Below are 82,203 nucleotides of genomic sequence, written 5' to 3' on the forward strand. Positions count from 1 at the left end.
GCTGGGCCGAGGTCGCCGCCGAGGTGCGAGCGCGGTGGCAGGCCGGTGACCGGGACGGTGCCGCCGGCCTGGTGACCGACGAGATGGTCTTGGGGACGACGCTGATCGGCACCGAATCCATGGTGCGGCAACGGCTCAGGGTGTGGCGCGACGCCGGCGTGGACACCGTCCGTCTCTAGCCGGCAGGACAGACGCTCCAGGCCCGGCTCGACATCTTGGCCAGGGCGATCGAACTGTTACGGGAGACGGACGGCGCGCCGGCCGAGGAGCTCGCGCACGTGCAAGGCTTCAGAGATTGATCATGTGGCCCGCGAGGCCGTGCAGAGCATCCTGGACGGCCTCACTCAGCGTCGGATGCGCATGGACGTTCCTGGCAAGCTCATTCACCGTCAGATCCCACTTCTGCGCCAACGTCAACTCCGGAAGCAGTTCTGTCACATCAGGACCGATCAGGTGGGCGCCTAGCAGTTCACCGTAGCGGGCGTCACCGACCAGCTTCACGAATCCGGCCGTGTCGCCGAATCCGTGCGCCTTCGCATTGGCCGTGAACGGGAACTTCGCCACCCGGACGTCGAAACCCGCGCCACGCGCCTCGCTCTCGGTCCACCCGAAGCTGGCGATCTGGGGCTGGCAGAAGGTGGCGCGCGGAATCATGCGATAGTCCAGCTCCATGGTCTCCACGCCCGCGATGCTCTCGGCGGCCACGATGCCCATCGCCTCGGCTGCGTGGGCCAGCATGAGCTTGGCCGTGACGTCGCCGATCGCAAAGATGTGCGACTGGCTCGTGCGGCAGTGCCCGTCGACATCGATGGCTCCTCGCTCAGTGAGACGGACGCCGGCGGCGCCCAGGCCGTAACCGGCCGTTCGCGGCTGGAAGCCCGTGGCCTGCAGAACCTTCTCGGCCTCGAGGAACCGTTGCTCACCGCCCTGCTGGACCACCACGCGGACACCGTCCGCGGATTCCTCGATGGACTGCACACGGGCCGAGGTCAGCACGTGAATTCCCTGCCGTTTGAAGCGTTTGGTGAGCTCGGCGGAGACCTCTTCGTCCTCCAACGGCGTGATCCGGTCGAGGAATTCGACCAAGGTAACCTCGACACCGTAGGCCCGGAGCAGATAGGCGAACTCAACCCCGATGGCCCCGGCACCGGCGATGACCAGGCTCGCTGGGAGGGTGTCGGCGAGAATCTGCTCCTCGAAGGTGACGACGCGCTTGCCCAGCGTCGTCCCAGGAAGCAGCTTCACGGTCGCTCCCGTCGCGATGATGCAGAAGCGGAAGGACAGCATCACCTCGTCGTCACGCATCCGCACCTGCATGGTGTGGGGGTCGAGGAAGATCCCCTGGCCTTCGAACTGAGTGATCTTGTTCTTGCGCATGAGATAGGTGACGCCCTTGGCGCGTCCCTCGGCCACCACACGGCTACGTGCGTATGCGCTCCGGTAGTCCAGACTCACATCGCCGCTGATCTTGACACCGAACCTGTCGGCGTCTTGCAGGATCAACTGCGCTACCTCTGCATTGCGCAGAAGCGCCTTGGCCGGGATGCACCCGATGTTCAGGCAGACACCGCCCCAGAACCGGGCCTCAACGATGGCTGTGCGAAGTCCCGACTGGGCGGCGCGGATGGCCGCCACGTACCCGCCCGGACCGGCTCCGAGGACGACGACATCGAAGTCTGTGTTCATCACGCCACCTCACCGTTGCTGAGACGGACATCGATCTCCACTGGAGCGGGAGGGGAGTTCACGAATGCACAGGCCGGCCGGTCCGGCCAGGAAAGTCGGGGAGAGCCGTCCTGGCCGGACCGCCGGTGTGTCCTTTCTGCCGCGGCCCGGTCGGGCGAGCCTGTGGCCCGTATGCGCGGATCACTCGGCGATCCGCCACTTGCCGCCATGGAGAGACGTCCGGTGTCGTCTCCATGTTTTCCTGTGCTCGACGACACCGCATCACGTGGGGTTCGTGGTACCGGCGAGCGGGCGACTACGCGACCGCGTGGCGATGAGACGGTCGACCGTCAGCGGTTCGTCCGTGACGCGCCGGTGCAGCCTCCCTTCGACAGCCCGGCGACGAGGGCGTCATACGGCCGTACGACCCCCGTCCACGGGCACCACCGCTCCCTGCACGAAGCTCGCCGCATCGCTGGCCAGATAGGCGATCACATCCGCGATTTCCTCAGGGGCGGCCGGTCGGCCGGCCGGAGCCTCCGCGGCCAAGGCGTCCAGGCTCTCGCCCATGCCGACGGTGCCCTCCGTACGGGTCGGGCCGGGCTCCACGGCGTTGATCCGCACCCCACGCGGGCCGAACTCGGCGGCCCACGCCTTGGTGAGCAGGTTCAGTGCCGCCTTGCTCGATCCGTACAGTGACATTCCCGCGACGCCGTACTCGGCGACCATGGTGCTGACGTTCACGACCGCCCCTCGCCCACGTTCGGCCATCGCCGGGGCCAGGGCCGCCACCAGGTGGAACGGGGCCTTCACGTTCACGTCGTAGACGGCGTCCACGTCGCTCTCCGCTGTCTGGTCCGTCGGGCCGAACGGGAAGATGCCCGCGTTGTTGACCAGAACGTCGACACGGCCGCCGCCCAGTGTGACGGCCTCCCGTGCCAGCTGCCGCACCGACTCCGCGGTGCGCAGTTCCGCGGCGACGAAGTCGGCCTTGCCGCCTCGGCCACGGATGGTGTCGACCACGGACTCACCGCGGGAGCGGTCCCGGCCCGCGACCAGGACATGCGCACCCCGCTCGGCGAGCAGCGCGGCGGTGGCGGCGCCGATGCCGCTGGTCGCTCCGGTGACCAGCGCTACACGTCCGGCCAGATCAAGAGAACCCATGAGGTCGGTTCCTTCGCATTCGGAATGGGAGAGCAACGGGGTACGGCCGTGCCGCGTCCGCTGTCCCGTCATCTCGTTCGTGAGCTGACATGCGTCGAAAGCACCGCGCTGTCGTGGCGGATTCCGTCTCGGCCATAGGCGATTCCTGTGGCCGCCATAAGCGCAAAGGGGATTTGCGCGATCGAGGCCGCGGCAGTGCGCGCCATCCCGGCGAAGGCCTGCTCACGGCGTGCGTGCCGCCAAAAGTCACACCTATAGCCGCCCTTCGTCAGGACTGTGGCGCGTCCTGCCGTTGCCGCGCATAGCCGGAATTCCGAGTGCGGCTCAGGGCCCTGCCACGGGTGCGCGAACTCACGCAGCCGCCTGGAACAGCTCGGGGTTGTTCTCGACGAACTCCCGTACACCCCACGGGGGTCGTCCGGTGACCTTCTCGACGTCATGGGAGACGCGGTCGTAGCGGTTCTGCGCGTGCAGGCGCGCCATGGTGGCGAGATGATCGACGACGTGCTCCGGAAGGTCCTGTCGTCGTAGTTCGCTGAGGAACTGTTCGTAGGGCGTGTCGACGTAGGTGACGGGGCGCCCGAGAGCGGATGCGAACTCCTCTGCCATGGCTGACATGTCCTGCGAGACGGGCCCACTCAGCCCGTACACATGACCGATATGCGGCGACGGGTCGACGAGGATGGAGGTGACGACTGCGGCGACATCCCGGGCCGCCACAGGCGAAGTGCGTCCTGTCCCGAAGGGAAGCCGGATGGTGCAGTCCCGCATGATCGAAGCGAAGCAGAAGATGCGGAACAACGGGTTCTCCATGAACACCGTCGGCCGAACGTGGGTGACAGGGAGCCCGGACCAGTTGAGGACCTGCTCGGTGAGCCAGTGCTGATGCTGCTGCATCGACTCGGCTGTGCTGGTGAGGTTCATCTGGGAGACGGTCATCTGCGACATGTTGACGAATGCCTGCAGACGTCCGGATTCGCGTGCCGCAGCAGCGGTGACCAGCGCCGCCTCCAAGTACTGGGACGACACGCTCATGCCGAAATACATGGGGTGACAGCCGTCCAGCGCCCGGACGACGTCCGCGGCGCGCATCAGGTCTCCCACCACCACCTCCGCGCCCATGGAGCGGAGAGCCTCGGAGCGCTCGTCCTCACGGTGGACGAGGGCACGCACGGTCTGGCCCCGTTGCCGGAGCCCTTCGACCACCAGCCGTCCCACCGAGCCCACGCTTCCAGCCGCTCCGGTCACGAGGATCAGTGGATTGTCGACCATGAAGGCTCCGGGAGGTGTCGTATCGGCCGAGTGACCGACTCGCCGGCCGAGGGGTTGACCGGCGGCTTGTTCGGCCAGCCTAGGCATCGGCCGGCGGTCCAGCACGTCGTCTTCGGCCAGGGGAGCGAAGGTGAGCAGAGCGCGCCACCGCGCATCGGTCGCCCAGCACCGCGGTCCTGGCGCAGCGGCGGTCAGCGACTGAGGTAGAAACGGATGGTGGTGCCCGAGTCGCCGGTGTGGACACGGACCAGGTCGGCGAGGTGGTTGACGAGCAGCAACCCTCGACCGCCGGGCTCGCTGGGCTCCTGGGGACGTCGTCCGGCCAGTGGGTCGATCAGTCGTCCGGCGTCGTGTACCTCGCAGACGATCTGCTGGCTCTCCGCCCAGATCCGCAGCGTTCCGCCACCGGCTCCGTGGATGACACTGTTGGTGGTCAACTCCGCCACCGCCAGGGCCAGATCGTTCAGCCGCCAGTCGGCGAGGCCCATCTGCCTGCCGTATCGCACGGCGAACTCACGCACATGGGACAGCTGACCGCTGCCGTCGAAGACGAACAGGCCGGCGCCGGGCGGCACGGGCAGGGCCCGGTTGTAGCGAGCGACAACCGTCTCGGGGCTGAAAGCGGCCGACGCCGTCTCGCACTTCTCGTCGATCACCACCGGGTGGGTGGCCCACGCGTCCTCGAGCACGCGCTGGTCGAGTCCGTCGGCGTCGTACGGGCACAGAATTGTCACCGCTCGCCCGTTGAACGCCGCGTTGATCAGAGCCTCGTGCTGCACGCACGCCGGATACTCCAGGCTGCTGCGTCCGGGCCAGAGCGGCTCACCGATGATGCGCACCCGACCGTCGCCGTGCGCATCGGCGAACCTGCGCAGCACTCCCGGAATGATCCAGCCCGGGTTGCGGCCCGCCTGGGTCATGTCCACGAACTGCACCTTGTCGGCCCGCTCGCCCAAGCGGCCTTCGATCAGCTGCAGGCGGTCCGGCGGGGCGGCAACAGCCACCGGCTCGCCTGCCTCCAGCCCCGCCAGGACGAAGGGAACGGTGCCGGCCAGGTACTGCTGCTCGCCGCGATAGAGCAGTGCCGGATGCGCGAACGCTTCACCCGGGGTGACCGGGTTGGTCACGGTGCCACCTCGATCCCGCCCGGTCCGGGCCAGAAGACTGCGAGTACGCGCGCAACCTGGGGCGGCGGTCGGTGAACCACGATCCGCTGCCCCCCGGACAGGGACTGTGCGACCATGGCCAGATCCGTGACCCCCGCCACGTCGATGAACGTCACTTCGGACAGCTCCACATGAAGGACGGCCTCACCCCGCGGCACCAACTGAGCGAGCGCCTCCCGCCAGGCGGATCGGGTGTTGAGGCCGACTTCGCCGACCACCCGCACGCCGGGACGCTCCAGCAGCGGATGTACCTTCAGCCGGAACTCGTCGTCCGACGGCGCGGCGGAGTGCTCCTTTGTCTCGAGTGAGACGTCCACGCTGTACCCCTCAGCCTTCCTGTCCTCGTGGCCCGACGTCCTCGTTCACGTCGCGTATCAGCACCTTAACCTCGTGGAACCGCTGCCTGTGCTCATAGTCGGCCGAGTTGGGGAAGGACCTCGGAATGAAGCCGCCCGTCCTGGGTAGACGCCCCGCCGCGAGAGCAGGTGCGGGGCGGCGTGGTCCTGGGGAGGTCGCACACCGCCCCCACCCCTCGACTTCGGGGCTGATGTGGGAGCTCGCCGAACCGATGAACGACCTCGTGTACTTCACTCCGTAGGCGCGGCAAGCGGTCGACGAGATTGTGACCAGCAGCTTCCATGCGTTCTGTCCCGAACGGTGTCGCGGGCACCGACGGACGTATGGCGCTACGCGCGTCCACCCGTTCGTACGGCTCTGGCGGGCGGCAACCACCTACGCGAATTCCGTGGTGACGGGCATGGTGGCCGTACGGGTGAGCCACCGCATCGGCCCGGTCGAGGCGTTGGTGCTCAAGGCCGCCGCGGGAGAGTCGGACGGCGCGATGTTGCACAGTGATGCCCCGTACGACTCGCCGAGCTGCTCGCCCCGTTGGCCCGGATGGTGGTGGAGACCGGGGGTGATGCTTTCCGGCAACCGGGTGGGGCTCACCGTCGCGCTGCTGCCTCATTCCGGTGGCACAGAACCTCGGCGTCGGCGGTGAAGACGCCCCCGTTGTCGTCGCCGGACGCCACCCCGCCGGCTCTGTCGGGCCGCTTCACCGGATCAGGCGGCTGCCGGGGCCGAATTCCCTTTGGCACGCAGCACGGGGTCGTTGCGCAGCCGTGCGAAGGTGACGACCAGGGCCAGGGCCTGCAAGAGGGCGCACCCGCCGATGGCGTCGGTCAGGTACGAGGGCGGAGTGAGCGCGATCACGACGCCTGCCACGGGGAAGGGCAGCAGCAGGAGCAGGATGGTCAGGGAGAGGGTGGTCCCGAAGGTTGTGGGTGGAATGGTCAAGGAGCGGAGTGTGCGCAGGACGACGGTAAGCCCTCCGTCACCGGCCATGAAGAGTGCGACGAGGACCGTGTAACTGCTGTAGGAGGGGGACTGGGGGAGGACGAGGCAGGCGGCTGCGGCGATGGTCGCGCTGATGACGCCGACTCCCCACAGGCCCAGCCGGTTGAGGGCGAATCGGCAACAGGCGACCGCGAGAAGCGTGGAGGCGGCGGCAGCCGACCAGAGGGTGCCGACGGCGGCCGGGGACCGGCCGAAACCGTCCACCACGATGATGGGGCTGGCCGATTGGAGCAGCCCGAGGGCGAGGTTGGAGCAGGCCAGCCCGGCCACAAGCCATCTCAGGGCCGGCAGCGAGCGCAGTGTCTCCCATCCTTCCCTCATGCCTCCGCCCGACCGCTGCTCGCCCTGTCGCCCGGCACGCAGGGGGGTGGGCGGGGTCTGCAGGGCAAGTCCGGCCGACAGGAAGGAGAGCACGCTCAGGCATGCGAGCATACGGGTCGGTCCGGTCAGGAGGAGGACGCCGCCGAGGGCCGGGCCGACCAGGGTGGCCGTCTGGTCGATGCCGATGAGCACCGACTGCACCTTGTGGGACTGCCCCACCGTACGGCGGCTGACAATGGCGCCGACGGCTTCGTTGGCGACGAAGCTGAACTGCGTGAGAGTTCCGGTCACGGCCGCCAGCGTCATGACGGTGACCGTCTCGGCCGTTCCCCGTGGCAGTACGACCAGGACGACACCCGCGGCGGCCACCAGTACGGCCCGCGCCAGAGAGGCGATGAAGCACACGATCGCTGCACCGCTGCGGTCCACGAGGGCTCCGGCCAGGCTGAACGCGGCCACGCGGGGTATCCACTCCAGCGCGAAGGCCAAGCCCGTCAGGGACGATGAGCCCGTGGTCGCCAGCACCAGGAGGGGCATGGCGTATGTCGCCATGGAGAAGGCGAGCGCGTCACAGGTGCGCGGAAGGTAGACACGCCGGAACAGACTGCCGACGGGCACGGCTGCATGCCGACCGGCCGGTTTGCCCTCGTGCAGGGAGATGGTCACGGAGTGGGGGGCTTTCGTGAGCGGTGTCGCGGACGGGCGAAAGGTCGGAGAGCTCCTCACCGCTCACGCTGAAGCGCTTCTCGAGAGGAGGCGAAGAGAGGGTGCAGAGGGAAGCTGCCGTTGAGGCTCAGTGTGTGGTCGCACTGATTCCGCGCGTCGCATCAGCGACGAGCACATGACGGGTGTGACGGCCGCACGAGCTGGAATGAGCCGTGATCATGACACGGGGTGCGGCCACGTGAACTCCACTCAGTCTTGGGAGCCGAAGACGGGAAACAGGCGTGCCGACGCGCCTTGTTGAGGCGTGAACTACGGCGCGGTAACAAGATAGCGGAAAGGTTTCCCGCTGCAGACCCCGAAGAGTGAGTCAGAGTCAGTGCGGGAAGGCAGCCCTCGGCGCGACGCTTCCCGGCCGGGGCTGCCGGCGCCGCCGGGACCGGATCTCCGCCACGGCTACGGCGCCCTCCGTTCCGGGCATCTGCTCGAACTACGCCTGGGGGGCCGCCCCGAAGTGGGCCGTCGCGAGCACAGTGCCGTCGGACGCCATCAGCCGGGCACCGGAGAGCTCGGTGGGGTCGACGGGGGCCGGGTTGCCCCAGTAGCCGTAGCCGTCGGTGAGGGTGAAGGTGCCGACGCGGATCGTGCTTCCGTCGCTGCGCACCAGCAGGCACGAGACCTTGCCGCTGTAGGGTGTGCCGGCGTCGGCGAGGTCGACGGACATGTACACCCAGCCCGGAGACCCAGGGTGAGCGTAGATCTCACCGGTCGGCTTCCCCAGGGCCTGAGCGGAGGTCAGCCCGCCCCACAACATGCCCGTCCCGACCTGGGTGGACTGGGACGGTCCGGCCGCGACCTCCTCGATCGCCGTGCCGATGGCCCAGCCGCCGAACCCGATGGCGAGCGTGAGCGCGGCCACGGAGGAGGCCAGCCGCAGCCGTAGACCCCGCCGTCCGTGGTGGACGCCGGACCTGCGGGCACGGGGGCGCCCTTCGGACGGCGAGGCCCCCTGCGTCAGTGCCCGCGCCACCCGGGTCTCGAATCCGACCGGCGGCTCGCTGCCCGGCAGCAACCCGAGCAACCGGTCGCCCACGAGTGTCAGCTGCTCGATGTACTCCCGGCACTCCGCGCACCGGTCCAGGTGGGCGACGGCCCCGGCCCGTTCACGGCCGGGCAGCACGCCGAGAGCCAGCTCGGCGCCGATCTCCTGCAGGTTCTTGCAGGTCAGGTCACTGGACATGGTCGCCTCGGTTCGGAGACGCGAGCGTGGTCCGCAGTTTTCCCATCGCCGTCCGGATACGTGTCTTGGCGGTGCCCAGCGGGATCTTCTCCCAGTCGGCGATCTGCTGGGCCGTCATTCCGTAGATGCCCGCCATCACCAGGGCACGGCCCTGTTCGCGTGGCAGCTCCGCCACGGCGGCCCGCAGCCGGGACGACGCCTCGTCAGCCAGCGCGTGCTGCTCGGGGGTCTCGCTGACGACGCCCAGGATCGCGTCGAGTTCTTCGGGAGCCACCGGCTCCGGCCGCCGCGAACGGACGGCGTCGATGGCGAGGTTGTGGGCGATGGTCGTCAGCCAGGTCGTCACCGAACCACGGCGAGAGTCGTAGATCTGCGCATGACGCCACGCACGTTCGAACGTCTGCTGGGCGATGTCCTCGGCGAGCTGCGGATCGCCGGTGACGGCGATGGCGACACCGAAGACCGTGTGCTGGAACCTGCGTACGAAGCTGACGGCGAGTTCCGGGTCACCGGTGGCCAGCCCGGACAGCAGAGCCTCGTCCGGGAGGCGGCCCACGGGGAACCGGAACCTCTGCATACCCATATATACGGTCCGCCCTCGCCGTGAGATTGCCCGGCCGTAGCGGAAGATCATGTATTCATTTTCCGCCTCTTTGATGGCTTTGTCGGATTTTCGGCGAATGCGCGGGTCGTACAGCTGCTGTGCCTGGGGATGGACGTCGGCGGCGCCCCCCGTTACTCTCCACTGCACCTATTCAACAAGATGACTATGGAAGGTTCCTGATGAGCGAGTTCCGCAAGGCCGTCGAGGCCGGTGACCACGACGCGATCGAGGCGATGCTGTCCGAGGACGTCGTGTTCACGAGCCCGGTGGCGTTCAGGCCGTACCCAGGCAGGCCGATGACCGCGGCGATCCTCCGGGGTGTCGCGCGGGTCTTCGAGGACTTCCACTACGTGCGCGAGATCACGAGCGCGGACGGACGGGACCAGGCGCTGGTGTTCCGGGCGAAGGTGGGCGGCCTGGAGCTGAACGGCTGCGACTTCCTGCATCTGGACGAGGACGGAAAGATCGACGACTTCCAGGTCATGGTCCGTCCGCTCTCCGCCGCCAAGGCGCTCGCCGAGGCCATGGGCGCGCAGTTCGAGCAGATCTCGCGGGAGGTGGCGGCAGCCTGATTCATTCGGAACGTACGGCCAAAGGTGGCACTTATGGCCGCTCTTGATGAAGCGTATGGCTCAGGTGTGGCTGCCGGGGGACACCACGCGATTACATGATCCGGGATGTGCACGGAGCCGTCTCCCGCTCCCGCGGAGACCGCGACCGTCGTCCCGCACCCCGACGTGGAGCTGATGATCGGTCCGAATCATGATGCGAGGAGATATGAGCGAACCACGTGGAACCTCGGAAGGCACCACCTACGACGTGGTCGTCCTGGGCGCCGGTCCGGTCGGCCAGAACGTGGCCGACCGCGCCCGCGCCGCCGGTCTCACCGTAGCCGTCGTGGAGCGTGAACTCGTCGGGGGCGAGTGTTCGTACTGGGCCTGCGTCCCCAGCAAAGCACTGCTGCGGCCGGTCATCGCGGTGGCCGACGCCCGCCGCGTGGACGGGGCCCGGCAGGCCGTCACCGGCCGGATCGACACGGACCGGGTCTTCGCCCGTCGCAATCACTACGTCACCGACTGGGACGACTCCGGACAGGCCAAGGGGGTCAAGTCCATGGGCGCCGACCTCTTCCGCGGCCACGGCCGGATCGACGGGCCCCGCCGCGTCACGGTCACCAGGGACGACGGCGCGCGCCACACCCTCACCGCCCGGCACGCGGTCGCCGTCGCCACCGGCAGTCGACCGGTCCTGCCGGACATCCCGGGTATCGAGGAGGCCCGGCCCTGGACGAACCGGCACGGTACCGACTCCAGCACCGTGCCTGGCCGGCTCGCCATCGTCGGCGGCGGAGGCGTCGGCGTGGAGATGGCCACCCTCTGGCAGGGCCTCGGTTCCCAAGTGACCCTGCTCGCCCGCCGCCGTCTCCTGCCCCGCATGGAACCCTTCGCGGGGGAACTGCTGGCCCGGGGTTTCGGTGAGGCGGGCGTGGATGTGCGCACCGGCGTGCAGGTGACCGCCCTGCGCCGCCCTGATCCGACCGCACCCGTCACCCTCACCCTCGACGACGGCAACGAGGTGGAGGCCGACGAGGTCATGTTCGCCACCGGGCGTACTCCCGCCACCGACGACATCGGCCTGGAAACGGTCGGCCTCACCCCCGGGTCCTGGCTGGACGTGGACACCACCTGCCTGGTCCGCGGCGTGGAAGACGCATGGCTGTACGCCCTCGGCGACGTCAACCACCGCGCCCTCCTCACCCACCAGGGCAAGTACCAGGCCCGCACCGCCGGCGACGCCATCGGCGCCCGCGCCGCCGGGCGCCCGTTGGACGACGCGCCCTGGGGCGACCACGCCACCACCGCCGACCAGCATGCCGTCCCTCAGGTCTTCTTCACCGACCCCGAGGCCGCCGCTGTGGGCCTGAGCGCCCAGCAGGCCACCGACGCCGGTCACCGCATCAAGACCATCGACCTCGACTTCAACGCAGCCCAGGGCGCCAACCTCTACGCCGACAACTACCAGGGCCACGCCCGGATGGTGGTCGACCTCGACCGGGAGGTCCTGCTCGGGGTGACCTTCGTCGGCCCGGGAGTCAGCGAACTCCTGCACTCGGCGACCGTCGCTGTCGCCGGTGAGGTCCCGCTCAAGCGCCTGAGGCATGCGGTCGCCTGTTTCCCGACCGTCAGCGAGATCTGGCTCTTCCTCCTCGCCGCCTACCAGCGCGAACGCGGTTGAGCCGCAGCCCACACCACAGTCCCGGGCCCCTTGCCGCGCTGAGCCACGAACACACCGAGCACCCTGGGGCGCGCCCCGAGCGGGGGCCGGTCCGCTTCCCTCACGTAAGCCGCGGGTTCTCCAGGATCCGCGGCCGGACGGGCGACTCCTCGCGTTGCAGAACGATGAGGGCCAAGTCGTCGACGAAGAACCCGTCGGCATACGCTCGCAGGTCCTCGCAGATCCTCTGCACGAGCGCATCCGGACGGTGATCGGCCCAGGCGGCGGCCCGCTCCAGCAGGGGGTAGAAGACGCCGTGCCGGTCCCGGGTCTCGGTGACCCCGTCGGTGTACAGCATCAGCCGGTCGCCCGCGGCGAACCGGAAGGTCATGGGGGCATAGGTGGTCTCGGCCAGGGCGCCCAGACCCAGCGGTGGCGCGGGGTCACAGACCTCGACGGGCACGGCGGTGCCGCCACGCAGCAGGAGTGGGGGCGGGTGGCCGAAACTGACCAGGTGGGCGTACGGCTCGTCGTCGGGGATCTCGAGGACGGCCGCCGTCACGAATCGTTCACCGGGCCAGTCGGCCATGTCCGTGTGGGGGGTCTGCGCCAGGTTGCCACGGACACCCCGCTCCATGGCGGCGGCCAACTCGGACAGCGTGTGGTAGTGGCGTGCGCCGAAGCGGAAGGCCCCGAGGACGGTCTCGATGTCGCCGATGGCCCCGAGTCCCTTGCCGCGCGCGTCCCCGATGATCAATCGGGTGGCGTGGGCCGTACGAACCAGTGCGTACAGGTCCCCTCCGATGCGTGCCTCGGCCTCGGCGGACACGTACGTCGAGGCCACGGACACCGGTCCGGCGCGCCGCGGCAGTGGGCGCAGCAGGACGGCCTGTGCGGCTTCCGACACCCGTCGCACTCCGGCCAGCTGGCGCTGGCTCTGCTCGCGCAGGCGGGTGACCAGCAGGAGCAACAGCGAGAACAGCATCAGGGACAGCAGCTGGACGAGCACGTTCTCGGTGGTCAGTGTGTTCCGTTCGACTGCCGCGGCGACCAGGGCCGACACCGCGAGCACGGCGACGAATGCGGTGCGGCGGGTATCGGAGAAGACGGCGGAGAGAGCGAGCGGGATCACCAGCAGGTGGGCGAGATGGATCTCCGGCGGCAGGAACCGGTCGGCCACCGGAATCGCCGCGATCGGAACGGCCCACAGGGCGACCCACCCGTACCCCCGCGACCCGTTCGCTACCTTGGTTGCCCGCAAGGGCGGCCAGCTCCGCATCGTTCTCCTTGCCTCGGCGCGCCCACCGTCTGCAACAGACCGCAGGCGACCGCCCAAGGGCAGGTGGACATCCCCTACGGTTCCCGTTATAACCTCCCGGATCGGCTGCCCGATGGCGTACCGGCCATTCGCTCTGCTGATAGGGGCCATAAGCGGCACCTCTGACCGTTGTGGCTCGGGCGTCCGGCGCGTGGTGCGATGGGTGCATGGAGTTGCGGGAGCTACATGCTTTTGTGGCGGTGGTCGAGGAGGGCGGCTTCTCGGCCGCGGCCCGGCGGTTGCACCTCAGCCAGCCGGCGCTCTCCCAGACGGTCAGTGGTCTGGAGCGGCAGTTCAGGGTGAAGCTGCTGGTGCGCAGCAGCACCGGGGTGCGTGTCACCGATGCGGGCGCCGCCTTGCTGGGGGAGGCGCGTGCGGTGCTTGCCCGGCGTGATCAGGTGCTGCGCACGATGGCCCGGTACGGCGACGCGGGCGGCGGGGTGCTGCGGATCGGAATCCCGTTGGAGTTCCCGTCGCGCCTGCTGAGCACGGCGCTCAAGGAGCTGGCCGAGACCTGCCCCGACACCCGGGTACAGGCCCGGCATCTGTCCACCGCCGAGCAGTTGGCCGCGCTGCACGCCGGTGAGCTCGATGTGGGACTGCTGCGCGAGCGTCCGAACGGGAAGGAGTTCGACGCCATGCTGGTCCACACGGAGCGGCTGGGAGTGCTGCTGGCCGCGCAGCAGGCGGCGGAGCTGGCCGGGCCGGAGGGAATCGCGCTGGAGGCGTTGGCCGGCCTGGAATGGGTGGCCTTTCCCCGTTCGGGCAGCCCCGCGTGGTACGACGAGCTGACCGCGATCCTCCGCAGCCACGGCCTTGACCCGGGAGCGCAGGCACCGGAAGGACAGCGGCTGATTCCGGAGGTGAAACTGGCGGCGGTCAGTGCCGGGCGGGCCTTCGCCCTGGCTCCGCCCGACTGGTCGCAGCCCATCCCTGACGACGTGGCGTGGTCACCGCTGGTCGGCCACCCCCTCGTCCGCCGGACGTGGGCGGTGTGGCCGGCCGAATCGCGGCGGCAGGACCTGGGGCGCCTGATCGCCGCGTTCGAGCGGCCGTCGGGCGACTGACCGAGCGGGAGCAGCGCTTCAGTCTGTCGTAGGCCTCCAAGAGCGGCCGGCCGTACACCTTGCCGATGACGTCCCACAGAACCGCCTGCAGTGGCCAGAAGTGGGTGCCGTGGAAGTCGGCGGTCTCGATCGCCTTCACGTGCCGGGTGATCTCGAGCGGATGCTCGCCGACGAACAGGTCTTGTAGGTGTCGAAGCCGTCCATGAGGTCGCCGGAGCCGATGCCGGTGATCCTCCCGTCGGTGTGCCTCCGGACGATCGTGGCGTCGAAGCGGCGGCGCGGCTCGGGGTACCAGGCGGCGCGGAACGGCGGATCCAGCTCAGGCCGCAGCCGGTCCAGGGTGACGTCGGGGATCTTCATCGGGCGACCGCCTCGGGCGCGGACGCGGCGAGCACCTCAGGGGTGGGCGTGTAGAACGGGTTCGCCGGACCGTCCTTCGCCGCCGCCAAGGCGTCGGAGACCGAGGGCGCACCCGTCACGGCCGCGCGGATCGCGCCGTACGCTGCGGCACGCTGGTTGCGGAAGCAGGCGTCGAGGTCGTGGACCGCCGGGTCGACCCACACAGCGGCGATGATCAGCAGGTCGTCGGCCGCCCCGGCCGGGATCAGCCCCTCTGCCACGACGTCGAGAACGCCCTGCGCCAAACCTGCCTGTGCGCTCCCCCAGGTGGCGCGTTCGTGCAGATCGCTGCCGGCGGAGGCCTTGTTCACGAACAGCGTCAGCGGCCTGACCGGTACCGACGGGCGGATCACCGTCATGAAGGGCACGTGTCCGGCGCTCGGCGTGGCCAGCGCCGTGGCCCAGGCCGTCTCGACCGGGCCGCCCTTGCGGCCGATCACAACGTTCGTGTGCGCGGCGTTGGCGCCGTCACCGACGAAGGACTCGCCGATCAGCGCGGACGCGGCAAAGGGGGAGGACATCGGAACTCCTGGACCGTTGGTAGCAGGGCTCGACGAGAGAACCCGGAGGTAACCGGGCAACGGGATGACCCTCGCATACCGTGCATTTCATCCGGCCCGATGCGGCGAATCTAGGTCCGGCGTCACCCCCTCGCAAGGCGATCGCGGGGATCGAAATGCCGGTTGCTCTCCTGACAACTCGGGGGCTGGCCCGGGGGTTCCTGGTCCTAGCTGTTCTGTCCCGGGAGGTTGTGGACGGGTGAGGCAGGTCTCGGCTGAGGGATCTTGAACAGGTGAGGGCCTTTCGAGTTCGGTGTGGATCGCGACGTCAACACCGACCGAAAGGCCCTCGTGCCCCACCGTGATGCACCCCTGACCGAGACCGGACGACTGCGCCTGAGCAGGGTCACGTCGGTCGTCACACGCCGGTCAGGGCCACTGGCATACACGGCGCCCGCGACGCCAGCACGTTCCTGATGATGACGCTTCGCTTGTTGTGCCGAACCGTCCCGGGAGGGAGTCACGGCGCCGAGCCGTTGACACGGGCGAAGCTGTGGGGGTCGTTCCAGCGGCCCACGGTCGCGGCCGACCAGTCGGGCTCCCAGCCGGGCCGCACACCACGCGCTGCCCACCCGCCGGGCCGTGTGGGCGGCATCTCGAGTCCGGCCTGCTGGGCGGCGACAGCGGCGTCGTAGACCTCGTGCGCGATGCGTACGGCCGCCGTGGGACTGTCGGCTTCGCCGGTGAAGACGTGCAGTCCGTGCATGCCGTCGCTGTTTGTTGTCGGGACGTCGACCTCATAGACCGGCACGTCCATCTCCCTTCGTCAATCTCCTCAGCCGCCTAGCCGGTGTCCAGGGCCGGGCGACTCGGCACCACACCTGTGAAAGGACGGCATCGGCCGGCGACGGCGGTGAGCAGGAGGAAACACGACGACGTGAACCACGTCGTCGCGGAGGTCGCGTTCATCGAGCGGGCCGCGACGCCCGGGCGGCGGTGGTGGCCATGTGTACGAGGGCCGACTTGAACAGCACCCCCGGGCCGAGGCCGAGAGTGATCCCGGCGACAAGGAAGACAGGCAGGGTGGCCGTGCGCACGCCGATCGCGTCCCTGGCCGTCTTCGGACTGTTCACCTCTGTGGATCCCGGGTTAGTCGGCGAAACCCTGCACCACCCGTCCCGCGCGTCGGCCGGGCTGATCGTGTTCGCCGTGTTCGGGGTCGCCGGGAGGCGACGGTACGCCGGCCTGACCGCCGGCTTCCGGACGGTCTGCGGAGTCGGAGCCACGGCGGCGACGCCGGTCAGCAGCAGCACACCGAAGACGGCGCCATATGGGCGGGCGGAGTGCATGATCTCCAGTGCCGGGGCGTCGTGTGCGGCTGCGCCGTGCGTACGCGGACGCATGGTCGACATCATCGACATGAGAGCACTCCGATCCATGAGAGTGGATCCGGTGGCTTTGCGGTCACCGGCTACGGTTGCCAACGTGCAGCTGGTGCCGTTATCTCCCATTTGGGATAGACAGCTAAAGATGACGGTTATTTCCGAAAGAGGTAGCCGGGGAGGCGGCCATGGATCTTCGGCAGATGGAGGCCGTCGTGGCGGTGGCCGAAGAGGGCGGGTTCAGCGCGGCGGCCCAGCGGCTCCACGTGGTGCAGTCCGCGGTCTCCAGCACCGTGCGCGCTCTGGAGCGCGAGTTGGGCGCGCCGCTGTTCCACCGCACCACTCACCGGGTGTCGCTCACACCCGCTGGAGAGGCCTTCCTGTCGGCCGCCCGCGTCACCCTGCAGGCCGCCGATCAGGCCCGTGCAGCCGTCGACCTCGTCGGCGACGAGTTGCGCGGTGAGATCACGGTCGGTGTGATGCAGGGCCTTTACGCCGGTCTTGGCCAGGCACTGGCCGACTTCCATCACGAACACCCCAAGGTGACGGTCCGGCTGCGCCAGGCGCCGGTCGACGAGATCCCGCGGACCCTGCGCGGTGGCATCGTGGACCTGGCCGTCGTCGCAATCGACACCCCGCAGCTGAGGGGGCTCACAACCCGCCTGCTGGCACAGGAGGCCATGGTCCTGGTGACCGCGGCGGACAGCCCCCTGCCGCCCCAGCGGCCGGTGACCCTGGCCGAGGCGGCCGACCTGCCGTTGGTTGACTTTCCTCTGGGCTGGGCGATCCGGCACGAGGTCGACAAGGCCTTCCGTTCGGCCTCCGTCGAGCGCACCACCACGTTCGAGGTGAACGACGTGCTGGCGGCCACCGACCTGATCCGGCACGGTCTGGGCGTGTGCATCATGCCCCCGTCGGTCGCGGCACGGTTCCCTGAGCTGCCGGTTCGTCCGTTCGCCGCGCACGCACCGGCGTGGAAGGTGAGAGTGGTTCATCCGCGTGGAGAACTGCCCCGGGCGGTCGCGGCGCTGCTGCGGCACATCAGATGACCGGGAAGCTCCTCGACTGCGGCACATCGGATGACTGGGAAGCTCCTCGACTGCGGCACACCAGAAGGCGGGGAAACTCTGCGACAGCGGCACGCCTCCTGCATATCCGCTGCCTCCGGCGGTTCGGCGTCGGAGCCAGGGCCGTCGGCGGTCGCGGCCCCGGGCGTCGGCGGCCGCGTGTACGTCACCGACCAGCTCGACAACACGCTGCCGGTGATCGACGCCCGCAGCAGCAAGGTCGTCGCCACCGTGCAGGCCGGGCGGCGCCCGAAGGCGTCGCGGTCAGCACCGACGGCAAGCACGTGTACATCGCCAACAACGCCTCGGCGCGGGTCTCGGTGCCGGACTCCCAGACCAGCAAGATCGTCGCTACCGTGGTCGCACGCCGGCAGGCGTCGCCCTCACCCCTGACGGAAAGTCGGCCTACGTCGCCGACGAGGCAGCCGCCAGGGTCCTGGCCGTCAACACCGGCACCGGGCAGGCGAATACGGTGCCGGTGGGCGATGGTCACTTCGACGTGGCGGTCGTCCCCGACGGGCGCTCCGCTCATGTGTCGGAGCCCGGCCCCGCAACGTATCCGTGATCGACACCGGCAGCCACAAAGCCTCGTCGACGGTTCCCTTGGGCACCTTTGGCACCGACCCGTTCGACGTCGAGGACACCACCCAAGCTGTCTACGTCACGCGGCAGGGAGCGGACATCGTGACGGTCATCGGCCCGAAAACCCTGAAGGTCGTTGCCACCGTCCTTGTGGGCAACAGCCCATACGGTGTGGCGGTGAGCCCCTGACGACGGCGTGCGGTTCAGGCGGCGCGTGCGGTGAGGACGGGCTGGAAGAAGCCGCTGCTCTCGGGAGTCCTCCACGTCGGCTCGGTGAACCCCGCCTCGGTGGTGTAGCCGGTCAACTGCTGCCGGGGGAGGGCCCAATACGTGGTTCTCCGCACGCGGACGCGCCAGTCCCCTCCGTCGGAGACGAGCTGGAAGTGCTCCAGGTCGTAGTGCTCGCCGTCCGCATGCCAGTCCCACAGCTGGAAGGTGATGCTCCTGCCGTGGGGCGACGAGGCGAGTTGCGGCGGGGCCGAGGTGGGCCGCGACCGCAGGATCTCGTCGTAGGGGCGGGTGCTGACCAGCAGCAGCCCCCCGCTGCGCAGAACGCGCCGCATCTCCGACAGGGCTGCGCGCACGTCGTGCGCACCGAGCAGGTGCGGAAGGGAGTTGTCCGCACTCACGACGACGTCGAACAGGCCGTCGGAGAAGGGAAGACGCCGCATGTCCGCTGCCGCGGCGGGCAGGGAGACCCCCGAAGAGCCGCTTCGCGGACGGCACGGGTGATCGCAGATGTGCTGATGTCCGTGCCCGTGACGCGGTGTCCGTGTAGAGCGAGCCCGATGGCCTGCGTACCGATACCGCACGAGCAGTCCAGCACCGAGGCACTGTCCATACCGAGCTCCGCCTGGATCACCGCGTCCAGAGCCTGTCCCTGCCGGGACATGCCGGCGTCCCAGTCGGCATAGATGAGGTGGTAATCGGCCGCGAGCTCATCGTAGAAGTGAGCCACCGCTGAAGCCTCAGGCATGGCGCCAGGCTAGCGCCTCTCCTACTCGTGGTTGCTGTGCCGTGCGGCACCCGAGCGCGGACCCTTGCCTTGCTCCTGTCGTGCCTGGTTGGGTATCGCGCTACGTGCGCGACGGGCGCAGCCAGGCATGATGAGGGGAGCGGAGCGCGTGGAAGCGGAAGCGCGGCAGGACATCGGGGGCGCCCTGCCCGAAGGGCTCGGGCAGGCGATACGTGAGACCGCCGGTGACATCGCCGCGCTGCTCGGCACGGTGGCCGACACGAGCGTTCCCGTGCCCGGGTCGCAGTGGACCGTCGGTGAGGCCGCGGCCCATCTGGCGCAGGCCAACGAGTTGATGGCCGACCTCGCGGCAGGCCGCGAACGCCCGTACGGCGACGGCACGCCTCAGAGCCTGGCCGCGGCCAACGCACGTGCCCTTGCCGAGTTCGGGGAACGCGGCGCGAAGCCGCTGGCCGCGATGATCGTGGAGCAGGCGGACCTCTTTCTCGACGCGGTGGCCCGGCCCGCGGTGGACGGTTCATCGGACCGGAGGCTCGTCACGCCACTGGGCCCCATGGACCGGACCGTTCTCGCCTCATACCTGCTGACGCACATGCTGGGGCACGGCTACGACCTCGCCCGCGCGCTGGGCAGGCCGCACATGATCGACCGCGTTCGGGTCCGGCTGTGCCTGCCGTTCATGCTGGCGGCGATGCCACGAGTCACCGACGCCGCCGCCACCGCCGGGCTGACGGCCCGCTACACGCTCCGTCTGCGAGGCGGCTCGGCGTTCGGCGTCACCTTCACCGACGGCTCGGTCGACGTGACACCGGAGCCGCCTCACCGCCCTGACTGCACCATCCTGACCGAGCCCGTCACGTTCCTCCTCATGGCGCTGGGTCGGTGCGACCCATGGCGGGCCATGGCCCGGGGCCGGGTGCTCGCCTGGGGGCGTAAACCGTGGCTAGCGCCCCGCTTCCCGACTCTGTTCACCGCGCCCTGACCGCGTCACCGGCCATACGCCGGTTACCCGTGGACTGCAAGGGGGCCGCGCTGCGTGGTGCCGGATGAGGGAACCAACCGCTCACGGAGAACCTGTCTGCGATTCCGCTTCTCACCAGGCATAACGACCACACCCTGGCGGGGACACGTCACCGGCTCGACGCATGCCGATCAGCGACGGCCACCTGCTGCTTTCGCGTGACGTTGTGCGGCCGAACAGGTCTGCCGGAACGGGGCGGCACACTTGCGCCGTCATGCCGGGGCAAGGCTGAGATCCGCAGCCGACATGCCCTTTTCCCGAAGCGGAGTCGCCATGAGTCTCCTTTGTCCCACCTTCGGCCGTGTCACGGCCGTCGCAGCCGCAGCGCTGTCACTGGCCTGCGCGCCGGCACCCCCCGCAGACGCGGTCGGCAGCGCCAAGACCATGTGTCTGGACGTCGGCGACAACCGCGACAACGGCGAGCTCGTCGGCATGTGGCAGTGCAGCGCCGGCAATGCCAACCAGACCTTTGTCGTCAAGGACGGCCAGATCAAGGTCGAAGACACGATCGGCACCGGCAAAGAGATGTGTCTTGCCGTCGGTGACGCCCGCAACAACAGCGATGCCACCTACATCTGGCAGTGCATCGCGGGTCTTTCCAACCAGGCCTTCGTCGTCCAGGGAGGCCAGATCAAGCTCGCGGACACGATCGGCACCGGAAAGGAGATGTGTCTGGACGTCGGAGGCACCCGCAACAGCGGCGATCGCGCCCACATCTGGCAGTGTTTCACGGGCCTTTCCAACCAGATCTTCGTCATCCAGCGAGGCCAGATCCAGGTCGCGGACACAATCTGACGCTTCGGCCCTGAGCACCCGCCAAGATCGGCGCCGAGTGGTCCCGGCCGGCGTCAGCTACGGTGCCTCGCTCATCACTCCCCCTCGCGCTGCGCGGTTCTGTCCGGCCGGGGGAGTACCGGCCGGCACGAGTCATGCCGGTGGAACTGCTCACCGACCGCGCCGACATCAGCGCTGCGGCACGGTGGCTGACCGCCGAGGCGCCCCGGGAAGTGCGGGCCTTCGACAGGCCACTGGACCTGGACCGGCCGGGCAGCAACCTCGAGGACCGGATCCGGCGACAGCGCGAGGGCGTGGCGCACCGAGCGGTGCACCAGGTAGGCGGCGGACTGGCCGCCCGCGCGAGGCTGAAGGGGATGATGGCGCCCCGGCTGTCGCAGATGACAAGTCTGAGCGGCAACTGGCTTCGGACCCCGGCCTGTTCGCCCGCCCGGGCACTCGGCAGGATGTCCTCCCGCAGACGCCCGGCCAGTCCACCGCCGCACGGTCGTAGACCACCCGAGTGGGAGCGCGCCGTGCCGCTGCCGTCGACGGGCCGAACACCGTCTACACGGCCCGGGACGCCTCGGCCGACGGCCCCGACCGGGAGACCCGCCACCTGCTCAAACAGCTCGCCGCCGGGCTCACCGACGCCGCCATCGCACGCGCGCTGAGCCGGAGCGGGCGCACCACGCAGAGGCGTATCCGACACCTGATGACCCGGTTGGGAGCAGCCACTCGCTTGGTACGGAGCAGCGACCTTGGGCTGTGGGTCCCAGCCCTGTTCGGGAACGGGCCGGGTTCTGGCCTTGCGGCCAACCGGGACGGACGATCCGTAGGGAGGTGCGTCCCCGCCGCCGGGGCTCAGCAGGCAGCCGACGCCGTGCTGAGCCCCGGTGGCGAACCGGACCATTGGTGTATTAACTGGCCTATGCCGTGAGAGGTGAGGTGGGAGTTCATGCCTCGTGGACAACGAAAAGGGCGATTCGGCCCGTGAGTGGCATCGGTGCGCCGGACGCAACGGGCGGCTTCGAGAAAGCACTGTTCGAGCAGACGAAGGCCGGCCTCGAGGTGTATGACACGGAGCTGCGTGTTCTCAGGGCCAATTCCGCAACGCTGGCCATGCGTGGTCTGCCCGAGAGCCAGGTGATCGGAGCCGACCTCGCGGACCTGGACTCCGGAATCCCCATTTCGCCCATCATGCGTGAGGTGCTGGAGACCGGGGCCACGGTGTTCGACCGCTCGGTATCGGCGTATCCGGCGGCCGATCCGAGACACCGGCACGAGTACGCGGTCACCGGCTACCCCCTGCAGGACGGCAGTCGCTCCATGGGGGCTGCCGCGGTGATCCGCGACGTCACCGAGCAGGTTCGCAAGCAGAAGGATCAGGACCTTCTCCACGTTGCGCGCGCCAGGATCGGCAGTTCCCTGGACTCGCTCCGCACGGCGCAGGAGCTGGCAGACATGTCGGTCCCCGGCTTCGCCGACGGCGTCGCCGTCGACCTCATGGAGTCCGTCCTCACCGGGGACGCCCCGGTGGGCCCGGTCACGGTTCCACTGCCGATGCGCCGTGCCGCGTACAAAGGCCGTGAAGGGCAGTTCGGCGCCTACCCCGTGGGCGGCGCCAGCTACTACGCGTCTCCCACTCCGTACACCCAGGCCTTGGCCGATCTGCGCCCGCGGCTGGTCGACTCGGTGCCCTCGGCCGGTGGGTGGCCGGTTCACGACCAGGTGCGGGCGGAGTACATCGCCAGATTCGGCGTGCACTCACTGATCGTGGTCCCGCTGACGGTGCACGGGATCGTACTGGGGCTGGCCAACTTCTATCGGGCGGCCGGCCACCCCGAGCCCTTCGACGAGCAGGACCTGTCACTGGCGACGCAGCTCGCCTGTTGCGCCGCGGTGTGCATCGACAACGCGCGCCGCTTCACCCGGGAGCACAATGTCGCGGCCGCGCTGCAGCGCAGTCTGCTGCCGCGCGTGCCGCCCGACGTGGCAGCGGTCCGGTCCGCCCACTGTTATGTGCCGGGGCGTTACGGCGCCCATTGGTTCGACGTCCTGCCCCTGTCCAGCTGCCGGGTGGGCCTGGTGATCGGGTACGTTCCGGGGGAGGGACTGCAGGCCTCCGCCGCGATGGGGCGGCTGCGAACCGCCGCGTCCACCCTGGCCTCGATGGACCTGCCGCCCGACGAGCTGCTGGCCCACCTCGACGACGCGGCACGGAAGCTCGCGAGCGAGCAGGACGCGGACTCGGCAAGCCTCCATCAGGGACGGCCGCCGTTCACCGCGACATGCCTGTACCTGACCTACGACCCCATCACCTTCCGTTGTGCGGCAGCTTCCGCGGGGCATGCGAGTCCCCTGCTCACGAGCCCCGAGGGCATCGTCGGCAGTCTCGAGGTGCCCCGCGGGGCATCCCTCGGGCAGGGGGTGCCGCACGAACTTTCCGTCACCGAACTGCGGCCCGGTAGCGTGCTGTGCTTGTATTCGGACAGTAGCCTGGACCGCTGTTCGGCCGAGGCCGACGCCCGCGTCAGCCGTCTGCGTGAGGCGGTGAACGACCCTTCGGCGCCTCCGGAGGAGATCTGCGACGGGGTGGCGTACAGGGTCCTGCACGAGACACCGCCGGACGGGGTGGCGTTGCTCGTGGCCAGAATCCTGGCCGTCGATCCGGACCGCGTTTCCAGCTGGGCCTTCCCGCCCGAGGCGGTCTCCGTGCGTGAGGCCCGGCGTGCGGCGAGGGAGCAGCTGGCTCACTGGGGTCTGGAGGGGGTCGCCGGCGTGACCGACCTGGTGGTCAGCGAACTGGCCACCAATGTGATCCGCCACGCGGAGGGGCCCATTCGGCTGCGTCTGATCCTCGACCGCACGCTGACCGTCGAGGTGTCCGACGACGCCGACACCGCCCCGCACCTGCGCCACGCTCGACTCCAGGACGAAGGGGGCCGTGGTCTGTTCCTCGTCGCCTCCCTCACCCGGCACTGGGGCACGCGCTACGAGGAGACGGGCAAGACCATCTGGGCCGAGCAGGAGCTGACGTGACGGACACCTGTCGGCCCTGGAGCCAGTCGACCCGAGCGCCGAGCGAGCAGCGAACGTCCGCAGGCGTACACGGTGTCCTCGCCCGGCGGTGGACGGCAACAGAAACAGCAACAGCCTGCTGCGGTGAGGTCACTGTTCGCGCATGCCCCAGGGCGAGCCGTATGCCGTCAGCAGGTCCAGGAAGGGACCGGCCGGGAAGGCCTCCGGGCCCAGGACGCCCGAGCCGGACCACGTGCCCGCGGCGAGGAGTTCGAGGGCGACGACAGGATTGACGGCCGTCTGCCACACCACAGCCTGGCAGCCGTACTCCGCCATGGACCACTGGTTGTCCACCACGTGGTACAGGTACACCTCGCGTGGCTCTCCGCCCCTGCTGCCGCGCACCCATGTGCCCGCACAGGTCTTGCCGCGCATGCGCTCGCCCAGCGTGGCGGGGTCCGGCAGACAAGCCGCGACGACGTCGCGGGGCGAGACGACGACCGGACCCCCGGCGCCGTGCACGGTGACCGGGTCGGTGCGGTCCAGGCCCAGCAGGTGGAGCGTCTTCAGCGTCTCGATGAACTCCCGCCCCAACCCGTACTTGAACGTGACGCGCCGGGCGTCGATCCAGCGCGGGACCAGCAGCACTTCCTCGTGTTCCACGTTCACGCACTCGACCTCGCCTATGCCTTCGGGGAAGTCGAACACCTCGGGTTCGCTGAACGGGGCCGTGGTGAACCAGCCGCGCCCTGCCTCGTAGACGACGGGCGGGTTCAGGCACTCCTCGATGGTGGTCCAGATGCTGAAGGACGGCGCGAAGCCGTAGCCGTCCACGGTGAGGTTCGCGCCGTCGCGGATACCGATCTCCTCGATGTCGTCGAAGAGTTCGTCGGCCGCGTACCGGGCGAACACGTCGGACAGGCCCGGCTCCACGCCCATCCCGACGAGCGCCAGCGTGCCCGACTTCGCCCAGTCGGTTGCCTGCGCGAACTGCGCGTCGCCGAGCTTGACCCCGCACTCCTGGTGCGGCCGCTCGGGGTGTGGCCGGGACAGCGACATCGCCATGTCCAAGTAGGCGGCGCCGGCCTGGCGCGCCGCCTGGAACAGGGGCATGACGAACCGCGGGTCGGTGGCGTTGAGCAGCACGTCGCAGCTGTGCTGTGTCAGCAGGGCGGCCACCGCGGCCTCGTCGCCCGCGTCCACGGACTCGGCGACGAACCGGCCGTCGTCGCCGAGGGCCGCGACCGCCCCTTCGGACCGGGCCGGATCGTAGTCGGCCACCACCATCGCCTCGAAGAATGCACGCCGGGCCGCGATCCGGGTGATGGCGGTGCCCACTCCGCCGGCTCCCACGAGCAGTACACGCATGGCAAGAACTCCCTGTCGGTCTCTCGGTCTGTCGAAAAGACGAGGCGCGCCGTGGCGCCGATACAACGCCCGGCGTTCCCGTAAGGTCAATGGTGTTGGCATAAGGGTCGGCGAGGAGGTCGTGGTGCCGAAGCAGGTGGTGTCCGAGGAGAGGCGGCGAAGGCGCCGTCCCACCAGGAGCGGCACCGTGCTGTCCGAGAGCCTGATCGTCCACACCGCGCTGCGGATGCTGCGCGAGCACGGCAGCGCCGGACTCACCGCGCGGCGCCTCGGTATGGCGCTCGACTGCGACCCGAGCACCCTCTACCGCTACTTCCGCGGCATGGACGATCTGACCCTCGCCATCGGTGACGCCCTGATCGGACAGGCTCTGCGTGGTTGGGAGCCGACGGGGCAGTGGCGGGCCGACCTGGGTGCCGTCGGGCTGCGCATCCATGCCGCCTATCTCGCCCATCCACAGGCGGCCCAACTGACGGCCAGCCGCGTCACCGGCCGGGCGAACGAGCTGGCGGCGGACGAGGCGGTCCTTGAGGTGTTGCGCACGGCCGGGTTCCCGCTGCCCGACGCGGTGCGGATCTACCACGCGTTCATCGACCAGACGCTCGCCTTCGCCGCGCTGGACGCCGCCTCCCTGGCCCTGCCCAGCGCCGCGCTGCGCGCCGACGACGACATGTGGCGCTCGACGTACGCCCGACTGCCCGCTGCTACCCACCCGCGTATCGCCGAGGCCGCACCGCTCCTGGCCACCCGCATGGTCACCAGCGCTTATCCGACGGCACTGGAGATGCTGCTGGACAGCGCGGCGGCCCGACTTGCGGCGCTGCCGCGCCGCCGGGGACGGATCTGAAGAGGAGCGCCGGGGAGGGCTACTGGTGGATGGGGCCGAACCGGCCCGGTCGTGCCGCTGCCGTGTCACGGGCGATCAACAGGGGAACCCGGCATCCGGCAGTTCTGTCTGCATCGGCGAGTACCGGCGAACGGCCGGGCGCCCGTGCGATCCGATTTCGGGAGGCGTCATGCAGTACGGGAACGGCATCCGCAAAGTCGCGATTGCGTTGGCCGCGGTTTCGGCCATACTGTCGATGGCCGGATGGCAGCCTGGTGGTCATGCGCCAGGGATGAGCGGGACGGCTTCGGGGGCGACCAATATGGCGGCGTCCTCCGCCGGAGCGTCGGGCTCCGCCGCCTCGACAGCCTCGGCCGGCGGCGTATCGGCGGCTCCGGGAGCGAGTGATTCGCCCGTGTCCGGATCGCCGGACGGTGCGGTGAAGGCCTGTACGGTGAGCAACCTGAGAGCGGCCGCGTACCAGGCCGCTGCCCGTCCGGCCGGCACGGGGACCGGAGCGGCCGTCATCGAGTTCACCAACGTCTCCGGACAGCCCTGTGTCCTGCAGGGCCACCCGTCCGTGGCGGGGGCGGGGAACGGCTCCCCCCAGCTCAACGCACCCCTGTCGGTGACGCGCACGGGCTCCGCAGCACCCGTGCAGGTGGCGCCGAGGGGCAAGGCATGGGTGAAGCTCACCTTCGTCCAGGTCCAAGGCGAGGCCGGCGGCTACTGCACCTCCGGCTCGGAGCCCGTGGTGTACCCCACGCTGGTGATCGGCCTGCCGAAGGCCGGGGCCCACCAAGTGGCCCTGCAGGACGGCGAGTTCGCGGAGTGCGACAACAAGGTGACCGTCACCGCGGTGTCGGCGGCGAAGCCTTCCTGACACCTCAGGTCCCAGCCTCACACCCGGCCGGGTGCCGGCCTGCCGCAGGAATAGCCTCCGCGCCCGGCTGGTACCCGGGACGGCGCGGCCCTCGCCCGCCGATGCCCCCACCGGCCTCGGCCGGGTGTGGTCGGCCGGTCACGTCGCCCCAAAGAGGAGTCCCCATGTCCATGCCCCTGACGGTCGACGCCCGTGAGCACGGCCTGGTCGGTGACGGGACGACCAACGACCAGCCGGCGTTCGAGAAGCTGGTGGACGCGCTCGGTGACGCCTGCGCCGCCGACGGCCGTCCGCGTGTCCTGCGTGTCCCCGCGGGGCGCTACGTCATGCGGGACCGGCCCACGGTATGGCGCACCGGGGTGTCGCTGGTCGGGGCCGGGCGGGGCGCGACCTGCTTCGTCCTGTGCAATCCCGGGAGTCCGACGACACCCGTGCCGCTGACCTGGTTCACCTCACAACAGCACGGTGCGAGCCGGGACAACCATCTGGCGGACGTCACCTTCGCGCACTTCGAGATCGACGGCTCAGGTGTGCGGACGGAGCGGTACGACCCGCTGGCCAAGGGGCTCGGACTCCAGTACGTGTTGCGGGGCCGGTTCAGCGACCTGTACGTGCACGACACTGCGGCCACCGGCTTCGGCTGTGACTTCCTGCAGGACACGTTTGTCGAGGGAGTCCTGGCCGAGAGGTGCGGGCGGCAGGACTCCGGCACGGAGATGGGGGGCGCCGGCATCGGCATCGGCATCGGCGGCTGGGGGGTGGTCGAACGGCTCACGGTGACGGCGTGCACCGCGACCGGCAACGGCACCAACGGCATCTTCGTGGAGTTGCAACGGGAGAACTGGCCGCCGCCCCGCGGCATCCGCATCACCGCCTGCCACGTCGAGGACAACCGGTTCGGGATCTCCGACTGGGGCGCCGACGGGCTGCTGGTCACCTCCTCGACGATGATCGCGAACCACGAGGCCGGGTTCGACGTCTCCTCGCAGGGCACGTCGGGTGTCGGCGGGCGAGGCGGCATCGTCACGGGCTGTGTCATCGACGGCAACGTGCGCGACGGCGTCGGGCTCGGCAACACCCCCGGGCCGTACGCCCTCCGCGGCAACCGCATCAGCGACAACGGACGGTACGGCTACTGGCAGCACAACCTCGCCGGCGGCGACCAGGAAACGGCCACGGACATCGTGCTGGAGGCCAACGACATCCGGGACAACGCGCTCGACGGCGTCCGCGTCGACGCCCCTCTGAGGGATCCGTCCCTCGTGGCCAACCGCGTCCGCAGCAACGGCCGCCGGGCCGCTCCGGCCACCACCCGGAGCGGTCAAGGAGTGCACTTCACCGGCTTGTCGATGAGCGACGAGAACGCCGACTGGCCCGCGGACGGACATCGCGGCAAGCGGCTGACGGTGGGCGAGCAGAGCGCGGTGGTCACCTTCAACACCGGCACCGAACTCTCACTTGCCCCGGTGCGTCCCGGCGCGGACACGGCCTGGCGCGACGGTACGCCCGCACCGGGCTCCGCCTACCGGCTGCCCGGTGCCCCCGACCCCCGCTCAGGGCTGACCGTGGCGGCAACGGTGACCGGGGCGCAGATGCACGGCAACCGGATCTGGGACCCCGTGCGGCCCCCGACCCAGACGCACGCCATGTGGATCACGGCCGACGGCCGCTGGACGGGCGGCCGGGTCTCCGACAACGACCTCGGCGGCAATGCCTCCCAGGCGACCCGCTTCGACACCCCGCCCAGCGGAGGCCGCTGGCGCGACAACGACACGTGACGGCGGCCGACAGACGCCGACCCGGTCGCCTGGGGCCGTCAGCAGGACACACGTGCCCCGTCGGCGGCCGCGCAGCGCAGCCGCGCCCCCTGACGCAGCAGCTCCTGCTGCACAAGGCGGTAGGGCACCTCCCGGGGACGTCGGCCGAGGCGCGCGGCGAGCGCCGCGCACACACCTGCGGCCTGACCCGTCGCCATGGCGATCGGCATGACACGGTAGGAGGAGAGCGCGACGTGCGAGCCGGAGATGCACCGGCCGGCCACCAGCAGCCGCTCGGTGTCCTGCGGCAGCAGACAGCGCAGCGGAATGTCGTAGAAGCGGCCCTGTGGTACCCGCTTGAGGACGGTGCCCGTGCCCGCGGGATTGTGGATGTCGACAGGATAGGCGCCGTGCGCGACGACATCCGGGAACGTACGGGCGTCCAGGATGTCGTACCCGGTCAGCTTGTAGTCGCCCAGGACGCGCCTGGTCTCCCTCACCCCTATCTGGATGCCGCTCTGCACGACGTACGACTCCTCGAAACCCGGTACCCGCTTGCGCAGGAAGCGGTCGATCTGGGCCATCTGGCGGCGGGCGGCGCACTCGGCGCGGGTGAGGTCCCACACGTCCGTGCCCAGCGCGCCGGTGACACGAGTGCTGTTCACGCTCACCTCCCGCGGGTGCGGGGTGGCGAAGAACAGCATGTCCTCGCGCGACAGATGCAGCTCGTCGGCGGCCGTGGCCTGCTCCACGAGGTCCCACAGTCCGTGCACGCCGCGCCACTGGTCGGGATGCGTGCGCACGTAGTGTGCGAACTCCGGGTGCAGGAAGTCGGCGACCCGGAACATCAGTGTCATCGGCTGCACGAGCCCGTCCTCGGGACGGCCGATCTCGAAGGGAGCTCCGCAGGACGCGGCCACATCGCCGTCGCCGGTGCCGTCCACCACGATGCCCGCGTCGATCACCACCGGCCCGGACTTGGACTCGAAGATCACCCGCCAGCCGTCGTCCAGCGGGAGCGCGCCGGAGGCGAAGGCGTGGAACAGCAGGTGTACGCCCACCTCGTCGAGCATGTCGAGCAGAACCAGCTTGAAGAGCTCCGGGTCGAACGGGACGGTGTACCCGGTCTCCAACGACGGCGGGATGGAGCCGCCTGCCGCATGGAGCCGGTCCAGCAGCTGCCACAGGAAACCGGCGACCACCGCCTCGCCCTCGCCGTGGTCGGTCGGCAGGAGGCGGCCTCCTCGATCCCCGGGCTCGGTGAACAGGGCCTGCTTCTGCTCGTTGTGGAACGACATCAACGGCATGACCAGCGCCACGGTCGCGTTTCCGCCGAGGAAGGCGTAGCGCTCCACCAGCACCACGTCGGCACCGGCGGCGGCCGCGGAGTGGGCCGCGGCGGCTCCGGCCGGTCCGCCGCCGACGACCAGGACGTCCGTCCGGCCGCCGTACTGCGCCGGACGGGGCGGCAAAGTGATGGTGCTGGGGTGCGCGGGTGGTTCCAGGATCGGCATTGCTTCTCCCGTCGACTCGTTTCCGGTGTCCCGTCGACTCCTTTCCGGTGCGCAGGGTCTGCCCGGCCCGTCGGGCCACTACGAACTTGCCGCGCCGGGGCCGAAGAGACTCAGGCCGGGCTCGGCGGGCTGCGGTGCGCCGCTCGTGCCGCCGTCGATGCGGTCCAGGAGGGTTCCGCACAGTGCCCCGGTCTCCGCGGCGAGCGTCTGCAGCCGCAGGACCTGGGCGTTCAGGTCCCCCCTCCGCTGCGGGAACTCGTCCCACAGCCGGTCGACCTCGGCCAGCAGCAATCCGGCCTGCTCACGGGCCACACCGACCAGCGCCGGCACCCCGAGGCGCAGTGCGAAGTCGAACACCTTCCCCGAGTAGGGCAGCGGCAGCACCGGCAGGCCGGAGACAGCGGCGAAGATCAGGAAGTGCAGGCGCATGCCGACGACGAGGTCCAGGTGGCTCATGAGACCGAGCACCTGACCCGGGCTGTAGGCGTTGTGCAGGATCCGCCCCAGGTCCGGCGCGGTCATTCGGGACAGTACGGCGTGGGAGTGGCGTACGTCGTGACGTTCCATCGGCACGAACACCACATGGGCGTCGAGACGTCGTACGAGGAAGTCGGCCACGTCGGCGAGCAGCGCGTGGTAGTCGCCCTCGTCGAGTTTCTCGGCCGCCCGGCCCGGTTCCCGTACCGACATGCCCACCAGACGTACGTCGGCGGGTACGCCTTCCTCGCGCATCATCTGTGCGGTGAAGGGTGCCGGCGGCAGCAAGAGCGCCGGGTCGGCGGTCACGGTGAGCTCGCGTTCGATGCCCGCCTCCTCCAGAACCAGTCGCGACTCCTCGTCACGGACCACGACCTCGTCCATCGTCGGCAGGACGGCACGCACCGCTTCCCGATCCTCCGCCTCGCGCAGCGGGCCGGCCCCCACGGCGTAGGCGAAGGTGTGCACGCCGCAGGCCTGTGCCGCCCTGACCAGCCGCAGGTACCGACGGGCCTCGCCGTCGTAGAGAATCCCGCCGCCGCCGAGTACGAGCAGGTCCAGTTGCGACAGGGCGTCGAGCAGCCGCTTCTGGGGCACGCCTTCCCAGTCCACGACCTCGTCGGCACCGGGCTGGTGGACACGGGTGTGTTCGGCGTTCCGGCTGAAAACGACGAGCCGGGCCCGCGGGCGGTGGGCGCGCAGTCGGCTCAGGACGCACATCAGGATCGCCTCGTCGCCGATGTTGAAACCGCCGTACGAGCCGAGCACGCCGATCCGCAGAGTGGACGGTGCGGGAGTTGGTTGCAGCGTGCCAGTCATCCGGCACTCCTGTGGGGCGGAGCTGGGGAGGGGGAGCGGCTGCGGCCGAGGAGAAACGCCCCGGAGCAAACAAGACGGCGGCGCGGTGCCCCCGACGGGCTGGGGCCGACAGGGCCCACGTGAACGACGACTCGTCGACCTCCACTTTATCGGCAACGCGACCGTCCTGCCCCGTCACCGCGAGCTCACGGCCCCTTGCTTCCTGCATGTCGGCCGACACGCCTCAACCACAACAAAACGGGCACCCGTCCCCTTGTACGACTTCGAGGCGAGGAGCGGTACGCGATGGCCGAGTACGAACGTTCACGCACCATGCCGGCGCTTCCCGAGCAGGTCTTCGACCAAGCCGCCGACGTCGACCGGTTGGAGGGCTGGATGCCGAACGAGCTGCACGTGCGGGCCGAGGGCCTGCCCGCCGTCACCGTGCATGACGATCACGCCGAGCAGGACACGTCCGCGCTGCTCAGTGCCCGCCCGGACCAGATGCGGCTCGAGTGGGGCACCCGGGACGAGGGCTACTACGCCGGGTGGCTCCAGGTTGCCGGCATCGGCAGCGGGGGCAGCGAGGTGACCGTACACCTGTCGTTCTTCGACGACCGCCACGATCCGGGCGAGCGGTCCGTGCACGAAGCCCTCGACACCAGCCTGCGGCGCTTGGAGGAACAGGTCCGGCTGCGGGCCGAGAACCCCGCCGGCTGACGGGTGCGCCCGTGTGCCCCAACACACATGCGGGCGAGAAGACGCCACCCGATTGGCCTACAAACTTCCAGCTCCCGGCATGTGGGGTACTCCGTTCGGCCGCATGCTGAGGGTGTACGCGTTGCCAATGGACCGCAGTTCAGATCACTGCTTCATCTAGGGGGCACCGTGATCCTGATATCCCTGCTTGTCCCGGTGGTGCTGTTGCTGGTCGTGTTCGCCCTGGACGCGCTGGAGAACTTCCTCTTCCCACCGCCTGAACCGGCCCCGCGGGAAGAAGTCGTCCCGGAACAGACGACATCCGAGTAAAGAGGTGGGGGCAGTCCCTCGTCCGATGACCGGGCCCTTCCACTGATTGTGTGATCACGGTTGCGGACGTCGTGTCGCCGTCCGACACCGTTGTCGGCCCTCTCTTGGTGATCGCGCCCGCGCTCACCGCGTGGTTCGAGGGGCCGTGGACGACTGGCGCGATCGGCGGTGACCTGTACGCCGCCCGCACCGACGGCGCGGTCCGCGTGATGATCGGCGACGTGCGGGGCAAGGGTCTGCCCGCCATCGGCGAGGCCGCCCTGGTACTCGGAGCCTTCCGAAGCCGCCCACCAGCATGCCGCCCTGCTTCAACGGGCCGATGCCCTGGATCGGAGCGTCGCCCGCTACCTCGGCGACTTCGAGCCGGACGACGAGACGGGTGAACGCTTCGTCACCGCTCTGCTGCTGGAGATCCCGACGAGGAGCGCGGCCATGTGGCGCCCCCTGCTCGGTCCGGGCCGTGACCGTCGCGGACCTCACCCCCGCGCCCCCGCTCGGGATCGCCATGACGGCCGCCGACGCCTACAGCCTCGACATGGCGCCCTTCGGCTCCCAGGACACCCTGCTCCCGGACACCGACGGTGTCATCGAGGCCCGCGACCGCAACGGGGTCTGCTATCCGTTCGCGGAACGCACCGCCCAGTGGGCAGCCGACGCTCCCGAGGCCCTGCTCCACCACATCCTTCGCGACCTGCTCGCCCACACCGCCAGATCCCTGGGCGATGACGTCGCCCTCACCGCCATCCGCCGCGCCGCCGCCGCCCCAACCGGCCGAAGGTTGAACGTTGTCAGTGAAGGTTAAGGACCGATAGGTTCCTCTTACCGAAGTGGTGAGCGGGCAAGGGTCGGGGTCGGCAGGGGTGGCAGCCAGGGCGGTGGCGCCGTAGGGGAGCGCCGTACGACGCGCTGGCGGCATTCGAGGCAAATACGCGGCGACGTCGTAAGGAAATGTTCTTGTCTGTTCACTGTCGGGCGTTCGTATGGGCACCGTACGGTGGCGCCCGGCCCGGGACTGGCTTGTGAAGATGGGTAGATGCTGATGCGCGGTGTGGACGGGGAATCCTCGGTATCGAACGGGGGGTCGTCGATACCCAGGCAAAGAGCCGTGAGCGGTTTACAGCAGCCGCTGCCCCCGCTCGCCGTGACCGATCGACCGCCTCACGTACCCACGGACACCCGGGCCCGGAAGAGCGCCGGCGCCCCCGCGCGCGCGGACCGTCGGCTGTACGCCATCGACGGGATCCGGCTGGTCGCCGCGCTGATGGTGGCCGTGCACCACTACGCTGGTACGAATCGGATGAACCACCCGGACAACCGGTACTGGGGCAGACCGGTGTCGGAGATCATGCCGAACGTCTTCCGGGTCGCCTCCTACGGCTGGATCGGCGTCGAGATCTTCTTCGTCATCAGCGGGTTCGTGATCTGCATGTCGTGCTGGGGGCGGACCCCGCGCCAGTTCTTCGTGTCCCGCGTGATCAGGCTCTACCCGGCGTATTGGTTCAGCATCGTGTTCACCACAGTCGTGCTCGTGGCGATACCGGGCGTGTGGGAACGGCTGCGACTGCGCGAGGTGCTGCTCAACTTCACGATGCTGCAGTCCGGTTCGGGCGTGGCGAATGTCGACGGCGTCTACTGGACCCTCTGGTCCGAGTTGCGGTTCTACCTGCTCTTCCTGGTCGTCGTCGCCACCGGGCTGACCTACCGCAAGGTCGTCGTGTTCTGCTGCGTATGGGGTGCCGTCGCGATGCTCGCGCCGGTGTCCGGGTTTCCGCTGCTGGAACTGGTCGCCAATCCGGACGGCGCCTGGTACTTCATCGCCGGACTGGCGCTCTACCTCATGCACCGGTTCGGGTCGGACCTGCTGCTGTGGGGCATCCTCGGCATGGCCTGGCTGATGGGGCAGATGGAGCTGGGAAAGCGGATCGACGAGGTCGAGCATGTGTCCGGATGGCGGGGGAGTGTGCTGATCTTCACCGTGTTCCTGCTGATCATGGTCGCCATCGCGCTCGGGCTGACGGACCGCGTCCGTTGGAAGTGGCTCGTCACCGCCGGGACGATGACCTATCCGCTCTACCTGATGCACTACGCGGCCGGTACCACGCTGATCAACCGCCTGCACGACACCATGGACGCCCGGCTTCTGGTCGCCGTCGTGATCGCAGGCTTCCTGGCGCTCAGCTACCTGGTCCATCGCTTTGTGGAGCGGCCCGTGGCGCGGGTGCTGAAGAAGGGACTGGACACGTCCTTCGCGCGATTGCGCAACGCCGGAAGCGCGGGATGAGCGGCGGCATCCCGGGAGCCGCCCGGCAAACTCAGCCTGAACGGCAATGTGAACGGGCGACAAGACGCGCGTAGCGGTACGGGCCCTCGTCGGGCCCGTACCGCTTCAGGGTGCTGAGCGGTGCCGCGAGGCGCCTCAGGCGACGGGCTCGACGACCCCTCCCGTGCGTGCTCCGCCCGGCACGGCAGGCTCAGCACAGCCAGGAAGGCGAGGACCGCGACCGCGGCGAAGAAGTGGAAGCCCCAGGGTGACCGATTCCGGCGGCGACCAGGGCTCCGGTGATCGACGGGCCGACGATCGAGCCGATCCGGCCTATGGACGTTGAGCAGAATGTCGTAGCACGCTTTCGACGTAGATCTGGATGCGACGCCTGCCAGGTCAGGGACTGCCGCCCGCCCGCGGCGCGTCCGGTCCGTCGGTCCAGGGGGGGCCGCGGGACGAGTGCGAGCCCCCTTCCATGTCCCGAAGCAGCCGAAAACCGATCAGGTCAAGGCGTGCGCTGAGGCGCCGGGCTTCGTGTAAGCCTGTCGTGGGGTGAGAGGCCCATGATCGCCTGTGCAGACGACGACGGCTTCCAGCGGCTGGTCGCAGTCACGGTGGCGGACCTCCAGGGGTGGTCCTTGCGGGTCCGCGGTGTAGCGGTCGCCCCATTGCTTGAGAGCGATCATCGCGGGCCACAGGTCCCATCCCTTGGGAGTGAGCCGGTACTCGTGGCGGGTGCGGTGGCCCGGCTCGCGATAGGGGACGGTGTCCAGGATTCCGGCGGCGACCAGCTTGCGCAGCCGGTCCGCCAGCACTGCCTCGGAGAGTCCCACGTGCCGGCGGAAGTCGTCGAAGCGGTGCACGCCGTTCATGGTGTCGCGCAGCACCAGCAGTGACCATTTCTCGCCGATCAGGTCGAGGGTGCGCTGCACCGTGCAGTTCTCCGTGCTGGTCTCAAGCCAGTTCATGCAGCCATCGTAGGCTGGCTTCGGAATTGACAGCCAGAGATGTCACTGGCTAGCTTCGGATGTTGAAGCCAGTCGAGAAGGGAAACGGCAATGACCAGGTCTCGCACGTTCGAGTGGGAGGACCCGAGGGTCTCCGCAGCCGCCGTCGGGCAGCAGAGCGGTCTCGACTTCCTGCGCAGCGTGCTGAGCGGACGCCTGCCTGCCCCACCCATCGCCGCGACCCTCGGATTCACCCTGGAGCAGGTTGAGCTCGGTCGCGCCGCCTTCGCCCTCGAGCCGGGGGAGGAGCACTACAACCCCATCGGCAGCGTCCACGGCGGCGTATACGCCACCCTGCTCGACTCGGCCGCCGGCTGTGCCGTGCAGTCCGTCCTCCCGGCAGGCATGGGATACACCTCGCTCGACCTGAGCCTGAAGTTCCTGCGCCCGATCACCGTGGACACCGGCAAGGTCCGCGCTGTCGGTACGGTCCTCAACCAGGGCCGTCGCACCGCCCTCGCGCAGGCCGAGCTGTTCGACTCCGAGGACCGCCTGCTCGCCCACGCCACCAGCAGTTGCATGCTCTTCCCCGTTCCTGCGAGGTAAGGGATCGCAACGGCGCCACCGGGGTCGAGGCAGTGGTTGGCCAGGCCCTGGTGCGCTGCTGTGCTCCAGGTCAGGCAATCTCCGCCGGTGCGTTCCCCCTGCACGCACCGTCCGTCGGCCCTGGAGCGCTGTCACCAGGACCTCATGTTCGCCGTCCAGGTGCGTCGAGGGTCGCCGGCGAGAGCCCCGTAGCCCGACTGCGGGCCGAGCTGTCCTCGTTGGGACGAGGGCTCACTCTCAACCATGGACGGGTGTCTCACCCCCTGCGACGCCGCCGCCGAGGGTGTCTGCGAGCGGGCGTGCACGGCGCCGTCTCCATGGGGGCGAACCAGCGTCACCGTCTCCGTGAGTGGTGGTCTCATTCAGCCCGCGACGCACTGCTGTGTACGGCGTCGGCCGGAGCATGGCACAGTGCACCTCGTCCAAACCCTCGGCCCCCAAGGATGCGCATGCGCATGATGCCGGCCCCCGTCAGGGCCGTCCGCTTCCTGTTGCTGTTCGTGGGCGCGGCGTGCGCCCTCGTGGCCCTGCGTCTGGCGATGGCTGCTGTCATGTCGGAAACCGGCGCCCTGGGCCTGCTGGCCGACGGCCTGATCTTCCTCGCGGCGAGCCCTTTCGCCCTGCTGGCCGCCATGTCCATCCTTGCCGCAGTGAAGTGCGCGAACGGCGGCAGCGGCATCCGCACATGCGTCCTCGTCGTCGGCTGGCTGGTTGTCGCGGGCAGCGCCGTCGGCGCCGTGACGCACCACGCAATGTGGGGCGTCGGCGTCGCGATGGGTGCCGTGATGCTGTTCCTGGCCACGGGGGAGCGCGCGAAGGACTGGTTCGCCCGCCCGCGTCACTGGCCTGACGGATGAAAGACGGCTCAGGGCTGACCCCGATGGTGGGGCAGCCCTGCCCCGGTGGCATGTTCAGTGGCCGTAGGGCGGCTCGAAGCACCCGGTCTCCGGGAACGAGCCGTTGGTCGTCACCCCGTAGTCGGCCTTCTGCACGAATGCCGTGACGCAGCCGTCGTCATGGACGTGAAGGCCGACCAGCGCTCCGTCGGGCCTGACGTAGTGGCCGTCCTTGTAACGCGAGTTCATGGCGCGGACCGTCAGTGTCCCGCCGAGCCGGTTCCCGTTCGGACCGGTCCGTTGTTCCTCGTAGCCGAGATGGAGCAGGGCCGCGCGCACGTCGCCGGGTCCCACTTCCTCTCTTCCCACAGCACTTGAGGACCGGCTTGATGCGATCGGCTCCCCTCTGTGCGCCCTTCGCACTGGCGGCAGACATGTCGCCGGGGCGGCGGTAGCCGTTGTTGTCGTTGTAATGAGGAGCGCCGTCGCCGGCCCCCGGCTCCACAGCGCTGCCATCAGTCCCGCCGGCGTGGCCCGCGGCAGCGTGCGAGTTCCAGCAACGCTCGTCGTGATGCCGACCCGCGTGGCGAGGGCGATCGGGGAGACGGCCTTGCCGCATGTCATGACTCGCAGCCGGAAGGACGCGCGGGGATAGGAGCGGCGTGCCCTCGGCGGCCGTGCGGTCCGTCGCGGCGAAAAGGGACGAGTGCCGGTGATCAGTGGTATCGATGCGTTGCCCGCACATCACCGAAGGCGCCAGGTGGAGAGCGGACTTGAGCGGGGAGGGCGTGGACGTCTCGTCGGGAGGGCGCAGTGGTCCCCCGACGGCAGTCTCCTCGTTGTTACGGAAGTCGTAGGGCCGGTCGGGGGAGTCGGGGCGGCGAGTCCGTCAACCGTGCCATGAACCGTCAGTCGCCTTTGTGCTGATCATCGCGAGGTTCGGAGCGGGGACGGATCTGCGGCTCGGACCTCTCCCCGTGTCGGTGGCACCTACAAGGGAGCGTTACGGATATGTCGGTGTTTTGTAACGCGAATCGTTTTGTTGATCTCGTGCCGCCGAGCAGGGCCAGAGTTTCGGGCCTCGGCACCGAGCCGAGAAATTGGGATGGCACGCCGGCCCCAACCGGGGTGGGCGTGCTCGAACGTGAGGGGACAGCTTGATGTCTGTTTCTCGTATCACCGTGCGCCTGATCGCCACCTGTGTGGCGTCGGGCGTCCTCGTCGGCGCGGCCGCCATGCCGGCCCTCGCCGACGGAGGCGGCCATGACCGCGACTCGCGCAGCTACCGTTCGCACGCCGTCAGGGGTGACCACGACCACGACCACGACCGGGATCGGCACCACCGCTGGTATGGCGACCGCCATCACGGCGATCACCGGGACGGGGGCCACCGCTGGTATGGCGACCACGACCGGGACCGGCATCGCGGCTGGTACGGCGACCGGCACCGGCATCACGACCACGGTCGTCGCTGACCCGTCACGGCGGGGGTGCCGGTGATACGGCTCGATCCTGCCGCACCCACCGGGGGGCGAAGGGCGCTCTTGCGCCGCTTCGGCCCCCGGTCATTCTTCGGCCACCTCGGGCGTACGGATCTCACCCGGCCCTCCGGGGTCTGCCCCGCGTCGGGCGACCGGGCACCGCAGAGCCATCCGGCCAACGTGCTGTCTGGCCCCGGCGCCCGCATGGTGGCGATCGATCCGAGGCACGCATGGGGCGACCCGGACTTCGACACCGTGGACTGGGTGCTTCACGGAGTTGTGGGTCTCGCCGCGCTGGAGCAGCGAATCGAGAAGCTGGCAGCGCTGGTTCCTGGCCTGTCACCCCATCGTGTGCTGGGCTGGTGCCGAGCCATGGCCCCGCTCATCGTGGTCCCCAGAATTTGCGCGCGGCGGGACGACGCGGAAACTCAGTTCCTCATGGCCCTGGCCGGCGGCCCTCGCCGGGGTGATGAGTGCGGAGGGACATCGTCGGCTCCACTTCGCGTGCAGTAGTGAACTGCATCCTCCGGCAAGGGGCAGGGCAACTGATCTGACCGGTGGGGATCGGCTTCGCACCGATATCCTCCACGGCATGATCAACGCGTACGTGAGCTCTGACGACGCTGAGGTTGCGATAGCTGCGGCACATGCCGGCGCGGACGTGGTGAGGAGCATGTACGGTCAGCGCCTCGCCCACATCGACAAGGGTGCCGGAGACTTCGCCACCGCCGCCGATGTGGAGGCCGAGAAGAGGATCCTGGGCGTCATCCGTGCGGCTCGGCCGGATGATGCGGTGCTCGGCGAGGAAGGTGGGCAGCAGGGCGCTGCCGACGCTGTGCGGCAGTGGTTGGTCGACCCGCTGTGCGGCACATTGAACTACGCCGTCGGCAACATGCTGGTGGCCGTCAACGTGGCATTGCGCAACGGGGCCGCGGCGGTGGCCGACCCGTTCAGCGGTGAGGTTTTCTTCACGGATGGTGAGTCCGCCCGGGTGCGGCGCGACGGGGCCGATGCGCCGCTTGCGCCTACGCCCGCCACCCAGTTGGTGGACGTCAACCTGGATCCTCCGTTTCCAAGCGCGCCCGCGTTCCGGCCCGTTGACTTGCTGGCCCACCCTGGGTTCGTCGAGCGGTTCCGGCCGCGGGTCGTGTCAACGACGTTGGCGTTGGCCTGGGTAGCGGCCGGCAAGCGCGCCGCGTACGTCACCGATGGCGCTGACCTCTCCGGGAGCGTGCACTTCGCTGCCGGCATCGCCGTGTGCCGGGCGGCGGGCTGCGTGGTCAGCGGGATCGACGGCGCTCCTGTCGGGCAGGGAGGCCGCGGGCTTGTGGTGGCCGCGGACGCTGAGACCCACGGGCGGCTGATGTCGATGATCCGCAGTCGAAGCTAGTGCAGTGACCGCTTAGGTTACGCCGGCTTGGATGGTCAGGCCATGGTCGGTAGCGGCCGGCCTGCCGCCCCGGCGGATGCCTTTCTCGCTGCGGCCACGGACGCGGACGCGGTCACGTTCACAGTGCTGGGCAGCCAGAATGCCGGGGATCCGCTGCAGTGTCTGTCCCTCCGGTTCGGTCAGCTCGCGGTCAGTTTGCGCGCCTGACCGGCTGTGCCATCCTGTCTCCCCGCGTCGGCCGGACGCGTCGTCACATTCCACCGATGCGGGCCGATCAGCACCGACCCGGCGAACGAACAGATGCGGCCACAGCACGGGGACTGCGCTGACATGCGCCGCCCGGTGGTCGGCCTCGACACCGGACTGTCCGTGTCAGACCGTCGACAGGTCGATCGCTCGGTCGACATCGCGCGGTTGCAGCACCCGCAGGATGCCCTCGAGCAGGTAATAGTCGGCATATGGAAGCGAGATCTCGATCCCGTCCTCGGCCGGTCGGTTACGAGTGCAGCGGGCCACGACCGCCTCAGCGCGGGAGGAATTCCGTGTAAGGCAGGTCTCCGACAGCGCCGTCAGCAGCCGCAGCGCCACTTCGCGGTACTTGTTGCTGCCCGTGGCCGTCGCCAGGTCGAGCAGACCGCATGCCATGATCGCGCCGGCCGACGCGTCCTTGATGTCGTGGGGCTGCTGCGGCGCGCGGTAGTCCCATACCGGGACGTAGTCCGTACTCAGTGCTCCCACGGCGAAGTCGGCGAGTCTCCGTGCGGTGGCCAGGAATTCCCGGTTCCCGGTCCGGCGGTAGATCGTGGTGAATCCGTACACACCCCATGCCTGTCCGCGCGACCAGCACGAGGTGGGACTGTAGCCCTGCACGGTGTTCGGGCCGATCGGTGCGCCGCTGTCCGGGTCGAAGTCGAAAACGTGCGGGGTCGAGCCGTCGGGGCGGGGGAACACCCGCTGGGCGGTCTTCGCGTGCTCCTCGGCGATGGTCAGGTACTTGTCGTCGCCGGTCTGCCGGCTCGCGAATGCCAGCAGGTCGAGATTCATCATTGTGTCCATGATGACCCGGCCCGCGTTGTGCGGATCGGTCAACGCACCCCACGCGCGGATGAAGCGTCCGCGCGGGTTGTACCGCTGTATCAGCGAGTCGGCGGCCCGTACGGCGCCCGCCTGCCATACGTCATCGCCCGTCAGACGCCAAGCTGTCACCCATGACGGATAGAAAAGGAAACCCAGATCGTGCGTGCTGTTGTCGTACTGACGGGGAGCCAGCCTTTGAGCCGAATCCAGCGCCCACGTGCGGAATGCATCGTCCTCGCTGTAGAGCCAGGCCATCCACAGCGTTCCTGGCCAGAACCCGCCGACCCAGTCACCGTTCTGCGAATAGACCCACTTCTCGAACTTCGTCCCGACGGGAAAGGCACTCACGCCCGGCGCGACAGTGCGGAGCTTCTGCACGGCATAGTCGGCCGCCGCGCGGAGCGCGCGCACAGCCTGTGCAGGTGCCTGTCCGGTAACCGCCTGCGCAGGCTGCGCCGAAGAAGCGTATGCGGCCGCAGCACCGGCCGCCGTCGCCAGCACAGTACGCCGGGAAACACTCACGGGTGCCCACCTCTCGCACTCGACAACGTCACAGGGAAGTCGATGGAGTCTTGCACAGCTGCCACTTGAGGTACACCCACGTGAGCACAGTTCATGTAGGTGAACACTGTGAATGCTGGAAGCCACCGCATCGGCATGTGTGTATAGCCACCTGATCCTCGGGTCGTGGCCCCATGGCCGCGCGAACGGTATCGACGCCTGTGGTCGGAAAGGGGGGGCTCCCGTCCTTGGCGGGGGAAGATGAGATCGCGAGCGGTTGCACGGTCGATGTGGAGGAGTAGGTGCCATGCAGCACGAACGAGCGGGTCAGCCGGCCGGACCCGAGGACCTGATCGACGTCGCCCGACTGGTGACGGCGTACTACGCGCTGCACCCCGACCCGGCCGAGCCGGGGCAGCGAGTGACGTTCGGTACGTCGGGACACCGCGGATCGTCGCTGGCGACCGCGTTCAACGAGGACCATATCGCCGCGACCAGCCAGGCCATCTGCGAGTACCGCGCACGACAGGGCACCGACGGCCCCCTCTTCCTCGGTGCGGACACGCATGCCCTGTCAGAGCCCGCGAAGGTCACCGCTCTGGAGGTGTTCGCGGCCAACGACGTGACCGTGCTCATCGATACGGCGGACGGCTACACCCCCACGCCGGCGGTCTCGCACGCCATCCTGACCCATAACCGGGGGCGCACCTCTCACCTCGCCGACGGTGTGGTCGTGACGCCCTCGCACAACCCGCCCGGCGACGGCGGATTCAAGTACAACCCGCCGAGCGGCGGCCCGGCGGGCTCCGACGCGACTTCCTGGATCCAGGACCGGGCGAACGAGATCATCGCGGGCGGCCTGAAGGACGTACGACGCGTCCCCTACGGCCAGGCGCTCGCCGCGCCCGGCACCGGTCGCTACGACTTCCTCGGCAACTACGTCTCCGATCTGCCGAGCGTGCTGGACCTCGACGCGATCCGGGCCACAGGCGTGCGTATCGGCGCCGATCCACTGGGCGGAGCGTCCGTGGCCTACTGGGGCCGCATCGCCGAGCAGCACCGTCTCGACCTGACCGTGGTCAATTCGCTCACCGATCCCACTTGGCGGTTCATGACGCTGGACTGGGACGGCAAGATCCGTATGGACTGCTCGTCGCCGTACGCGATGGCGTCGCTCATTGAGCAGCGCGACCGTTTTCAGATCGCGACGGGCAACGACGCCGACGCCGACCGGCACGGCATCGTCACCCCGGACGCCGGGCTGATGAACCCCAACCATTACCTCGCCACCGCCATCTCCTACCTGTACGCCCATCGCACGCAGTGGTCCGCCGAGGCGGGCGTGGGCAAGACGCTGGTGTCGTCCAGCATGATCGACCGGGTCGCCGCCGACCTCGGCCGCCGACTGGTGGAAGTGCCCGTGGGATTCAAGTGGTTCGTGGACGGGCTGATCGACGGATCGCTCGGCTTCGGTGGCGAGGAGTCCGCCGGAGCGTCGTTCCTGCGCCGGGACGGTTCGGTGTGGACCAGCGACAAGGACGGCATCATCTTGGCCCTGCTCGCCTCCGAGATCGTCGCCGTCACCGACAAGACGCCGTCTCAGCACTACGCCGCACTCACTGCGCGCTTCGGCGAACCTGCGTATGCCCGCATCGACGCACCGGCATCCCGCGAGGAGAAGGCCCGCCTGGCCAAGTTGTCCCCGGCTCAGGTCCGCGCCGACACCCTCGCCGGTGAGCCGGTCACGGCCGTGCTCACCCGAGCGCCGGGCAACGGTGCGCCCATCGGCGGCGTCAAGGTGACCACCGAGAACGCCTGGTTCGCGGCCCGCCCTTCGGGTACCGAGGACGTCTACAAGGTCTACGCGGAGTCGTTCCTGGGAACCGACCACCTCCGTCAGGTGCAGGACGAGGCCAAGGCCGTGGTTCTGGGGGCGCTGGGCGGCTGACGCGCCGGGCGTCGGCGTCGGCGCCGCGAGACCGCCGACGTTCGTGGTGCAGCCCGTGCTGCTCCGCGTGAGAGCTCCGCAAGTCCGACGCATGGCGTGCACGGCTGCCGTATAGCCGACGATCTTTGAGAGTCACCAAGCTGTCTCTGGCCTCCCGGATGGAACTCACGCGGCTGGAACGCGCCCAGGCGGGAACGGCCGGCCCATCTTCCGCGACGCCAAAGGACCATCGTGTCCCGTGCGGCAAAAGAACACGCCATGCTCATAGCCGTCGTAGCCATAGCCCGTTAGGCGCACTCGGCCGCGCTGTGCTGCCGCGACTGTTCCGCACATTGCTCAACGTCGAGAACGTGATCGAAGAAGCGCCGGGCGACACGGCTCTGGCCGAAGACGTGACCCGGCGTAGGCCACCCGCAGTGAAACGACGGGAGCCAACCTGCGCACAGTGGGGGCCGGCACCGCGGTCTGCCCAGCGGTGAGCGCCCGCGCGGCTGTTACCCGTTCCTGATAGGAGTCGGTGGCCACCGCCGGAGGCCCTGGCTCCCCGCATCCGGGGTGACGGTTGCGGGGAGCCGCCGGTGCTCTGTGTCAGCGGGCCTGGTCAGGCAGAACCTGGATGGTGCCGCCGACCGCACGCTCACCTGTCGCGTCCGAGGGGTTGTTGACGAGGACACCGTTGACGGCCATGGCGGTCGAGCCGCCGCCGTCGAGGTTGAGGGCGTCCACGGCACCGAGCGAGCGCATGAAGGAGGCGGCCTCCTGGAGGGTGAAGCCCTCGCTGCCCCCCGTCCGGCGGCCGTCCACCGTGGCCAGGATCAGCCGGCCCTTGGCGTCGACCCCAGCCATGGTGCGCGGCTGGCGGACATTCGCCCAGGCATAGCCGAAGGACAGGTCCTGCGGGTCGACGACGCCCTCGGTCGCCGCGTCGATGCTGGTACGGCCGTGACTGACGAGGGTGGGGGCAGCGCTGACGATGCTGTCGTCGCGGTCGAGTTTCACGCGCTTGCCCGTCCTGTCGCGTACGACCTCCTGGACGCCGAGCCGCTGTCCCGTACCGGCGTGAGCGGTCAGCCAGTCGGCGGCCGAACCGATGCCCTGGAGCACCGTGCCGTGGACCGGAACGTGGCCTCCGCGGGCACCTACCGACACCACGCGGCCGTCGGCGTCCAGTACGACCTGCGTACCGGGTCCAGTGGGCAGCGGCGCGCCGAACTCCCCGGTGAACAGCACCAGATCATCGGCCGCGTGGCAGGTGACGTCCTGCCAGGGCAACTCGCTCGGACTGGCTCCCGGACGTCCGCAGTCCCGGACGAGACCGGGCACCCGGTTGATACCCTGCGCCTGGTAGCTGTGTGCGCCCGCACGCACCGTGACGGCCGTAGTCAGGTCCGCCACCCGCACCTGCCGACCGCCGTCCCCGATGATCAGCGCCGCCCGCGATCCGGCGGCCATCGACTCCAGCTCGCCGTGGTCCGCGCTCAGGCCCGACTGCGTTCCCTGGACGCCGTCGGCGTCGGAGGTGACGAAGAACCCTGCGTTGACGCCCACCAAGGAGACCAGCTTCACGGCGACGGACGAGGTGGTCACACGCTGCGCGACGTTGCCGTCATGGGTGCCCTCGACGGTGCCGGTGAACGTGTGCGGATCGATGACCGCGACGTGCACATTCTCCCGGTCGGCAGGCTGATCGGCGTCGTAGCCCGTCCAGTCCACGGCGGTGTGGAAGCCCGCCGCGGTGACTGCCTGGGCGGCACTCTGGGCGGCCGCTTGGGTGGCGTACGAGCCGACCCTCACCCGCAGGCCCATGAGGCCGTGCGGTGTGTCGGCGTAGTCGGGCCAGCGCACCGACTCCACCCGCGGTTCGAAACCACCGGCGCGCAACTGCTGCGCGGTCGCGTCGGCCCAGGACTGCGGTCCCACCGCCGCCCAGGTCGCGGCTCCGCTGAGGCGACCGGTGGTCGGGGCCTGAACGGTGACCGTCCAGAGCGGCTTGGCGTCGCCGTTCTCGATGGTGGCGCTGCGCACCTGTACGCCCGGAGCGACCGTCTGCGTCGTCCACTTGACCGAGTCCGTTGCCGGGAAGGCACCAGCGGAGTCGTACGCTGCGGCCTGCCCCGTCGCCCAGATTCCGCCCGAGGCGACGACGGCGAATACTGCGGCGGCGCTCAGCAGGACTCGCGCCCGCGCGGCAGATGGGGTGTCCTTGTGGCCCATGGCATCCTCTCGTTCCCACGGCGAGTGGCCGCACGAGCCGAGCCCTTTCGGCCACCTCTTCCGGCTGATCACAACCGGCGAGTGGAGCGACATCAGTGCTCAGCAGTGACGGCCCGGGGAACAGTCGGAGAACAGCTGGTCGGCCGTCCACGGCGTTCCGGTGGCGGCCCAGCAGTTGGCTCCCGGATGCCTTCTCGCAGGCAACCCCTCGGTCCGTGACGCATCCCGTCGACCGGATGGCTCAGTCCGGTGCTGCGGCCGGAGCATCACGGTTCGGCGCAGCCGGCTCCGGCCGGCCTGCCTGCGATGTCGGCAGCGGCTTGGCGGAACGCCGGTTGCGGAGCAGCAGCCGTCGTGCGGGACGTTCCACCGCCTCGTACAGGACCCAGGACAGACCGAGGGAGACGGTGAACGCCACGGCAGTGGCGGTCACGGCCGCCGACACGTCGAATCGGGGGGAGACACCGAGCAGGTTGGTGCCGGCCCGCAGCACCAGCAGGTGGACCATGTAGAAGGCGAAAGAAAGTTCGCCCAGGCGCACCAGCCGCCGGTGGCGCCACAACGAGGGCAGGCCATGGAGGTCCGCGACGGCCGCCGCCGGGATGAGCAGGGCGAAGCCGATGATGGTGCAGGCCGTGGCCGGGTATCCGGGGCTGGCCTGCGGGACCAGGAAGTAGCCGACGATCGCCAGGGCAAGAGAGGCCTCCAGACCAGGTCCGCGCCAGCGGCCGAGGAGCACCAGCCGGGCGACGGTGGCGCCGAGGACGAACTCGGGCAGACGTGCGGCGGGGAAGGAATTCATTGACTGGCCCAGCCAGTGGTGCGCGTCCGCCCAGCCCAGGACCAGTACCGTCAGGACCGATGCCCCGGCCAGGGCCGCGGATCCCCGGCTGCCGACACGGCCCAGCAGGAGTGCGAGCAGCGGGAAGGTGGCGTAGAAGAAGGCCTCGCAGGTCAGTGACCAGCTGACCGGGTTCAGCGTCTGCCACCACGGGTGCCACCAGGAATGGACCAGCAGGGCGTTGGCCAGTGCCTGGGGCAGCGTCGGCTTCGTTTGATGGGCCAGCGTGTATGCCATGAGCAGCGCGACGGCGGCGGTGACCAGATGGACGGGATAGATACGGGCGAAGCGCCGCCGCCAGAAGGCGAACGCGCGGTCGTTCGGCCGTACGGACCACGTCAGTACGAACCCGGACAGCACGAAGAAGAACGACACTCCGGTCTCACCGGCTTCGAATGCCCACGTCATGATGTCTCCGCCGGTGCCTCCGAAATAACCGAAGTTGCGCACATGCAGTCCGAAGACCAGCAGCGCGGCTACCCACCGCAGTCCGGTGAGGGACGGTAGGGAGGGAGCCGAGACGGGCGGAGGAATCCTGGTCGCGGTCGCGGTCGCGGTCGCGGTCGCGGTCGCGGTGGCGGACGGCGTTCCGGGCGCCTTGGTCGCCGTCCTCATCGCGTCACCTGCTTGGGCGTGTTTGTGGGGGGCATGGAGGGGAACGTTGCCCGTTCATCACCTTTCATTCCGGTCACGTAGGCAACATCACACTGGTGTTGACGAGTATCGCCACCCGCACGCCTCGGGCCGGGGGGAAATGACACCGGGATGGCCGAGGGGGGACGGCCGCGAAGCCGGGCGAGGAGGGCCCTGCCTCGTGGCGCCTGCCGCATCCGTACCGGCTGTCACGCGTAGGACCAGCCGCACGGAAAGCGGAGGCTCACCCGTCTTTGTAGGTCGGCCGATGAGCCCCCTCACGCGGCAACAGGCCCTGTTGAGGACAACCCGCAACGCCGGGACTCAGGGCGTTGCACCGCTCAGTCGCGTCCATGCCCTTTTGTCCAGGCGCTCGAGTACGGCACGCGCCATGGCTTCCTCGCCCTTGGCATTGGGGTGTGCGGGGGCCGCAGGCGAGGTGGGCTGCAACGGTTCGATCCACCGGTCCCCGGGCGCCTTGCACATGTCGTGACCGCGGGTGGGCGCGTAGGTGTCGACGTACTGCGCACGATTCCACTCGGCCACCAGGTGAAGCATCAGGTTCAGCCGCTTCTCGGTGTCCCGCAGATAGGGGAAGTCCTTCGACGCGAAGGGCACCGAGGGATAGCAGCCGCTGCCGTCGTCGGGCAGCAGGTCCGGGTAGCCGACGACGAGCACCCGGGCGTGCGGCGCCTTGGCGTGCACGGCCCGCAGCACACGGTCGATCTTCGGCGCGGTCTGCGCGATGTCGACCGCCAACTGGTCGATCCCGGAGGAGGCGTAGTAACGCTGACACGGGTTTCCCGCCATGTCCTGGGAGCTGAGGCGGGCGCAGGTGGCGATGATGGAGCCGAAACCGATGTCGTTGCCGCCGATCTGGACCGTCACCAGATCGGTGTCCCGCTGCACCGCGTTCAGCTGAGGATCGTTGGTGCCCTGTGACTTCCACATGTTCTCGGTCGTCGCTCCGCCGCAGCTCACGTCCTTGAACGCGGTCACCTTTCGCTCCGCCGCCACGATCGAGGGATAATTGTGGTCGGAACGAGCGCAGTTCGCGTCCACCTGCTGCGGGATGAGGGGGCCCGAGGTGTAGGAGTCCCCGAGTGACACGTACTGCCTGTCGCGTCCGGGTCCCGCGCCGTGCGCTGCGGCAGGTACTGCGGAAGCGGTAAAGAGAACGCAACTGCCGAGCGCCGCCCCTACCGCGACGGGCCATCGGCCGCGTCTCACCGCTTGGCACTTACGCGTGTCGTTCGCCATGAGAATCCTCCCCCTGAAGCCGGGACATCGCGCGGAGTCGGCACCAACGGGCGGCTCTCACGCGTTCGACGGGGTTTGTATACCGTCCGGTATGTCTCGGAGGCCAGAGGCGGGAGCCCGCGAGCTGAGCGGCGAGGGCGCGAGGACATCGCGGCGAGGGCGCGCGGACATCAGGCTGCCCCATGCCCACTTCCGCGTCGCAGAGACCGTCCCGGGCCGGCGCGAGGCTGGTGAGCGCCGTTCGGCCGTCACCAGAACGCAAGGCCGGCGGCCCGCTCACTGGCGCCGGCCACAGAGACTTCCGCGATGAGGGAGATCTGAGACTCAGTGTTTCCGTTCGGCCCGCACCCGGCGGGCTCACCGCGACGGCCTCGCTGAGTGGCGGCGGCGATCACTGGACCGTTGAGCGCCGGCATTCCGGTGCTGCGGCCGGACTTCGCCCTACGATGGGTGAAGATCGAGCGTGAACAGGGAGAGTGGAATGATTTTCATCACGGCCAAGTTCCGGATCAAGCCGGAGTACGCGGAGCGGTGGCCCGAGATTTCGCGGGAGTTCACCGAGGCGACCCGCAGTGAACCCGGCTGTCTGTGGTTCGACTGGTCGCGGAGCCTCGACGATCCGACCGAGTACGTGCTCGTCGAGGCGTTCCGGGACGGTGACGCCGGTGCCGCGCATGTCCAGTCCGAGCACTTCAAGACCGCACAGCAGACCCTGCCACCCCACCTGGTCGAGACACCCCGGATCGTCAACGCGGTCCTGGAGCAGGATGACTGGTCCTTGCTCGGTGAGATGGCCGTTCAGGACTGAGGGCATCGCACAGGGCACGTGAGTGCCGTGGTGGCGTGACGAGAGCCACCCCGTCCGATCAGGCGTGACGGGGCATGGCATCGTGCGATCCGTCCGTCGGTGCCGCGGAGTTCGCAGTACGTGCCGCTGCCCGCCTGAAGACCTACCTGTTTCCCATTCGGCCAGAACCTCCCGGTCCGCGGCTCGCGGCTGGGTGACCCTGCGCAGAGTACGTCCAGCAGTAGTAGTCATGGGCTGTTGCTGGGGGCCGCGAAATGATCTGATGAAAGCCCTGCCCAGAGTCCCTGCAGCAGTCGCCCGCCCGCGTGCCAACAAAGGATGAGCCCCATGGAATACCGTCACCTCGGCCGCAGCGGCCTGGTCATCAGCGAGATCGCCTACGGGAACTGGCTCACCCACGGTTCGCAGGTGGAGGCGGACGCGGCCGAAGCGTGTGTGCGTGCCGCGCTGGAGACCGGCATCACGACCTTCGACACCGCCGACGTCTACGCCGGCACGCGGGCCGAGTCCGTCCTGGGTGACGCACTCAAGGGCGAACGCCGCGAAGGCCTGGAGATCTTCACGAAGGTGTACTGGCCCACCGGACCGGGCCGCAACGACCGGGGCCTGTCACGCAAGCACATCATGGAGTCGATCGAAGGGTCGCTGCGGCGCCTGCAGACCGACTACGTGGACCTGTACCAGGCGCACCGCTACGACGTGGCCACGCCGCTGGAGGAGACGATGGAGGCGTTCGCCGACATCGTCCACTCCGGCAAGGCCCACTACATCGGTGTCTCCGAGTGGCCCGCGGAGCAGATCCGGCGCGCTCACTTGCTGGCGCGGGAGCTGCGCGTCCCCCTGGTGTCCAACCAGCCCCAGTACAACGCCCTGTGGCGGGTCATCGAGGGTGAGGTCGTGCCCACCTGTGAGGAGCTGGGTATGGGCCAGGTGGTGTTTTCGCCGATCGCGCAAGGTGTGCTGACGGGCAAGTACGAGCCCGGTCAGCAGCCTCCGCAGGGCTCGCGGGCCACCGACGGCAAGGGCGGGGCCGACATGATCGCGCGGTGGATGGGCGACGACGTGCTGACGGCCGTTCAGCAGCTCAGGCCGCTGGCCGCCGAGGCCGGGCTGTCCCTCGCGCAACTGGCGGTGGCCTGGGTCCTGCAGAACCCCAACGTCTCGGCCGCCATCATCGGCGCCTCACGGCCGGAGCAGGTTGCGGAGAACGCCAAGGCGGCCGGTGTCGTGCTGGAAGCCGGCCTGATGGCCCGCATCGAGGAGATCCTGGAACCGGTTGCGGTCACCGATCCCAAGCGGGTCCACGACAACGTGCCGGAGCGCCGCCCCTGAGCCACCGACGTGCCTGCTGGAGTCTCGGCGTCGCCCTCGACTCGGCGCCCGTTCAAGGGACGGCGTCGGACTGCGGACCGGTCGCTGCCGCACCGGGCACCAGGGGTCACTGTGGCGCCGACAGCCGGGCAGGGAGTTGACCGCCGTGGCGGTCGGCGGTGGAGGGCTTCGGGCCGGAGGTGGCCGGCCCGAAGGCTGTCATGCCCGACGGCGTCCGGTTCCCGAGTTGGTGGGGCCGCCGTCGATGAGGAAGCCCGCAAGCCCGACGGCGTCGTCGTCCGCCACGTGCATCGCGTCGATGCCGTTGTCCGGGACGAGGGCGGCCAGGCCCAGGCCGAGCACGGCGTTGATCGGTGCGGCGGTCGCGCCCGCTCTGACCACGTAGAACTGGTCCGGCGGGATCGGCATGATCGGCGTCACCGAGATGCCGGGCATCGACGACTACGGCCCCGAGGAGACCTTCACGACGCAAGACGCCGTCGCGGCCGAGAAGTGGGCCGTCGCCAAGAAGATCAACACTCTTTCCTTCTGGGCACTCCAGCGCGACAACGGTGGCTGCGTCGGGACGGCCGGGGGCCAACTCCTGTTCCGGTATCGCCGAGGACGCCTGGTACTTCAGCCACACCTTCGAGCCGTTCACGCGGGGTGTCGAGGTCGACTGACGGCCGATCACCCTGCTTTCCGCCGGATTCTGGCACGCATACCGATGAACCCCCAGGACGCCGGCCTGGGGGTTCAAACCGGAGCGGGTGCCGATATCGAAGCTGACACCACGGCTGCGGCGCGCTGGACCTCAATCGGCCCTCGTCGTAGGCAAGATGGGGGGAGCGGACTTCCTGGCCGGCCGACGTGCCGCATGATGGCCGGGAGCTCTTGGACCGGCGGTTGTTCCTCGTCATCGACGATGCCGGAGGACACCGACGAAGTCACGAAAGTCCGCGAGAAGACATCCGTCCTTGCCAACCGACGCCCGGAGGTGCCGCGATGAGCAAGCCCGAGTTGGAGTTCCACATCCCCGACGGGCCGTGGACAACACCCGGGGGAGAGGACTCCTGCGTCGAGGAGCGCGTCCTGGCCGAGGATCCCGGGACCGGAAGCCGTACCGCGCTCGTCCGCTGGGCGCCAGGTACCGACACCTCGGCGCAAGGCGTGGCCCGCCACGACTTCTGGGAGGAGGTCTACCTCCTTGAGGGCGCGCTGCACGACCTGACTCTCGGTGAGACCTTCACCGCGGGCATGTTCGCCTGCCGCCCGCCCCGAATGCCACACGGCCCGTGGATCTCGGAGGTGGGCGTCACGATGCTCGTCTTCTCCTACCTCGAGACGGATCCCCCGGGCGGCGGGACCGCGAGCAACCCTTGAGCGTGGGCGCGCGGCGAGTGAAGCCAGGACGCCACGCAAGCCTCGCGCCAAGTGACACCGCCCGGTCGGCCGACGATTCCGCACACGTACAGCCGGAGCGCCAGCCAGTCGAAGAGTCAGGCCCCGAAGAGCCTGACCCCCGGGCGGTGCCATGACCCGTTTCTCGCTGTCAGTCGAAATAGTCCGGCTGCGTCTGCACGTTGAGCTCACGCAGGTGGACCCGCTTCGCCGGGTCCGTACGCCGGTCGGTGATCTTCAGGACGTCGAAGCCCTTGGCGATGTCGTTCGAGTAGATGTAGCCGTTGTAGTAGTACGCCGACCAGGAGCCGCCGACCGTGATGAGGTCGGTGGTCAACGGACCGCGTTCGAAGTAGGCGATCTCCTTCGGGCGGGCGGAGTCGGTGAAGTCCCAGACGGAGACGCCGCCCTGGTACCAGGCCTGCACCATGAGGTCCTTGCCCTTGACCGGGATCAGCGAGCCATTGTGGGCCACGCAGTTCTCGGTGTCCGCCTGGTGGCGGGGGATCTTGAAGTAGCTGCGGAAGACGAGCTTGCGCTCCTCGCCCTTGCCGACGATGTCGTAGATGCCGTCGGCCCCGCGGTTCGGGCCGGTCGCCTCGTTGCAGGTGGCCCCGACGCCGCCGCCCAACTCGTCGGTGAAGACGACCTTGTTCGCCTTCTGGTTGAAGGTCGCAGAGTGCCAGAACGCGAAGTTGACGTTGTCCTGCACCTGGTCGATGACCTTCGGGTGCGCCGGGTCCTTGATGGACAGCAGAATGCCGTCGCCCATGCAGGCGCCGGCGGCCAGGTCCTCGGATGGCAGGACCGTGATGTCGTGACAGCCGGTCGTCTTGGACACGCCCGGGTTGGTGGGCGCGCCCGGGTTGCCGCCGCCGTCCGGGCCATCGCCGGGGAAGAGCACCGGGAAGTCGACGACCGCCGCCTGCTCGGGAGCGTCACGCGGCACCTTGATGACGGAGATGCCGTCGTGCGGCGGCCGGCAGTCGGGGTAGGTGGCGCTCGGCGAGTACGAGGAGACGTAAATGTAGACGTCTCTGCGCTCCGGCACCAGCGTGTGGGTGTGGGAGCCGCAGGCGGTCTCGACGGCGGCGACGTACTTCGGGTTCGTCTTGTCGCTGATGTCGAAAACCTTCATGCCCTCCCACGAGGACTTCTCGGTCGCCGGCTGCGTGGTGCTGTTGCAACTGCTGTCGCTGCGCGAGGAGTCGGTGGACAGGAACAGCAGGTTGCCGGAGACGGAGACGTCGTTCTGCGAGCCGGGGCACATGACCTGGGCGACCGTCTTCGGTGACCGCGGGTTGCTGATGTCGAAGATGCGGAAGCCGTCGTAGTTGCCCGCGAAGGCGTATGTTCCCTGGAAGGCCAGGTCCGAATTGGTTCCGGGAAGCGCGTCCTTGGGGACGTTGGCGACGTGCTCGACGTTGGCGGAGTGGACGATCTCGTCCTGGCCGGGTATCGCGCCGCTCGCGATGGCCTCCCGCGCCTCGGCCTGGGCACTCTTGGAGACCTCCTTGGACACGGACGCAGCGGCGTCCCCGGGATCGGGGATCGCGGTGGCCGGGGTGGCCGTGAGGAGAGCGGCCAGCAGTCCGGTGGCGGCTGCGGCAACTCCCAGGCGTCTGCGCCGTGTTCGAAGGTCGTTCAACAGGATCACTGTTTCCTCCCTTGTTTCCGTTCGCCTCGGAACGGTCACGCAAGCCGAAGTATCGCCTTCACCATGCACATATCAAAAGAGGGCAACGGACTTGTAATGATGTTTTTGAATCAGCAACGCGCGGAAGCGTGCTAGGACGGTGACCAACACTCACGAGGTGTCCTTCAACCCGCCTGCCACAGGAGGCCGTTGTGCTACTGCGCCGTACGTCACGTGCGTCACTCGTCGCGACCGGGCTGTCGGCCCTGGCCGTGCTCGGAATCGGGGGTTGCGACTCCGGTTCGGACGCGAAGCCGGCTACGGCGAAAGGCCCTTCAGTGATCGCGCCGGGCCAGCCAGGGGAGGCGAACCGGACCCTGTCAGCCGAGGAGGCTGCCCGGCAGCGTGCGGAGGACGACTCTCCCAACTCTTCGGACGTCTCCTACGCGCGGATGATGATCGAGCACCACTCCCAGGCCCTGGAAATGACCGAACTCGCCCCGGAACGCGCAGATTCCGTCCAGATCAGACGGCTCGCCGAGCGGATCGCCGCCGCCCAGGGGCCGGAGATCAGAGCCATGAAGGGTTGGCTGGAGACGTATGGCGAGGCGGAGAAGGACAGCGCCCACGAGCACGAGCACGCGGCGATGCCCGGGATGGCGACCGCGGCGCAGTTGAAGCAACTGCGCGCCGCCGAAGGGAAGGCCTTCGACCAGCTCTTCCTCACGCTGATGATCACCCATCACGAGGGGGCGATCACCATGGCCACCGACGTGAAGGCCCAGGGCAACAACATCCGGATCGAGGAGATGGCCGACGACGTGGTCGCCCAGCAGACCAGCGAGATCACGCGAATGCGCAGCATGTTGTAAGGGCAACAGCGCGGTCCCGGCCGAGCGCATTCCGATCTTCAGTTGGCGAGGTCGTTACGGCTTCCGACTGCCGAGTCGTCCACAAGACATGAGCTGTAAGGTTCACAGCAACACGTCGGCGATCAAGGGGGCGGCCATGGCAGATGCCTTGGTGCTGGGCGGGGGCGGTGTCGGGGGGATCGCGTGGATCACCGGTCTGCTGGCAGGGCTGGCGGATGCGGACCAGGACGTAACGGGAGCCGACTTGATCGTGGGCACCTCCGCCGGGTCGACCGTGGCGGCCCAGTTGGGCAGCGGGCTGATCCTGGAGGAGCTGTACGCCCGGCAGGTGGACCCCGCGTTGCAGCCCGAAGAGATCATGGCCGAGATGGACCTCGACCGCTTCGCCGCGGACATCGGCGCGGCGTTGGGCGAAGCCGCCACCGTTGCGGAGATGCGGCGCGCGGTCGGGGAGTTCGCCCTCCGCGCCGCGACCGTTCCTGAGCCGGATCGCCGGGCAGTCATCGAGTCGCGGCTGCCGTCGCACGGATGGCCGGCGCGGGCGCTGAAGATCGTGGCGGTCGACGCCGAGAGCGGCCGTCCGCGCGTGTTCGACAACTCGTCCGGGGTCGGCCTGGTCGACGCCGTCGCCGCAAGCTGTGCGGTCCCTGGAGTCTGGCCGCCCGTGACGATCGACGGGCGCCGGTACGTCGACGGCGGTGTCCGTTCCATGGCCAACGCGGACTACGCCGCCGGTGCGTCCCGCGTGCTGGTGATCGTACCGATGGGAGCCGTCGAGCCGTTCCCCAGCGACAAGCCGCTGGAGCAGGCCGTGGAGGAACTGCGCGCGCAGGGCGCCGAGGTCGCGCTCATCGAGCCGGACGAGGCGTCGCGAGCAGGGATCGGCGCCAATCCGCTGGACCCTGCCACGCGCAGGCCGGCCGCCGAGGCGGGGCGCCTGCAGGGCCGCGGACTGACCATTGAGTGGACCCGCGCCTGAGACACCTGTACGACTCCGTCGTAAGGCTCGGCAAGCCGCATTCCGAGGCCGTCGAGCCCGCAGTCACACCCTCAGCATGGCGCGTGCGAGCCCCCTTGCCGGCTCGGGGAACTCGGCACGGAGGCCCGCATGCCTATCTTCCCTCCAGAGCGAGCGGAGTGCTCTGTCGTGGGCACGTTCCCTACTCCAGGCAGACCAATCACCGGCTTTGGCGGCCACCACGTCTGTGCTGGTCCCCGTCGCGGACCCGCTTGAGCTTCCGCCCCCGTCTCAGGCGGCCGGCCCGCGCGGAGACCGCCTGTTTCCACGCCGGTCTGTTCACGGTCGGTGGAGCGGGAGTCCGTACGAGACCCCGAAGGGGAGGTCCGCAACAGGTACGCGTACACCCGGTCGACGACCGACGCCGTACGGCGCGCTGCGCCAACTCCACACTTCCCGAGAACCTCGGGGCAGGCACAGTAGGGCGGATCCTGCTTCAAGGAGTGCGCGTGTTCCCCTCAGCAAGGGGTGCCTTTGCTTCACCTCTTGACGTGTCTGGTTCAGACCTTTAGGTTCACAGGTCACCAGCGATCCAAGAGTGCGCCCAACGTTCATATTGTTGAACTCTGCTCCACGGCCTCCCCCACCGTCAGCCGCACGCGAAAGGCTGGAATCCCGCATGGCCGAGCCACCCCCCACCTCATCTCCCAACCGATTCGGACCAGTTGCCCGCGCCCGCACGGTACTGCGGTTGCTCGTTCTGCTGGCAGCGCTGCTGGGCCTGGCGGTTCCCCCCGCGCAGACGCCGGCTCGCGCGGCATCCCCGTTCAAGATTCTGGCCCTCTACAACGGCACCTGGGACGCCGCGCACATCAGCTTCGTGCACGAGGCGAACGACTGGTTCCCCGAACAGGCGGCCGCGAACGGCTTCACCTACACCGCGAGCAACGACTGGAACCTCCTCGCCAACGGCGGGGTCAACGGCTTCCACGTGGTGATCTTCCTCGACGACCTGCCGCAGACTGCCGCACAGCGGGCCGGATTCGAGCAGTACATGCGCAACGGCGGGGCCTGGATGGGCTTCCATGTCTCCGCTTTCACCACCGACGCCTCGAGCTGGCCCTGGTACCACAACCAGTTCCTCGGCAGCGGCAACTTCAAGTCCAATACCTGGGGACCGACGACAGCTGTCCTGAAAGTCGAGGACCGCAGCCATCCGTCGACCAGAAACCTGCCGTCCACCTTCACCTCGTCGGTGAGCGAGTGGTACAGCTGGTCCAACGACCTGCGCCAGAACCCGGACATCAAGATCCTGGCCTCCATCGACCCGAGCAGCTTTCCGCTCGGGACCGACCCCGACCAGAGTTGGTACAGCGGCTACTACCCGATCCTCTGGACGAACACCAAGTACAGGATGCTGTACGCCAACTTCGGCCACAACGCGATGGACTACGACACCAACACCACCCTGTCGTCCACCTTTGCCAGCCAGACGCAGAACCGGTTCGTGCTCGACGGGCTCAAGTGGCTCGGCGGAGCCGACGACACCCAGCCGCCCGCTGATCCGATCTCCGAGACCGCCTGGTACACGATGCGGAACGCCGGGAACGGAACCTGCGTCGACGCACGTGCTGCGGCCACCGCGAACGGCACCGTAGTCCAGCAGTACGTCTGCAACAACACCGCGGCGCAGCAGTTCCAGTTCCGCTCCACCGACAGCGGATACGTCCGTATTGCCGCCCGCGGCAACATCCAGCAGGTCGTCGACGTCACCGACCGCTCCCAGGCGGACAACGCCCCGCTGCAGCTGTGGTCCTACGCCGGCGGCCAGAACCAGCAGTGGCAGCCGGTCCAGGAGACGGGCGGGAGATACCACTTCGTCGCCCGCCACAGCGGAAAGTGCCTCAGTGCCGCCGCCACTGCCGGCAACAGCATTCAGCTGACCCAGCGAAGCTGCGACGGCTCCGGCACGCAGAGCTTCCAGCTGGCCGCGCAGTAGGCGCGCTCTGCTCTTCACTCCTCGGGAGGCCCCCCACATGACCCGTTCCAAGTTCCTCGCGGTGACCACCATCGCAGGCCTCGTCGGCACACTGGCAGCCTTCGGCAGCGGCAGCGCGAACGCCGCTGACCCGAAAGTCGCGCCCGGCGGGAACTTCGACCTGTCGATATGGCAGCTCCAGGAGCCGGTGGGCTCCCCCGGATCCCCGACCACCATCCCCTCGTCCCGGCTCCAGGGACCCAACGGCTACCAGGACGCCTACTTCTACACCGACGCCCGAGACGGTGCGATGACCTTCTGGGCACCCGAGAAGGGCGTCACCACGCCCAACTCCAACTACGCCCGTTCGGAACTCCGGGAGATGAACCGCGACGGCAGCGCCGCGAACTGGTCGCTCAGCGGCACCCACCGCCTGAGCGCGACCCTGCGCGTGGTGTCCGTGACGTCCAACGTGTGTGTGGGGCAGATCCACCTCGGCACCGGGGGCTCGTCCACCAAGCCGCTCCTGGAGCTGTACTACCACGCCAACGGCGACATCGTCCTGGGCACCGAGAACTCCCCGTCCGGCGGTCAGACGCCGCACACGGTGGGGCATGTGTCCATCGGCAAGACCTGGAGCTACACCATCGGTGTCTCGGGCGGCAACACCATCGACCTGACCGTCAACGGCGCCACCACCCACTACGCCATCCCCTCCTCCTTCAAGCCGTACAAGCAGTACTTCAAGGCCGGTTCCTACAACCAGTCGTCCTCGGACAGCACGACGAAGGGAGCCCGGGTCGCCTTCTACGGACTGACCGTCTCCCACAGCTGATCCGTCGACCGTACGGGCGGCAGAGACCGGAGCCCGTGCGCTCGTCCTATGACCGGGCTGCCCGCTGCCGGGGGGACAGGCCCACGACCGTCCTGCACGGCGGTCGTGTGTCCGGCCAAGGCGTCTGCCCGTCGGTGAGGACCACGATGACATCGGGTCGGGGCGGCGCTCGGAGCGCCTTGGCGAAGCCCCTGCGCAGATCCGTACCCCCACCGCCCATCAGCGGTATTCCCTCGGCACGGCACGGCACAGCGGGCGCGAGACCCTGGCCGCAGCGTCGCCCGCGCCGGGGGCCGGCGGTCGCGGAGCGCACGGAGACCGGGCTCGCGGACGTCGTCACCCTCCAGCGCCGCGCGGCCGCGACCGTCACCGATGGCGACGCCGACGCGTTCTTCCAGGACACGATAGTGACTCCTCCCTCTCATGAATGAGGGGGCTTCTCGCTATGCCGGTGCGGCTTCGCGACGGACCAGCCCGGCCCGTAGGACATTGACAGCGCCCACCGTGCCCGCGTGCGCGTTGTGGCCGCAGGCTACGCAGTGGAACTTCTCCTGTGCGGGCCGGTTCTCCTTGGCGGTGTGCCCGCATTCGGGGCACCGTCGGGAGGTGTTGCGGGGGTCCACGGCCATCACTTCCCGTCCGGCGCACTCTGCCTTGGCGGTGAGGATCTGGAGGAACACCCCCCATCCGGCATCGTTGATCGACCGGTTCAGCCCGGCCTTCGCCCCGGCCCCGTTGGGCAGGAAGCTGCCCGGCTGGTCGGGGTCCGGCTTCGGGGCCGGGGCCTTGCTCATGTTGCGGATCTTGAGGTCTTCGTGCGCGATGAAGTCGTGTTTGCGTACGAGGTCAAGCGCGGTCTTGTGCGCGTGGTCCAGGCGCTGTCGGCGAACCTTGCGGTGAAGCCGGGCCGCCTTCTCCACGGCCTTGTGACGGCGCTTGGAGCCGCGCTTGCAGCGGCTGAGATGCGTTTCCCTCCCCGGCTGAAGCCGGGGACACCCACGCAAGATCAACGGATGGAGTACCTGTGGGCGCGCTACGTCGCAGGTCTGGCCCCCATCACCCTGCACCGCCAAGTCCAACCCGTCGTCGAGGTATGCGATTTCTATGACCTGCCACCGTGGCAGATCACGCCGCGGCACCTGGATCAGTACTTCGCCGGGGTCGGCAAGCGCGCAACGTCCACGCTGCGCGGCAAGCTGCTGAAGATCGACGGGTACTTCCACTTCCTCGAGCAGCGGTACGCCGGGGAAATCGCCCGGCGCTTCGGCGTGGCTGTCGAGTCGCCGGTCGATCCCTTCAACCGCCCTGTACACCGTGGGACTTCGGGGTGCGGATCCCGCCGTCGAAGACGAACTGCACGCAGCTTTGATCTCCCCAGTGGTGCGGGAAGCTTCGCATTTCCACCCTCATCAGATCCCGGCATGCCTCATCCTCGTCTCGGCTTCGTCGCGCCCCAGCGCATCGAAGTTGTCGAGATGGAACTTCTTGGCGTTGAAGGCGCGCACCCACAGGCCCGCTGCCCAGCACAGCTGCAGTTCGTTGTTGCTCAGCACCCGTCTGCGCGCGGTTTGGTACTCCTCCAGGAAGGCAACCGTCCGTTCGACCGAGGCGCCTGCACCAGTGGGTCCGCCCTCGAACACGGCGGCGGCCTGGCCGATGATCACCACCTCGGGCTCGTAGACCACACTGTCCCAGTCATGGACCGCGAGTGGCCGGACGTCGCGAAACTTCACATTGCGGCCGTCCCAGTCCCCGTGTCCGAACACGCAGGCAGCGTCGCGGACCTCCTGCAGCCGCTCGCGTACGGCCGCGCCGAGCTCGTCGAGCCACGCCGTGTCAGAGCACCGTTCAGCATTGAGGTCGACGTTCCGGTCGTCCGGGACCGGCCAGACGCCATCTTCCTTGTGGTACCAGTGGACCCACGCGGGAGCCGGTCGTAGCAGCGGCTGCGGATCAAAATCCTCTGCGCGGGTCACGAAGTCGGCCAGAAGGCCGGCGAACAGTCGGGGAGCATCGGCGGGCGCGGGATCTCCACCCCCTGGCACAGGAGTCTCAGCGCTGGCGACCTTCCTACCCAGCGGCAACGGACCGGTCAATGGCTCCGGGCATGGGAAACCTGCCTGCCACATCCGGCGTTGCACCCAGGTACAGGCTCGCAGCCGCGCATCGTCGTCGCGGATCTTCAGCACCACCTCGCGGCCGTTCGTCAGCCGGAGGCCGTGGACCACGGACAGATTCCCCGCCGTGAAAGTGCGCTCGGCAACCGGGTGGCCCAGGTGTTCGATGCACCAGTCACTCACTGCTCGATCGTCGGAGTGTTCACGCATGGCTTTCCTTTCCATGGGTCGCTTGGTCCTCCCGTCAAGGGCCGGGATGGTGGCCTGGAGCCGCTGGAAGCGGGTCGGCGCCCTCGCGCCGCAGTGTGCTGATCAACTCGGTGAACTGCTGCGGGCTCAGCCCAGCGAACGGAGCCATCCGGGGCGGCTCCGATGCCGTGACACCCGGGCAGAGCTCAGGGAGTGTCGCTGTCTGCCTCTTGCGGTCGCATGACGTCAAGGTCGTCGCCCCATGCGTCCAGCACCTCGCCGTGTCCGGCCTCTCGGGCCGCCTTCTCGACAAGGGCGAACAGGTGCCGCTGCACGGATACGTCGCCTGTTGCCGAGATACGGTCCACGGCACGGAGCAGCATGTCGGTGTCCCAGCCCGGCAGCGGGTACCGGGCGAGCTCCCACTCCAGGTACTTGTTGTAGGGGCGGGGGCGACGGTTGAGAGCGAAGAGCAACTCAAGCAGGAGCCGCGTGCTGTCGGCCGCGTCGAGGCGGGCGGCCAGAGCCCGGCCGTCCCGGTGGTTCTTGACGGAGCGGTAGAGAGAGTTGGCGTAGGCGTCGAGCCATCCGCCGGAGTTCCGGAACGCCTCCTCGGCATCCAGCCGGGCCCAGTCGGCAAGGATGCGGGCGATGCCTCCGTCGAGCCGGTCGAGCACGATCCGAGCACGGGCGAGGGCATAACGTTCCCAACCAGGCATCCCGGCACCGCAGAACTCGGTGAGAGTGACGATAACGAGGTCGAGTTCGCCGCTGCGGTGACCCGCGAACCGGGTCAGGTCGGTCCTGGCGCCATCGGCAATGACCACGTACAGGTCGTGGTCGGAGTGCGGGGTGGTCATGCCGTCGTGGGCCTGGGAGCCTTTGAGGACGAGGCCGACGACGGCTGAATCAGCGGCAGCGAGCTCGATGAACGCGTCGTAGGTGAGGGGCTGCTGAGCAGTCATGGTGTGGATCTCCGGTGGGGTGATGACGGGTATGCCTGCTGGGGCGACCCCGTTACGAGGCGCCCTGCACCGTCCGCGGCTGCACGTGGCTGCCGCCCGGAAGATCAACGCACGTCTGGACTCTATCGCCCTGCCGGGCGAGGGGGTAGGGCATTGGGAGACGTCAAGATGCCGGTAATGTGACCGACGAGCTCACTTCAGAAGAGCCGCACCCCAAGGTTTTGGACATCCGGCCGACGGTGCAAGACGCGACCGCCCCCTGAGCCGTTACATAGCCAGTTGGAGCATCCCGGCTCAAGACGCATAGCCGCGCATGAGAACCGCTCGTCCAGGCCCTCCTCGATCTGCTCGGCGGAGAGCGCGCCGCTCAGTGCCAGTGCGGTGAGACCTTGGAACGCGGCGGTGAGCGGCACGGCGAGGTTGGGCTGCGAGTTCCCGGCTGTGGGCGCGCGCCACCCGAGCGCAGATTGGAATCGACATCGATACCTGCGGCGGCGCACAGCCCCCGCCCGGTCCCCGGGACGACGCCGGGACGTCGCAGTTTCGATCACGGACGGCGGCACGGCGTACTCACGCACGCGCAACCAGAAGGAAAGGGGGAATCCCCACGCGCGGTCTGAGTGAGCATCAGCACTCACCTGGCGCGGACGGGACCCGCAATCTGCCAACAGAAGGAGTCATCATCGCGGCGGTGGTATCGGTCCTCACTCCGAGGCGCCAGCAATTCCCCGCCGGAGCGCCGATACCGAGCCGACGACAGACCCGTGGGACCGCGAGCTTTGGGCCTTGCTCTTCACGATAGGGAGACGGTCCCACATGCATGCACGGCCCGCTGCGAAAAGAGTTCGATTTCCAGCGACGGACGTCGCCCACCTCACCGTAGAGCAGACGAAGGCCCGACCGTACCGCCACGCACCATCACCCTTCGTCCGACTCACGAAACCACGAGGTACTTGTGGCTCTCCTCTCCGCACTCCGTCTTCACGGTCACCCGCGGCCGCGGGGGCTTGTCGCCGTCGGATCGCTGGCGCTCCTGGCCGGCACCCTGCCGAGCGTGTCGGCGGACGCCGCCACGCCGCCCTCCGGATCGGTCAGCGACACCGTGCCCACGACCACATGGAATGCCGGTCCCTTTGTCGTCCCGAACGTCTCCGGCACTGCCGGGACGGTGAGCTGCGCGAGTCAGCAACTGTGCGACGACTACGCCCTGAAGGTCTCGGTGCCCGCAGGCTACGACGCCGGTCACAGCCTGCGCATCGACGTCAAGTGGCCCGACCCGGCAGCCGACTTCGACCTGTACGTCCTCGACGCGGACGGCCGCGAGGTGGCCGCCTCGGCCTCCAGCAGCGACCCGGAGACCATACTGCTTCCGGCGGTGACGGCGTCGTACACCGTGCGCGTGGTGCCGTTCGCACCGCTCGGCAACAGTTTCAGCGGCACCGCGAGCCTGGTCGCCAACGCGGCCGACCCGCCGCCGAGTACGGCCGTCCCGCCGACGTACGCGAACTCCTCGGCGCCCGACAGCATCAAGGACGCGCACAACGCCGGTGAGCCCTCGATCGGCGTCGACCGCTCGAGCGGCGCCGCGATGTTCCAGGCGTACACCTCGACGCTCAAGGTCACCTACGACAGCGCCGGCGCCGCTACCTGGCAGGACAAGAGCGCGAACGCGGCCAAGGGCTGTCCCCAGGGCAGCACCACCAGCCTCGACCCGATCCTGTTCACCGACCCTGCCACCCACCGCACCTTCGAATCTCAGCTCGCCGGCAAGACCGCCCTGACCTGCTACACGGACGACGACGGCGAGACGTGGACACCGACGGGCGGCTCGGGCATCAACTCCGGTGTGGACCACCAGACCATCGGAGGCGGTCCCTTCGCCCCGGGCGGGCCGGCCGCCCTCACGCCGTACCCCCACGCCGTCTACTACTGCTCCCAGGACATCGCCGACGCCTCCTGCGCGGTCAGCCGGGACGGCGGTCTGACGTACGGGCCCGCCGTTCCGATGTACTCGCTGCTGGACTGCGGCGGCCTGCACGGCCATGTGAAGGTCGCCCCTGACGGCACGGTGTACGTACCCAACAAGGGCTGCGGCGGCCATCAGGCCGTGGCCGTCTCCGAAGACAACGGGCTCACGTGGACCGTCCGCAAAAACCTGTCCAGTGGACCCGGTGACTCCGATCCGAGCGTGGGGGTCGGGGCCGCCGGGACCGTCTACATGGGCTACCAGAACAGCGATGGCGCTGCTCGTATCGCTGTCAGCCACGACAAGGGCAAGACGTGGCTGTACGACCAGAACGTCGGCGCGGCCCTGGGCATCAAGAACATCGTCTTCCCCGCCGTGACCGCAGGCGACGACAACCGCGCCGCCTTCGCCTTCCTGGGCACCACCACCGGCGGCGACTACCAGGACACGAACACCTTCAAGGGCGTCTGGCACCTGTACGTGGCCACCACCTACGACGGCGGCCAGTCCTGGGTCACCGTCGACGCCACCCCAACCGACCCGGTCCAGAAGGGCTCGATCTGCACAGGCGGCACCACCTGCGGCATGGACCGTAATCTCCTGGACTTCAACGACGTCACCATCGATGCCCAGGGCCGCGTGCTCGCCGCCTACGCCGACGGCTGCACCGGCACCTGCGGCACCGGCGGCACCCAGAACTTCGACGCACTGGCCTCCATCGCGCGCCAGTCCTCCGGCTACACGCTGTACGGCGCGTACGACACCCTGGTCGGCAGCAAGCACAGCAAGCCCAAAGGAGGCCAGTAGGTGAGGCGTTCGCCCCTGGCTGCTGTACTGTTCGGCGCCGTCCTCAGCCTGGCGGCCGTCGCCGGATGCTCGGCGACGACCAAGCACGCCGAACCCGCGGCGGAGACACCGTGGGCGGCAGGCCAAGCAACAGATACGTCGGCCGGGAAAACTCCCGGCGCCGCGCCCGGCGGCTGTCCCGTCGCTGCCACACTGCCGCTGCCCAAGGACTTCCCGGCGAACCTGCCGGTGCCCGACGGTGCGGTCGTGACGTCGGTGGAGCACCGCACCCCCGACCGGCTCATCGTTGCCACCGTCGTACGGGGCGGCTTCGACGCCACCCTGGCCTTCTTGCAAAAGCCGCTCCCCAAGGCCGGATACGCCCTGAAGGAGGGCGAGGTGGAGGACGACGACGCCGAGTCGAACTTCTCTTCCGCGACGGTGGAGGGCCGCTGGGCCCTGAGGAAGATCCCCGACTGCGACGGAGGGGTGTACTTGACGTACCTGACGTCCGCCGCCTCCTGAGACTGACCGGACTGAGAACCAGACGGGTCGTGGCCGCGTGGCGCCGGCGGAGCCACCCGCCGGCGTCACAACGACCTGTGAGGCTCCGGCCATGATTGCCGCCTGCGGCAGTCCCGGCCCGGCATGTTCAGATCGCCGGCGAGCTGTGGCGCGGCACCCGAACCTCGAGCCAGGCACGACTGCTCTTTCAGTCAGGCCGCTCGGCGCTCCACGTCTGCGGCCCTCCGTGGTTTCGGCGGTACTCTCCCGGGGGCATTCCGTAGTGTGCCTTGAAGGTCCGGCTGAAGGCCGCGGGGTCGGAGAAACCGGCGTGGGCCGCGATCGAGGCCACGCTCCGGCCGGCCAGACGGGGGTCAGCGAGGTCGGCGCGGCAGCGTTCCAGCCGTTGCTCACGGATGAATTCGCCGACCGTCCTGCTGTCCTCCTGGAACAGGTAGTGCAAGGCCCGCAGCGAGATGTGGTGGGCCGCGGCGACGGCCGCGGGGGTGAGCCCCGGCTCGCCGAGCCGGGCCCGGATGAAGGTCTTGATCTGGTGCAGTTGTGCCACCCGACGCGCCGCTTCGCTCTGCGGCCCGTCAGCGTCGCTCAGGCTCGCCAGGAACGCGGTTGTGAGGTCAGCCACGGCAGATGTCAGCCGAAGGGTCTGACCGGCCTCCAACTGCGGCGCCTGCTCGACGAGCCCGCGGAGCAACTGGCTCAGCAGGGCACCGAAGCCGGTCCTGGACGGCAGCGCCGTAGCCACCAGCCCACGCAGCGCCTGCTCCGGAACGGGCACCGTGTGCCGGGGCAGGTGGAGCACGATGGACTGGGCCACGTCGTCGGTGGCGATCGACGCCCAGTACGGCTGAGAGGTGTCGTAGAGCACCAGGTCACCGGGGACCGGATCGACGTGGTTGCGGCCCTGCTCCCTCTGCATGGCTCCGCTGACCACCAGGGCCAGTACCCACAGTTCGGGGTCGGAACGCCGGATGAGGCGTCGCGTACGTATCGACTGCATGGCAGGGAACGTGACGCTGGAGACACCGATTCCGTCGCCCAGCGACAACAGTGTCGCCGAGGCGGAAAAATCCGAGGCGTGCTCGGTGACGATGTCGTGGGGTGCCATGTCACGGGCCACCAGTTCGCGGAACCAGCTGAACCGCTCGGCTGCCGGCAGGTCCCGGCTACGAAGCGTCATCACCTTTTGGTCCACCCAGCCTTGGCAGCCGCCGCAGTAGGACGGCGAGGCGCCGCTTCCGCCCCTCGTGCATGGTCTTGCACCGCGAAGGGCCTGGGAAAGCGCGTTATGCGTCAAGAACCCGTGCCGAGTTCGGTCACGAGCAATCCCGTATGTCGTGCGCGGAACGTCAATGGTTGCTGCACTGGCCATCAATGACCTGCGGAGTTCCGGGCGGTGAGGATGAGATCCGCAGACCACGGACGACGATCGTGGTACGGGGCGGCCGCGGGCCGCCAGGCGGAGCCCGGGGATTCTGGGGGAAGCGGTCCCCGGGCTCCGTCTGGCCCAGACCTGCCTGGCCGGACGGGGCTCACTACCACCGTTGCGGCGGCGTTCCGTCTACCGATCACCGGCGCGCCAGCCGGACGTGCATGTGCGATTGGCGTGAACCTGCCGTTGGACGCGTCGTCCGGTGATCTTCATCGACGCCCGGGGAGTCTCGGGCCTGCCGCTGACGAGTACACGGACTCCCCTTCACCCCGACACGGGTGCTGTCGCCTCCCGCACCGTGCTCGAGCGGCCCATCCAGACCTTCTGCGCAGGAGCCATGTGACTGATGCAGCCGACAGAGCCACTCGTGCATGCAGTCGGCGCAGTCGGCTGGTCTGCGTCGGTGTGTTGCCGGGGTGGTTCAGCGGCAGGTGAGGAGCCCGGCGTTGAGCTTGGCGTTGAGTACACGGCGGACGCTTGTGTTGACTTTGGTCTGGAAGGCGGGGTCTTGCTGCATGCGGGTCCGGACGGCCTGTGCCATGGCCGGTACGGTGCTCGGCTGTACCGTCAGGATCATGTCCCCGCCCGCCGCGAGGAAGTTCACCGCCCGCTGGGCCGGGGTGAAGGACCGCACCGCGACGGCGTTTCCGAGGTCGTCGGAGATGACCACGCCCTTGAAGCCGAGCTGCGTGCGCAGCAGTTGGTTGATGACCGTCGGGGAGAAAGCCGCCAGGTGTTTTGAGTCGATCTTGGTGTAGGTGGCCAGCGAGACCATCACGAACGGGGAACCGGCCCGGATCCCGCTCCGGAAGGGCGTAAGACTCGAGCTGTTGGCGGTCGTCACCGAGTCCACGACGTTGGCGGTGGTGTCGGTGTTGCCGATGACCTGGCCCAGTCCGGGAAAGTGCTTGAGGGTGGTCATCACGCCGGACTGCGCGAAACCGGCGGCGAAGGCGTTGCTGTGGGAGGCGACGGTGTCGGCGGTGTGGCCGTACTCCCGGAAGTAGGAGCCGATGGGGATGTTCCGGGTGCCCAGGCTTACCGGGACCACGTCGGCGACCGGGGCCAGGTTGAGATTGAGGCCGGCGGCCTTGAGCTGTTTGGCCCAGCCGGCGGCCCGCGTGCGCAGCGTGGTGGTCGACCAGCTGCCCTGGGTCAGGCCGTTGGGTATGGTCGAGAAGCCCGGGCCGCTGAGCACCTGCACCCGACCCCCTTCCTGGTCGGTGGCGACCAGCAACCCGACCCGCTGGCCGGCGACTTGGTCTGCTTGGCCGCGTATGCCGTCGACCAGCTTTCTGGTCGCCGTCACACCGGCGCTGCTGCGGCCGGTCAGCATGATGGAGCCCACGTGGTTGTCGCGCAGCGTGCGCAGCTGGGCCTGGTTGGGGCCGGAGGCGGCGACTCCGCCCATGAAGAGCTGCCCGACCCGTTGTGCCGGGGTCATGCCGGAGAAGTACCGGTCGGTGCAAGTGACAGCGGCGGGTGTCGGAGGGGCTGCGCTGGTGGCGGGCAGACGGGAGTCGCCGGTGCTTGCGTGCGCGACGGGTTCGCCGCAGGCGGCTGCGGCCAGTACCAGGGTGACCAACGGGGCCGCGGTGCGAAGGGTTGCCGAGCGGCGGCCCCTGGGCCGCCGGACATGTGCCGTCATGGATTTTCCTCCTGCCCTTGAAGCTTCCCGAACCGCCTGGAGCGCGGCTTTGACAGCCGCTTCCGTCATGGCGAGCTGGGTCCACTGTGTCCCTCACACGCTACGTTAAGGAGCTTTTGCCTGACTCTTCGTGATGGTGGTGATCACGGCCTGGACGGGCTGGGCGCAGGGCGGCTTCCCTGGCGGTGGCAGTGGGGCAGCAGCATGACCATGGCGGTCCTTGGCAGCCGTGGGCGGCGTGCAGAGCCGTACTTCGTGGGGGTTACTCAAGGGTTCGCTGGGCCGGTCGAGTGAGGCGGCGGCCCGATCGCCCGCCGAGCCGCCGCGAGTCGGTCTTCGGAGCGGTGCCGGGCCAGTTGATTGCTCCGTCCGGGGGCCGCGCGGGCGTTGTCCGGATGTCTGCGCCGGAGGGCGAGCCTGCCGCGCCGGCACCGTTGCACCACCCCGCGCGCCGAGCGGACCTCGCTCGTCGTCTACGACGACCTGGACGCATACGAGTGCTGTATCCCGCGGCCTGGGTTGGCCGCCGACGGCCAGGACCGCCGCCGCGCCGGCGATGATCCTGAGGGGCAGGCTTCCGGTTCTCCGCGTGCCGGGTGTCCGACCAGCGGACCCCGCTCCCATCGTGCGGTCCTGTGAGTGAGGATGGGACGGCAAGCAGGGCAAAGGTTCGAGTCGGGAGCGCAGGGCATGAGCACAGTCGTTGTCACGGGGGCCACCGGGAAGACGGGCCGGGTCGTGGTCGCGGATCTGGTGGAGCACGGGTATGAGGTGCAGGCCGTGGATGTTGCGGTCGGGCCGGCCGAGCGGGCATGGGCGAGCGGACTCGGCGTGCCGCTGCTGCGTGCCGACCTCACTGACTACGGTCAGGCCGTGGACGCCCTGAGCGGAGCCGGAAGCGTCGTACACCTGGCCAACATCCCAGCCCCTGGCCTCCATCCGGCCGCCCACACCCTCACCACCAACACGGCGATGAACGACAACGTCTTCCTCGCCGCCGCGCACAACAAACTGGGCCGTGTCGTGTGGGCGTCCAGCGAGACCACCCTCGGCCTGCCCTTCGATGTTCCGCCCCGCTACGCCCCCGTGGACGAGGACCACTACCCCTACCCCACCTCCACCTACGCCCTGTCCAAGGTCCTGGGCGAGACCGCGGCCGAGCAGATCTCCGGCTGGTCGGGCATACCCTTCGTGGCCCTGCGCCTGTCCAACGTCCACCTGGTCGAGGACTACGCGCTGGTGCCCGGGTACTGGTCGGTCCCGCATGCGCGCAAGTGGAACCTGTGGGGTTACGTGGACGCGCGCGATGCGGCGCAGGCGTGCCGGCTCGGGTTGACAGCCCCCGTCACGGGCGCGACCAGCTATGTCATCGCCGCGGCCGACACGATCATGAATCGTCCCTCCGCGGAACTCCTCGCCGAGGTCTTCCCCGACGTGAGCCTGACCCGGGAAATCGGCACGTACGAGACGCTGCTCAGCGTGCAGCGGGCCCGTGAGGTACTGGGGTACGAGCCGCGGCACTCGTGGCGGGACACCGTGGACCACTGAGGCAGTCCGGGACCGCCCCGGCCGGGAGGCCGGGGCGGGGCCCGTCGCGCCGCGTGCGCCAGGCGTGGACGAGCCGGCGGCCGACCGGGGTGCGGGCCGACGGGGTCAGCGGGTCGCCCACGCCTCCACCGCGGTCGTCACCGGCGCACCCGTGCGCGCCGACTCCTCGATCGCCAGCGCGAGCAGATGGTCCTGGCAGCCCTCGGCCAGCGGATAGGGTTCCGGCCCGGCGTCCCGCACCCATGCGCCGGTACGGCACAGCAGGTCCACCACGGCGAGGTCGTCCTCGGACAGGCTCGCCCCCAGATAGTCGTTGCGCCACACCACCCGTCCGTCGAAGGAAATGTGGTGCACTTCCGCCCCTTCCAGGTTGAGGTCCGTGCCGGTGCGGCGCCGCATCAACGGGGACTCGACGGGCGTGCGCGGATCGGCCATCCGTACCACCGTGTCGTCCACGATCTCGCCGAGTGAACCGCGCACCACGATCCGGCGGGCGCGCAGCGGATTCCACCACTGGTTGTCCGTGAAGTCGTACAGGCCTGTGCGGGCGCCGCCGAAGTCCAGGAAAGCGAGGGTGGTGACGGTGTCCTTGGGTGTGAGGTCGTTCGACCAACCGCGGGGGGAGAGCGGGTCGGCGAGCGGGGCCGTGAAGGCTCGGGCCGTCACCGTCGTGGACTCCATACCGACGCCGAGGGTGTGCCGGATCAGTGACATCGCGTGGTACATGTGCGTCGAGGACACCTGGACGGAGGTGACCTCGCCGATGGTCCCCTCCCGTGCGAGCGCGATACGAGCGGCGTGGCCGGGCATCAGTGTGTACTGCTCGGCGACCTGGACGAGTTGGCCGCCGCCGGGTCGCGTCGCGCCGCCCACGGCGGCCCACAGTTCCCGCAGTCCGTCGGCGTCGGGTGCCGGCGGTGTTTCCGCCAGGACCGGTACCTCGTGCTCGACGAGTTCCCGTACGACCTGGGGGGTAACCTGCCAGGGCACCGACGCGATCACGAACTCCGGCTCGGTGCGGCACAGCTCGTCGACCCTTCGGAGGGCGGGCACCCCCCACTCGGCCTCCACCTGCGCACCGCGTACGGCCGAGCGTGTCACGACGCCGGTCACCGCCAGTCGTTCGGGCAGCGCCCTGGCCAGGCGGGTGAAGAATTCGGCCCGCCAGCCACTGCCCACGATGCCGAGACGTATGGGTGCTGCGCTCATGTGAATGTGTTCCTCCCGCATCCGGGCGGCGAGTCTAACGCGGCGGCCTTCTGGGCACGCGGGAAGGGCAGGGGGTACCGAGAGCCGGCACGACGTGCCGGCGCTACCTGAAGGCGCCCTTGGCCTGCGGTCATGGCTCGGGATGCGCGGTGTTCACAGGGGCCTGCGAGGGGCCCAGTGCGCGGATGATGCGGGTGAGGCCGGTTGGAGCGGCCGCTAGGCGAAGTCGGTGTGCTCCAGGAAGCGGGCGGCCAGGAACAGCTCCTCGTCGTTCTCGACGGGCTCGTCGGCCGATTTGGCCGCCTCGGGCATGCGGACGTGGCGCGCCAGGCCCAGGCGAACAGGCTCAAGCTGACCAGCGAGCCGACGGCCGCCCACGTGATCGTCGCGGCAGAGTCGAGGGTCGTGGGGTGGAGGTGGCACAGCGGCAGCAGCCACAAGGGGTGCCGACGAGTGCGCCCGCGAAGCGAAGAGCGGAGGGGTGGACCTCATCGTCGGGCGCTCGGCGCCCGCGCAGCCGCAGCAGTACCTGAGCTGCGGGGTAGCCGGCGGCGAGGGCGCCCGCGGCCGCGACGACGGCCAGTTCCCGGCGGTGGGAATGTGCTCGCGCCACACGTGGCCTTGTCCAGTGACCTGTGCTCTGACTCGTGTCCGGCAGACGGCATCCGGACCGGACATGGACCTGGAGCGCGTTCCGGGAAAGTGACGACGGCCGTTGAGTGCCGTTTTCGACCATACGCAACAGCCGTGCCCGATTCTGGGCACAATTGACGGGTCAGGACACTGGTCCTGGGCGCAGCCAGCCTCGCTCGGCTGCAAGGAGTGCGATTTGGAAGCGTGTTCTGGCCCCGAGTGCGCTACCCGCCTCGCTCACGTGCTTTTGCACGGTGCGGCGGCTGACATTGAGCACTCGGGCGATGGCGTCGTCCTTCATTCCGGTCGCCATGAGGCGGAGGATCTCCCGGGTCCGTTCGTCGATCTGCGTCGTCTCTCGGGTCTGGCGGGGGAAGGGCCAGTCCTGTCGGCTCTCCAGTGACGCCGGCGCCGCGTGTTCCCAGATGTTCTCGAACAGGGCGGCGAGTGCCTCGACGAGAGCGGGGGAGTGGACCACGAGTGATCCCGCTGGGGGTCGGTCGCCGTGCAGGGGCAAAAGAGCGGCCGTCCGGTCGAACAGGACCAGTTTGATGGGGAGTCGTGAGCTGAGCCGGAATTCACCGCCTCCAGCGGTGCCCCGCAGTGCCGTCTCCAGTGACACCGCGTCGGTGAAGCCCTCGGTGTCGTAGACCGACCGCAACCGTACCCCTTCTTGGACGGCTGCCTGGGCGGAGTCAGCGTGGCCCGGGTCGCCTGCGGCCCCGGTCACATACGGCGGCTTGGCCAGGTGCAGCACTTCGCGGGTGCTGCCCTTGAGGAGATGCGCATAGCGTGCGGTGACCTCTTCACTGTGTTCCAGGACTTCCACCAGGTGTGGCGCCTGCGGGCGTGACACGGAGTGGTAGATCTCGTGGAGCCGCTCCATGTACAGCTCGGCCTGGGCCAGTTCGCCGCGCTTGCGGGCCAGCAGGGATCCCAGGGTCGAGCGCGGCGGGCCGGCCGTCCACCGCGGGGGCCGGTCGGCGATACGGATGACGAGAAGTACGTCCTCGAGGGCGTGCAGCGCCCGCTCGGCCGCTTCCGATGACGTGCCGACCGCGGCAGCAACGGTGGCGGAATCGGCGGAGGGGTGGCTCACCAGGTACTCCAGGGCCCGGCCGCTGAGCGCGTCCAGTCCGGTTCCCGCCCACGGGCCGTCCGACGTGACATCCATGCAGCCTGACACTCCTGTGCTGTTGTGCGAATCGGCGTCGATCGTATGTCTCCGCTGTCGGCCGCGGGGCGAACGCGCATGTGCGTCATTGCGCGAATCCGCGACAGCGGGATCTTGCCGAGGGCGACGTGCACCGTCAAGGTGGGCACGCACCGTGCCACCAGCGCTGAACGAACGCCTGGGCGAACGGCCCGCAGCGGTTCCCGTGATGACCCGGGCCCTGCCTGCTTCTTGCTGGGTTCCGCCTTCGCGGAGGCCGAAGGGGCCTGCCCCGGTGAACGCCGGGACGGGCCCCTCCAGGGCATGGTCGGGCGGAAATGGCTCAGACGCAGGTGCCCGCCGGGTGGTCCCGGGTCACCAGGTCGGTGTCCGTCGTGGTGGTGTCCATCCACAGGACACGGCTGCCGGTGTCGGCCGCCGCGCTCGACTGCTGGCCGACGCTGCAGGATACGCGGCCGAGCGGGGCGCCCTTGGGGGTGAACTGGTAGAGCTTTGCCAGGGAGTCGTTGTAGTCCTCGAACGCCTGAGAGTACGAGGGGTACACGGTCAGGGTGACCGCCGTGTCCGTGGCGGCGAGACCGAAGGCGCGGACCGGCTTCGGGCTCTTCTCCGGGATCAGGTCGGTGACGCCGGAGCCGTCAAGGGCCGCCCTGCGCAGGGTGGTCAGGTCGTCGTCGGTGTAGTCGGTGTCGATGAGCCAGTACACCCCGGACGCGGTGACCACCGGGGCGCTGATCCACTCCGGCTGGGAGGGTGCACCCAGGACCGTGGTCTTGCCACTCCTGATGTCGTAGACCTCGATGACGACGCCGTAGGCCCCGTCGAACAGACCGTCGTGGATGTACGCGATGCGCCCGTCCTTCACTGTCGGCCTGACCGCCTGGTTGTAGTCGCGGCCGAGCGGCACCAACTGCGGGGTGGTGGCGCTGCCCTTCAGGTAGTAAACCCGCTGCAGCCCGGTCTGCCCGTCCCGGTTGGACCACGCCACCGTGTCACCGTCGACGCTCAGGCCGCTGATCTGGTCGGTGGTGCTGAACAGCGTCGTCGGAGCCCCACCGCCGACCGGCGCGGACAGGATGTCGTACGTGTGGGAGTAGGGGTCGTCGGGCGAGACGTCGCCGACGGCCACCCACACCACGCGCTTTCCGTCGGTGACCGCGCTGAGGTGGACCCGGCCGTCATTCGGGGAGACCTGCCGGGGCTTACCCTTGCCGTCGATGCGGCCGACCCACACGGAGTACGCGGCGGTGCTGTCGGGGCTGGACTTGGGAACGGCCCACCAGCCGCCGCCGGTGCTGGGCGTGTTGCCTGTACCGACGTACTGCATCAGGGTGCCGAGCCTGCCGAGCAGCACCTCGCTGTCCAGCCCCAGGCCCTTCTCCCAGCCCGGGGCGACGCCGTGGGCTGCGAACGCCTTCTTCACAGCGGCCAGCTTGCCGCCGTTCACTCCGAGCGACTTCGCCGCCGCGATGACCGCGTCCCGGCCCTTGTCGAAGCCGTCCAGCGGGGCAATGTAGGAGGTCAGTGCCCGGTAGACGATCCGGTCGGTCAGCGAGCCGCCGAGGCTCTCGCGGATGTCCCACAACGCGCCGCTGAATATGGTGGAGTTGACGTGCACGCCACTGTTGTCGTAGGCCGAGCCGAGGGGCAGGCCGAGGAAACTCTTCGTGGTGTGGCCGTCGTTGAGGTCGCGGAAGGCACACTCCTCGGGCGCCCGGGTGCGGCACAGGTCGCCGCCGATCAGGCCGGCCTCGGGGTCGCTCATCGGGGTGTGGTTGACGGTGACGTCGATGACGTTGCCGAAGTAGTCGGCCAGCGCCTCGTTCATGGCGCCGGACTGGCCCGAGTAGACGAGGTTCGCGGTGTGCTCGACCACGCCGTGGGTCATCTCGTGACCGACCACGTCAAGGTCGGACGCCAGTGAGCGGTATTCGTCGTCGCCGGTGCCGTACACCATCTTGGTGTGGTCCCAGAAGGCGTTGACGAACGGGCTGCCGTAGTCGGTCACGCCGACCAGGGAGTTGATCGCCATGCCCTGGCCGTCGAGGCTGTTGCGCTTGAAGGTGTCGCGGTAGAACTCGTACACCTTCCCGGCCGCCCAGTGCGCGTCGACCGCGCCGGAGGCGGTCAGCCCCGGGCCGGCCTTCGGGGTGGGCGAGGCGTACGGCACGACGCCGTCCGGCCATACGCCGGAGACGTCCTGGTACCACAGGCTGGAGGCGTCCCAGGTCTGGATGACGTTGTGCTGCTTGGTGTCGGCCATGTGCACGGTGTCGCGCAGCAGATACGCGCCGGTGGTTGCGTCCTTCGTCAGGTACAGCGGCACGTTGGAGCCGTTGAGCAGGGTGCCGCTTCCGGTGACGCTCGCCGACTCGGACCCGGGTTGGCCGGGCTTGCCCGGCTTCGCCGACGTGCCGCTCGGGTGGGCGTCGGCGGCCTGCCGGGGCGCGATGAAGGTCGGCAACCCGCCGGACTCGAACAGCGCGACCCCGGTGGCGGCGTCGACGTACACCTCCTGCACCACCGGTGTGCCGGTGGCCGGGTCGGAGCCGCGCACGGTGACATGACGGGCCAGAACACCCTTGCCCGTGGGCAGGATCGTCAGCCCGCGGTCGATGCCCGACAGGACATCCGCCCCGCTCCTCTTGTGGCTGGGGCGGTAGCCCCCCTTGGCCAGCCCGTCCCGCACGTGCTGCACCGCGTTGTCCACGGCGGTGCCGACGGGCAAAGTCGCCTTGTCGGTGTCTACGTCGAGGGCGGTGAAGTAGGAGCCGGAGGTGCCGGTGACGGTCCGCTTGCCGTTCTTGTGGGTCATGCGCACCATGTACTGGGCGCCGAGGACCGGCACTCCGCGGAGCTTCTGGTCCAGGCGCACCGTCTCGGTGCCGTCGGCGTCCGCGGTCACGGTGTCGGTGACCAGGTCCCTGCCGGGGGAGGGAATGCGGTAGCGGTCCTTGTGACCCGCCAGATGGCTCCGGGCCGCGGTCGCGGCCGGCACGGACGCGTCCACCGCGTCCGCCAGCCCGTCCACCAAGGCGGGAGTCTCGGTCCCCGGACTCGCGGAGTCCCCGCCCGCAACCGCCGGACCGGCCGCCTGAGCGGGAGAGGTCAAGCCGGTGACGCCCAGGGCGGCCGTGACAGCGAGCAGGGCGGCCAGACCGGCGCGGCCCGGTCTGCGAACGGGCCGACGCGGTATGCGTGATGACATGTACAAGCGCCTCCGACGGCCCGGCGCGGCCCGGGCCCGGTAGTGGGAGATCAGACGTGCGGCGCACCATCGCGCCCGCGGCTCGCCCTGCACCTTCGCTGCCTCACGCACAAAATGACAAGGGGAAGTCCTGGGGGAGTACGCGCAGTTGCGCAGGTGCGAAGCACACGGCCTCCGACAGCCGCGTCCTTGCGCTGCGTCGGGGTTTCAACGGGGCCCACGGACTTGCGCGGCATCGCCACCCGGAGTGAGAAGACCGCCACCTCATGTGAGGCGGCGGTCATACTCGTGTGGTTCCCGCTCCGGGGAGGATTTCTGCGGTGACGGACCCTGGCGGCGGCCCTCGACGTGCAGGGTCACTGGAACCGATATCGCGGGGTAGGGCGTGTCTGCCGCGAGGTCGAGCCGGGTGCTGTAATCGCCCGCCCCTCCCTCACCCGTGGATGACGAGTCCAGGGTGATGGTCACGGTCGTCGGATGTCCGGGCTTCAGCGTGAGCTGTGAGACGCCGGGCTTGAGCCAGTCGGTTCCGGTCGGCTGGGTGAGTCGGACGGTCGCGGTCACGTGCCTGTGTTGGCGAGTACCAGCCGCGCAGTGGTGCGCCCGCCCTGGGTGACCGTGGCACTGACGCTGCCTGGTGCGACGGTCACACGCCCGGCCTTGAGAGCGAGATCCTTGTGGCTGGTCCGATCGGGATGCACCGTCGTCTTCCGGGTCAAGGCGGCGTAACCGGGCGCCGTGACACGGAGGGTGTGAGTGCCCGGATTCATCGAGAACAAGGTGTAGAACCCGTCCCCGACGGCCGGGTCGTCCGGAGTGGCCGTGGTGACGGTGGATTCGGCCGGGTCCGTGGTGTCGCTGACGGCGGCACCGACCACGCCGGCGCCGCTGCTGGCGTCCCGTACGGTGCCGACGGTCAGACCGCCGGGCGTCGGCACGAGGACACGGGTCTGGACGTTCACGTCGTCGAGCGACCAGTAATATCCCCAGTTCGCGACGAAGTGGAAGCGCAGCCGTACGGACTTGTGTCCTGCGTACTGCCGCAGCGGTGCGCGCACGGTCAGGCGCTGCTCGGAGTCGCTGACCTTGGGCCCGGACCAGACGTTCTCCCACGTGGCGCCGTCATCCGTGCTGGCGTCCACGGTCATGTGCTGTTGGTTGGGGTTGTACACGTACGCGGTCTTGAAGGTGAGTTCCGCCGACTGAGCGGCGGACAGGTCGTACGCGGGGCTGATCAGCTGGCTGTCCTGATGAGGTCCGATCGGCCAGTTGTCGCTCTCGACGACGGCGAAGGAGCCATCACCGCCGGTGACGTTGCCGCGTTGGATCGGGTCGTCGAACTCCCATCCGTTGTCGGTACCCGCCGCGTTCACCACGCTCCAGCCCTGGGGTGCGGCTGTGGTGGAGTCGAACGTCTCCGTGCGGTCCGCAGCTTCGAGCCGGTAGCCGACGGCGGTGGCCGCGTCGGGGTCGGCGGTGAGGGCGATGTCCGCGGTGACCGGCTTGTCGTGAACCGTCACCTTCCGTGTCAGGAGCTCGTAACCGGGCAGGTCGGCAGTGACGTCGAGGGTGTAGTCGCTACCCTTCGGCAAAGACAATTCGTATGTGCCGGTCACCGGATCGGTCCAGACCGGCGCTTCGGGGGACCCGCTGACCGCAAGGCGGGCGTAGAGCGGCCAGCCGTGTCCTGATCCGTCTTCGACGGTGCCGCGGACGCGTTCGCGAGGGATCGGGGAGAGCCTGAAGTCGCGGGTCAGGGCCTGGCCGTCCGCGATGTCGAGCGTGACCGGCGTGGTCGTCGTGTAACCGAAGGCCCTCACCGTAAGGTCCTTGACCGAGCCGGCCGGAAGGTCCAGCGTGTACGCCCCTTCCGTGTCGGTCGTGGCGATGTCCAGTCCCGATCCCACGGTCGCGTGGGCGACGGGCTTGCCGGTGACCGCGTCTTTCACGGTACCGGAAAGTGTGCCGTGCGGTCCGCTGCGGAAAGCGGCGAGGCCCGCGGGGGTGCCCAGGCCGGTCGGGCCGTCGTAGCCGGTGCTGGCGTTGCACAGATACGCGGCGGAGCAGCTTCCGTTGGACCCGGTGGTGATGTCGTTGAGACCGGCGCCACCCGCTGCGTAGGGATAGGAGTCGGGGTAGGTGCCGGGGCGTGGAGGACCCGCCAGCGCGTAGATGGAGGCGATCACTGGCGTCGCGGCGCTGGTGCCGCCGTACCGTTGCCAGCCCTTGCCCTGTGAGCCGTAGGTCAGGTAGACGGCAACGTTGTCAGCCACTGCGGAGACGTCCGCGACACTTCGTCCCGTGCAGCCGGTGTCCTTCTGAAAGGCGGGTTTCGACTGGTTTTGGGCGCAGCCGGAGCCCGGCCCGTAGAAGTCCCTGGCCCAGACGGTCTCCGACCAGCCGCGGACGCCGGCCGGGTCGGCTGTGAGGGTGGTGCCGCCGACCGAGGTGACGAACGGCAGGGTCGACGGGAAGGAGACGCCGTACTTGTTGTCGCCGCTCGCGGCGACCACGGCGACGCCGGGGTGGTCGTAGGAGGACCCGTAGGTGGCCAGATCGGTCGGGAAGTCGCCTGTCCTGCCGTAGGAGTTCGAGACGTACTTGGCGCCGAGTGCCACAGCCTGGTCCACACCGGCGGCGAGATTGCTCAGATCGTCGTTGTCGGTTTCCACCAGGAGGATGTTGGCCCCGGGCGCCGCCGCGGAGACCATGTCGAGGTCGAGGGCGATCTCGCCCACCCAGTCGTCGCTGGACCGCGGGTAGTTGGTGCCGCCGCGCTGGTCCACCTTCTTGAAGCAGCCGTTGGCGGTGGTGCAGGGCGGTAGGCCGTACTGGCTGCGGTAGACGGCCAAGTCTGCTTCGGCGTTGGGGTTGTCGTAGGCGTCGACAATCGCGACGGTCTGGCCGGCGCCACCGTTCGCGGGCAGGTGGTAGGCACTCTGAATGTCCTGGGGACCCAGCCCGGCCGGAACCTCGGACGCGCTCAGCCGCAACTTGGTCGGCTGGTCCGTCGTGCGCATGGCGTAGCACGAGGCGTGCCCCTTGGCCGGGGTGCCGCAGACGGGTGCCAAGTCGGGCTCGGCGTCGGATGTGTCCTGGACCGGCCTGGTCGGGGACGGCGCGACGGGGGGCGGCGCGGCGTACGCAAGCGGCTGGACGCCCAGTAGCGCCAACGCCGCGACACCGAGAACCGCTGCGCCGCGACTGATGATGCGAAGGGCCGACGACGCGCCTCTCGCATGAGTGGATATCGGCACGATTCACCAATCATGAGGGGCCCTGAAAGCGGGGCCGAAGGAAAGCGAATGCACATGAAGTGCGGACGACCAATTAGCCGATGCGATGGGCGACCTGTCAACTCCCGGCTTGTTGCGGGTATATGTCGCCTCGGGACTCTCGCGAGACGGATCCGCAGAGGTGCGTTGCGGTGAATTCGGGCCTCGGGGCCCCGACTCCGCGGCAATCCCACCGGTCGTGCCCCGTACGACGGTCGTTCCTACACGGCACACCCGAACACACCACTGGGCACCTGAAGGGTTCTCATCGACCGAGCTGCCGGCCGGCTTCCCACTTGTGCAGCATCACAAAATGCCGTGCAGTTCCCGCTTGCCGGATCAGGCTGGGGGATACCAGAATGAAAGCGCTCCTCTGTTGTTCCACCACGCCCTTCACCCGGGCATTTTTGGTCGGACGGATGACTCCTGAAATTAGGTCATCGACGGGTGTTGCGGCGATGGCTGTACGCCACTCGTTCAGGCTGCCGGGCGGGCATCGCGGTGGGCCTGGGCCGCGGCCATCAGGGCGTCGAGCGCATCGCGGGTTCGGAGCAGGTCCTCGATATGGGCGGAGAGCCGTTCGCGTTCCTGCCCCATCCGCTTCATCGCGGCGTCGGAGTTCTCGTCGCTGGGCGAGTCGACGCAGGGCAGCAGTTCGAGGATGGTGCGGCTGGAAAGACCGGCAGCGTACAAGCGCTGGATGAAGGCGACCCGCTCGACCTCACCGTCCGTGTAGTGCCGCTGGCCGCCGACGCTGCGAGTGCTGGTGATCAGCGCCTGTTCCTCGTAGTAGCGCAGCGAACGGACGCTGACGCCGGTCCGCGCCGAGAGCTCCCCGATTCGCACCTGTCCTCCTGTTGTGACCTGGGACACGCGACTTGCCTCTCACATCGGTGTCAGGTTTTAGCGTACTTGCCGGGCCGCCGTACGGAGGCCTCCGGACCAACAAGAAGGAGTTCCGGCATGACCACGCTGTTCGACCCCCACCGCCTCGGTGAACTGCGGCTGCCCAACCGGGTGGTGATGGCTCCGATGACCCGTGTGCGGGCCGCGGCCGGGGGCCTCGCGACCCCGTCGATGGCGGTCTACTACGCCCAGCGCGCAACCGCCGGCCTGATCGTCAGCGAGGGGGTGCAGCCGAGTGTGGCCGGGCAGTCCAACCCGGGCACGCCGGGCCTGCACACCGCCGAGCAGGTGGCAGCCTGGCGCCCGGTCACCGACGCCGTGCACGCCAACGGCGGACGCATCTTCGCCCAGATCATGCACGGTGGCCGGGTCTCGCACCCGTCCACCACCGGCATGCAGCCGGTCGGACCGTCCGCTGTCGCCGCCGTCGGCGACGTCTTCACCCCAACCGGGCCGCAGCCCGCTCCGGTTCCCCGAGCCCTGGAGACCTCCGAGGTGCCCGAGCAGGCCCGTACCTACGCCGGGGCCGCCCGGCGGGCCGTCGACGCCGGATTCGACGGTGTGGAACTTCACGGTGCCAACGGTTATCTGATCTCGCAGTTCCTGTCGTCCAACGCGAATCTGCGCACCGACCGCTACGGCGGTTCAGTGGCCAACCGCATCCGTTTCGCCGTCGAGGCGGTCGCCGCCACGGTGGACGCCGTGGGCGCGGCCCGCACCGGGATCAGGCTCTCCCCGGCCGGCACGTTCTGGGGCGTCGAGGAGACCGAGGTGCCGGAGCTGTACACCGCGCTGCTGGCCGAACTGGCCCGCTTCGAACTGGCCTACGTCCACCTCGAGGCCACAGCCGAGGAGGAGGTGCTGGTCGCACTGCGCCACGCATGGTCGGGCACCATGATCGTGAATCCGGTGCTCCCCATGGGACCGAAGCAGGCCGACCGGGCCGGCGCCGACCACTGGCTCGGTCTGGGAGCGGATCTGATCAGCTTCGGTCGCGCCTTCATCGCCAACCCGGACCTGGTCGAGCGGCTCCGCACCGGACTGCCGATCGCACCGGCCGACGAGTCCACGTACTACCAGGGTGGCGACGCGGGATACCTGACCTACCCGGCGTATCAGTACGCCGCCTGACCGGGCAGGCGGAACGACGCGCTCCCGACCGGACTTCACGCCTGTGCAGGTGCCCTTGCAGCCGTCAGCGTCCGCCTGAGCGATGGGCCTGCGGCCTCACCTGATCCGTGTGCTGACGCCCGCAGTTCGAGGGTGGCGCCGCGGCTGGGGTGGTGGGTGACGAACGGTTGTCACAACCGGCGGTTCTGGCCTGTCTGTAAGGGTGGAACCGAGAGGAACAGACGACACCGTGCGTGAGATCCTGATCGTCGGCGGCCGGTACGCGGGCTTCTACACTGCGTGGGGCCTTGAGAAGAAGCTGCGCCGAGGCGAGGCGCGTGTCACCGTCGTCGGCCCGCGTCCGTATATGACGTACCAACCGTTTCTGCCGGAGGTCGTGGCCGGGTCCGTGGAGGCACGGCACGCCGCCGTGTCACTCCGACGGCATCTGCGCCGTACTCGGCTGATCGCCGGAACGGTGACGGAGATCCGCAACAGCGACCGGACCGTCACCGTCCGGCCGGAGATCGGACCGGACTATCAACTGAACTGCGACATTCTCGTGGTCACGGCGGGGGCGGTCACCCGCACCTTCCCCATACCGGGACTCAGTGAACAGGCCTTCGGCCTGAAGCACGTCGAGGAGGCCGTCGCCATCCGTGACCGGCTGCTGACCTCGTTCGACCGGGCAGCGACACTGCCGCGCGGTCCCGAGCGCCGCAAGTTCCTCACGGTCACCTTCGTCGGTGGCGGATTCTCCGGTGTGGAGGGTTTCGGTGAGCTGCTGGCCCTGGCGACCGCACTGCTGAAGCACTACCCGGAACTCGACGCGGAAGAGCTCGACTTCCACCTGGTGGAAGCGCGCGGCCGGATCCTTCCCGAGGTAAGTGACAAACCTGGTGCGTGGGTGGTCAAGTCCTTGGAGAGACGGGGAGCCGAGGTGCATCTGAACACCCAGCTCATCTCAGCCGAGGACGGCCACGTCGTGCTCTCGAACGGAAAGGAGTTCGAATCGGGCCTGATCGTGTGGGCTGCCGGTAACGCGTCGAACCCCATCGTTCACAACCACACGGACCGTCCGGTCGATGAGCGCGGTCTGCTCGTCGTACGGGCCGACCTCCGCGTGGGTACGGAGACGGACGTGGTGCCGGACGTGTGGGCAGCGGGGGACGACGCGGCCGCGCCTGTTCGACGGCGTCGGGACGCTGGTTTGTCGCCTTCCAGGTCGAGGCCGCGCGGGAGATCCGCCGCGTCGCCCGCCCCGACGCGGCAGTCGGTATCGACCTCGGCATCAA

Annotated in this window: 67 protein-coding genes and 8 pseudogenes (1 of these 75 running past the window's edge); 36 read left to right on the forward strand and 39 right to left on the reverse strand. The window is 69.1% G+C overall.

Features of this window, described 5'->3' with window-relative positions:
- Positions 1-299, forward strand: a pseudogene (locus ACZ3TS_RS19815) (LLM class flavin-dependent oxidoreductase); it begins 795 nt to the left of the window's first position.
- On the opposite strand, the gene lpdA reads toward ACZ3TS_RS19815, so the two are convergent.
- The 9 genes from lpdA to ACZ3TS_RS19860 all read right to left on the reverse strand — a co-directional run bounded on the left by lpdA (position 289) and on the right by ACZ3TS_RS19860 (position 9,424).
- Complete coding sequence (lpdA, locus tag ACZ3TS_RS19820) at positions 289-1,686, reverse strand: dihydrolipoyl dehydrogenase (RefSeq protein WP_467619499.1); 1,398 nt, start codon at positions 1,684-1,686, stop codon at positions 289-291. The pseudogene ACZ3TS_RS19815 and the gene lpdA overlap by 11 nt on opposite strands.
- Positions 1,687-2,076: 390 nt before the next feature.
- Positions 2,077-2,829 carry an SDR family NAD(P)-dependent oxidoreductase gene (locus ACZ3TS_RS19825; protein WP_467619502.1) on the reverse strand — a complete coding sequence of 251 codons (753 nt, stop codon included), beginning with the start codon at positions 2,827-2,829 and terminating at the stop codon, positions 2,077-2,079.
- A 351-nt stretch (positions 2,830-3,180) separates the two neighbouring features.
- The gene (locus tag ACZ3TS_RS19830) at positions 3,181-4,101 is read right to left on the reverse strand and encodes an NmrA family NAD(P)-binding protein (protein ID WP_467619504.1); all 921 of its coding nucleotides are present in this window, start codon (positions 4,099-4,101) and stop codon (positions 3,181-3,183) included.
- A gap of 191 nt (positions 4,102-4,292) precedes the next feature.
- Complete coding sequence (locus ACZ3TS_RS19835) at positions 4,293-5,228, reverse strand: anti-sigma factor RsbA family regulatory protein (protein WP_467619505.1); 936 nt, start codon at positions 5,226-5,228, stop codon at positions 4,293-4,295.
- The gene (locus tag ACZ3TS_RS19840; protein WP_467619508.1) at positions 5,225-5,584 is read right to left on the reverse strand and encodes an STAS domain-containing protein; all 360 of its coding nucleotides are present in this window, start codon (positions 5,582-5,584) and stop codon (positions 5,225-5,227) included. Before ACZ3TS_RS19840 ends, ACZ3TS_RS19835 begins: the two co-directional genes overlap by 4 nt.
- Before the next feature lie 415 nt (positions 5,585-5,999).
- Positions 6,000-6,215, reverse strand: a complete 216-nt coding sequence (locus ACZ3TS_RS19845; protein WP_467619510.1) for a hypothetical protein — start codon at positions 6,213-6,215, stop codon at positions 6,000-6,002.
- A 114-nt stretch (positions 6,216-6,329) separates the two neighbouring features.
- Positions 6,330-7,610, reverse strand: a complete 1,281-nt coding sequence (locus ACZ3TS_RS19850; protein ID WP_467619512.1) for an MFS transporter — start codon at positions 7,608-7,610, stop codon at positions 6,330-6,332.
- Between the two features lie 487 nt (positions 7,611-8,097).
- Positions 8,098-8,847, reverse strand: a complete 750-nt coding sequence (locus ACZ3TS_RS19855) for a hypothetical protein (RefSeq protein ID WP_467619514.1) — start codon at positions 8,845-8,847, stop codon at positions 8,098-8,100.
- Positions 8,837-9,424: an RNA polymerase sigma factor gene (locus tag ACZ3TS_RS19860; RefSeq protein ID WP_467619517.1), complete on the reverse strand. Its 588-nt coding sequence runs from the start codon at positions 9,422-9,424 to the stop codon at positions 8,837-8,839. Before ACZ3TS_RS19860 ends, ACZ3TS_RS19855 begins: the two co-directional genes overlap by 11 nt.
- Positions 9,425-9,630: 206 nt before the next feature.
- Here ACZ3TS_RS19860 and ACZ3TS_RS19865 point away from each other — a divergent pair, with 206 nt between their 5' ends.
- Together ACZ3TS_RS19865 and ACZ3TS_RS19870 are read left to right on the forward strand one after the other, a co-directional pair.
- Positions 9,631-10,023, forward strand: a complete 393-nt coding sequence (locus tag ACZ3TS_RS19865; protein WP_467619518.1) for a nuclear transport factor 2 family protein — start codon at positions 9,631-9,633, stop codon at positions 10,021-10,023.
- A gap of 205 nt (positions 10,024-10,228) precedes the next feature.
- Positions 10,229-11,686 (forward strand): dihydrolipoyl dehydrogenase family protein, encoded by a 1,458-nt coding sequence (locus tag ACZ3TS_RS19870; RefSeq protein WP_467619520.1) that lies wholly within the window; start codon positions 10,229-10,231, stop codon positions 11,684-11,686.
- A 100-nt stretch (positions 11,687-11,786) separates the two neighbouring features.
- On the opposite strand, the gene ACZ3TS_RS19875 is transcribed toward ACZ3TS_RS19870, so the two are convergent.
- Positions 11,787-12,926 carry a PP2C family protein-serine/threonine phosphatase gene (locus ACZ3TS_RS19875; RefSeq protein WP_467619523.1) on the reverse strand — a complete coding sequence of 380 codons (1,140 nt, stop codon included), beginning with the start codon at positions 12,924-12,926 and terminating at the stop codon, positions 11,787-11,789.
- Positions 12,927-13,150: 224 nt separating this feature from the next.
- On the opposite strand from ACZ3TS_RS19875, the gene ACZ3TS_RS19880 reads away from it, so the two are divergent.
- A complete protein-coding gene (locus ACZ3TS_RS19880) occupies positions 13,151-14,050 on the forward strand; it encodes a LysR family transcriptional regulator (protein WP_467619525.1) in 900 nt (299 codons plus the stop codon).
- A gap of 135 nt (positions 14,051-14,185) precedes the next feature.
- Here the strand turns inward: ACZ3TS_RS19880 and ACZ3TS_RS19885 are convergent, their stop codons facing one another.
- From ACZ3TS_RS19885 to ACZ3TS_RS19900, 4 genes are all read right to left on the reverse strand, one after another.
- Entirely contained in the window at positions 14,186-14,410 is a 225-nt protein-coding gene (locus ACZ3TS_RS19885) for a hypothetical protein (RefSeq protein ID WP_467619527.1), read from the reverse strand.
- Positions 14,407-14,970, reverse strand: coding sequence for a formaldehyde-activating enzyme (fae, locus tag ACZ3TS_RS19890; protein ID WP_467619529.1), 564 nt, complete (start codon positions 14,968-14,970; stop codon positions 14,407-14,409). The genes ACZ3TS_RS19885 and fae overlap by 4 nt, the downstream gene beginning before the upstream one ends.
- A 499-nt stretch (positions 14,971-15,469) precedes the next feature.
- Positions 15,470-15,766, reverse strand: coding sequence for a hypothetical protein (locus ACZ3TS_RS19895; RefSeq protein ID WP_467619531.1), 297 nt, complete (start codon positions 15,764-15,766; stop codon positions 15,470-15,472).
- A gap of 148 nt (positions 15,767-15,914) precedes the next feature.
- Positions 15,915-16,352, reverse strand: a complete 438-nt coding sequence (locus ACZ3TS_RS19900; RefSeq protein ID WP_467619534.1) for a hypothetical protein — start codon at positions 16,350-16,352, stop codon at positions 15,915-15,917.
- A 167-nt stretch (positions 16,353-16,519) separates the two neighbouring features.
- Between ACZ3TS_RS19900 and ACZ3TS_RS19905 the strand changes: the two genes are divergently transcribed.
- The 3 genes from ACZ3TS_RS19905 (at position 16,520) to ACZ3TS_RS19915 (ending at position 18,169) form a co-directional block, all read left to right on the forward strand.
- Positions 16,520-17,380 (forward strand): LysR family transcriptional regulator, encoded by an 861-nt coding sequence (locus ACZ3TS_RS19905; protein ID WP_467619537.1) that lies wholly within the window; start codon positions 16,520-16,522, stop codon positions 17,378-17,380.
- Positions 17,381-17,410: 30 nt separating this feature from the next.
- Positions 17,411-17,791: a hypothetical protein gene (locus ACZ3TS_RS19910; protein WP_467619539.1), complete on the forward strand. Its 381-nt coding sequence runs from the start codon at positions 17,411-17,413 to the stop codon at positions 17,789-17,791.
- A 168-nt stretch (positions 17,792-17,959) separates the two neighbouring features.
- Entirely contained in the window at positions 17,960-18,169 is a 210-nt protein-coding gene (locus ACZ3TS_RS19915; RefSeq protein ID WP_467619540.1) for a hypothetical protein, read from the forward strand.
- Positions 18,170-18,183: 14 nt separating this feature from the next.
- Here ACZ3TS_RS19915 and ACZ3TS_RS19920 read toward each other — a convergent pair.
- A pseudogene (locus ACZ3TS_RS19920) lies at positions 18,184-18,956 on the reverse strand (class I SAM-dependent methyltransferase).
- Positions 18,957-19,104: 148 nt separating this feature from the next.
- On the opposite strand from ACZ3TS_RS19920, the gene ACZ3TS_RS19925 reads away from it, so the two are divergent.
- From ACZ3TS_RS19925 to ACZ3TS_RS19935, 3 genes are all read left to right on the forward strand, one after another.
- The gene (locus tag ACZ3TS_RS19925) at positions 19,105-19,938 is read left to right on the forward strand and encodes a maleylpyruvate isomerase family mycothiol-dependent enzyme (RefSeq protein ID WP_467619543.1); all 834 of its coding nucleotides are present in this window, start codon (positions 19,105-19,107) and stop codon (positions 19,936-19,938) included.
- 423 nt (positions 19,939-20,361) lie between these two features.
- On the forward strand, positions 20,362-20,772 hold the full coding sequence (locus ACZ3TS_RS19930; RefSeq protein WP_467619545.1) for an RICIN domain-containing protein: 411 nt from the start codon (positions 20,362-20,364) through the stop codon (positions 20,770-20,772).
- A 972-nt stretch (positions 20,773-21,744) separates the two neighbouring features.
- Positions 21,745-23,793, forward strand: a complete 2,049-nt coding sequence (locus ACZ3TS_RS19935) for an ATP-binding SpoIIE family protein phosphatase (protein WP_467619548.1) — start codon at positions 21,745-21,747, stop codon at positions 23,791-23,793.
- A 129-nt stretch (positions 23,794-23,922) separates the two neighbouring features.
- Here ACZ3TS_RS19935 and ACZ3TS_RS19940 read toward each other — a convergent pair whose 3' ends face one another.
- The gene (locus ACZ3TS_RS19940; RefSeq protein WP_467619550.1) at positions 23,923-25,140 is read right to left on the reverse strand and encodes a saccharopine dehydrogenase family protein; all 1,218 of its coding nucleotides are present in this window, start codon (positions 25,138-25,140) and stop codon (positions 23,923-23,925) included.
- 124 nt (positions 25,141-25,264) lie between these two features.
- Between ACZ3TS_RS19940 and ACZ3TS_RS19945 the strand changes: the two genes are divergently transcribed.
- The 3 genes from ACZ3TS_RS19945 (at position 25,265) to ACZ3TS_RS19955 (ending at position 28,627) form a co-directional block, all read left to right on the forward strand.
- Positions 25,265-25,987, forward strand: coding sequence for a TetR/AcrR family transcriptional regulator (locus ACZ3TS_RS19945; protein WP_467619552.1), 723 nt, complete (start codon positions 25,265-25,267; stop codon positions 25,985-25,987).
- 433 nt (positions 25,988-26,420) lie between these two features.
- Positions 26,421-26,849: a DUF4232 domain-containing protein gene (locus ACZ3TS_RS19950; protein WP_467619555.1), complete on the forward strand. Its 429-nt coding sequence runs from the start codon at positions 26,421-26,423 to the stop codon at positions 26,847-26,849.
- 164 nt (positions 26,850-27,013) lie between these two features.
- On the forward strand, positions 27,014-28,627 hold the full coding sequence (locus ACZ3TS_RS19955; RefSeq protein ID WP_467619557.1) for a right-handed parallel beta-helix repeat-containing protein: 1,614 nt from the start codon (positions 27,014-27,016) through the stop codon (positions 28,625-28,627).
- Between the two features lie 38 nt (positions 28,628-28,665).
- Here the strand turns inward: ACZ3TS_RS19955 and ACZ3TS_RS19960 are convergent, their stop codons facing one another.
- Both ACZ3TS_RS19960 and ACZ3TS_RS19965 read right to left on the reverse strand, forming a co-directional pair.
- Entirely contained in the window at positions 28,666-30,120 is a 1,455-nt protein-coding gene (locus ACZ3TS_RS19960; protein WP_467619560.1) for an FAD-dependent oxidoreductase, read from the reverse strand.
- Between the two features lie 78 nt (positions 30,121-30,198).
- Positions 30,199-31,416 carry a polysaccharide pyruvyl transferase family protein gene (locus ACZ3TS_RS19965; RefSeq protein ID WP_467619563.1) on the reverse strand — a complete coding sequence of 406 codons (1,218 nt, stop codon included), beginning with the start codon at positions 31,414-31,416 and terminating at the stop codon, positions 30,199-30,201.
- Between the two features lie 285 nt (positions 31,417-31,701).
- Here ACZ3TS_RS19965 and ACZ3TS_RS19970 point away from each other — a divergent pair, with 285 nt between their 5' ends.
- The 4 genes from ACZ3TS_RS19970 (at position 31,702) to ACZ3TS_RS19985 (ending at position 34,705) form a co-directional block, all read left to right on the forward strand.
- A complete protein-coding gene (locus tag ACZ3TS_RS19970; protein WP_467619565.1) occupies positions 31,702-32,115 on the forward strand; it encodes an SRPBCC family protein in 414 nt (137 codons plus the stop codon).
- A gap of 168 nt (positions 32,116-32,283) precedes the next feature.
- A complete protein-coding gene (locus ACZ3TS_RS19975) occupies positions 32,284-32,424 on the forward strand; it encodes a hypothetical protein (protein WP_467619568.1) in 141 nt (46 codons plus the stop codon).
- Between the two features lie 460 nt (positions 32,425-32,884).
- Complete coding sequence (locus ACZ3TS_RS19980) at positions 32,885-33,226, forward strand: SpoIIE family protein phosphatase (protein ID WP_467619570.1); 342 nt, start codon at positions 32,885-32,887, stop codon at positions 33,224-33,226.
- A gap of 303 nt (positions 33,227-33,529) precedes the next feature.
- Positions 33,530-34,705 carry an acyltransferase family protein gene (locus tag ACZ3TS_RS19985; protein ID WP_467619572.1) on the forward strand — a complete coding sequence of 392 codons (1,176 nt, stop codon included), beginning with the start codon at positions 33,530-33,532 and terminating at the stop codon, positions 34,703-34,705.
- Positions 34,706-35,187: 482 nt separating this feature from the next.
- On the opposite strand, the gene ACZ3TS_RS19990 is transcribed toward ACZ3TS_RS19985, so the two are convergent.
- Positions 35,188-35,655: a winged helix-turn-helix transcriptional regulator gene (locus ACZ3TS_RS19990; RefSeq protein WP_467619574.1), complete on the reverse strand. Its 468-nt coding sequence runs from the start codon at positions 35,653-35,655 to the stop codon at positions 35,188-35,190.
- Between the two features lie 90 nt (positions 35,656-35,745).
- On the opposite strand from ACZ3TS_RS19990, the gene ACZ3TS_RS19995 reads away from it, so the two are divergent.
- A complete protein-coding gene (locus ACZ3TS_RS19995) occupies positions 35,746-36,240 on the forward strand; it encodes a PaaI family thioesterase (protein ID WP_467619577.1) in 495 nt (164 codons plus the stop codon).
- Positions 36,241-36,689: 449 nt separating this feature from the next.
- Complete coding sequence (locus ACZ3TS_RS20000) at positions 36,690-37,097, forward strand: hypothetical protein (RefSeq protein ID WP_467619579.1); 408 nt, start codon at positions 36,690-36,692, stop codon at positions 37,095-37,097.
- A 54-nt stretch (positions 37,098-37,151) separates the two neighbouring features.
- Here the strand turns inward: ACZ3TS_RS20000 and ACZ3TS_RS20005 are convergent, their stop codons facing one another.
- On the reverse strand, positions 37,152-37,430 hold the full coding sequence (locus tag ACZ3TS_RS20005) for a hypothetical protein (RefSeq protein ID WP_467619582.1): 279 nt from the start codon (positions 37,428-37,430) through the stop codon (positions 37,152-37,154).
- An 806-nt stretch (positions 37,431-38,236) separates the two neighbouring features.
- Here ACZ3TS_RS20005 and ACZ3TS_RS20010 point away from each other — a divergent pair.
- A complete protein-coding gene (locus ACZ3TS_RS20010) occupies positions 38,237-38,551 on the forward strand; it encodes a hypothetical protein (RefSeq protein WP_467619584.1) in 315 nt (104 codons plus the stop codon).
- 598 nt (positions 38,552-39,149) lie between these two features.
- Positions 39,150-39,947 carry an inositol monophosphatase family protein gene (locus ACZ3TS_RS20015; RefSeq protein ID WP_467619587.1) on the forward strand — a complete coding sequence of 266 codons (798 nt, stop codon included), beginning with the start codon at positions 39,150-39,152 and terminating at the stop codon, positions 39,945-39,947.
- A gap of 372 nt (positions 39,948-40,319) precedes the next feature.
- Here ACZ3TS_RS20015 and ACZ3TS_RS20020 read toward each other — a convergent pair whose 3' ends face one another.
- Entirely contained in the window at positions 40,320-41,525 is a 1,206-nt protein-coding gene (locus ACZ3TS_RS20020) for a glycoside hydrolase family 88 protein (protein WP_467619589.1), read from the reverse strand.
- Positions 41,526-41,832: 307 nt separating this feature from the next.
- Here ACZ3TS_RS20020 and pgm point away from each other — a divergent pair, with 307 nt between their 5' ends.
- Positions 41,833-43,473, forward strand: coding sequence for a phosphoglucomutase (alpha-D-glucose-1,6-bisphosphate-dependent) (gene pgm / locus ACZ3TS_RS20025; protein WP_467619592.1), 1,641 nt, complete (start codon positions 41,833-41,835; stop codon positions 43,471-43,473).
- Between the two features lie 588 nt (positions 43,474-44,061).
- Here the strand turns inward: pgm and ACZ3TS_RS20030 are convergent.
- The 3 genes from ACZ3TS_RS20030 to ACZ3TS_RS20040 form a co-directional block, all read right to left on the reverse strand.
- Positions 44,062-45,687, reverse strand: coding sequence for a phosphodiester glycosidase family protein (locus tag ACZ3TS_RS20030; RefSeq protein ID WP_467619594.1), 1,626 nt, complete (start codon positions 45,685-45,687; stop codon positions 44,062-44,064).
- 241 nt (positions 45,688-45,928) lie between these two features.
- The gene (locus ACZ3TS_RS20035; protein WP_467619597.1) at positions 45,929-47,143 is read right to left on the reverse strand and encodes an acyltransferase family protein; all 1,215 of its coding nucleotides are present in this window, start codon (positions 47,141-47,143) and stop codon (positions 45,929-45,931) included.
- Positions 47,144-47,485: 342 nt separating this feature from the next.
- Positions 47,486-48,421: an SGNH/GDSL hydrolase family protein gene (locus ACZ3TS_RS20040; RefSeq protein ID WP_467619600.1), complete on the reverse strand. Its 936-nt coding sequence runs from the start codon at positions 48,419-48,421 to the stop codon at positions 47,486-47,488.
- Between the two features lie 481 nt (positions 48,422-48,902).
- On the opposite strand from ACZ3TS_RS20040, the gene ACZ3TS_RS20045 reads away from it, so the two are divergent.
- Positions 48,903-49,229, forward strand: coding sequence for a putative quinol monooxygenase (locus ACZ3TS_RS20045; protein ID WP_467619602.1), 327 nt, complete (start codon positions 48,903-48,905; stop codon positions 49,227-49,229).
- A 327-nt stretch (positions 49,230-49,556) separates the two neighbouring features.
- Positions 49,557-50,561, forward strand: coding sequence for an aldo/keto reductase family protein (locus tag ACZ3TS_RS20050; RefSeq protein WP_467619605.1), 1,005 nt, complete (start codon positions 49,557-49,559; stop codon positions 50,559-50,561).
- Positions 50,562-50,777: 216 nt separating this feature from the next.
- Here ACZ3TS_RS20050 and ACZ3TS_RS20055 read toward each other — a convergent pair.
- Positions 50,778-50,963: pseudogene (locus ACZ3TS_RS20055) on the reverse strand (hypothetical protein); the annotation flags it as partial.
- Position 50,964: 1 nt separating this feature from the next.
- Here ACZ3TS_RS20055 and ACZ3TS_RS20060 point away from each other — a divergent pair.
- Together ACZ3TS_RS20060 and ACZ3TS_RS20065 are read left to right on the forward strand one after the other, a co-directional pair.
- Positions 50,965-51,208 (forward strand): annotated as a pseudogene (locus tag ACZ3TS_RS20060) (chitinase); the annotation flags it as partial.
- 337 nt (positions 51,209-51,545) lie between these two features.
- Positions 51,546-51,923 carry a cupin domain-containing protein gene (locus tag ACZ3TS_RS20065; RefSeq protein WP_467619608.1) on the forward strand — a complete coding sequence of 126 codons (378 nt, stop codon included), beginning with the start codon at positions 51,546-51,548 and terminating at the stop codon, positions 51,921-51,923.
- 169 nt (positions 51,924-52,092) lie between these two features.
- Here the strand turns inward: ACZ3TS_RS20065 and ACZ3TS_RS20070 are convergent, their stop codons facing one another.
- The gene (locus ACZ3TS_RS20070) at positions 52,093-53,598 is read right to left on the reverse strand and encodes an LVIVD repeat-containing protein (protein ID WP_467619610.1); all 1,506 of its coding nucleotides are present in this window, start codon (positions 53,596-53,598) and stop codon (positions 52,093-52,095) included.
- Positions 53,599-53,789: 191 nt separating this feature from the next.
- Between ACZ3TS_RS20070 and ACZ3TS_RS20075 the strand changes: the two genes are divergently transcribed.
- The 4 genes from ACZ3TS_RS20075 to ACZ3TS_RS20090 all read left to right on the forward strand — a co-directional run bounded on the left by ACZ3TS_RS20075 (position 53,790) and on the right by ACZ3TS_RS20090 (position 58,220).
- Positions 53,790-54,449, forward strand: coding sequence for a DUF305 domain-containing protein (locus tag ACZ3TS_RS20075; protein ID WP_467619612.1), 660 nt, complete (start codon positions 53,790-53,792; stop codon positions 54,447-54,449).
- 136 nt (positions 54,450-54,585) lie between these two features.
- Positions 54,586-55,428 carry a patatin-like phospholipase family protein gene (locus tag ACZ3TS_RS20080; protein WP_467619615.1) on the forward strand — a complete coding sequence of 281 codons (843 nt, stop codon included), beginning with the start codon at positions 54,586-54,588 and terminating at the stop codon, positions 55,426-55,428.
- 658 nt (positions 55,429-56,086) lie between these two features.
- Complete coding sequence (locus ACZ3TS_RS20085; RefSeq protein WP_467619618.1) at positions 56,087-57,406, forward strand: ThuA domain-containing protein; 1,320 nt, start codon at positions 56,087-56,089, stop codon at positions 57,404-57,406.
- 37 nt (positions 57,407-57,443) lie between these two features.
- The gene (locus tag ACZ3TS_RS20090) at positions 57,444-58,220 is read left to right on the forward strand and encodes a polysaccharide lyase family 7 protein (protein ID WP_467619620.1); all 777 of its coding nucleotides are present in this window, start codon (positions 57,444-57,446) and stop codon (positions 58,218-58,220) included.
- A gap of 49 nt (positions 58,221-58,269) precedes the next feature.
- On the opposite strand, the pseudogene ACZ3TS_RS20095 reads toward ACZ3TS_RS20090, so the two are convergent.
- Together ACZ3TS_RS20095 and ACZ3TS_RS20100 are read right to left on the reverse strand one after the other, a co-directional pair.
- Positions 58,270-58,464, reverse strand: a pseudogene (locus ACZ3TS_RS20095) (VWA-like domain-containing protein); the annotation flags it as partial.
- A gap of 199 nt (positions 58,465-58,663) precedes the next feature.
- A pseudogene (locus ACZ3TS_RS20100) lies at positions 58,664-59,176 on the reverse strand (RNA-guided endonuclease InsQ/TnpB family protein); the annotation flags it as partial.
- A 6-nt stretch (positions 59,177-59,182) separates the two neighbouring features.
- Here ACZ3TS_RS20100 and ACZ3TS_RS20105 point away from each other — a divergent pair.
- A pseudogene (locus tag ACZ3TS_RS20105) lies at positions 59,183-59,571 on the forward strand (hypothetical protein); the annotation flags it as partial.
- A 58-nt stretch (positions 59,572-59,629) separates the two neighbouring features.
- Here ACZ3TS_RS20105 and ACZ3TS_RS20110 read toward each other — a convergent pair.
- From ACZ3TS_RS20110 to ACZ3TS_RS20120, 3 genes and pseudogenes are all read right to left on the reverse strand, one after another.
- Positions 59,630-60,547, reverse strand: a complete 918-nt coding sequence (locus ACZ3TS_RS20110) for an aminoglycoside phosphotransferase/kinase family protein (protein ID WP_467619623.1) — start codon at positions 60,545-60,547, stop codon at positions 59,630-59,632.
- A 185-nt stretch (positions 60,548-60,732) separates the two neighbouring features.
- Positions 60,733-61,491: a hypothetical protein gene (locus ACZ3TS_RS20115; RefSeq protein ID WP_467619625.1), complete on the reverse strand. Its 759-nt coding sequence runs from the start codon at positions 61,489-61,491 to the stop codon at positions 60,733-60,735.
- 390 nt (positions 61,492-61,881) lie between these two features.
- A pseudogene (locus ACZ3TS_RS20120) lies at positions 61,882-62,119 on the reverse strand (hypothetical protein); the annotation flags it as partial.
- 426 nt (positions 62,120-62,545) lie between these two features.
- Between ACZ3TS_RS20120 and ACZ3TS_RS20125 the strand changes: the two are divergent.
- Positions 62,546-64,264, forward strand: a complete 1,719-nt coding sequence (locus ACZ3TS_RS20125) for a hypothetical protein (RefSeq protein WP_467619628.1) — start codon at positions 62,546-62,548, stop codon at positions 64,262-64,264.
- Complete coding sequence (locus tag ACZ3TS_RS20130) at positions 64,265-64,768, forward strand: hypothetical protein (RefSeq protein WP_467619631.1); 504 nt, start codon at positions 64,265-64,267, stop codon at positions 64,766-64,768.
- A gap of 187 nt (positions 64,769-64,955) precedes the next feature.
- On the opposite strand, the gene ACZ3TS_RS20135 is transcribed toward ACZ3TS_RS20130, so the two are convergent.
- Complete coding sequence (locus ACZ3TS_RS20135; protein ID WP_467619633.1) at positions 64,956-65,945, reverse strand: helix-turn-helix domain-containing protein; 990 nt, start codon at positions 65,943-65,945, stop codon at positions 64,956-64,958.
- Between the two features lie 673 nt (positions 65,946-66,618).
- Complete coding sequence (locus ACZ3TS_RS20140; protein ID WP_467619636.1) at positions 66,619-67,845, reverse strand: glycoside hydrolase family 3 N-terminal domain-containing protein; 1,227 nt, start codon at positions 67,843-67,845, stop codon at positions 66,619-66,621.
- Between the two features lie 690 nt (positions 67,846-68,535).
- On the opposite strand from ACZ3TS_RS20140, the gene ACZ3TS_RS20145 reads away from it, so the two are divergent.
- A complete protein-coding gene (locus tag ACZ3TS_RS20145) occupies positions 68,536-69,393 on the forward strand; it encodes an NAD-dependent epimerase/dehydratase family protein (RefSeq protein WP_467619638.1) in 858 nt (285 codons plus the stop codon).
- Positions 69,394-69,498: 105 nt separating this feature from the next.
- Here ACZ3TS_RS20145 and ACZ3TS_RS20150 read toward each other — a convergent pair whose 3' ends face one another.
- From ACZ3TS_RS20150 to ACZ3TS_RS20175, 6 genes are all read right to left on the reverse strand, one after another.
- Positions 69,499-70,602 carry a Gfo/Idh/MocA family protein gene (locus ACZ3TS_RS20150; protein WP_467619640.1) on the reverse strand — a complete coding sequence of 368 codons (1,104 nt, stop codon included), beginning with the start codon at positions 70,600-70,602 and terminating at the stop codon, positions 69,499-69,501.
- A gap of 775 nt (positions 70,603-71,377) precedes the next feature.
- On the reverse strand, positions 71,378-72,409 hold the full coding sequence (locus ACZ3TS_RS20155) for a helix-turn-helix transcriptional regulator (protein WP_467619643.1): 1,032 nt from the start codon (positions 72,407-72,409) through the stop codon (positions 71,378-71,380).
- Positions 72,410-72,731: 322 nt separating this feature from the next.
- Entirely contained in the window at positions 72,732-75,617 is a 2,886-nt protein-coding gene (locus ACZ3TS_RS20160) for a M4 family metallopeptidase (RefSeq protein WP_467619645.1), read from the reverse strand.
- 264 nt (positions 75,618-75,881) lie between these two features.
- Positions 75,882-76,181 (reverse strand): hypothetical protein, encoded by a 300-nt coding sequence (locus tag ACZ3TS_RS20165; protein ID WP_467619648.1) that lies wholly within the window; start codon positions 76,179-76,181, stop codon positions 75,882-75,884.
- Positions 76,178-78,637 carry a carboxypeptidase regulatory-like domain-containing protein gene (locus tag ACZ3TS_RS20170; protein WP_467619650.1) on the reverse strand — a complete coding sequence of 820 codons (2,460 nt, stop codon included), beginning with the start codon at positions 78,635-78,637 and terminating at the stop codon, positions 76,178-76,180. Before ACZ3TS_RS20170 ends, ACZ3TS_RS20165 begins: the two co-directional genes overlap by 4 nt.
- 732 nt (positions 78,638-79,369) lie before the next feature.
- On the reverse strand, positions 79,370-79,738 hold the full coding sequence (locus tag ACZ3TS_RS20175) for a MerR family transcriptional regulator (RefSeq protein ID WP_467619653.1): 369 nt from the start codon (positions 79,736-79,738) through the stop codon (positions 79,370-79,372).
- 117 nt (positions 79,739-79,855) lie between these two features.
- Between ACZ3TS_RS20175 and ACZ3TS_RS20180 the strand changes: the two genes are divergently transcribed.
- Both ACZ3TS_RS20180 and ACZ3TS_RS20185 read left to right on the forward strand, forming a co-directional pair.
- Positions 79,856-80,929, forward strand: coding sequence for an alkene reductase (locus tag ACZ3TS_RS20180; RefSeq protein WP_467619656.1), 1,074 nt, complete (start codon positions 79,856-79,858; stop codon positions 80,927-80,929).
- 229 nt (positions 80,930-81,158) lie between these two features.
- The coding region (locus tag ACZ3TS_RS20185; protein WP_467619658.1) for an NAD(P)/FAD-dependent oxidoreductase at positions 81,159-82,203 on the forward strand (1,045 nt) is incomplete at its 3' end.

This window comes from Streptomyces sp. NPDC022910, assembly GCF_055561075.1.

Coding starts and splice junctions, on each gene's coding strand:
- ACZ3TS_RS19940 (WP_467619550.1), bottom strand. CDS start 25,140: ATGCGTGTACTGCTCGTGGGAGCCGGCGGAGTGGGCACCGCCATCACC.
- ACZ3TS_RS19895 (WP_467619531.1), bottom strand. CDS start 15,766: ATGGACGTGCCGGTCTATGAGGTCGACGTCCCGACAACAAACAGCGAC.
- ACZ3TS_RS19900 (WP_467619534.1), bottom strand. CDS start 16,352: ATGCGTCCGCGTACGCACGGCGCAGCCGCACACGACGCCCCGGCACTG.
- ACZ3TS_RS19970 (WP_467619565.1), top strand. CDS start 31,702: ATGGCCGAGTACGAACGTTCACGCACCATGCCGGCGCTTCCCGAGCAG.
- ACZ3TS_RS19960 (WP_467619560.1), bottom strand. CDS start 30,120: ATGCCGATCCTGGAACCACCCGCGCACCCCAGCACCATCACTTTGCCG.
- pgm (WP_467619592.1), top strand. CDS start 41,833: ATGCAGCACGAACGAGCGGGTCAGCCGGCCGGACCCGAGGACCTGATC.
- ACZ3TS_RS20115 (WP_467619625.1), bottom strand. CDS start 61,491: ATGACTGCTCAGCAGCCCCTCACCTACGACGCGTTCATCGAGCTCGCT.
- ACZ3TS_RS19870 (WP_467619520.1), top strand. CDS start 10,229: ATGAGCGAACCACGTGGAACCTCGGAAGGCACCACCTACGACGTGGTC.
- ACZ3TS_RS20180 (WP_467619656.1), top strand. CDS start 79,856: ATGACCACGCTGTTCGACCCCCACCGCCTCGGTGAACTGCGGCTGCCC.
- ACZ3TS_RS20110 (WP_467619623.1), bottom strand. CDS start 60,547: ATGCGTGAACACTCCGACGATCGAGCAGTGAGTGACTGGTGCATCGAA.
- ACZ3TS_RS20085 (WP_467619618.1), top strand. CDS start 56,087: ATGGCCGAGCCACCCCCCACCTCATCTCCCAACCGATTCGGACCAGTT.
- ACZ3TS_RS19885 (WP_467619527.1), bottom strand. CDS start 14,410: ATGAAGATCCCCGACGTCACCCTGGACCGGCTGCGGCCTGAGCTGGAT.
- ACZ3TS_RS19855 (WP_467619514.1), bottom strand. CDS start 8,847: ATGTCCAGTGACCTGACCTGCAAGAACCTGCAGGAGATCGGCGCCGAG.
- ACZ3TS_RS19880 (WP_467619525.1), top strand. CDS start 13,151: ATGGAGTTGCGGGAGCTACATGCTTTTGTGGCGGTGGTCGAGGAGGGC.
- fae (WP_467619529.1), bottom strand. CDS start 14,970: ATGTCCTCCCCCTTTGCCGCGTCCGCGCTGATCGGCGAGTCCTTCGTC.
- ACZ3TS_RS19905 (WP_467619537.1), top strand. CDS start 16,520: ATGGATCTTCGGCAGATGGAGGCCGTCGTGGCGGTGGCCGAAGAGGGC.
- ACZ3TS_RS20090 (WP_467619620.1), top strand. CDS start 57,444: ATGACCCGTTCCAAGTTCCTCGCGGTGACCACCATCGCAGGCCTCGTC.
- ACZ3TS_RS20035 (WP_467619597.1), bottom strand. CDS start 47,143: ATGAGGACGGCGACCAAGGCGCCCGGAACGCCGTCCGCCACCGCGACC.
- ACZ3TS_RS20015 (WP_467619587.1), top strand. CDS start 39,150: ATGATCAACGCGTACGTGAGCTCTGACGACGCTGAGGTTGCGATAGCT.
- ACZ3TS_RS19955 (WP_467619557.1), top strand. CDS start 27,014: ATGTCCATGCCCCTGACGGTCGACGCCCGTGAGCACGGCCTGGTCGGT.
- ACZ3TS_RS19860 (WP_467619517.1), bottom strand. CDS start 9,424: ATGCAGAGGTTCCGGTTCCCCGTGGGCCGCCTCCCGGACGAGGCTCTG.
- ACZ3TS_RS20010 (WP_467619584.1), top strand. CDS start 38,237: ATGTCTGTTTCTCGTATCACCGTGCGCCTGATCGCCACCTGTGTGGCG.
- ACZ3TS_RS20065 (WP_467619608.1), top strand. CDS start 51,546: ATGAGCAAGCCCGAGTTGGAGTTCCACATCCCCGACGGGCCGTGGACA.
- ACZ3TS_RS20040 (WP_467619600.1), bottom strand. CDS start 48,421: ATGGCGAACGACACGCGTAAGTGCCAAGCGGTGAGACGCGGCCGATGG.
- ACZ3TS_RS19910 (WP_467619539.1), top strand. CDS start 17,411: ATGACTGGGAAGCTCCTCGACTGCGGCACACCAGAAGGCGGGGAAACT.
- ACZ3TS_RS20030 (WP_467619594.1), bottom strand. CDS start 45,687: ATGGGCCACAAGGACACCCCATCTGCCGCGCGGGCGCGAGTCCTGCTG.
- ACZ3TS_RS19995 (WP_467619577.1), top strand. CDS start 35,746: ATGACCAGGTCTCGCACGTTCGAGTGGGAGGACCCGAGGGTCTCCGCA.
- ACZ3TS_RS19825 (WP_467619502.1), bottom strand. CDS start 2,829: ATGGGTTCTCTTGATCTGGCCGGACGTGTAGCGCTGGTCACCGGAGCG.
- ACZ3TS_RS20145 (WP_467619638.1), top strand. CDS start 68,536: ATGAGCACAGTCGTTGTCACGGGGGCCACCGGGAAGACGGGCCGGGTC.
- ACZ3TS_RS20140 (WP_467619636.1), bottom strand. CDS start 67,845: ATGACGGCACATGTCCGGCGGCCCAGGGGCCGCCGCTCGGCAACCCTT.
- ACZ3TS_RS19990 (WP_467619574.1), bottom strand. CDS start 35,655: ATGAACTGGCTTGAGACCAGCACGGAGAACTGCACGGTGCAGCGCACC.
- ACZ3TS_RS20050 (WP_467619605.1), top strand. CDS start 49,557: ATGGAATACCGTCACCTCGGCCGCAGCGGCCTGGTCATCAGCGAGATC.
- ACZ3TS_RS19930 (WP_467619545.1), top strand. CDS start 20,362: ATGTGTCTGGACGTCGGCGACAACCGCGACAACGGCGAGCTCGTCGGC.
- ACZ3TS_RS20045 (WP_467619602.1), top strand. CDS start 48,903: ATGATTTTCATCACGGCCAAGTTCCGGATCAAGCCGGAGTACGCGGAG.
- ACZ3TS_RS20150 (WP_467619640.1), bottom strand. CDS start 70,602: ATGAGCGCAGCACCCATACGTCTCGGCATCGTGGGCAGTGGCTGGCGG.
- ACZ3TS_RS19965 (WP_467619563.1), bottom strand. CDS start 31,416: ATGACTGGCACGCTGCAACCAACTCCCGCACCGTCCACTCTGCGGATC.
- ACZ3TS_RS20135 (WP_467619633.1), bottom strand. CDS start 65,945: ATGACGCTTCGTAGCCGGGACCTGCCGGCAGCCGAGCGGTTCAGCTGG.
- ACZ3TS_RS20160 (WP_467619645.1), bottom strand. CDS start 75,617: ATGTCATCACGCATACCGCGTCGGCCCGTTCGCAGACCGGGCCGCGCC.
- lpdA (WP_467619499.1), bottom strand. CDS start 1,686: ATGAACACAGACTTCGATGTCGTCGTCCTCGGAGCCGGTCCGGGCGGG.
- ACZ3TS_RS20080 (WP_467619615.1), top strand. CDS start 54,586: ATGGCAGATGCCTTGGTGCTGGGCGGGGGCGGTGTCGGGGGGATCGCG.
- ACZ3TS_RS20170 (WP_467619650.1), bottom strand. CDS start 78,637: ATGCGCACGACGGACCAGCCGACCAAGTTGCGGCTGAGCGCGTCCGAG.
- ACZ3TS_RS20155 (WP_467619643.1), bottom strand. CDS start 72,409: ATGGATGTCACGTCGGACGGCCCGTGGGCGGGAACCGGACTGGACGCG.
- ACZ3TS_RS19830 (WP_467619504.1), bottom strand. CDS start 4,101: ATGGTCGACAATCCACTGATCCTCGTGACCGGAGCGGCTGGAAGCGTG.
- ACZ3TS_RS19865 (WP_467619518.1), top strand. CDS start 9,631: ATGAGCGAGTTCCGCAAGGCCGTCGAGGCCGGTGACCACGACGCGATC.
- ACZ3TS_RS20000 (WP_467619579.1), top strand. CDS start 36,690: ATGCGCATGATGCCGGCCCCCGTCAGGGCCGTCCGCTTCCTGTTGCTG.